Here is a 115343-nt window from a genome sequence, read left to right on the forward strand (position 1 = left end):
TGGGGCCGCAGTCAGTACAGCGGCTATATCCAGAGCCAGGCCTGATCCCAGACACGACCACAAGGAGTTCATCGTTCATGACGTCAAAGCGCAATGCTCGAATACGCCTCGCTCTGCTAGGTGGGTTGGGTTGGCTGGGAGGTACCGCTCAAGCCGCCACCCCACTGACCTTCATCACTAACTGGTATGCCCAGGCCGAACACGGTGGTTTCTACCAGGCCCAGGCTGAAGGCTTGTATGCCCAACAAGGTCTGCAAGTCACCGTGCAGATGGGTGGCCCACAGGTCAGCCCGGTGCAACTGCTCGCCGCCGGCCGGGCGCAGTGCATCATCAGCGACGATCTCGCGACCATGATGGCCCGCGAACGCGGCGTACCGCTGCAAATGGTCGCTGCCACGTTCCAGCACGACCCGGTCGTACTGATCGCCCACGACAACATCGAGCAAATACAGGACCTGGGTAACAGCACGATTTTGATCTCGAGCGCCGCGAACTCCAGTTGGTGGCCTTGGGCCAAGACTCACCTGGGTTTGCGCGATGAGCACGTGCGCCCGTATACCTTCAACATCCAGCCGTTCATGGCCGACCGCAACGTGGCCCAGCAGGGCTACCTGACATCCGAGCCTTTCTCCCTCGAGCAGGCCGGAGCGAACTTCAAGGTCTTCGCCCTGAGCGACGCGGGCTACCCTCCCTACGGCAACTCTATTGCCTGCGACAGCGCGTGGATGGCTGAGCACCCGGAACAGGTCAGCGCCTTCCTCAACGCGTCAATGCAAGGGATGAAGCACTACCTGGCCAACCCAAGTGCCGGCAACGCCCTGATCCGCGAGGCCAATCCGCAGATGAGTGAGGCCCAGCTCGACTATGCCGTCAAGAAGCTGCGCAGTACGGGACTGGCCACTGGCGGCGATGCGCAAACCGGCGGCATCGGCATCATTACGGCCACGCGTATGCAGCAGACGTGGCAAATGGCGGTGCAAAGCGCGCTGATCGATCCCGTCAAAGTGCCTCTCGATCAGATGTACACCACGCGATTTATTCAGCTCCAGCCGGTGCTGCCATGAGTACCGCCGCTCTGATTCACCCGTGGCGTACAGCAGAACAAGCGCAGGTGCCGGCAGCTATCGAGGCGCTGTCAGTCGAGAAAACCTACACCAATGGCACTCAGGCTCTGCGGCCTGTGGAATTGAGCATTGCCGAAGGCCAGTTCGTGACCCTGCTAGGTCCTTCAGGCTGTGGCAAGAGCACGTTGCTGAAGATGATTGCCGGCCTGAGCGAACCCACCGATGGCCGTCTGTTGCTGTGGCGCAAGCCGGTTGCCAGCCTGGCCGAGACAGGCAAACACCTGTCCTATGTGTTCCAGGAGGCAACGCTAATGCCTTGGCACAGCGTGCACAAGAATGTGCGCCTGCCATTGGAACTCGACGGCGTGCCCGTCGCGGAAGCAGACCGTCGGGTGGCCCTCGCATTGCAGCGTGTCGGTTTGCAGGACTTCGCCCAGGCGCTGCCCCGAGAGCTGTCCGGGGGCATGCAGATGCGGGTATCCATTGCCCGCGGGCTGGTGGTCGAACCTCACCTGCTGCTGATGGACGAACCCTTTGGCGCCCTGGACGAAATTACCCGCAATGCCTTGGACAGTGACCTGCTGGAGCTTTGGCAGCGCCATAACTGGACAGTGATGTTCGTGACCCACTCGATCCAGGAGGCCGTGTTCCTCTCACAACGGGTTGTTGTGATGGCCGCTCGACCGGGTCGGGTCGTGGCAGATGTGCGCATCGATGAACCGTACCCACGTACCAGCGAATTTCGCCTGTCGGCACGTTTCAGCGAATACGCCATGCACCTGCATGAGCTGTTGGTAGCGGCCAGTAAAGAGGAAATACGATGAAAGCCAAAAACGACAAACTGCCGTGGCTGGCCAGTGAAAGCGCTCAGAGAATCGTCGTGCCAACGGTGATCTCCCTGCTGCTGGTTACCTTGTGGCAGTTGGCGCTAACGGCGCTCAAGGTGCCCACCTACCTTATACCGACACCGTGGCTGACCCTGACCACCCTGGTGCAGGACTGGGACGTACTTGGACCGGCCTTGCTCTTCACCCTGAAGATCACGGTTCTGTCCTTCATGCTCTCGGTGTTGATCGGTGTAAGTATCGCTTTTGTGTTCGTACAAAGCCGGTTGATCGAACTGGTGCTGTTTCCTTACGCCGTGCTGCTGCAAGTAACGCCTATCGTTGCAATCGCACCGCTGATCATCATCTGGGTCAGCGACACCACGCTAGCCATGGTGATTTGCGCGACGCTGATGGCGGTCTTCCCGGTCATCTCCAACACGGCGCTCGGCCTGCGCAGTGTATCGCCGGGGCTGGTGGCTTATTTCAAGTTGCGTCGCAGCAGTCGCTTGCAAGTGCTGTTGCGCCTGCGGGTGCCCACTGCCATGCCGTACTTTTTTGCCGCGCTGCGCATTTCCAGTGGCCTGGCGCTGATCGGTGCGGTCGTCGCCGAGTTCGTGGCCGGTACCGGGGGTACCAACACCGGGCTGGCCTATCAGATCCTGCAAGCGGGCTTCCAGCTGAACATCCCGCGGATGTTTGCCGCGCTGCTGCTGATTTCCGTCACCGGTATCGCACTGTTTGCCAGCATGTCGCTGCTATCAAAAAAAGCGATCGGACGCTGGCACGACAGCGAAACCGATCGCGGACTTTGAACTCGCACATCCACTTCGCCAAAAGGTTTTTTAACCATGACTGACCTGAACACCCGAACCCTGGCCCTGCGTGAGCAACTGCCCGCCCTGGACTGGATCAGCAGCGCATTCCAGCTCAAGCGCTTGTCGAAAGATTTCCACTGGTTCAGCCCCATCCTCAAGGCCAGCCTGGAGGATCGCCAGGCCGACCTGGCCTTGCGCCCTCGTGATGAGGAGCAATTGCGCCAGGCGATAGCGGCCTGCTGCAGCGGCGGCATTCCCATCACCCTGCGTGGGGGCGGTACCGGAAACTATGGCCAGGCCGTGCCCTTGCAGGGCGGATTGGTCATCGACATGAGCGGGCTCGATCAAGTGTGCTGGTTGCGTGATGGCATCGTCCGTGCCCAGGCCGGCATTCGGCTCTCTGTCCTCGAGGACAGTGCGCGCGAACAGGGCTGGGAACTGCGCTGCATGCCGTCGACCTTCCGCATCGCCACACTCGGTGGCTTGTTCGCAGGCGGCTTCGGCGGCATTGGCTCGATCACCTACGGACCACTGGCAGCCAACGGAACGTTACTCGGCGCTCGGGTAATGACCGTGGAGCCCGAGCCCCGCATCATTGAACTGCGCGCACCCGAGCTGATGCTGCTCAACCATGCCTATGGCACCAACGGTATCGTACTGGATCTGGATATCGCCCTGGCACCCGCCCAGTCGTGGGATGAATACCTGCTGGGCTTCAGCAGCGCCGCGCAGGCGTTTGCCTGCGCGCAGGAACTGGCGCAGAGCCCTGGCATCGCCAAGCGCAACATCGCCTTGTTCGACGCCAAGGTGGTCGATTATTTCAGCGGCCTGACCCATTGCCGTGCGCCTGGAGAACACGCGGTGATCGCGGCAGTACCGTCCCAGGCCCGGGACCCACTGGAGCAGCTGGTCAACCGTCATGGCGGGCGTATTGCTTTGATGCAGAGTGCGGCGCAGGTGCGTGAAAGCGGCCACAGCCTGCTCGAATACTGCTGGAACCACACCACGTTGCACGCGCTCAAGGAGGATAAGACCCTTACTTACCTGCAAAGCGGTTACGAGTATGGCCAGACCTGGTCTCAACTCCAGACGATCAGGTCGCTGGTGGGGGATGACGAAGTGCTGACCCATCTGGAGTTCATCCGTGACCTGCAGGGACGCATCGTTTGCGCAGGCCTGCCACTGGTGCGCTACCGGGATCCGCAACAGCTTCAAGCGCTCATCGAACTCCATCGTACCCATGGCATCACGATCAACGACCCCCATGTGTTCACCCTTGAAGACGGCAAGCACAGTGGTGCCCTGGACCCGGCAGTTATTGAACTCAAACGGCAGCTTGACCCCGCCGGGCTGCTCAACCCCGGAAAGATCCGAACCTGGAATACGCCGGTATAGCCACCACCGGGATCGACCCGCCCGGTGATTAGGTCGGCCTTTAAAGCCGGCTGATTTTTCTCTCCCGACATTTCACGCCCGCTCCAGCAGCGCGGTTTCGCGTGGCCATATTTTGGCCAGGTGCGGTCGCGCTTGCCCCGGAAAAATCCCTGCTAATGGAAGAACAGCAATGAAACGAGACAAGAAGCGGTACGGCAACACTCCCTCCACTCGCCTCCTGTTCGCGCTGGCCGTCAGCCTGCCAGCAGTTGCCTGGGCCGACGAGCAGCGGCCCGGTGATGCCGATATGATCGCGGTCCAACAGCGCCCCGGCACTCTGACCGAACCGGTGCAGCAGCAGGACCAATCGGTACTCCACGATACCGCGACGCCACAGGTCGACGGCGAAGCCGATACATTGGCCGAAATGATCAGCGGCGGCCGCATCGACGGTAATTTGCGCACGCTTTACTACGCTGCCCACAATGCCTTTTTCACCCCGGGCAAGACCCAGGACACCTTGAGTTACGGCGGCAAGCTCGGCTTTTTCAGCGCCCGCTACGAGGGCTTTAGCCTGGGCCTGAGCGGCTACATTCAAAGGGGCATCGCACATTCCGACGACCCTTCCGAACGCGATGGTTACCTGGGCCCGAACGTCACGGCGATGGGCGAAGCCTATGTGAAGTGGGAACACGAAAATTTCAAGTTGGTCGCCGGCAATCAGGAAGTGGATGTACCGTTCGCCAGTACTTACGACTGGCGAATTGCACCACAACTGTTCCAGGGTGTTTATGCCCGTTACGGTGACAACGACAACCATGTCACCGCGCTGCGCATGTACCGTTTCAAGTCATACATCGACGACTCATTCACCAAGCAAACGACCTACAACCACAGCTTCGATGCCTATTCAGGCCTGGGTGACCAAGACACTGATGGTTTCTGGGGAGTGGGCGGTGCCCGCACCCTGAACTTCGAGCCGGTGGAGCTCAAAGCCAAGGCCTGGCACTTCGATTATCTGGACTATGCGCATTTGACCTACCTCGAGGGCGGGCTGAGCAGACGCGAAGGCAGCATCAAACCGTTCATAGGTGTGCAGGCATTCCATGAAGATAGCGAGGGGCGAGAACTGCTTGGCGAAATCCATAGCCGAGTCTATGGCGTGCAGTTGGGCATCAAGCACAATTCGTTGACCGCCAGCCTCGGTTACGACCGGATCGTGCCGGACCCGAACAGCTACCTCAACGGCGCCCTTGTCACCCCCTACTCCCACAACGTCAGTTCCGGTCCACTGTTCGCTCAACCGTTCCTGACCAGCACCCAGGATCTCGGTGCCGGAAATGCTTATGCAGTCGATATCAACGGTGCGCTGCGCGATCACCTGTTCGTCGGTGCCCGTTATTCATTCATGGACCTGAAACCAACGACTGGCGTAGCCAGTATCAATCAGTCCGAATACATGGGCTTCGCCATCTATAAATTCGCCGGCAGTTTGCAAGGTCTGAGCATTGCTGACTTTATCGGCCTGCAACGTCAGCCAGGACAGGAGAAAAATTTTTGGCAAAACCGCCTGGCGCTGGAGTATGCGTTCTGAGGGTGTGGCCTCAGGCCCGGTCCCTACTCGTTGCGAAATGTGCAGCGGCCGCGATCAGCATCATGTGACCGCGTTCGCTTGCAACGACAGGTCGGGGCCGCCAGTTGAAGTCAACCGGTGGTCAGGTGCAGCGACTGCCTATCAGACAATGTCCGGCAGTAGCTTTTTGGTCTTGATGTACGTGTCACTATCGCACCAAGTGAAAAGCACTTGTCCGTTTTCATTATGTTTAACGTAGTCGATTTTTGGGTCATCCGGGCCGTCGACCTGCACCATGGTGGCACCTGGAAATGATCGTGCAATTCCCAATGATTTTTGCAACTCGTCAGGCTCGAATTTCCGGTCAAACTCGCCTTCAGTGTTCCCGTGAAAACCGTAATATACCGTTATCGCCCCGGCGTCTTTGATGAGTTCCTTGACTTTCTCCAGCTTTGGCATGAATCCATCAACGTCAGTTTGGCCATCGTTGGTGAAAACGTTTTTCTTGTATCGAACAATTTCATCTGTCATGACAAACTCCTTGAATTGACGTTTCTATAAAACTAATTGACCAGCGGACTCTTGAGTTTTTTACAAGCTCGAGATAGTCCAGGTAATCGGCAAACTTTACACAGCTTGCCGCGCTTCACGTGCTTGAAAGTAAGGGAATCGCCCCACGTCCTGAGTCAACTTGCAGGGCGGTTCATTCACTCAAGCACCTCTACAACATCACCAATTCCTTACGTTTTGCCAACACGAGTGCGGCATTATTTTCCGTCTTCAACAACTTCTTCTGGTTGATCAGCTCGGCGGTCTCGGAAATTTTCGTGTTGATTTCTTTAATCAATTCTTCGAGGGCAATGAAGTCGGATTTGTAGTCTGCGATAGCAGCCTTCAGATCCCCCTTGTTCTTTGTCTTGTAGTCGGCAAGCTTCAAATCATGAACTTGCTGACTCAGATCTCCTACCGCCCCTTCAAGGTCATTCTGCTGGGAAATAAGGCCATTGATTCTGTCGAAGTTGGCAAGTGCACGCGCTCGATCGGCCGACATCCGAACATCGTAGATGTAGAAGTTTTGAACAATGATTTCACTATTGAAGAAATCTTTGCTACTGAACTTATTCTCCATCACGCAAACGAACATACTCATCCCGGGAATAATGTCCTTTTGCACAATCTGCTTGGACAAGTCGGTTTCCGTCCCGGTCTTGATGGCGGAAAGAATCCCTGTGATGGCCTGAAAGGCTGCGTTGGCGATGATTGCTTCGGTTCCGGCCATCATTGTCAGAAGCTTTTGCGTCGTCGGCGAAATGGTGCTTCCCTTGGCAGCGGCAGCTGTAGGGACCTTGTCGTCCTTTTCGCCTTTCGTCGGCGGCATGTCTATGGCTTTCCCTCCAAAGACAGCCGTGCGAACGTTTTCGATCATATCGACCACGTTGCTGAGCGACCACGTCGAAGCGGTAGTCAGGTGTTGGTACGACCCGCTTGCCAGAGGTTGGGCATCGTCCCATTTTCCGTCTGCGTAGAATTTCTTGATCTGCATATCCAAAACTTTTTGGGCTTCTGCCGCAGTTTTGTCCAGCTCTGTGTTTCTTTCATCGATGTATTTTTGAAATGCCGTGTTGTCCTGGCCTATTGCTTTGATGTCTGTTGAATGTCCCATTTGAACTTAACCTCTCTGCGGGTCGTTGATAAGTAAATGGTGAATCCTCTCATTGCGTCGCGAAACCGGGGCTCGCAACGCACTGTCAATCTATAAGACGATAGCGAGACTTCAAATACCTCCGATGTCGTAGGTCGCCTACTCGTAAAGTGCAACAAGCTGCCCGATGCTGCGAAGCTTTAGCTTGCGCAACAGATTCTCGCGGTGTTTGCGGACAGTGAGATCGGCGATTTCAAGCAGTCTCGAGATGTGCTTGCTTGTGTGTCCCTGGATTACCAGTTTCATCACCTGGAGTTCCCTGGCCGAAAGGACATCGTACAATGGGCGTTCAACCAACTTCGGCAAGTAGTTCTGCTGCCTGGCGTGTTCAATCAATTGCCTGGCATTCCGGAATCCCGCTTTGCGGAGCATGTTGCGACGGTGCGTCTTAACTGTAAACTCACTGATGGCAAGCTCGGATGCGATTTCCCGGCAAGATAAGCCCCTTGCCATCAAATGAAGGATTTCTATCTCGCGCCGTGTCAGGGGTGGCCGCTGGTCATTCATCGCCCGGATCCGCCAGTAGCCGAAATGCCGCTGCGTCACCATGCTGAATAGATTCAAATAGGCTTATTGCCGCGACGAAGCGCAGCGCCAGCACTGGCTGAGGCGTTACGCAAGCACGCCACTGCGCCTCGGCCAAGGCGAGAAGAGCTGATCCTCCCTTACGATTCAGAAGGGGTTCAAGAAAGGCTTTTCCATGCACTTGAAGAAGCTCCCTGCCTCCAGATCGCTTTTATCCCAAGCTATCGCATAGCGCTGGCTCGCACGGGTGATTTCGACTGGACGCGTCGTTTGAGCCTCACCAAAAAACGCACGGTAAGCTGCGTCCGCGAGAAAGTGGCCAGAGGGTTTGGCCTCTCGGGGACTGATCATTGGGGTAAGACGAAGGCCGCAATTGGGTCGATGCTGGCCTGAAAAAGGCTACGGGGCGTGTATGCAGGCGTATTGCGGTGCCTGCGCGGGGAACGACATTTTCTGAGTGCGTAGAGCTGTCTTACGCCCCAGAAACGTTGCCGCGTCCTACCAATACCAAGAGAGGTCAAGGAAATGGAATCCAACCGTCTGAAGCAAAGCCTGAAGCAACGTCATATCACCATGATTGCGCTTGGCGGGGTGATCGGCGCGGGACTTTTCATGGGGGCTGGCTCATTGATTGCCGCGGCCGGTCCCGCCGCCATCCTGTCGTACTTCATCTTTCTGCCGCGCGCGACAGGCAGAGAACGGGCCAATAGCAGCCACTCGCCTACACTCATCGACTCACAGGCCTGAGCAGTGATTACGCAGGTATGTACAACCTGACTGCTCTATGTAGAGCCTCTAGTGTCCACGGTTTGCAGAGGAAAAAGGAGTGTGCCGGCATCAACTCATCAGGCATGGATCTATTGCCTGATGTGAGAATGACTGGCAATAAAGGCCAGCGCGTCCAAATCACTTGAGCCAATTGCAGTCCATCCATTGTGCCTGGCATGCAGATGTCACTCATAACCAGGACAATTGAAGTTGAGCTCTCTAGCACGGCCAGAGCATCATCAGCAGATTTGCAATCAATGATGTTTGGCCCTAGCAGCGAAATCGCATCAACCGTCAGTGAACGCAATATTTCATCATCTTCTACGAGCAGGACTGTGGGAGACATGATCAGGACTCCTAAGCATTCTTCTTTAGTCCTATTACAGACAGTAAGCATTTCGGGCACCTGACAGGCGGTGCTCGAGTAGACTTCATGGCCGAATTTCGTCATTCCGCTAGTCTGATTCTGTCGAACAAATTTTTCTGGCTGATGCCTTCATGAGAATCGGGACGATCAAGAGGACTGTCATGCGACTTTCAGAATTCATCCTCAAGAATCTGGAGCCTATTCTTCAAGCCTGGGAGGAATTCGCCAGGACTGTGGACACCCCGATGCCTGCGATGGGGCCGCTAGGTCTTAGAGATCATGCCGAATACATTTTGAGGAGTGTGGCGCTCGACATGCGCACCTCTCAAACACCTCAAGAACAAATCGATAAGTCCCATGGTCTTGGGCCTGTAACGAAGGATGAGTCGGCGGCGCAAAGTCACGCAATTACCCGCCTTATCGCAGGTTTCACCCTAGACCAACTTGTTTCGGAATACCGAGCCTTAAGGTCAAGCGTGCTCCGACTCTGGCTAACCCAAGGGTATACAGGCGAAGACCATCAAATCCTGGACATGATCCGATTCAATGAGGCAATTGACCAAGCGCTTGTTGAGTCCATTGCTGCGTATGGCCGCGCGGTGGAGTCGACTCGAAAAACAGTCTTGGGCGTCCTAGGGCACGACCTTCGAACACCATTGGGTGCCGTGACATTGGGTGCCGACCTGCTGAGGCAAACCGAAGAGCTGGGCACTCGTGGAGAAAGGATCATCGCGCAGATCACTACGAGCGTTCAAAGCGCCAATCAAATGGTTAACGACCTGCTCGACCTGGCACGCTGCAACTTGGGCAATGGAATCCCGGTACGACCGGAAAAGACTGACCTGACGTCTGTTTGCAAAGCAGTGGTGAGCGAACTCTCTGCCGCGCACCCTAAGACGGAAATCATATTCACCGATTCGGGAACTGTAACCGGCCTGTACGACCCGTCACGTATGGCACAAGTTTTCTCAAATCTTATTGGCAACGCTGTGCGGCACGGCAATGCTCGGCGTCCGATAAATATCACATTAAATGGGGACGGCCCCACAGCCTGCTTTTGCGTGCAAAATTTTGGAGAGCTTATTCCCTCCAGCGCACTGCCCTCTCTGTTCAATCCTGAGCGACGTTACTCTAAATACTCAGAGGGAGAAAAAGGGACATCTTCTGGACTCGGGCTGGGATTATTCATAGCGTCTCAGATTGTAGAAGGTCATGGCGGGAAAATTGAGGTCGAGTCGACACTCGAGCAGGGCACGATTTTCCGCGTGATCTTGCCCAGCTGTGAATAAACATTTTTTCCCTACTTCGACCTAATCCAACTGGTCGTCATCACCGGTGCAGTGAATAGCAATCGGCCAATTTCAGCCTATTCTGAAAGGCAGCTTTGGATTGGTAGCTGCCCTTCGCGACAAGCAGTTATCTTTTCAATCCATATCGAGCGCAGCCTCCACACTGAATGTTCAAAGCACTACTAGTTCGTACCGCAGTGTTACTGAAACGACTGCCCGGCAAAAACAACACCAACCTGCTTTGCATATTTCAACCATGCTTCCTTCAGCCGTTGCACCGTCTCTGGTTGGGAGGCAGCCAGGTCCGTTGTTTCGCCGCGATCCTTCGCCAAATCAAACAATTGCCATTGCAATGGTTGCGCGTTTTCGCCAAAGCCTGCCTGGGGTTTAAGGCCCAACAACTTGAGATTGCCCTCTCGATAATAAGCGTTGCCGAACAGTTCTCCAGCCAGGCTGTTATCGCTGTGCGGGCGGCCATTGCCCGCAAGCATCGGCAGCATTGATTTACCGGTGATCGGGTGTTTACTCGTAGCCGTTGGCGCTTGGTTTGGCAGTGCGATACCCGCCAGCTCCAGGAAGGTCGGTGCCAGGTCATCAACCCGCGCAACGCCGCGCTCCACACCTTGACGACGCAGTGACTTGGGTAATTGGATTATCGCCGGCACGCTGATGCCTCCCTCTGCGGTGGTGCCTTTGAACAAATGGAATGGAGCGGCGCTGACCTCTGCCCAGCGCAGCCCATAGTCGATCTGAGAACCCTTCTGCCCGAGGTTGGCAAAGCTATTGTCGGTGCGCGCTGCCAGAGGATAGAACTGTGCGTGGTTCTCCCCCGCCGCGCCGTTGTCCGACATGAACACGATCAACGTATTGTCGTACTGTCCGCTCTGACGCAGGTAATCGATCAAGCGGCCGATGTTATGGTCGAGGTTATCGACCATGGCGGCGTAGATTTCCATCTTGCGCGCTTCGACACGCTGTTGCTCAGCACTCAACTGTTGCCAGCCCGGCAGCTTGGGATTCACCGGAAGCGGCTGCGCAGGCTGGGCATCGTTGGGCATGAGGCCGAGGTTTTTCATTCGCTCGATCCGGGCCAGGCGCACGCTGTCATAGCCTTGATCAAATCGCCCCTGGTACTTGTCGAGGTATTCCTTGGGTGCCTGCAGCGGCCAGTGCGGCGAAGTGTAAGCGGCGTAGGCAAAAAACGGCTTGCCCTCCTTTTTGCTGTTTTGCAGGTAGCTGATCAGCTTGTCGGTGTAGAAATCCGTGGAATAGAAGTCGTCGGGCAACGTCACGGCCTTACCGTTTTCGCGGTAGTGCACTTGCTCAAGCTTGCTGGGGTCCACACTGGTAGGTTTAAAGTGCGATGCCCCACCCTCCAGCAGAGTGAAGGACTGCTCGAAGCCGCGCTGATCCGGTCCTTGATCTGCCTCCAGCCCCAGGTGCCATTTACCGACCATCAGCGTGCTGTAGCCCCCCTTTTTCAGTAACTCGGCAATCGAGTACGAGCGCTGATTCAAATACCCCTCGTAACCCGGCTTGCCACGTTGAAAAGGCTGCAACGCTTCAGCCATGGTACCGAGCCCGGCGAGGTGATTGTCGGTGCCGGACATCAGCATCGAGCGCGTGATTGAGCAGGTCGGCGCCGCGTACATGTTGGTGAACCGCAATCCGTCTCTGGCCAGTTGATCCAGGGATGGCGTGCTGATTTCGCCGCCATAACTGCCCAGGTCGGAGTAGCCCAGGTCATCGGCCATGATCAGTAGAATATTGGGCTGCGCCGTATCGGCGCTGGTCGCCATGACCAGGCTGCTACCCAGCGCCAGCACGGTGGCCAGTAATGTTTGAGGCAGACGCAAAAGAGCCATGTTTTTTCTCTTATTGTGTGTGATCGAGGACTTTCTTCTGCTACTCCCGCAGGCGCCCTACTCTTCGAATATCGCCACCGCCCGAACAAACCCGGCCGATGCGTGCTTGATTTTGTAAGGGAAACACGACACCACGAAGCCACTGGACGGCAGGGATTCCAGGTTGGCGAGTTTTTCCATTTGCCCGTAACCGATATCGCGTCCGGCTTTGTGCCCTTCCCAAATAATCGAGGCATCGCCATCGGCAGCAAACCGCTCACGGGTGTATTTGAACGGCGCATCCCAACTCCAGGCGTCGGTACCAACGACCCGCACCCCGCGTTCCAGCAGGTACAACGTGGCTTCACGACCGATTCCCACACCGGCATCGAGATAACCCGGCTGACCGAACAACGCGCCGGCACGGGTGTTGATGAGCACGATGTCCAGCGGCTGCAAACTGTGGCCAATTCGAGCCAGTTCCGCTTCGATCTCGTCGGCGGTTACCACATGACCATCGGCCATGTGCCGAAAATCCAGCTTCACACCCGGTTGCAGGCACCAATCGAGCGGCAGTTCATCAATACCAAAAGCCGGTTGCCCGCCGTCAGTGGTCGAAGCGTAATGCCATGGAGCATCCATGTGCGTGCCGCTATGAGTGGTGATGTGCAGTCGCTCGGCGGCCCAGGATTCGTTGCCCGGCATCTGCTCGAGTTGCAAGCCGGGAAACATCGCGGCCATTTCCGGCCAGCCTTGCTGGTGATCCATGTAATCGATCTTCGGCAGCAACGGTGGCGGATCGGTGTAGGGGTTGTTGTCGAGGGTGACAGACAAGTCGACGAGGCGACGTTTTGGCTTAGTTGGCTGCGACATGAAAGGTGTCTCCGGTCAGCGGCATATGTCTGGAATTCGAGGGATTGAGGGCGTTGCGCACCAACGTGGCAGCGTTACGGTCATGGTTGAATCCGGCGGCGCGCGCCTGCGGTGTTTTCAATGGCGGCATACGTCCGAACAACGCTTCCAGTCGCGCGTCCGGCACAAAGCCGATCAATGCGCGGCGCTCCTGCCCATAACGCTCGGCCAATGCGTCGATCACCTGGGCAATCGACAAATGCAGAACCGGCAACTGCCACACCCGGTGTACCCCGAGCAAGGCGCCATGCAGCTCGGCGGCGTGGATCAGGTTGTTCACGCAACAACGGGCAGACATCCACCACGCCGTCGCTTCTGGAGAAACCGGGCATTGATAAGACTCACCGCTGGCAAAGGCACGCATCAGGTCGCTCATGAATGCCGAACGCAATCCATTGGGTTCGCGAGGTCGGGCGACAATGCCTGGCAGGCGCAACACACGACCGTCCACATCGCCGCGCCGGGAAAGATCGCTAATGGCGCTTTCCACCATGGCTTTGTGCGTGCCATAGGACAATTCGGGACGCAACTCGGCCGTCTCGTTCATCCGTGCGGGTAGAACACCGCCGTACACCGCAACACTGCTGGCATACACCAAAACTGGCGGATGGGTTTTGTTGCGCAGCTGATTAAGCAATTCCAGGCTGGCCAGCAGGTTGACCTGGTAGCCGAGGTCGTACTGCTCTTCTGCCGTGCCACCGGGAACACTCACCAGATGGAACACCACATCAATGCCGTCGGCCAATACCCGACGCATCAGGGCCAGATCCGTCACGCTGCCGAAATGACGACGAAGACGAGGGTCGTCCGGTAAGTCCTGCAAGTCTTTATCCAGCACTAGCAACGAGCCAATGGCCTGCCCTCGCAAGCTGCCGAGCGCCAGCAGACAACGCACCAACTCACGTCCGACAAAACCATTGGCACCGGTAATCAACACACGCATAAAGCGCTCCTCAGCCTTGGGCCTGAACGATGCATTGATCGATTGCACCGAACAGCGACTGCCCATCGCTGCCGGTGACATCCATGTGCACGCGGTCACCAAAGCGCATGAAGCCGGTTTGTGCGGCACCCAGTTCGATCATCTCGATGGCGCGCCGCTCGGCAATGCACGCCGATCCCGCGCTTCTTTCGGCATTGGAGACCGTACCGGAACCAATCAGCGTGCCCGCTCGCAGCCTGCGAGTGAGCGCGGCATGGGCAATCAACTGGCCAAAACTGAAGTTCATCTGTCCGCCGTGCGGATGACCAAACCATTGGCCATTCCAGTGCACCTGCAAAGGCAAATGCACACGCCCGTCGCGCCAGGCGTCGCCCAGTTCGTCCGGTGTGATGGCCAGCGGAGCGAAGCTGGAGGAAGGCTTGGCCTGCAAAAATCCAAACCCCGTGCTCATTTCCCTAGGGGCCAGGGCGCGCAAGCTGACGTCGTTGATTTGCAGGATCAGTTTGATGTGTTGTTGTGCCACCTCGGCGGCGCAGCCCATCGGCACATCATCCACCAGCACGACAAACTCGCCCTCGAAATCGATGCCCTGGCTCTCGCTCGGCAGCGCGATATCGTCGCGTGCGCCAATGAAGTCGTCGCCGGCGCCCTGATACATCAGCGGCGTGTGTTCGACCCCGTCGATGGGGTCAAGGTTGAACGCTTTCTGCATCAGCGCACCGTGACTGAGAAATGCCGAGCCATCGCACCATTGATAAGCGCGAGGCAATGGCGCCATCGCCTGGGCGGGATCGAAGGCGAAGGCATCCGCCGCCTCGCCCGCATTCAACTGAGCCGACAGCAACTGCAAGCGAGGCTCGATAGTGCTCCAGTTCTCGATTGCCTGTTGCAGGGTGAGCGCCACGGAACGGGCATCCACTGCCCGGGCGAGATCCCGCGAGACCACGACGAGCTGACCGTCGCGGCTGCCGTTTTTCAGTGTGGCGAGTTTCATGCCGATGCTCCCTTGCCGTTGCTCAACTCAGCGGCGAAACGCCCGTCAAGCAGAATGAAGACCATGCGCGCCATCGCTTCGGTTCGGTTGCTCCAAGCGTGGTTGGTGCCACGTTGAACCACCACGTCACCGCGTTTGAGGTGTACCTCTTCCTTATCCAGCACCAGCCACACCTCTCCTTCGGTGACGATGCCGTAGTCGAGGGTCTCGGTGCGGTGCATCAATTTATGCCTGGAGTCGTGTTGACCGGTGCCCGCTTGGGACTCGCCGATTTCAGCAAACACCGCCGCGGCATCTTCGGCGCTGACCTGGTTCTGCACGCTGTCCGGTGGAATATCCACCACGCGAATGACGCTGCCCTGTGGTCCGGGACTGAGTTGTAGGGGCTTGCTGCTTGGGTCACTGGCGTTGTCGAGCAAAGCCGGGCTGGTGCTGCTGTTCCACAGTTCGTAAAACACGGTGCCCGGCACGGCCGATAGCGCGAACACGTTCGGCGTGGGTCCGCTGCTGGCGACGATGGCCTGGCCCTGCTGATCGTGGCCGGTGACCACTCGTTTGAATTCAGGAAGCGCTTGCATGGAAAATCCTCGTTCAGTTTCCGTCGCCAATGGTCTTGCCACCGACTACAACATTCGCGTGCTGCAACAGACCGCCGAGCCTGGGTACGGCCAGGCAAAACACCGCCACCAGCAGTTGCGATCCGCCCACAATCCCTAACGCACGGGGCAGCGCCATGGCGTCACCATGGGTCAAGGCGAGAACCGCCAGGGGGCTGATAAATTCGCCGGCGAAGATGGCCGCGGTAAAGCACCCCGCCGCCCGCCCGCGTTGATGGAAATTGACTTGCGCCATGATCCAGGTGATCAGCGTCGGCAACATCAAGCCAATGCCCAAGCCGTTGATGGTCACTGCGACCACGACCTGCACATGGGTCAAGGCCTCAGCCATCAGCAACCCGCCGATACCTGCCAGCACATAGGCGATCAGCAGCATGTGGTGCCCACGCATCCCGCTGAACAAACGAAAACTCAGCGCACCGATCAGCACGCCCAGTTGGTTGGCGCCCATGGTCATACCGATTTGTTGCGGGGCATCTACTTGCAGAAGATTGAGAAGATAACCGGCCTGCACCGGCACGATAAACAGGCTCAAACCTGCCAACAGTGACAGCACATACATAGGCATCAGCGCACGCCACGGAAACTTCCCGGTTGACAACGATTGCAGGGGTTGCCCGGTTTGTGGGCGGGCTTGCGGCTCCCACAACTTCCAGGCCATCAGCGGCAGGAAAATCAAACCCACGGCGTACAACGCAAACGGGGTGCGCCAGTCGTTTTGACCCAGGAAGCCACCCAACGCGATGAATACAGCAGCCGACAACGACGTGGCGACCATCTGCAAGGCAAACAGACGCTCGCGCCTGGCACCGCTGTAGTAATCGCCCATCAGCGTGGTGCAGCAGGTCATGATGCCCGCCTCCGCCAAACCGATACCCGCCCGGCTGAGCACGATGGCCTGCAGTGAATCGAGCCAAAGCGGCAGCACACCGCAGAGGACATACAGCAGCATGCTCGCCAGCAACAAGGGCTTGCGCCCAAGGCGATCAGCGATCAGCCCGGCGAACGGCGCCAGCAAGGCAATCACCAACGCTGGCAGCGTCAGTACGATGGGAACCAGTACGGCGCTGCCGTCGACGCCAGCAAAGTGCGCCTGCATCCGCGGCAACACCGGGGCCAGCAACACTGCACCCAACACTGGCAGGCAGCTGCCGAGCAGCAACAACATCGACTGCGCCAAACCGGCCTGACGGATGGGTTTTACAAAGGTATCAGCGACCATGGCAGTGCTCCTTGAGGCGCAGGTGATGAACGTCCGCGACCACTGCTGGCTCGGCCCCCGCCATATGGGTCACCGGCATTGATACAACGGCGTCCTGTGCATTGCGGCTTGCGGGTAACAGGAAGTACGCCAGCGCGGGCAGCAACACCAATGCACCGACCATGTTCCAGACAAACATGAAGGCCAGCAGCACGCCCATGTCGGCCTGGAACTTGATCGGTGAAAACGTCCAGGTCGCCACGCCGATGGCCAGGGTGATTCCGGTCAGCATCACCACCTTGCCGGTGGATACCAGTGCGCGGTAATAGGCTTCGGACAGGCTCGCCCCTTGGCGCAGATGACCCAGGAGAATGCTCATCACGTACAGCGCATAGTCGACCCCGATGCCGACGCCCAAGGCGATGACCGGCAGCGTGGCGACTTTGACGCCGATGTTCAGCCAGACCATCAAGGCTTCGCAGAGGATGGAGGTGAGCATCAGCGGAATCACCGCGCACACCGTCGCGCGCCAGGAGCGGAAGGTGATCAGGCACAGCAAAATGACCGCGCCGTAGACCCAGACGAGCATTTCGCGATTGGCTTGCTTGACCACAATATTGGTCGCCGCTTCGATGCCGGCGTTACCCGCCGCCAGCAGGAACTGCACCTCGTCGGTGTTGTTCTCGGCGGCAAACTTTTCCACATGCTCAACCAGGCGGGTCAGCGTCTCGGCCTTGTGGTCGGTAAGGTAGGCGTACAGGGTCAACAGGCTGCAATCTTCGTTGTACAGGCCCCGAGGCGCGCTGGCGGTAATCATGTTGAGCATCGCCTGGTTGTTCTGCAGCTCGTACCACTTCGGGTTGCCTTCACTGAGCCCGACCAGCATGCGCCGGTTCAGCAACGCCAGCGAGTTGGTCGAATCCACGCCTGGCAAAGCACGCAGCTGCCAGTCAAGGGCATCGACCTTGGCCAGGATGTCGTAGCGTGCACAGCTGCTGGCCGGGGTTTTCACCATCACCGCAAACAGGTCGCTGCTGGCGCCGTAATGACGGGTCAGAAAGGCATCGTCCTGGTTGTAGCGCGAGTCCGCACGCAGTTCCGGCGCACCGGCGTCGAGATCGCCAATTTTCAGTTGCAGGCTGACCAGAAAGCCGAGTGCTGCCAAGGCTAGGCTGATGGCGATGCACAGGCTGGCCCAGCGCCGATGAGTGAACAGGTCCAGAAAACGCCAGAACGCATGGCGCGCCTGCCCGCTTTGCTCGGCCTGTTCGCTCTTGAGGCTCAGTTGTGCGGCACGCGGCGTCACGCCGACATAAGAGAGCAAAACCGGCAGCAAAATCAGGTTGGTGAAAATCAGCACGGCCACGCCAATGCTGGCGATCACGGCGAGGTCCTGAATGACCTGGATCTTGATCAGCATCAGTACCGCAAAACCTACGGCGTCACACAGCAGCGCTGTCAGCCCGGCGAGGAACAGGCGCCGGAAGGTGAATCGCGCAGCCACCACCCGGTGCATGCCACGCCCGATGTCCTGCATGATGCCGTTCATTTTTTGCGCGCCGTGGCTCATGCCGATGGCAAACACCAGAAACGGCACCAGTACCGAGTACGGGTCCAGCTGGTAATTCAGCAATGGCAGCAGACCGAGCTGCCAGACCACCGCCACCAGCGAGCACAACACCACCAGCACCGTACTGCGCAGGCAACGGGTGTACCAGAAAAGCACGGCAGTGGTGATCAAGATCGCGACGGCGAAGAACAGCAGGATCTGCTTAAGGCCGGCAATCAGGTCGCCGACTTTTTTTGCGAAACCGGTGATGTGAATCTCGATGTTGGCACTTTGATAGGTGCTGCGCAGGGTCTCCAGTTGTTCGGAAAGCACCGCGTAATCCAGCGCCTTGCCGTCGGTGGTGGTTGCCAACAATGGGACGTAGATGATGCTGGAGGTCTGGTCGAAGGCCACCAGTTGACCGAGTTCGTTGGAGCGTTGCACGTTGCGGCGCAGAGCATCGAGATTAGCAGCGGTGCCACTGTAGTCGTCCGGGATCACCGGACCGCCATCCAGGCCATCTTCGGTCACTGCGACCCAGCGCGTGGCCGGTGTCCATAGCGACTTCATGTACGCACGGTCGACACCCGGCAGCAGGTAGAGCTTGTCGCTCAGAGCCTGCAGGGTCTTCAGGTACTCGGCGTCGTAGATGTCGCCGCGCTTGTTCGCGACCACAATCCGCAGGGCATTACCCAAACCCGTGAGCTGTTTCTGATGCTCAAGGTAGTTCGCAATGTAAGGCTGCTGTGTGGGGATCATCTTTTCGAAGCTGGCATTGAGCTCGATACGGGTGGCTTGATAACCCAATACCAGGGTCGTCAGCACACACACCAGCAGGACCCACAGGCGGTGGTTGAACAGCGTGCGTTCCACCACTGAACCGGAGCGTGGATCGAAATTCGCCAGGCTGGCCGTGGCGTTGTCGAAAGACTTCATAACCTCACTCCGAAGCGTTGGCGTTTGACGGCGATAGGCGCGTCAAACCAGTGAAACCCGCCAGCGTCAGGCTGCCATCGGCGGCCTCGATAACACTGGACACGGGCTTGCCGAGCGGTTTGCCATAGGGCACTAGCGTTGCACCGGGCTGGCTGTTGGTGCGAAACAAGGCGCCGCTCTGATTGACCAGCAACAACTGGCCGTCGTCGGTACGGATGGCATCGCTGAAAGACACCGGCATCGACACCGGCGCAGGCTGGAAGCTCTGGCCCAGGTCGCGGGAGGCAAACGCATTGCCCTTCAACCCGGCCACCAGCAACACACCGTCGTCGCGCATTTGCAGGGTGAAAAAGCTCCCCATGTAAGGGCTTTCCAACTGCGTGAATGATTGGCCCGCATCGTCGGAGCGTGCGAGGTAGCCCTGCTCGCCGGCGAGGAACCAGTGTTGCCCCTGTTGAGTGATCGCGGACAAATGCGCGCCCGTGGGGTTATCGATTTGCCCCGCGATGGATTGCCAGGTAGTGCCGCCATCGTCGGTGCGGAAGGCCAGGCCGTACGCCCCTACAATCAGGCCGTGTCGGGCGTCGACGAACTGCACGGCCAGAAACGGTTTGTCAGCGCCGTCACCCACCAGTCTTTCAGCCGTTTGCACACGCGCGGCGGCGGCATCCTGGTCGTTGGCAGAGGGCAGTTGTTGGCGCGCGGCAGCCAACTCAAGCTGTGCGGCACGCAGGCCATCCAGTTGCACCACCCAGTGCTCACCTCCGTCATGCGATGCCAATACAACACCCGCATGCCCGACGGCCCAGCCCGTCTGGGCGTCGACGAACTGCACCGCCGTAAGGCTGACCGAGACCGGCACTGCCGCTTGACGCCAGCTGACGCCGTTGTCATCGGACAGCAACACAATGCCCCGCTCACCCACCGCCACTAGCCGCGTGCCCGCCCGTGCCAGGTCCAGCAACACCGCAGATTTCGCTTGCGGCGCCTGCATCGCCGGCGTTTCGAGTGCGTCGCCCACCGCAGCGGCGTGCGCCTGGCACAACGGCAACGCCATAAGGCACATCAGCCGACCCACCACCTGACAGAATCTGTTCATTACCGACCTCGACAAACCTTTTGAAACCGGATCACGATTCGCAAACCGTGATCCGGTCCGTCTCAACGAACCCCGGCACCCGCCATCGCCGCCGGCGAAAACTCGGAGGCCTTGTAGCGATCCACCATGCCGTACTGCTCGGGCTGACCGGTGTAGACGTTCTGGATAAACCAGGCGCCGGAGGTCAGGTCGTAAAAGCCCGAAGACAATTGCGCTTGCGCAGGCAGGTCCGGGAGTACTGCCGGCAACGACCACAGGGTCTTGGCCAGTTGACCATTGGCGTCCCATCGGTCGCCGAGCATGGCTTGCCAGGTGTCCTCATCGAGGTAATAACGGCCCTTCGGCAACTGGTGGCGCTTGCCCGGTGCCAGGTCCGCTTCCACAACCCACACCCGGTGCAATTCCCAGCGCACGTAATCCGGGTTCATGTGGTGAGCGAGAAACAGGTCTTCAGGTTTGGCAGCGGCCTGAACTTTGTTGGTGTTGTAGGGGATGTACATCTCCTGCTTGCCCACCAGCTTCCAGTTGAAGCGGTCCATGCGACCCTGGAATACGCTTAACTCGTCGAACGACATCACCCCGGCAGTCGCCGGCGTCGGCGTGTCGCAGCAGGCATTCGGCAGCTTGCGCACGCGACGTTGGCCGGTCAGGTAAACGTGCGCCTGGGACAGGTCGCCGTTGATGTTGGTACGGCCCATGATCTGTTCACCGGCGCGCAATGGCGGACCGACGTTGAGCAGTCGGAACATCCAGTAGTCACCGGCAAAGGACTCCGGTGTCCCTTCCTGGTAGTAATACGGCATCTCCTGAATGGCCTGACCGTCAGTGGTCATGACCTGCTTGCCGTCGGCGGTCATCAGATAGTGACGAAAATGCATCGACACCGAGGTACCGCGCCAATTCAACACGTGGTTCCACATGGCTTCGGCGCCGTTTTGCGGGATCGGAAACGGGATGCCGCCAAAGGCGCCTTCGGGTACCGGACCGGCGCTGCTATCCACCAGTTTGGCGCGGGTGGCGTTTTTCAGGGTGTTGTCATACACCCACTGCGGTGCTGCAGCGGTGCGGCGTGTCGGGTAAACGTCGATGCGATACGTGTCCGGGAAACGCTTGAACATTTCCTTGGTGCCGTCGCTGAGTTTGCCTGCGTATTGCGCAAGGTTTTTCGAGGTAATGCTGAACAGCGGTTTGTCTGCCGCGAACGGATCGGTGCGCTTGCCGCCTTCCTTGAACGAGGGATCGACTTTGGTGTAACCACCGTCCCAGGCGGGAATGGAGCCGTCGGCGTTACCGGCGCGCTCGGCCCCGAAGGGTGTCAGGCTTTTCGAGAGTTTGGCCGCGTCTTCAGCCGTCGCCGCCAGTGTTACTTGGCTGCAAATGGCCAGGCTGCCGAGCAGTGCCAGGCAAAGGGCTTTGAGCTTGAAGGCTCCGGATTTCTTGTTGTAGGTCATGCGCAAGTCCTCTTAAAACGTGGTCTTGACGGAGAAAGCCAGGTAGTCCCGGTCTTTCAGCGATTGCTTGTAATTGAACTGGCTGGCCGCGTTGAGGTTGGTGTCCTCGGCGCCGTAGTAATGCGTGTAGGTCAGGCCGGCGGTGACGCGATCCAGGTAAGTGGCGGTGATGCCGATGTTCATGTCGCCGCCGTTATCCGGGCCAAAGGAGCTGACAACGGCCGACTTGCCCAACGGGAAATAGCTGACGCCGATTGGAATGCTGATATCGATGCCGGAGAAAAACTGTCGGTAGGTCGGGGTGTAAACCATCTTGAATCCGAGGCCGTCATCAGTGGCGTTGGGGTCAAGCGCAGCGCGGTTTTTCGTGACGCTCAGCAGTCGGTTCCAGGCGATCTCACCGACCAGTCCCGATTCCCTGGCAATGAAGTTGGGGCCGAACGAAGCCAACACGTTGAGGTTGACGTGAGCGGTACGGCCAACGGCGTACAGGGCGTCGTCATCGTTATCGGCGACAACGCCCGGCAAGACGGTTTGACCGTTGGAAACCAGCGGCATGTTCCAGCGCATCGACGCTTCGCCGGCGAAGCTGTACTCATCGACGGTGGTCGAAAAACTGGTGCCGAAAGCGCGAATGTCTTCCGGGTAAACCCAGTAGTACTCGCCGATCTGGCCCGTGCCGAAGTTCGGTGCACCGGTGGAGGGTTTGAGGTAAAGCTTGGGGGTTTTATCGTGGTATTGAATCGCGTACAGGCCGTACTCGACCGTTTCCGCGCTGTATTTCAACTGGAGGCCACCCTGCCCCGAACTTCTCGCTTCCTTGTCATTGCCATGGAAAAACGCCGCCGGGCTGCCGGGATTGCCGCCAAGGAATGGGGGAAATGGCGCGCCCACGATCAAGCGTTCGTTGCCTTCACCAATGGTGTCGCTGGTGGAGAAGTAACTGCCCGCGCCCGGCAGGCGTGTTTCTTCCCATTCGAGCTGGTAGTAGGCACCGAGCGAAACGTCGTTGGTCAGCTGAAAGGTCCCCGAGAGTTGATTGACCGGACGGGTGATTTCCTTGAACTGGGTGTTGGGTACGGACTGCGCCTTCACCACGTCGACCGGGCCCATGCCACCGGCAATCCCGTTGGCCCCGAAGAACAGGCTCTCACCCCAGATCAAGCCGTGGCGGCCGGCGCGCACCGACGTGGCGTGATCGGCCAGTTCGCCGTTCCAGTACACGAATGCATCGAGCAATTCACCGTCACCGCCATGCAGGTGACGGGTGTCATCGGTAAATTCGTCGTAGGCCACGGAACGGGCGTTGGCACGCGCCGGATCGTCGTTATCATTATCCTGTTGATATTCAGTGTCGTACCAGGCGGCGCCACTGAGGCGAGCGCCGACGTTTTTGAACGACATGTCCAGCTCGGAAAGGATGTCCGTTCGGTTGGAGATCAAGCCCTTTTTGAACGCCCGATCGCCATCGTCCTGATTGAGCGACACCTGCCCTTCGGTCAATTTGCTGCTGGGATCCTGGGCGCGCCATGCGGCGCTGTACTTGACGGTGTTGTCCCAACGCAGGCTGAAATCCGGATTGCCGGTGTCCACCTGAAAGGCGTGTGCAGCCTGGCTGCACAGCACCAACACTGCGGCCAACGAGAAACCAAAGGGTGCAGAAGTGCAGACCGGGCGGCGCGCAAGCGTCGCAGTCATGGAGCTAACCATCGCGTTAACCTCTTGTTTTTATAGTGGTAACTGCTGTGGGTGACGGCCCTGTCGAATCAGATCGGCTCAGCCGTGCGCGCAAGCATTTGCTTGACCAGGCCGATGCGGTCGAATTCGCGGTCGTGTTGCATTTCCTTGTCGCCCGCCAGCACCGAGCTTTCGCTGATGAATTTGCAGCGTTCGAAACGGCGTTCCATGAAACGCTGGAGAATTTGCTCGACGCTACCCTCGCCAGTCAGTTCTTCACTGAGCACGATGGCATCTTCTATCGCCATGCCCGCCCCCTGACCCAAGTGTGGCGTCGTCGCATGGGCGGCGTCGCCGATCAACAAAACGCGGCCGCGGTACCAAGGCTCATTGACGAAAACCACTTCCATTGGCTTGTAAACCACTTGGCTGCTGTCGGTGATTTGTTCACGTAACTGGCCGATGAGGCCGGTAAAGCCTTGCAAGCGCTGCCGCATCTGCTCGGCCAGCGTCTGCGGGTCCATCCAGGGATTGGATGGTTCGTGGGAGGTGAGGAACAGGTACATCAAGTCACCGGCCAGCGGCACCAGGCCGGCGTTACCGTCAGCGCTCTGATAGTTGGCCAGGTGATCGATTTGCGGGTCGCGCGCAAAGTTGTAGCGCCATACCGATTGGCCGGTAAACCTGGGTGTGTACGTGTCACCAAACAGCAAATCGCGCACTTTGGAGAACAAACCATCGGCACCCACCACCAGGTCATAACTACCGTGGCTGCCGTCGGTGAACAACACGTCGACGCTGTCACCCAGATCGTTCAGGGATTCCACACTGAGTCCAAGGCGTACTTTGGCACCCAGTTCCAGCGTCGTTTCACTGAGGACTTTATGCAGTGCCAGGCGTGAGATACCGACGTTCGCCGGGTAGGCAGGCCCTGCCAGGCGCTGGCCCGGAATGCGTGCCAATTGCTGACCGGCCGGGCCATAGATGGCGACGTCTTCAAAGGCATACGCCGCATCGAGATAACCGTCGAGCACGCCCAGCTTGGCCATTTCGCGAACGACGTTGCTTTGCTGGATGATCCCGACACCGTAAACGGTCCATTCTGACTTGAGTTCGATCAGGTCGACTTCAATGCCCTTGCGCCGCAGTGCGATGGCTGCACACAAGCCGCCAATACCACCGCCCACGATCAGAACTTTGTTCACTGCACTCATGGTGTACTCACTTTTTATTCTTGTGATTCGATGCAGCGCCGGGCACTGCGTCGTTAGGCCCAGCTTCTCGTCAAAGCAGGGATTTGACTAATCGCGAGTAGGGATGCGATGTATCGCCAAACGCGATACCTCATCTGCCCCTCATATCGCCGTCGTTACAGGCATTTCCAATACCACCCAGCCCTCCTCCAGATGCCATGACAGCGCGTCCAGCCGCTGGCCCAGACACGGGCCGTAGACACATTCGCCGGTGTCCGGAAGAAACTGCGCACCGTGGGCGTAACAGACGATCAACTGACCATCAGCCGACAAAAACCGGTCCTTGCGGTACTCCAGGCGTACATCCAGATGCGGGCAACTGTTGCGATAAATCCGCACCTGCCCTTGGTGCACCAGTGCAAAAACTGTGTCCCTGCCGCGCTGCGATGGATCGAATCCACGCGCCTGCCCTTCTGCCAATTCGTCCATCCGGCACAGGAAAAAATCGCTGTGGTCCATGACAGAAACCTGTGTAGGAGCGAGCCTGCTCGCGAAAAACCTGAGAGGACCGCGGGGCGTCAGGCTCCCCGCGTCACGTTGACCTCCATCGCAAGCAATCTCGTTCCTACCGGGGCGGGCCGCCCGGCGCCCATTTTTCTTTCGAGGTGAACAGGAACAGCTGCGAGTTATCCGCCGACAGTGGTGCGCGGCGCGCCTCCCAGGCGTCATCGTGTTTGTCCATGTCAGCGTCGTATTCGATGTGGCAACCCAGCGGACTGTTGAAGTACCAGAACCAGTTGGAGCCAAAGAGATGACGGCCGGGGCCCCAGAAACTGGTCCAGCCTTTTTGTTCGAAGCGTGTACCGGCCAACAACACTTCAGTGCCACTGCCCATGTGAAAGGTGAAGTGTTCGCAGCCCTTCATGTGCGGCGGGGTCTGGATCATGAACAGGCAATGGTGGTCATCGGACCCCGCCGGACGCATGAATGGCCCTGCCCCGATGAAAGTGTCGGTGGTCCTGAACCCCAGGCGCTCGGCGTAGAAGGCCTCGGCCTTGGCGGCATCCGGGACGAAATACACCACGTGCGACAGCGTGCGCGGCGTGGCGCTCATCTCGAGGGTGATGCCCGGTTGGTTCAGCGGACGTTGTGGCGCGTGGCCGGCGGCGTTGGTCAAATCGTCCGGCGCGACGTAGGACTTGCGGACGGTGACCTGGAAAGCGATGGCAAACCCCATGTCGTCGACGCTGTGCAGCACGCCGTTTTCTCGGGTGACCTGACGGTCTCGCGCCAACTCGTCTTCGATGGCGTCGAGGTCAGCCTCGCTGGCAACGCCATAGACGGTTTCGCGAATCGACGGCCCCGGGCCGATGGCAATCGGTAGCGTCGGATCGTCCGCACGGCGAATGATTACGGCCGTACCGTCCAGTGCTTCAAAACGCCCGCCGCTGCTGTCGACGTCAACCGGCGCCAGGCCGTAATCACGCAGACAATCGGTACAGGCTTGGATGTCATCGACGCCAAAAATCAGGGCATCAAGGCCAATGATGTTCATCGCTACCACTCCATTGAAATTAGTATCCGGAAGCAGACACTGGCGGCTCGCAAGCACACTCAGCGATGCATGTAATCCGGTGGTGGTGTCGGCAACAAGTCCGACTGCGGCGAAGATTGCCGTGCGGTTTGGCAGTTGACTAATCGCGAGTGAGGATGCGACCTATCGGCAAACGCGATACTTGATTGCGCGGGATATCGGCAGACGGGCGGGGTTGACGGAACGATGAATTAACCGGAATGTATCGCGAAAATAAATACAAAGCGGATATGCCTGATGCGTTTTAACCACTTGGACCTGAACCTGCTGGTCGCGCTCGATGTACTGCTCGAAGAGCAGAACATTACCCGCGCCGCCGAACGCCTGCACATGACGCAGTCCGCCACCAGTGGGGTATTGGGACGCCTGCGAACCTATTTTGAAGACGAATTGCTGGTGCAGGTGGGGCGTAAAATGCAGCCAACGCCTTACGCGCAAGAGCTTGCCAAACCCATCCGTGAAGTGCTGCTGACGATCCAGTCGTCGATCACCGCCAAGCCAGTGTTCGACCCCACGACCAGCAAACGCCATTTCCGTCTGGTGACTTCGGACTACTTGATCAGCGTGCTGTTTGCCCAGGTGATTCAGAAGATCCATCAGGAAGCGCCCAACATCACCTTCGAAATGATTGGCCCCGGAGACAGTTCCGCTGATTTGCTGATTCGTGGTGAGGTCGATCTGATGATCGTGCCTGAGCGCTACATCATCGAAGGTCACCCTCACCAGCTGTTGTTCGAAGAAGAGCACGTCTGCGTCGTATGGCAGAGCAATACCCAGGTCGGCGACAGCCTGACCCTTGAGCAGTACATGGACATGGGGCATGTCTCTGTCGGTTTTGGTCGCAGCCGGCACTTGAGCATCGAAGAGTGGTTCATGAACCAGTACGGTTTCAACCGCCGCATCGAAGTCATCACCAACGACTTCAACACCCTGCCGCAACTGGTCGTCGGTACCCAGCGCATCGCCACCATGCACCAACGTCTGGCACGGTTGTATGCCGAGCATCTGCCATTGCGCATCCTCAATCCACCGGTAAAAATTCCGGTCATGTGCGAGTTCATGCTCTGGCACCGCAGCGTCGACGGTGACCCCATGCACCGCTGGCTGCGCGAACGCATCAGCGCATTCATCCCGCATCTTGAACATGATCATATCGCCGCTCGCGATACCTCCCATCCGGAGTCACGATTGGCCAATTAGCCGGGGCGTCCTTAACGTGCCTTGTGAACGACAAGGCAACCACAAGGACAACAACAATCATGTTCCGTTACTTCCCGACCAATTACGTGTGGAATCTCTCCGTCGACCTGGCCATCGAGATGGGCGCCCGTATGGGCGAAATTGAAGAGATGTGCGCACCGCTACAGGAAGCCGCCCAGCAACCCGATGCCGCTGGAACCAAGGCGTTTCGCGAAACCTGGGCAAAGATGGCCGACAAACTCTGTGGCCTTGCTGAAGAAGATGAAGGCAATGGCCGACTGCTGTCTGCTGGTGAAAAGTACAACCGCGCCGCCACCTACTACCTGACCTGCGAGCGCTTGCAGGCCCACGGCGCGCCGGGCCGGACAGAGCTGTATCAGCGTTTTTTGCAGACGTTCAAACGCGGTATCGAACTGTCTCGCGAGAACTGTGAGCGCGTAGAAATCCCCTACGAGGGCAAACATATTTCCGGATTACTGGTGCGTGCCGAAGGTGTATCCGGTCCGGCACCGATCCTGGTACAGGTCAATGGACTGGACTCAACCAAAGAAATGAAATATCGCGTCGGGCTGCCAGCGTGGCTGGCGAAGCGCGGTATTTCATCGTTGATCATCGATCAGCCCGGCACAGGAGAAGCGCTGCGATTGCACAATCTGGTCGCCCGTTTCGACAGCGAGCATTGGGCCAGTCGGGTCGTCGACTGGCTGGAAAGCCGTAGCGATGTGGATGCCAAACGTATTGGCCTGGAGGGCGTCTCGCTCGGCGGCTATTACTGCCCGCGTGCGGTCGCTTTCGAACCCCGGTTTGCGTGCGGTGTGGTGTGGGGCGCCAACCATGACTGGCGCGATGTACAAAAACGTCGTCTGGAAAAAGAAGGCAGCTTCCCCGTTCCGCACTATTGGGCGCACGTGTGCTGGGTATGGGGGGCGAAAGATATGGATGAGTTCATGGCCATCTCCGAAAACGTGCACCTGGATGGCGTACTGGACCGGATCAAGGTTCCATTCCTGGTGACCCACGGTGAAAAGGACTCACAGATTCCATTGAAGTGGGCACATCGCACGTACGAGCAACTGGTCAACAGCCCCAAACGCGAGCTTAAAATCTTCACCGAACGCGAAGGTGGCGTGCAGCATTCCAGCTTCGATAACAGCATCAACGCGGGCCAATACATCGCCGACTGGATTGCCGAAACATTAGGCGGCCACACCGCGTAAGCTGCGTCCTCTACAACCTCGCTTGCCAGCGATGGCGATGTCACATTCGCCATCGCCATCGCCATCGCCATCGCCATCGCCAGCAAGCCGGCTCCTACCGGTTTGTGTGGTACCAAACAATCCGAATTCACCCACGATCCTGTAGGAGCTGGCTTGCCGGCGATGGCGTTTTGTCGAGCGCCGAACGAGCTCAGTTGGGTGCTCGGGTACCATGGAAGGAGGTGATCTGCCACCCTTGCTCGCCAAACGCCCAGACCTGCGTAGCAAAGCCTTCACCACGAATCGACTGGTCACCACCGCGCTTGCGCAACGTGTTGCACTGCGGTCCCGTCATGACGGCAAGATGCTCGCCATAGAAGCGGATCAGCAGTTCGCCGCGCTCAATGTCCAGATAGTCTACGGCGCTTTTCGCGTAGTCCAGATACTCCGCCTTGCCTTGTACCAATCCTGTGGTGTGTACGTAGACCAAGTCATCGGCGAATAACTGCGCCACACGCCAATAGTCTTCCTCTACCAATGCCCGGCGGCGCTCTTGCTCAAGTGCCAGCAGTTCAGCTTTTACAGTTGCGGTGGTCATGGGGACTGCTCTCTGTGGATGAAGAGCGCGCACCATAGCCCCCGATCAGGCTCAAAAAAAATCGCCGATCACGATGCCAACCATCGTGACTCGCGATACCCGGCACTTGCTGTTATTCATCAACGCAATGCCCCGGCACCGCTGAGGTACAGCCGCTATTGACGCCATCAATACGCGAGCATTGATGCAAGTTGCTGGTGGCGTGCATGGCCCTGCCCTAGCCTCGCCTTGCATAACAACCCACACAGTGAAACGCCATGCCCGCCCTACACCTGAAATGCCAGACCCTGTTCGACGGTACCGGTCTGCAAACCCGTCAACAGCAAACCCTTATCGTGGAAAACGGCCTGCTGTCGTACGTCGGCCCGACCGCCCTCGCGCCGCAGACGCAACCGGGAGACACCCTGCTGGACGCTGGCGATAACTTTGTCATGCCGGGCCTGGTGGATGTGCACACCCATTTGGCCTTCGGCAACGCGCAGAGCGAAGAAGACATTGATATCTGGACCAGCGACGAGTTCCGTGCGCTGCGTGGCATGTTCTTCGCCCAACATGTGCTGGCCGCCGGTGTGACCAGCATGGTCTGCCCGGGCGATAGTGGCCAACTCAGCATCGCTGTGCGCAACGCGATCGCTGCCGGTTTGTTCGAGGGCCCACGTATTGCCGCCAGCAGCCGGGTCATCACCAATCGACAGAGCCTCAACGACTGGTTTCCGAGTCGGGTAGGTGCTCCGGAGTATTTCACTGCGCGGCTGGTCACCAGTCGCAGCGAAGCGTTGGCTGAAATCCGCAAACAGGCCAAGGATGGCGTCGACCTGATCAAAATCGCCATGGACGGCACCCACCGCCGCCCGAACGGCGAAATCATCGCCGCGTTCACCGCCGAAGAAACCTATGAGATGGTCGAAGAAGCTCACCGCCTGGGCTGCAAAGTGGCGACCCACGCCTATGGCCGAGAAGCTGTGATGTACGCCGCACGCGCCGGTGTCGATCTGGTGTTCCATGCCTTCTACATGGACGACGCCTGTATCGAGGCGTTGCTCGAAGCCGGCAGCATTCTCGCGCCGACCATGACCTTCCCGCAAAACACCGTGGACTTCTGCCAACCCCACGATCCAGCCATCAGCACCGGTTACGCCGGTTACTGTGCCCGCACGCTGGAAGTCGGTTCGGCCGTGCTCAAACGCGCCAAGGCCGCAGGCGTACCTTTCGCGTGTGGCAGCGACAGCGGTTTTGCGGTAACGCCCTATGGCGAGTGGCACGCGCGTGAGCTGGAACTGTTGGTCACCCGGCTGGGCTTCACACCCGCAGAAGCACTGTATGCCGCCACCAACGTTGGTGCGCGCTGCATGCCACGCGGTGAGACCATCGGCACCCTCGAAGTGGGTAAGCAAGCAGACTTCCTGTTGCTCGACGGTTCGCCGTTGCACGACATCCGCATCCTGCAAGACCGCTCTCGCCTTAAAGCCGTGTACAAGGCTGGCCAGTCCGTGCGCATGGAGCGCAGCCCCTACAACCCCAAACAGGTCTCTGATTTCAACTCGCTGAAATGGACTGATCTTTACACCCGAGACCGCGTGACCCAATTGGGCAAGTGGGCACAATGAGGACCAACACCCTGCAGCAACTCGACCTGATGACCGCCACCAACATCGCCAGCCAGGCCATCCGCATCGCTCGAGAAACGGGCATCAACCCTCTTGCCGTGGCCGTGCTGGATAGTGCGGGTCATCCGCTGGCAGTCTTGCGTGATGAACATGCCAGTTTCCTTCGACCACAGATCGCCACCGGCAAGGCGCGGGGTTGCCTGGGAATGGGCTTTGGCGGGCGCGAACTGGCCCGACGCGCACAAGCGATGCCGGCGTTCTTCGACGCCATCAACAGCCTGACCGGCGGCGAAGTGATTCCCGTCGCCGGAGGCGTGTTGATTCGCAATGCCGAGGGACTGATTCTGGGCGCCATTGGCGTCAGCGGCGACACTTCGGACAACGACGAGCGCTGCGCTTTACAGGCTATTGAACAGGCTGCGCTGGTGGCGGATACCGGTGATCAGGCAGTGCGCTGATCAAGCAATGCGGCCTGCTGCGATAACAGGCCGCGAAACCACACCATCGCCGGGTCATGATCTTGATAAGGGTGCCATTGCAATACCTGAACGGCATCAGGAAATGCCAGCGGTGCCGGATGAATACGCAACGGATAATGTTGAGCGAAGCGCTGCGCCTGGCGGCGAAACACAGTGGCGATCCGGGCAGTACCGACGATGAATTCGGGCATTAACACGAAGCTTTCCAGGGCCACTGCCACTCGGCGATGAACACCCGACTCATGCAAGTGCGCTGCATCCATCGCCAAATTTCGACCATCGGCAAACTCGCGTACCACGTGCTCCGCCTCGCAATAGTCGGCCAGGCTCAAGCCTTCGGCGAACCGGGGTTGCCGAGCGCAGACGATGCAACAGAGCTCGTCGTTCATCAGCGGGATATGGGGGTAAGCCGGGTTCAATCGCCGCTGAGGCACAATCACACAATCGCTGCGGCGATAGTCGAGCGCCTCGCTGACCACGTCACCGTCACGCGGCACAGGCATGTCCCGCAGACTCAAGCGCACACCTGGTGCGATTCGGGCCAACTCAAGACTGACGGCTGGCAGCAGGACACCAGCTACGTAGTCGGAAGCCACCAAAGTGAAGTGCCGAGTGCAACTGGCCGGTTCAAAATTGACCGGTGCATCGACAATCTCACGAGTCAGAGCCAACGCTTCACGCACTTTGGGAAGCAGTTCCAGACCCAACGCCGTGGGCTCCAGACGCCGTCCAATCTGGACCAGCAACGGATCATTGAAATGCTCACGCAAACGTCCGAGCGCCGAACTGGTTGCCGACTGCCCCAGGCACAATCGCTCGGCGGCCCTGCTGACACTACATTCACTCAACAAGGCGTCCAAGGCGACCAGCAGGTTCAAGTCAAGACGTCGATAACGCATGTCGTATCCAGTTTAAGTTTTCAGGTGTTTGAACTACGTCGCTGATCACACCCAGCGTGAGTGCTTCAGGTCTCGCGGTGAAACGCCCCTAGCGCTTCACCAAGGCTGACGCTCAGGCGCTGCAAGTCGCCATTAGCTGTTTCCAGCCGAGCACACTCCTCGGCATTTTGCTCGACTACCCTGTCCACCTGCCCAAGCGCTGCATCGACTCGACAGGCTATGTCATGTTGCGATGCTGCAGCGTGGGCAATTCTCTGTCCGCTGTATTCAACTCGCGAGATGGCCTCGGTAGTCGCACCCAGGACCTGACTTGCGCGCACTGTCAGCTCAACGCCTTCGGCAGTCCGTCGCTGACTGTCGAAAAGACTGGTTGCGGTGTCGCCTGTGACCTTCCAGAGGCGTTGAATCATGCTGTCGATCTCGCCAGTCGATGCTCGCGTTCGACTGGCGAGCACCCGAACCTCGTCGGCCACTACAGCAAAACCGCGACCCTGCTCACCGGCTCGCGCTGCTTCGATGGCGGCATTCAAGGCCAATAGATTGGTCTGTTCGGCGAGTGCGCTGATCACATCCAGCACACCGGTAATAGCCTGGCTTTCGCTCTGCAACAATTGCATGGAACCCACACTGCTGGTCATTTCCCGCGATAGCCGCTGAAGGCTTTGACTCGCCTGTCGTACCAGGTCGTCGCCATGATGAATCAGCTTGCAAGCATCGCCCAGGCTCGCCTGGCTTCCCGCGACTTGCTGGTTGACCTGCGCCGCCGCTTGGGTCATATGCTGCATGGCCGCAACCACCTCGGCGGTCTGCTCGCGCTGTGCGCGCACACCCTGCCCTGTGCGATCGACCATTGCACCCAGCGAGACGGCCGCAGCGTCCAGTTGTTGCACGTCGCTGCCGATTCGCCCCACAAGATGGCGCAGCGCCTGCAACATCAGGTCAATAGCACTACCGAGCTGGCCCAACTCATCTTGTCGATCAAGCAGCGCGGGACGATCCTTCAGATCTCCCGCAGCCACCCGTTGCGCCAGTCCCAGCATCATTTTCAGTGGCGAAACAATTGAACGCTGGATCAAAAGGCACGCGCCGACACTGAGCAACACGGCAAGCAGCACCATCACTGCAAGTTGCTGATCCAGACGTCTTTGGAGTAATTCATAAGATTGTGCAGCCCTCGCTCGCTCGGTTTCCAACACCATCGTCACTTGTTCAGCGGACACCGACATGCTCACTTGTTGCGCCATGGCCTGCTCACCGCTGCTGGCAAAACCCAGAAATGCCTCGCGATACTCGGCCAACGCTGCGCTGGCCTCATCCAGTGCACGACGACGATCGCCATCGAGCTGCGAATTCAGACTACCTAGCGCGCTGGCAAGCTCATTGACCCGGTTGACCCAGTCGTCCCGATATCGGTTTTGCGGATCGAGGGAAAAATACAGCTCGCTGTCACGCAGATTGGCCAAGCGTTCGCGCAATGCAACCGCCTCTTCCAACTGCTGCATTGACTGCGCTTGGGGCAGCTGGTGTTGCTCAAGATTGAGGTTGATATCGTCTAATTGGTCGAGGAATACTTCGCTGAATCGCTGCCCTGTCGTTTCCGCCAGCACTTGCATGCGCAGCCTCGCCCGAATCGCCTGGTAGCGCGCTTCGGCATAGGCCTGAAATGCCTTCAGGTAACGGTCGGTTGACTGGGCGAGCGTCTGTTTGAAACGCTCTCCCGAAAGAGCAAGCGACGGCCCGACTTGTAGTTGACGTAAAGAATCCTCGACCTGCGCAGCCGATTCTCGTGACGGCAGCAAACCAAAATCCCGCTCTGCAAGCCGCGCCTGGGCAAGACTGGCTTTCTGGCGATCCAGCTCCCGTAACTGTGTGGTGCTTGATTGCGTTACCCGCACCGAATACCAGGCGGTGAGCGCCATGCCCATCGTGCAGATCAGGACCAGACCGAAGCCGAGCGTTAACTTGCCGCCGACACTAAGGCGGTTCAGCGAAGCACCCAATCGATGGATTCTCACTTGCTCGGCCTGTGTGCGGCGATAGAGCGATCAGCCATCGAGTGAACCCCATTATTGTTTTAATCGGGGCAGGTTGACGTGACAGAGCGAAGCTGACCAATCGCTTGTGTGGATGCGACCCATCGGCAATCGCGATACCTGAAAGGCACTCGAGTTTCAGGTAGCCAGATTCAAGCGTCTTCGGGGTCGTACTCGTTCACATTGGCGACTTGGGAGTGCAGTCGGCCCAACAACTCGACGAGGGTGTCCACTTCCGAGGCAGAGAGCTCGCTGAGCAGCCGCCGCTCACGTTCCAGTGCAACCTTCAGGACTCGCTCATGCAGGGCTTTGCCGCTGTCCGTCAGGCTGACGGTATAGCGCCGCGCGTCCTTTGAATCGACCTGGCTGCAAATATGCCCGGCACCTTCCAGCGACTGCAATGAACGGCTGACCGCGCTCTTGTCGAGGCCGATCGTCTGGCAGATTCGGTTGGCGGTGATGTCATTTTCCACAGCAAGCATCGAAAGCATTCGCCATTCGACGACACCGATACCGAAATGCTTGCGATAGCACTGCGATGCGCCTGAGGAGAGCTTGTTGGACAAGAAATTCAGCAGTGCCGGGACATAACGCGTGAGGTTCAGTTGGGATTCTGCGGACATTGAGCGAACACCTTGGATCGGCGGGGCCTTGGAATATTAGTTGACACCGCAACTAAATAATCGGAGGATTTCTCTACCGAACGTCACGGGCGATTCGCTGCATGATATGCCGCCGCCCTGCCTCATAAAAATAATTATCAGGTTTTGGTCATGAACCCCTTCAATCTCATCGCCTTCGTCCTCCTCGCCCCAGCACCCGGCTGATCCGTCCCCGGCCAGTGCTCTAACCGACGCTTTTTTTTTCAGCAGCCACTTCAGTGTGGAGGGACAAGTCATGCTTCAAGTCAACGTCACCCGCAAAGCAAACGAAGCCGAAGGCATCTGCAGTTTCGAACTATGTGCCGCCGATGGCAGCACGCTGCCGGCGTTCGAGGCCGGCGCCCACATCGACATTCACATTGCCGATGGCCTCACCCGCCAATACTCCTTGTGCAACGACCCCAAGGAACGCCACCGCTACCTGATCAGCGTGCTCAAGGACCCGAGCTCTCGGGGCGGCTCCAGAGCCATGCACGAGCAGATTCAGTCTGGGCAAACACTCACCATCAGCGCTCCGCGCAATCTTTTCCCGCTTGATCGCTCAGCCAAGCGACACCTGCTGTTTGGTGGAGGTATCGGTATCACGCCCATGTTGGCCATGGCCTGGGAGCTGTCACATCAAGGGGCCGATTTCGAATTGCACTACTGCTTCCGTTCGAGCGAGCGCGCAGCGTTCGTCACGATGCTTGCTGATACCCCATTCGCCGATCGCATAAAACTTCATGACGACAGCGGCCCCCAGATACAGAAGCTGGATGCGCCAGCCTTGCTCACGCCCGCCCACGCAGACACCCATCTGTATGTGTGCGGGCCGGCCGGCTTCATGAACTACATCCTCGATTCAGCGCAGAACGCCGGGTGGCCGCAGGACCGGGTACACAAAGAATTCTTCGCTGCCGACCCTATCGATCAAAGCGCCAATGCATCGTTCGAAGTTGAACTGGCAAGCAGTGGCCAGGTTTTTCAGATTCCTGCCGAACGTACGGTGTTCGAAGTGCTCGACGAGGCCGGCATAGCGATCGAGTCATCTTGCGAGCAAGGCGTCTGCGGGACCTGCGTCACTCGCGTACTGCAGGGCATACCCGAACACCGGGACAAGTTCCTGACAGTGGCCGAACACGCCGCAAACGACCGCTTTACCCCCTGCTGCTCTCGCGCCAGGTCATCACGCCTGGTGCTCGACTTGTGAATTCAAACAACAACATCAACCGTGCCTCCTGGAGAACACCATGAACACTTCCACTCTCCAAACGCTTGCCGAAGAAATTCCGGCGCCTGCCTTGCCCAGCTTTCCCCTCAACCAATGGTACGTCGCTGCCCTGGGTTGGGAGTTGAAGGACAAGCCGGTAGGCCGGACATTACTCAACAAGCCTGTCGTACTGTTTCGCAAGGCCAACGGCGAGGTCGCGGCATTGGAAGACCGTTGCTGCCACAGAGCATTGCCACTGTCGAACGGAACGCTGGAAGCGACCGGCATTCGTTGCGGTTATCACGGCCTGCTGTTCGATGACCATGGAAAATGCGTCGAAATCCCGGGCCAGGACAAGATCCCGAGCAAAGCCAAAGTGCCTGCGTATCACGTGCGTGAGCAGGACCAGATCGTCTGGATATGGTTTGGCAGCGAGGCTCAACCCGAGCCGATGTGTGAACCGCCGACTTACTCCGTCCACAGCAGCGGCAAATACCTGTTCGACGGCAACGTGTACCACTACGACGCGCCTTATCAATTAATCCACGACAACCTCATGGACTTGAGTCATTTGGGGTATGTCCACCTGCGCACCATCGGTGGCAACGCCAGCATCCATATGAATGCGCAGATGAATGTGGAAAGTGAAGACAACGTCGTAAGGGTCGTGCGCCATATGCCGGACTCTGTTCCACCGCCCACCTACACCGCCGCCTACCCTTTCAAAGGCAACGTGGACCGCTGGCAGGAAATCGAATTTCACGTCAGTCACCTGCGAATCTGGACCGGTGCAGTGGATGCCGGTACCGATTCACTGGACAACCCCGACCGCGGAGGCTTCCACATGCGCGGGTTCCACGGCGTCACACCGGAAACCGACACCACCAGTCACTACTTCTGGACCATTGCCACCAACCCGGCGAGTGATCCAGAAACCATCAAGGCCAAGGTCGTTGAGCAAACCATCCTGACCTTCGATGAAGACAAGGAAGTGATCGAAGCCCAGTACCAGAACATGTGCCGGTTCGGCGCGCGTCCGATGATCGACATCCACGTCGATGTCGGCGCCAATCGCGCCCGCCGAATCATCGAGCAGCTTCGCCAATCCAGCGTTTGAGTCCTTCAGACCAAACTCAGGACTCCAGGACATTTGCTGCCCCGAAGGCAGCATTTTGTAGCGCTACATAACAACAACTTCCTCGAGGAAAAAAGCATGTCTGGCAATCGTGGTGTGGTGTATCTCGGCGCTGGCAAGGTCGAAGTACAGAAAATCGACTATCCAAAAATGCAGGACCCGCGCGGTCGCAAGATCGAGCACGGGGTCATTCTCAAGGTGATTTCCACCAACATCTGCGGCTCCGACCAGCACATGGTGCGCGGCCGGACCACGGCACAAACCGGCCTGGTGCTGGGTCACGAAATCACCGGCGAAGTAATCGAAAAAGGCAGTGACGTCGAGCACCTGAAAATCGGCGACCTGGTGTCCGTGCCATTCAACGTGGCATGCGGACGCTGCCGCTCTTGCAAGGAGCAACACACCGGTGTCTGCCTGACCGTCAACCCGGCCCGCGCCGGCGGTGCTTATGGTTATGTCGACATGGGCGACTGGACCGGCGGCCAGGCCGAATACGCGCTGGTGCCCTACGCCGATTTCAACCTGCTGAAACTGCCGGACCGCGACCGGGCCATGGAAAAAATCCGCGACCTGACCTGCCTCTCCGACATCCTGCCGACCGGTTATCACGGTGCGGTGACGGCTGGCGTTGGCCCGGGCAGCTCCGTGTACATCGCCGGTGCCGGACCGGTCGGGCTGGCGGCGGCTGCATCCGCTCGCTTGCTGGGTGCGGCGGTGGTGATTATCGGCGACGTCAACACCGTGCGCCTAGCCCACGCCAAGGCCCAGGGTTTTGAAATCGTCGACCTGTCGAAAGACGCGCCGCTGCACGAACAGATCGCCGCGCTGCTCGGCGAACCGGAGGTGGATTGTGCGGTGGACTGCGTCGGCTTCGAAGCCCGCGGCCACGGTCATGACGGCGTCAAACACGAAGCCCCGGCTACCGTGCTCAACTCGCTGATGGGCGTGGTGCGTGTGGCCGGCAAGATAGGCATCCCCGGCCTCTACGTCACCGAAGACCCAGGGGCCGTAGACGCCGCCGCGAAAATGGGCAGCCTGAGCATCCGCTTTGGCCTGGGCTGGGCCAAATCCCATAGTTTCCACACCGGCCAGACACCCGTCATGAAGTACAACAGGCAGTTGATGCAGGCAATCATGTGGGACCGCATCAACATCGCTGAAGTAGTCGGTGTGCAAGTCATCAGCCTGGATCAGGCGCCGGAAGGTTACGGCGAATTCGATGCCGGTGTGCCGAAGAAGTTTGTGATTGACCCGCACAAGTCCTTCAGTGCGGCCTGAGCCTGAGATCAAGGTCGCCCAGCGCTTCTCGCGCCTGAGCACCGTACCGCCCCGGAGTCGAGCCGCCGGCTCCCAGGCACCTTGCATGCTCCACTGACCAACAAAAACAACAAGGTATCGACATGTACACACTGCAACCTGCGCATAGTGAGGCGGCTTCGGCTGCCCGTCGTTCAAAGCATTCTTCCACCCACAGCTTCGGAGCCTGACGCCATGAGCCAGTCGATTGGGCAACAGCTGGACGAAAAACCCATGGTCCGCTTCCAGTGGGGCGTGGTTGCGCTCTGCTTTCTGATAAACATGCTGGATGGCTTCGATGTATTGGTGATGGCTTTCACCGCCGCGTCCATTTCCGCCGATTGGGGCCTGAGCGGCATTCACCTCGGCTACCTGCTCAGTGCAGGGCTTGTCGGAATGGCTATCGGTTCGCTGTTCATTGCCCCTTGGGCCGATCGCTTCGGGCGACGTCCGCTCATTCTGCTGTGTGTAGGCATCGCCGGGCTCGGCATGCTGGCGTCATCGAAGGCGACATCCCCCGAGATGCTCGCGGTGCTGCGCCTGATAACCGGACTCGGTATCGGTGGCATCCTGGCCAGCAGCTACGTCATTGCCGGGGAGTATGCCAACAAGAAGTGGCGCAGTCTGGCCATTAGCCTGCAATCCACGGCCTATGCACTGGGCGCGACCATCGGCGGCCTCATCGCGGCGCAAATCATTCCGTCCCTGGGTTGGCGTTCGGTGTTCTTTTACGGTGGCATAACGACGCTGCTGATCCTGCCGATCCTTGCATTCTGGTTGCCCGAGTCCCTGGCTTTCCTGCTGTCTCGCCAACCCCGGCGCGCGCTGGAGCGTATCAATGTTCTGCTGCAACGAGTCGCGATCACGCCCCTCGAGCGGTTGCCCGAGGCGTTGCGTGAATCCAGGAAACCGCTACGAGCCACCTTCGCCGAGCTCTTCTCGCCAGCGCTGCTGCGTTCAACCTTGCTGGTGTGGAGCGCCTTCTTTCTGGTGATGTTCGGTTTCTATTTCGTCATGAGCTGGACGCCAAGGCTGCTGGTGTCGGCCGGCCTGTCGAATACTCAAGGCATCACGGGCGGTGTGTTACTCAACGTCGGCGGCATTCTTGGCACTTCGCTGATCGGCTTGCTGGCGGCACGTTTTCGTCTGTCCCGAGTACTCATGGCTTACCTTCTGGTCAATGCGGTGCTGCTGGCCGTTTTCGTGCAATTCACTGCCAACCTGAACCTGGCCTTTGCCCTGGTGCTGATGATCGGAGTTTTCGTCAACGGCTGCGTCGCCGGGCTCTATGCGCTTACTCCGAGCATTTACAACGCCACCCAGCGCGTCACTGGCCTGGGTTGGGGCATTGGCATCGGTCGCGCCGGTGCGATTCTCTCGCCATTGGTGGCTGGCCGTTTGATTGATGCGCAGTGGCAGCCCGCCGACCTTTACCTGCTGTTTGCCCTGTCCTTCGTCCTTGCGGCTGGCGCCGTCTGGCTTTTGAAGCCGCAACGGCTGCTGCAACTGAACACCGTCAGCAACGCCTGATTCGACCGTCCATAACAATAAAAGCAGGACCGATCACATGCAAAAAAACACTGAATGCCCTTGGCGCTACAGCCTGGGCATGGCGATAGCCTGCGCCTCTTCCACTGCCTGCGCAGGGTTCGTGGATGAAAGCAGCGCGACCCTGACCACGCGCAATTACTACCTGGACCGGGACTACAAAGGCGACAGCCCCTATTCGGCCGCTCGCGAGTGGGCTCAGGGATTCATCCTCAAGGCCAACTCCGGTTTTACCGACGGGACCGTCGGGTTCGGCCTGGACCTCACGGGGATGCTGGGTCTCAAACTGGACTCGTCGCCCGATCGGACCGGCACACAACTCCTGCCTTTTGACCCGACGACCCGAGAGGCTGAGGACGAATACTCGGAACTGGGTGTGGCACTGAAGGCGAAAATCTCAAAGACCCGGCTATCCGTTGGAACGCAGTTCCCTGCCCTGCCCGTCATCACCGCGAGCCCTGCACGTTTGGTTCCGCAATCCTTTCGTGGTGCGTATGCGGTTTCCGATGACATCGACAAACTCACGCTGCACACCGGCCGTATGGATCGAGTGAACCTGCGGGACTCCACTGACTATCAGCCAATCTCACTGGCGTCGCCCAATGGCCGCTTCAGAAGGGGCGCCAGCTCGGAGCGTTTCGACTTCATGGGCGGTGACTATCGCTGGTCTGACACGTTGACCCTTCGCTATTTTCACGCCGAGCTGAAGGACATATACACCCAGGACTTTGCGGGAGGCATCCACCAGTTTCCCCTCGGCCCAGGCAAACTCAAAACGGACGTGCGGATCTACAACAGTCGGGAGAACGGTCGCGCAGAAGCCGGCAAGGTCGACAACCTGAACGCCGGTGCCATGTTCAGCTACCAGGTCGCGGCCCACACCTTGGGCATGGGCTACATGTACCAGACTGGCGACACAGCAATGGCCTACATTGCTGGCGGGGAGCCAACGGTGCTCAGCGACGGCACCATGAGTGCAGACTTCGTCAACCCGAAGGAGCGGACCTGGGTGGCGCGTTATGACTACAACTTCGCCGCTGTTGGGCTACCGGGCCTGACCGGTATGGCTCGCTATTTGAGAGGTAGCCACATTGACCTGCCCCAATTGGGGGGAACTGACCTGACAGAGTCGTCGAAAGACGTGGAGTTGGCCTACGTCATACAGTCCGGCCCGGTCAAGGGCCTCGCTCTGCGCCTTCGCCATGCCTTGTATCGCAATGAGCAAAGTGCAGCCTCGACATTCAGGAGCGACAACGAAACCCGGATTAACGTCGACTACACGATTAAGCTCTGGTAACTGATGGGAATAAATAACATTCTGAATCGCCCCCGGTTTTGTTGTAGGACGTGGGCGACTAACGAATTCGATTCACGATAGGAGAGGCAGTTTTTTTGAACTGTCTAATCCTTATAAATCGATGGACTCGATAATTCCTAGCAACAATTACCGTTTTTTTTGATCGTTTTCAAAGGCAATACTCGCCCGGTTGCAGGTTGTCCGAAACTGGTTCGGGTCAGCGTGTGACAGCTGGGCGTCTACCCATTCTCGTCGTAACCGAGCTCATTTAGAGCGGTTGAAAGCGTTGCACGGAGGGACAACCCATCCATATCCTTGAGGGTATAGTTTTTTCCGTAGTGTTTAGCGTTGCGAACTGCCGTATCTGTCAAAGGCATGAGTACATCTCCACGTCTTGATCGAATGAGGAGAGATGTACGGTTCCGGCAATGTGTTCTCTATCTGGAAACTGCTACGCGCAAACCCGGATTTCGATGTACTTATTGATGTAATTGAAATTCGTGGCTGGCGGCAGATTTCGGTAGAAATCGCCAGAACGAAAAAAGAGGCCGAAGCCTCTGTTTTCTAGCTTTACAGCGCTCAATGGAGTTCTGCAAAGCAATATTTGGAGCGGGAAACGAGACTCGAACTCGCGACCCCGACCTTGGCAAGGTCGTGCTCTACCAACTGAGCTATTCCCGCGTCTTGGTGTGGCGCATTCTATAGAATTCAGAAGCCCCGTCAACCCCTTGATTCAAAAAAGTTTTATTTCTTTTCAACGTCGGTCTTCAGATGCGGCCAGGCGGCCCGCAAGTATTGGACCATGGACCACAAGGTAAGGCCTGCGGACACCATCAACAGCGCATAGCCCAACAGAACCCAGAAGCTGAAGTTCGATGGATTGGCCAGCAGGATTACCAGCGCCAGCATTTGCGCAGCTGTCTTCCATTTGCCCAGGTTCGATACGGCGACGTGGGCACGGGCGCCGAGTTCGGCCATCCACTCTCGCAGTGCCGAAACAACAATTTCGCGACCGATGATGACGGCGGCCGGCAGCGTGAGCCACAGATTGCCGTGTTCCTGCACCAGCAATACCAGGGCAACGGCAACCATCAGCTTGTCGGCAACGGGATCGAGAAAGGCCCCGAACGGCGTGCTTTGCTCCAGACGGCGGGCCAGATACCCGTCCAGCCAGTCGGTAGCGGCAGCGAACGCAAACACCGAGGCGGATGCCATGTAGCTCCACTGATAAGGCAAGTAGAACAGTAAAATGAAGATCGGTATGAGCAGAACGCGTAGAACGGTAATCAGATTAGGGATATTCATCGGCACAACTGGCTACGAGGTGAGGGGGGCATTCTACTCGCTGTGCAGATTTGCATAAATCAACTCTGCGAGCTTTTTACTGATCCCGGGGGCTTTGGCAATTTCTTCGATGCTGGCACGAGACAGCTCCTGCAATCCACCAAAATGTTTGAGCAAATCGCGCCGGCGTGTGGGTCCTACTCCGGCAACACCTTCAAGCGTAGACGTTCGACGGGTTTTTCCGCGTCGGGCGCGGTGCCCGGTAATTGCAAAACGGTGGGCTTCGTCCCGGATCTGCTGAATCAGATGCAACGCCGGAGAGTCACCGCGCAACGTGAATTCGTGGGCGGCGTCATTGAGATAGAGTGTTTCGAAACCTGCCTTGCGCGTTGCACCCTTGGCGACGCCCAGCAGGATCAGATCGGGTACCGCCAACTCATTGAGCACATCGCGAGCCATGGACAGCTGACCTTTGCCACCGTCCACCAGGAGAATGTCCGGCAGTTTGCCCTCCCCGTCCTTCAACTTGCTGAAGCGTCGCGTCAATGCCTGGTGCATTGCCGCGTAATCATCGCCCGCCGTTACGCCTTCAATGTTGTAGCGACGGTAGTCGGACTTGATCGGGCCTTCGGGCCCGAAAACCACGCAGGAAGCCACGGTCGCTTCACCGCTGGAGTGACTGATGTCGTAACACTCGAGGCGTTGTGGCGGCTCATCCAGTTTCAGCACCTGAGCCAACGCTTCAAACCGCGCTGCGACGTGCTGACGATTGGCCAGACGAGCACTCAGCGCCTGTTCGGCATTGGTCACTGCCAATTGCTGCCAACGCGCCCGCGTCCCACGCACCCGGTGGCTGATGGCCAACTCGCGACCGCGCAATTTATCGATGGCGGCGATCAGGGTCGCAAAGTCGTCGTGAACCACGTTGACGATCAGTTCGCTTGGCAGGTCGCGCTCCGGGCTGGTGATGTAGTACTGGCCAAGAAAAGCGGCCATGACCTCGGATACGTCTTCCTCGATACCGACCTGCGGGAAGAAGTTCTTGCTACCGAGTACCCGCCCGCCCCGCACACTGATCAGGTGGACACAGGCGCCCCCCGGATTGACAAAGGCGGCGATCACATCGACGTCGCCCGTCCCGCCTTCCATGCTCTGCTGGTCCTGAACCCGTCGCAGCAAGGCGATCTGATCACGCAACTCGGCTGCCCGCTCGAACTCCAGATTGATCGCCGCTTCTTCCATCCCGGCGGACAACTCATCGGTCAGCGCATGGCTGCGCCCTTCCAGGAACATCACCGAGTGCCGAACGTCTTCTGCGTACACCTGGGGTTCTACAAAGCCAACACAGGGTGCCTTGCAGCGCTTTATCTGATATTGCAGACAAGGACGTGTCCGATTCTTGTAGTAACTGTCTTCACACTGGCGAACAAAAAACGTCTTTTGCAACAGACTCAGACTTTCGCGAATGGCCCCCGCGCTAGGGTAAGGACCAAAATACTTTCCTTTACCCTTTTTCGCACCGCGATGAATGCTCAGGCGTGGAAACTGGCCATCCGAGAGATACACGTAAGGGTAGGATTTGTCGTCGCGCAGCAGGATGTTGTAGGGGGGGCGCCATTCCTTGATCAACGTCTGTTCAAGCAGCAAGGCTTCGGTTTCGTTGGCCGTGATGGTTGTTTCGACTTGCGCGATACGCGCCACCAATGCGGCGGTCTTGGGGGCAAGACCCGATTTTCGAAAGTAGCTCGACAGGCGATTCTTGAGGTTTTTCGCTTTACCGACGTACAGCAGCCGCGCATCGCTATCGAACATGCGGTACACGCCGGGACGCCCACTGACCGTGGACAGAAAGGCGCTTGGATCAAAGGTTTCGGTCATTATCAGAGACTGGCGTCAACCATGCCATGCCGAACCGCCAACAGCGTCAACTCGACATCGCTGCTGATCGAAAGCTTTTCGAAGATGCGGTAGCGGTAGGTGTTTACGGTTTTGGGGGAGAGGCAAAGTTTGTCGGAAATGATCTGCACTTTCTGGCAACCGACAATCATCAACGCAATCTGGATCTCTCGCTCCGACAACGCATCGAAGGGGGAATCATTGGTTGGCTGAAACGATTTTATTGCCAGCTGCTGCGCGATCTGCGGGCTGATGTAACGTTGTCCGGCGAATACCAGGCGGATGGCCTGGACCATTTCCGGCAACCCGGCGCCCTTGGTCAGATACCCTGCGGCACCGGCTTGCAACAGCCGTGTAGGAAACGGGTCTTCTTCACAGACGGTTACCGCAACGACTTTGATATCCGGATGACTGCGCAGCAATTTGCGAGTGGCTTCAAGACCGCCGATACCGGGCATTTTGACGTCCATCAAGACCACATCGGGCTTGAGTTCACGCGCCTTGATCAAGGACTCTTCACCCGATTCAGCCTGGCCGACTACTTGCAGGCCATCGATGTCAGCCAGCATTCGTGTAATGCCTGTACGAACGAGATCGTGGTCATCGACTACTAGCACCCTAATCAAGCAGACACCTCACAACATGGTCTTATTTGGTTGCCAGACACCTTAGCAAAAAGCGACTGGCAGACCTAGCGGAAAGCTTCAGATAAAAAGTTTCAATAGTTCTTCAAATGGTTGTGGCAAACGTCAAGCGTGTCACAAACTTCCAGGTACTCAAGCGATAGACGTTGTCGCTGACAACCCATAGCAATTTCTGATTGAAACTGCGCACCGGCCTCTAGTAAGCTCGGCGCATCCATCGGAGACAAACCATGCTCAACACCCGTTCCCAGCTTCGTACCGCCAGCGCCCTGCGCATGGTTGCGGCTGCCCGGACGAATGACGTTTGTGCTCCGGTCAGCTTTTATTTTGGGTATTGGTTTAGCCACTGGCGCGCCTGATACCCACACGGCGCCCACTTCAAACGGGTCGCCACCAGAGAATTCTCAACCCCCGGTCGGCCTCCCGACCGGGGGTTTTGTTTTTTCAGTCCTGTCATTTTTAGCGACACACCAGACATTCAGAGGATCCACACAATGAACTACGCCACTTATTACCGTTACGACAGTTTTACCGCCTGGCGATTTACCACCCTCCGCTCGGGACAGCCTGCCGCCTCCGATCGGTCACCCACAGGTGGCAAGCACATACACGCAGCCGATCCGGCCAATTGTCGAACACCCCAGTAGGGCCGGTTGGCGGGAATGAACCCGCCTCCAGCCCAGGAAGCCTTTAAAATGAACTCGTCCGTCTCCGCACTACCGCTGTCTACGCTGACCTCTGCCAATGAAGCGCTGACCTCGCGCCTGCCCAGCTCATTGCAACTCAAACAGCAACTTCCACTGAGCAATGCGTTGATCCAGCAGGTCAATGCGCACCGCCAAGCGGTGCGCGCGATTCTCAACGGTGAGGACTCCCGTCTTCTGGTCATCGTCGGCCCTTGCTCGATCCACGATCCCGAGTCAGCCCTCGAATACGCCGGCAATCTTGCCCGCTTGAGCAGCGAAGTCAGCGACCAGATGTTGCTCGTGATGCGTGCCTACGTCGAAAAGCCTCGCACTACCGTCGGCTGGAAAGGCCTGGCGTACGATCCGCAGCTGGACGGCAGCGATGACATGGCCGGCGGGCTGACGCTGTCCCGCGAATTAATGCGTGAAATGCTCCGCCTGGGCCTGCCGATTGCTACCGAACTGTTGCAACCGATGGCGGCGGGCTACTTTGACGACTTGCTCAGTTGGGTTGCTATTGGGGCGCGTACGACCGAATCACAGATTCACAGGGAAATGGCCAGCGGCCTGAGCATGCCGGTCGGTTTCAAGAACGGAACGGATGGTGGCGTCGGCGTGGCCAGCGACGCCATGCGATCTGCCGCCCATCCGCATCGCCATTTTGGCGTCGATAGCCAAGGCCATCCGGCGATCATTCAAACCCCCGGCAATGCGGATACCCACCTGGTATTGCGTGGTGGCCACCAGGGTCCGAACTACGATCGTGAGAGCATCGCCCAGGTGAACAGCGATCTGACCCGACTGAAGATTCCGACCCGGATCATGGTCGATTGCAGCCATGCCAATAGCGGCAAGGATCCACTGCGTCAACCCGCGGTGTTCAATGAGGTCCTGGAACAACGTCTGCAAGGCGATCACTCGCTGATCGGCATGATGATCGAAAGTCATTTGTTCGAGGGATGCCAACCACTGAGTTCGGCGTTGCAATACGGTATATCGGTCACAGATGGCTGCCTTGGCTGGACCGCAACCCAGCAACTTTTACGGCAGGCCGCGGCGCAATTGCGAACTTAAATCACGCAGCATTACGGCTTCGTCATCCAGTCTCGAATCGAAAACTGGATGACGGCCGTGTATTGAAAGAAAGGTTATTGAATCATCTGCCACTTGGTTGTGATTGCGGGAGCAGCGCTGCGCTGTACGGAAAGTCGACGTTTGCAGAGTAGGCCCTTGCGCTGGAGTGAGCCGAGTCGAGTGATATAGACGTCCAGGTATTCCGACCAAGACCGCATATACATACGTCTATTCGTACTAGATCCATACCGCTTTCATCCATTTTCAGCGGACTTTTCATACATCACGCCAGCGTTGAGTGTTTTAGAGTGGAGCGCAATGCACCTCCCACGAACAGCTGCGAAAAAGGTATGAACATGCAACGGAATGCAAGCACCTGCCACCCAATACTGCTGGTCCATGGCCTGTTCGGTTTCGAGCGGATTGGCAAATTCGAACTCTTTCACGACATCAGGCAAACCTTGCGAAACGCTGGGGCGAGGGTGTTCGTTCCACACCTTTCTACCGTTTCCAGCAACGAAACTCGTGGTGAGCAATTAGTGGCGCAACTCAAACGGGTACTGGAAGGAACAGGCGCCAGCAAAGTCAATCTGATCGGACACAGTCAAGGCGCACTCGCTGCACGTTATGCTGCAGCGAGTGCACCGCACCAAGTCGCTTCGGTAACCTCTGTCAGCGGGCCAAATCACGGGTCCGAGCTGGCTGATTTTCTGCGCAAGGCATTAACGCCCGGACGCTTGCCGGAATTGGTTGCCGAGGCGGTCGTGACCCTGTTTGCCGATTTCCTGGGAGCCCTGAGCAACGACCGTTATCTCGCGCGCAACGCTGTCGCGGCCCTGAATGGCCTGACCACCGAAGGCGTGGGCGCATTCAACGACAAGTACCCGCAGGGGTTACCCAAAACCTGGGGTGGACAGGGTCCGGAGCAGGTCAATGGCGTTCGCTATTATTCCTGGAGCGGTGTCCTGCCGCCCGTGCTCGACCAAGGTACCCACGCGCTCGACCCGTTCCACTCGTTGTGTCGTGCCTTTTCACGCTACTTCGTCACCGAAGCCGACCAGAACGACGGGATGGTTGGACGTTTCAGCTCCCACTTGGGCACCGTGATCCGTTCCGACTACGCCCTGGATCACCTTGACACCATCAGCCAGCCAGCCTGTCAATTGCGAACTGGCATCGATCCGGTCGAACTGTATGTACAGCATGCCGAACGCTTGCGAGAGGCCGGTTTGTAAGACAAGCCCTCCCCCGAATCCCGCGCAGAATGGAACTTTGAGAAGAAATAGAGCACTGAATCCGGTAGGCTCAGCACTTTGCAAAACATTGAATGGAGAATTTTCCCATGCCTAAAGCCACTGCCCGTCACATCCTTGTTGCCAGCGAAGCCAAATGCAACGAACTCAAGGCTCAAATCGAAGGCGGCGCCGATTTCGCCGAAGTTGCCAAAGCGAACTCCACCTGCCCATCCAGTCGCCAGGGCGGTGACCTCGGTTCGTTCGGTCCGGGCCAGATGGTCAAGGAATTCGACACCGTTGTATTCAGCGCGCCAATCAACGTCGTGCAAGGCCCGGTGAAGACTCAGTTCGGTTACCACCTGCTGGAAGTGACCAGCCGCCAGGACTGATCAACGCTTGAGCTATTGTCACAACGGCCCGCCATTTGGTGGGCCGTCGTGTTTCAGGTACGTTAATACGGCTGGCGAGGGACGCGCCGCTAGCGTACAAATTGTCGTTCATGACCCCCGGCTTTAAGGCTGACGATGCGACTGGCTTTCCCTACTTTGTTATTCACTGCCGCGGCCCTGCTATTGGGTGCCGTTGGTGTGAACGCGGCGCCGCAGTACGCAATGACCGTCTACGGCGAACCGGCCAAATACCCCGCCGGTTTCAGTCATTTTGCCTACACCAACCCGTTGGCCCCCAAGGGCGGCACGATGCGGCGATCGGCGATCGAAATCGGTCAATTCGACCATGTCCTGCCCTACATAGACAAAGGCATTGGCGTCTCGCAGATCGACGGCATGCTCTATTCGCCGCTGGCCCAGCGCTCACTGGACGAACCCTATACCGTATACGGCCTGGTGGCGCAGACGATGGAACGCTCCGATGACGGCCTGTCCCTGCGCTTTGAGCTCAATCCCAAGGCGCGCTTTGCCGACGGCAAGCCCATCACCGCCCAGGATGTGCGCTATACCTTCGACCTGCTGATGACCCAGGGCAGCCTGCGCTATCGCACTCAGTTCGCCGACGTCAAAGGCGTCGAAGTTGAATCACCGCTGACCGTTCGCTTCGACTTCAAGAACAACGAAAACCGCACCCTGCCCCTGGACATCGCGACCCTGCCGGTGTTTCCCGAACATTGGTGGAAGACCCGGGACTTTGCCGGCGGTGGCGGCTACGAGCCACCACTGGGCAGCGGCCCCTATAAAGTAGGCAAAGTCGACTCAGGGCGCAGCATCACATTCGAACGCAACCCCGATTGGTGGGGCAAGGATTTGCCGGTCAGTCGCGGCCTGTACAACTTCGATCATTTCAGCATCGAGTACTTCGGTGATACCGACGTCGCGCGCCAGGTACTGCGCGGCGGTGCCTACGACTACAACCGCGAGTTTTCCGCTACCGGCTATTCCATCGGCTACGACAGCCCGGCCCTGAGTGATGGTCGCCTGCAAAAGGCTCACCTCGCCACCGAAGCACCGCAACCATCCCAGGGTTTTGTATTCAATCTGCAAAAGCCGATGTTCCAGGACCGTCGCGTGCGTCAGGCACTGGTAATGCTGTGGGACTTCGAATGGAGCAATCGGCAGATGATGCGCAACCTGTACATCCGTCAGCAGAGCTTCTTCTCCAACACCGACCTCGCCGCACGGCAACTGCCGGATGCCGGTGAGCTGGCGATTCTCGAGCCGTTACGTGGGCAAATTCCCGACGACGTCTTCGGCAAAGTGTTCGAGGCACCGAAAACCGATGGCAGCGGTGTGATTCGCGACAAGCAGCTGCAAGCACTGGATTTGCTCGAACAGGCTGGCTGGAAACCCGATGGCGATCAACTGGTGAACGCCGAGGGTGAGCCCTTGAGTTTCACGTTCCTGGTCAGCCAGAACGGCATGGACCGTTTGCTGTTGCCCTACAAGCGCACACTGAAGCAGATCGGCATCGAACTGAATATCCGCCGCATCGATTCATCCCAGTACGTCAATCGTCTGATGAGCCGCGACTACGACATGATCGTCACCGGCTATCCGGTGACCACGTCTCCGGGGGGCGAGTTGCTCAACTATTTCGGCTCGACCGCCGCCACTGACCCCGGCTCCAACAATTACATGGTGCTGAAGAATCCGGCGGTGGACACCTTGATCGCCGGGCTGGTACGCGCCAATACCCAGGCCGACATGCTGCACTATGCCCATGCGCTCGACCGCGTGCTGCAATGGAATTACTACTGGATTCCCAATTATTACCCACCGGGCACCTCGACCGTCTGGTGGAATCGCTTCGGCATCCCGAACGTGCAGGCGAGCAATGACGAAGCCATCGAGAGCTGGTGGGAAATGAGCACCACGCCTTTGACCAATCAGCAAATGACTGCCGAGCGTATCCGCCGTGGCAAACCCGGAGGGCCGCACTGATGTGGGCTTATATACTGCGGCGCCTGCTGCTGATCATTCCGACGCTGGTGATCATTCTTCTGGTCAATTTCGTGATCGTCCAGGCAGCGCCCGGCGGCCCGGTGGAACAAGCCATCGCGCACCTGCAGGGCATCGGCGGGGCCGCGGCCGGCGGCGGTTCGAGTGACTCGGTGAGCAGTACCTCCCGAGCCAGTCGCGGCCTCGACCCACAATTGATCAAGGACATCGAAAAACAATACGGCTTCGACAAACCGGCGCACGAGCGTCTGTGGCTGATGCTCACCAGTTACGCCCGGCTGGATTTCGGCAAGAGCTTCTTCCGTGGCGCCACGGTCACCGACCTGATCCTGGAAAAAATGCCGGTCACCATTTCCCTCGGGCTCTGGGCAACGCTGATCACTTATCTGGTGTCGATCCCGCTGGGCATTCGCAAGGCCGTGCATCACGGCAGTCATTTCGATATCTGGAGCAGCACGGCGATCATTATCGGCTACGCCATGCCGGCGTTTCTGTTCGCCATGTTCCTGATCGTGATCTTCGCTGGAGGCACCTCGCTGAACTGGTTTCCGGTTCGCGGACTGGTTTCGGACAACTTCGACTCACTGTCGACCCTCGGTAAAGTCGCCGATTACTTCTGGCATCTGGTCCTGCCGGTTTCGGCGCTGGTGATCGGCGGGTTCGCTACGCTGACCATCCTGACCAAAAACTCGTTCCTCAACGAGATCACCCGGCAATACGTGGTGACTGCCCGCGCCAAGGGCTTGAGCGAGCGCCGCGTTCTGTACGGCCACGTGTTCCGCAACGCCATGTTGCTGGTGGTGTCGGGAATCCCCCAGGCGTTTATCAGCGTATTTTTTGCTGGCTCGCTGCTGATCGAGGTGATCTTTTCCCTCGATGGCCTCGGTCGCATGAGTTACGAAGCGGCGGTGTCGCGGGACTATCCGGTGGTGTTCGGCTCGCTGTTCATATTCACCTTGTTCGGTCTCTTGATAAAACTGGTCGGTGACCTTTGCTACACCCTGGTCGACCCGCGCATCGATTTCGCCGCGAGGAACGCCTGATGTTGACGCTCTCCCCATTGGCGCGTCGCCGCTTCGAGCGCTTCAAGAAAAACCGCCGTGGCTGGTGGTCTCTGTGGCTGTTTATCGGCCTGTTCGGCTTGACCCTCGGCGGCGAACTGATCGCCAACGACAAACCGCTGATCGTCAGTTACCAAGGTCAGTGGTACTTCCCGGCTCTCAAGCGCTACACCGAGCAGGAGTTTGGCGGACAACTGCCATTCCAGGCCGATTACCGCAGCGATTACGTGCAACAACTGATCAAGAAGGACGGTGGCTGGCTGCTGTTTCCGCCGATTCCATTCAGCGACGACACACCCAATTACGACCTGAACAAACCCGCACCGAGCCCGCCGACCCGCGTGAACTGGCTCGGTACCGACGACCAGGCACGGGACGTGCTGGCCCGGGTGATCTTCGGTGCGCGGGTGTCGATTCTGTTTGCCCTGATGCTGACGTTTGTCAGCGCCCTGATCGGCATCGCCGCCGGTGCCCTGCAAGGTTACTACGGCGGTTGGGTCGATCTGCTGGGTCAACGGTTGCTCGAAGTCTGGTCCGGGCTACCCGTGCTGTACCTGCTGATCATCCTGTCCGGGTTCGTCGAGCCGAATTTCTGGTGGCTCTTGGGGATCATGGCGCTGTTTTCCTGGCTGGCCCTGGTGGACGTGGTGCGCGCCGAGTTCCTGCGCGGACGCAACCTGGAATACGTCAAAGCCGCGAGAGCACTGGGCTTGAGCGACCGCAAGGTCATCGTGCGGCACATCCTGCCCAACGCCATGAATGCGACCTTGAGCTACCTGCCGTTTATTCTGACTGGGGCTATTTCGACCCTGACGGCGCTGGATTTCCTCGGTTTTGGCATGCCTGCGGGCAGCGCTTCGCTGGGCGAACTGATCGGCCAGGGCAAGCAGAACCTGCAAGCGCCGTGGCTGGGGCTGACGGCGTTTTTCACCCTGGCGCTGATTCTTTCTTTACTGGTGTTCATTGGCGAAGCGCTGCGCGACGCCTTTGACCCTCGCTCTTGAAGCGGAACATTGATATGACCAACCTGATCGAAATCCGTGATCTCAGCGTCGCCTTCAGCGGCCAGACCGTCGTGCGCAACCTGTGCCTGGACATCCGCCCCGGCGAATGCCTGGCGCTGGTGGGCGAGTCCGGCTCGGGCAAGTCCGTCACGGCGCATTCGATCCTGCAATTGCTGCCCGAATGCGGCACCGAGACGACCGGCAGCATTCGTTATCGCGGCCAGGAACTGGTGGGGGCCGACGCCGGTAAATTGCGCAAACTGCGCGGTGACCGCATCGCGATGATCTTCCAGGAGCCGATGACTTCGCTCAACCCGCTGCACAGCATCGAAAAGCAAATCGGCGAAACGCTGCTGGTGCACAAGGGTATGGCCGGGAAAGCGGCGCAGGCGCGGATTCTTGAGTTGCTGCATCTGGTGGGCATCCAGAAACCCCAGGAGCGACTGAAAGCCTACCCCCACCAGCTGTCTGGTGGACAGCGCCAACGGGTGATGATTGCCATGGCCCTGGCCTGCGAGCCGGAATTGTTGATTGCCGACGAACCCACCACAGCGCTTGATGTGACGGTGCAGCGCAAAATCCTGCTGCTGCTCAAATCCTTGCAGCAACGGCTGGGCATGTCTCTACTGCTGATCAGCCACGACCTCAACCTGGTGCGCAGCATCGCCCAGCGCGTGTGCGTGATGAAGGCCGGTGAGATCGTCGAACAGGCCCCTTGCGAAACCCTGTTTACCGAACCCAGGCATCCTTACAGCTGCGTGTTGCTTAATGCTGAACCCGAGGGTGAAGCCCTGCCCCGGGACGAACGCGAAAACGTGCTGGAGGTTGATGATTTGCGGGTGCGGTTTCCTGTCAGTGGCGGACTGTTCCAGCGCAAGACCTACCTGCACGCCGTGGATGGCATCAGCCTGAACATACAGCGCGGCAAAACACTGGGCATCGTCGGCGAATCCGGTTCCGGAAAGTCCACACTGGGCCAGGCCATCCTGCGCCTGCTCGACTCCGAAGGCAGTATTCGCTTTCAGGGCGAAGCGCTGGAGGGCCTGACGCAAAAACAGCTACGCCCATGGCGAAAGAAGATGCAGGTGGTGTTCCAGGATCCGTTTGGCAGCCTCAGCCCGCGCATGTCGGTGGCGCAAATCATCAGTGAAGGCCTTGAGGTGCACAGCCAGTTGACGGCGGAGCAATGCAACGCCGAAGTGATTCGGGCGTTGCAGGAAGTCGGTCTCGACCCGCAAAGCCGCCATCGCTACCCCCACGAATTTTCCGGCGGCCAACGCCAGCGTATCGCCATCGCCCGCGCGTTGGTGCTCAAACCCGCGTTGATTTTGCTCGACGAGCCCACCTCCGCGCTGGACCGCACGGTGCAAAAACAGGTCGTCGCCCTGCTTCGCCAGCTTCAGGAAAAACACGGTTTGACCTATTTGTTCATCAGCCATGACCTGGCGGTGGTACGCGCCCTCGCCCATGACATGATCGTGATCAAGGACGGCAAGGTGGTGGAAAGCGGCGCCAGCCATGATGTGTTCGATTCGCCGCAGCATCCGTACACCAAAGAGCTGATGGCGGCGGCGCTGATGGGGCATGCATAATCCGCGCAAAAGACATTGATCTTCAACAAGGGAATCCCCCCATGAACACCACCGAAAGCCTCAAGGACTACCAGCGCGTGCGCCTGCTGGCGATCCGTTCGTTGTTCGAGATCATCGAGCAGTCGAGCGAGGGTACGGTGATTGTCGACCGCGATGCCAACATCGTCTGGATGAACGAGCGCTATGCCCGACGCTTCGGCCTGCAATCGGCAGAAAGTGCAATCGGCAAGCCCTGCGAAAGCGTCATTCCCGGCAGCCTGCTGCGGGAAGTGGTGCGCACCGGCCGACCGATTCTGCTCGACATGCAGGACACCTCCAAAGAACCGCTGGTGGTCATGCGCCTGCCGATTCATGACGATGCCGGCGTGGTGATCGGCGCCATCGGCTTTGCCCTGTTCGACGAATTGCGCAGCCTGTCGCCCATGCTCAAGCGCTACATGAGCATGCAGGAAGAACTGGCCTCCACCCGTTCGCTGCTGCGGGCGCGGCAGACCAAATACAACTTCGCTCATTTCATCGGCACCAGCGCCGCCAGCCTGGAAGTCAAACGCCGGGCGCGCCGCAGTGCCAGCACAGAGTCCCCGGTATTGCTGCTCGGCGAAACCGGTACCGGCAAGGAACTGCTGGCCCAGGCGATCCACAATGCTTCGCCGCGTGCGCACAAGGCATTCGTCAGCATCAACAGCGCGGCCATCCCGGAGTCATTGCTTGAAGCCGAATTTTTCGGCACCGCGCCGGGTGCCTTCACCGGCGCCGATCGCAAGGGCCGCGCCGGCAAGCTGCAAATTGCCCAGGGCGGCACCTTGTTTCTCGATGAGATCGGCGACATGCCGCTGCCCCTGCAAAGCAAACTGTTGCGGGTGCTGCAGGAAAAGGAATTCGAACCGGTGGGCTCCAACGAGGTGATCCAGAGCAATGTGCGGGTCATTGCCGCGACCTCCACCGACCTCGAAGCGGCGATCAAACGCGGCGAATTTCGTGCCGATCTGTATTACCGCCTGAACGTCTTGCCGATCCAGGTTCCGCCCCTGCGCGATCGCCTCGACGACCTGCCGGCCCTGAGCGAAGCGATTCTGGAGGAACTGCGCAGTCAGCATGAATTGCACCACGAAGCGCTGGCGCTGCTGAGCCAACATGCCTGGCCGGGAAACATCCGCGAATTGCGCAACGTGCTGGAACGCGCCGCCCTGCTCAGCGATGACTTGCGCCTGACAGCAACCGATCTGCGCGCAGCCATTGGCACCTTCACGCCCGTTGAGCGCGTGTCACCGTTGCCCCTCGAACCGATTGTTGATGAGACGTTCAGTGCGGCGCGGGAACGGTTTGACCGGCATTTGATCGAGGCCACCCTGGCGCAATGCGGGGGGAAAGTGATTGAAGCGGCGGCACGCCTGGGGCTTGGACGGTCTACGTTGTACAAGAAGATGGTGGCGTTGGGGATTGTTTAGTCTCCTTAAAGAGACACTAATCTCTATTTGTAGATGGATTTTAGAGATCAAAAGATCGCAGCCTTCGGCAGCTCTTACGGGGTGGTTATGCATTCCAGCGTAGGAGCTGCAGAAGGCTGCGATCTTTAAACACCATAAAAACGTCTCAATAAAGAGACAAGCCTTTCGCAATAGTATCGACGAATAACAATAAATCATTATATTTCAACAACTTAGCTATCTGGCACAAAACTCGCTATACGCCTCTCCTGCAAAAGATCCACCCTACAAAAATAACAACCCAGGAGACACACCATGAGTGTGATCATTGCCTTGGCAGCCCTCGCGCTGCTGATGCTGGCTGCTTACCGTGGCTACAGCGTTATCCTTTTTGCCCCGATTGCCGCTCTTGGCGCCGTCCTGCTCACCGACCCTTCAGCCGTCGCGCCCGCCTTCACCGGCGTGTTCATGGAGAAAATGGTCGGCTTCATCAAACTGTATTTCCCGGTGTTCCTGCTCGGTGCGGTGTTCGGCAAGTTGATCGAGCTGTCCGGATTTTCGCGCTCCATCGTTGCCGCCGCGATTCGCCTGCTCGGCACTCGTCAGGCCATGCTGGTGATCGTGCTGGTCTGCGCCCTGCTGACCTACGGCGGCGTCTCGCTGTTCGTGGTGGTCTTCGCGGTCTATCCGTTTGCCGCCGAGATGTTCCGTCAAAGCAACATTCCCAAGCGCCTGATTCCTGCGACCATCGCCCTGGGCGCGTTCTCGTTCACCATGGACGCCCTGCCCGGCACGCCGCAGATCCAGAACATCATTCCCAGCACCTTTTTCAACACCACCGCGTGGGCGGCGCCGTGGTTGGGTGTGATCGGCACCATCTTCGTGTTCAGCGCCGGCATGCTGTTTCTCCAGCGCCAGCGCAACAAGGCCCAGCGCAGCGGTGAAGGCTATGGTTCGGACCTGCGCAATGAACCGGAAACTGCCGCCGACATCAAGCTGCCCAACCCGTGGCTCGCCCTGTCGCCGTTGCTCGCGGTGGGCATCATGAACCTGCTGTTCACCCAGTGGATTCCGCAGTGGTACGGCAAGACCCACAGCCTGGCACTGCCGGGTATGGCCACCCCGGTGACCACCGAAATCGCCAAGCTCACCGCCATTTGGGCGGTTCAGGCGGCGTTGCTGGTGGGCATCCTCATGGTGCTCGCGTTTGGTTTCCAGGCGATCCGCAGCAAGCTCGCTGAAGGCAGTAAAAGTGCGGTCAGCGGTGCTTTGCTGGCGGCGATGAACACCGCCTCGGAATACGGCTTCGGTGCGGTGATCGCCTCGCTGCCAGGCTTTCTGGTGCTGGCCGACTGGCTCAAGGGCATTCCTAATCCGCTGGTCAATGAAGCGATTACCGTGACCCTGTTGGCCGGTATCACCGGCTCCGCATCGGGTGGCATGAGTATCGCGCTGGCGGCGATGTCCGAACAATTCATCAGTGCCGCCCACGCCGCAAACATTCCCCTGGAAGTCCTGCACCGGGTTGCCGCGATGGCCAGCGGCGGCATGGACACCCTGCCGCACAATGGCGCGGTGATTACCTTGCTGGCGGTCACCGGCCTGACCCACCGCGAGGCTTATAAAGACATTTTCTGTATTACGCTGATCAAGACCCTGGCGGTTTTCGTGGTGATCGGCACCTTCTACGCCACTGGCATTGTGTGAGGTATTCATGACGACTCTTTCGGGCAAGACCGCACTGGTCACCGGTTCTACCAGCGGCATCGGCCTGGGGATTGCCCTCAGCCTGGCCAAGGCTGGGGCCAACCTGATCCTCAACGGGTTCGGCGATGCATCCAAAGTGATTGCCGACGTGGCACAGTTCGGCGGCAAGGTCGGCCATCACCCGGCCGATGTCAGCGACCCGGCGCAAATCGCCGACATGATCGCCTACGCCGAGCGTGAGTTTGGCGGCATCGACATTCTGGTCAACAACGCCGGCATTCAGCATGTTGCCCCCGTCGATGAATTCCCCGTGGAGCGCTGGGATTCGATCATCGCGATCAACCTGTCGTCGGTGTTCCATGGCACTCGACTGAGCCTGCCGGGCATGCGTGCCAAGGGTTGGGGTCGGGTGATCAACATTGCCTCGGTGCACGGGATGGTCGGATCGGTAGGCAAAGCCGCTTATGTCGCGGCCAAGCATGGGGTGATCGGGCTGACCAAGGTGGTCGCCCTGGAAACCGCGACAACCCAAATTACCTGCAACGCCATCTGCCCCGGATGGGTACTGACGCCGCTGGTGCAAAAGCAGATCGATGATCGCGCCGCCACCGGGATCGATCCGCAGCAGGCGCAGCACGATTTGCTGGCCGAGAAGCAGCCGTCGCTGGAGTTCGTGACACCACCGCAATTGGGTGAACTGGTGCTGTTCCTGTGCAGTGATGCGGGGAGTCAGGTACGCGGTGCGGCGTGGAATATCGATGGTGGGTGGTTGGCGCAGTGATCAACTGCCAGACCCTGTGGCGAGGGGGCTTGCCCCCGTTCGGCTGCGAGCAGTCGTAAATTTTTATCATGAGTTGAAACGGGCGCAGGTTTAGGGCGGCTGCGCCACCCAACGGGGGCAAGCCCCCTCGCCACAAAAGTCCGATTTAATGCGAACATAAGAAGAGGCAAGCCATGTCCGACATCCTCTGGCAACCCAGTACCGCACGCATCGGCAAGACCCGCATTGAAGCGTTCCGGCGCTTGATCAATCAGCGCCATCACCTGCACATCGACGACTACCCCGCCCTCCACCAATGGTCCATCGATCAGCGACAGGACTTCTGGCAAGCCATCGTCGATTTTTTCGATATCCGCTTCCACCAGCAACCCGACGCGGTGCTGCAGGAAGGTTCGCAAATGCCCAACGCCGAGTGGTTCCCCGGCGCCACCCTGAATTTCGCCGAACATCTGCTGCGTCGTCGCGACGATGCCGTGGCGGTGGTGGCGATCGCTGAGAACGGCCAGCGCGAACACTTGACGTGGGCCGATTTGGCGGAGCATGTCGCCGGCTTTCAGAACGGCTTGATCGCTGCCGGTGTCAGCGTCGGCGATCGGGTCGCCGCGTGCATGCCTAACACTTGGCAGACCCTGGTGGCTATGCTCGCGACCACCAGCCTTGGTGCGGTCTGGTCTTGCTCGTCACCGGACTTCGGGACCCAGGGCGTGGTCGACCGCTTCGGCCAGATCGAACCGAAAGTGCTGCTGACCTGCGCCGGCTACCGCTATGCCGGCAAGGACATCGACCAGACCGCCAAGGTCAACGAAATCCTCGAACGCCTGCCGTCGTTGCAGCAACTGGTCGTTGTGCCTTACGCACGGCCAGAAGCGCACATACAAGACTTCCACACAATGGCCAACGTCACGCTGTGGGACGACTTCTATGTTGCCGGCGGCGAGCCGGATTTTGTCGCTGTGCCATTCGCCCATCCGCTGTACATCCTCTATTCCAGCGGTACCACCGGCGTACCCAAATGCATTATCCACGGCACCGGTGGCGTGCTGCTGCAACACGTCAAGGAACACGGTTTGCATTCCGATCTTGGCCCCGGCGAACGCTTGTTCTACTACACCACCTGCGGCTGGATGATGTGGAACTGGCTGGTCTCGGCGCTGGCGGTAGGCAGCGCTGTGGTGTTGTATGACGGTTCCCCCTTCCACCCTGACCCCCAACGCCTGGTCGACCTGATCGATGACGAGCGCATCAGCGTCTTCGGCACCAGCCCGAAGTTTCTCGCGACCCTGGAAAGCAGCGGCGTGAAACCTAGAGCAAGCCATGACCTGAGCGGTCTGAAAACACTGCTCTGCACCGGCTCCGCGCTCTCGCCGCAAAGCTACGATTACGTCTACCGCGACTTCAAGTCCGACCTGTGCCTGGCCTCGATGTCGGGTGGCACCGACATCGTTTCATGCTTCGTCAACGGTAATCCGCTGCAACCGGTACGCCGTGGCGAAATACAAGGCAAGAGCCTGGGCATGGCCGTCGAAGTGTGGAACGACGACGGTCATGCCGTGATCGGCGAGAAAGGCGAACTGGTGTGCACCCGACACTTCCCGGCGATGCCGATCGGACTGTGGAATGATCCGGATGGAGAAAAGCTGCGGGCGTCCTATTTCAGCCAGTTCCCCGGCGTCTGGGCGCAAGGCGATTACGCCGAGCAGTTACCCCATGGCGCGATGATGATCCACGGGCGCTCCGACGCGGTGCTCAACCCCGGCGGCGTGCGTATCGGTACGGCGGAGATCTATCGGCAGGTAGAAAAAGTTCCGCAGGTGCTCGACAGCGTTGCTATCGGTCAGCAATGGCAGGATGACGTGCGGGTGGTGCTGTTCGTGCGCCTGCGCGACGGCGTTGAGCTCGACGAACAACTGCAACAGCAGATCCGCCAGATCATTCGTGCCAATACCACGCCGCGCCACGTGCCGGCGAAAATTGTCGCGGTGACGGACATCCCGCGCACCATCAGCGGCAAGGTCGTGGAGTTGGCGGTGCGTAATGTGGTGCATGGGCAGAAGGTAAAAAACACTGATGCCCTGGCCAATCCCCAGGCACTGGAGCAATTCCGTGACCGACCTGAACTGATGGATTGAAATGGGATTACCTGTAGGAGCAAGCTTACTCGCGATAGCGGAGTGTCAGTTGACATCAATGTAATTTGACCCGACGCCATCGCGAGCAAGCTCACGCCTACATTGACCGCTCAAGCCTCTGAATCAACCGGCGCCTGTCACCTGTGCAAGAATAGCCCCAGCCAAAGCGACTCACGCGCAGGACCTTTTGATGAACGCAACACCGACCGGCAGCGACGCCCAAGCCTTGATCGCCCGAATGGACTGGACCAGCAGTCCACTGGGCGCTGCCAGTACCTGGCCTCAGAGCTTGCGAACCGCCGTGGATATCGTGATTCACTCACCGATGCCGATGCTGTTGCTGTGGGGACCGCAACTCACGCAGATCTACAACGATGGCTTCGCCCTGTTGGCCGGTGGCAAACATCCGCAGGCTTTCGGCCAGCCGACGCACCAGATCTGGCCCGAACTGAAGGACTTCACCGACCCGATCTACAGCGCTGTTTTGCAAGGCCAGGTGCGAACCTACAGTGAACAGCGATTCACCTTGCAGCGTGGCGGCCAGGATTCCGACTTCTGGCTGGATCTGACCTACAGCCCAATTCGCGATGAAAGCGCCCAGGTCGCGGGCATCCTGGTCACGGCGATCGAAACCAACGACCGGCGTCGCATCGCCCTCGAACTCGAACAGCGCTCGGCGGCGAGCCTCAAGGCCCAGCGTGAAACCGAGGAACGCCTGCAACTGGCTCTCGCCGCCACCGACGCGGTCGGCACCTGGGATTGGGACATTGGCGAGGACCGCTTTATCGCCGACGCCCATTTTGCCCAGTTGCACGGCATCGAGCCGTCCATGGCCGGCCGGTTGCCGATCAGTGAGTACCTGCACGGCGTGCACCCCGAAGACCGCACCCTGATCGCCCGCAGCATCAAACACTGCATCACCCACGGCACCGAATACGCCGAGGAATACCGCCTGCTGCAACCCGACGGTCAGCTGCGCTGGGTGTTTGCCCGCGGACGCTGCTACAAGGATCACCATGGCCGGCCGATCCGCTTTCTCGGTGCCGCCCTGGACCTGACCGAGCGCAAACACACCGAGCAGGCGTTGCGCCAGAGTCAGACCGAGCTGCAACTGATCATCAACGCCATGCCGATCCTGATCAGCTACGTCGACCGCGAAGAGCGCTTTCGCCTGAACAACGCCGCCTACCTCGACTGGTACGGCCTGACTCCCCAAGAACTCTACGGCCGCACCATCGTTGAAGTGCTCGGAGAAGAAGCCTACGCCCTGCGCGCCCCCTACATCGCCGAAGCCCTGTCCGGCAAACCCGGTTGCTTCAGCATCAGCACCCCACACCGCGACGGCAGCGTTCGTCAGGCCTTGATGAATTACCTGCCGCGTCACGGTGCCGACGGCGCGGTGAACGGTTTCTACATCTTCGTGATCGACGAAACCGAACGCAAAAAAACCGAAGAAGCCTTGCGTATTCTTAACGAAACCCTTGAAGAACGGGTCGTCGCCCGCACCCGGCAACTGGCTGAAGCGAACGAGCGTCTGCAGAACGAAATGTTCGAACGCGAACGCGCCGAAGACGCCTTGCGCCATGCCCAAAAAATGGAAGCGGTCGGCCAGCTCACCGGCGGCATCGCCCACGACTTCAACAACATGCTCACCGGCATTCTTGGCAGCCTCGACCTGATGCAGCGCTACATTGCCGAGGGGCGAACCGAAGAGATCGGACGTTTTGCCGAGGCAGCAATGTCCTCGGCCAACCGTGCCGCCGCCCTCACCCATCGGTTGCTGGCGTTCTCAAGGCGTCAGTCGCTCAACCGCAAGCCGCTAAATGCCAACGAGTTGATCCATTCACTGGAGGACCTGCTCAGCAGAACCAAGGGCGATCACATCGAGCTTCAATTGCAACTGACCGAGAATCTCTGGAGGGTCAACACCGATGTCAGTCAACTGGAAAACGCGTTGCTCAATCTGGTGATCAACGCCCGGGACGCCATGCCCGATGGCGGTGAACTGCGCATTGAAACAGCCAACGTGAATCTCGACGACAGTGAAATCACGACCCTGGAACCGGTCAATGCCGGTGACTACGTGATGATCGCAGTCAGTGACAATGGCACCGGCATGACGCCTTCGGTGTTGGCCAAGGCCTTCGACCCGTTCTTCACCACCAAGCCCATCGGCCAGGGCACCGGCCTGGGCCTGTCGATGATTTACGGCTTTGCCCAGCAATCGGGCGGCCATGTCAGCCTGTCCAGCCTGCCGGGCCGGGGCACCAGCGTGCGGTTGTACCTGCCGCGCCTGCACTCGACCGAGGCAGAAGAAGTACCCTTATCGGTCGTTAGCGAAGCACCCGCGGCGATTGCCGGTGAAACCGTGATGCTGGTCGAAGACGATCCGGCGGTGCGCATGCTGGTCCTCGATCTGCTGAATGAACTCGGTTACCGCGCCCACACCGCCGAAGACGCCAGGGGTGCACTGCCCGTGCTTGAGTCCGGCTTGCGCCTGGACCTGCTGGTCACCGACGTCGGGCTGCCGGGCATGAATGGCCGGCAACTGGCGGAGATCGCCCGCCAGCATCGTCCGGGCCTGAAAGTGTTGTTCATGACCGGTTACGCGGAAATCGCCGCCGAGCGCCAGAGCTTCCTGGAAGACGGCATGGACATGGTGACCAAACCGTTTTCGATCGACCTGCTGGCCAACAAGATTCGTACGATGATCAGTCAACCAGGCTGACTTGAGGCATAATCGCGCGCCCCCGCTAGCACCCACATAGCCACCACCGTTGCAAGGTACCGTCGATGAAAGCTCAAGCCCGCCACATTCTGGTGAAAACCTCGGAAGAAGCCGAGCAACTCAAACAACGCATCGCCAAGGGTGAAGCGTTCGATGTGCTGGCCAAGAAGTATTCAACCTGCCCGTCCGGCAAACGCGGTGGTGATCTGGGTGAAGTACGACCGGGGCAGATGGTCGGTGCGATCGATGCGGTGATTTTCAAGAAACCGCTGCGCACCGTGCATGGACCGATCAAGAGCAAGTTTGGTTATCACCTGGTGCAGGTGTTTTACCGGGATTGATGTATCCCCCCTCCTACAGGGATTTGTGAATTGCACCGCTTACCGTGGAATCAATGTCCCCGGCACCTGAAGCACCCGGCTCGCCAGCCGATGCCCGGCGTCGGCGGCTTCAACTGGACTCCCGTCCTTGAGCCGCGAGGCCAGATACGCCGCACTGAACGAATCCCCCGCCGCCGTGGTGTCCACCACCCGTTCGACCTTCTGCGCCGGCTCCTCGAATGACTCGCCGGCACACCGAATCAGACAGGCATCGGCGCCACGCTTGAGCACCACTTCCGGCGTGCCGATCTGCTCATACGCGGCGAACACTGCATCGTCATCGGCAAACTGAAACAACGCCTGCTCGTCATCCACCGTCAGCAACGCCAGATCGATGTACGGCAACACACCACGATACGCCGCCCGCGCTTCTTCGACCGAAGCCCACAGTCGTGGCCGGTAGTTATTGTCGAACACAATGCGCGCCCCCCTCTGTCGCGCTTCGATCAGGGTTTCCAACAACTTCTGGCGCCCCTGCCCTCCCAGCACTGCCAGGGTGATACCGCTGAAATACAGCACGTCGCAAGCCGGTCTGGAAACCGTACTACCAGAGCTACCTGGCCAGAGGCCTAAAAGGTACTCAAGCCTTGGTTATCCTGGCACGCAAGCTCGCCAGAGTGATGTTCGCGCTGATGAAAAACCAAAGTGAATACACGCCAAATTCTATGCTTGGGGGTTCCCCCCCAAACATAGAATCTCCCACATTGGAGTGCATTCCACCGTAGGAGCCGGCTTGCTGGCGATGGCCGCACCGCAGTTTCTGTCTTAGAAACAGGTTTCCATGGTCTCGATGACATTCAACTGCTCATCCACCAGGCAGCCAACACGCCACTTGTCGAACGTCAGGCAAGGATGCGAAGTACCGAACGAAATGATGTCACCCACGCGCAAATCAATACCCGGCGCCACAATCATGAACGCATGTTGATCCATCACCGCCGTCACCTTGCAGGCGCCGACATCGTCGCCCGTGGCCGGCACCACACCCGCCTTGTAACGCAGCAACGGCACCGGCAGCCCGGCGTCGTAGGCAACGTCGCGCTTGCCCAGGGCAATCACCGCAAAACCCGGTTCCGGCAACGACTGAACGTGCGCCCAGACTTCCAGCGCCGGGCGCAGACCTTCGTGCAAGTCGCTGCGACGGTCGAGCACGCAGCATTGCGCTTCCTTGTAGATGCCATGGTCGTGCGCCACGTAACTGCCGGGGCGCAGCACGCTGAGGAATCGCCCGGCAGCGTTCTGCGCTTCGAAGGACTCGGCAATCAAGTCATACCAGGCCGAGCCCGACGCGGTGATGATCGGCTTGGGAATCGCAAAAGCACCGCTGTCCTGCAACTGCACCGCAAGACGTACCAGCGACGCGGCGAAATCACGAATGCCGGTCACCGCGTGATCGCCATGGATCACGCCTTCGTAGCCTTCAATACCAGTCAACGCCAGCGCCGGTTGCGCCGCAATCGCCTTGGCCAGATCAAGCACTTGCTGTTCGCTGCGGCAACCGCAACGCCCACCGACCACGCCGTATTCGATCATCACGTTCAGACGCACGCCGCGCGAGGCGAAATACGCGCCGAGGTCGGCGACGTTGTCCGGGTGATCGACCATGCAATAGAAGTCGAAGCCCGGGTCGGCCAGCAAATCGGCAATCAGTGCCATATTCGGTGTGCCGACCAGTTGGTTGGCCATCAGCACCCGGCGCACGCCATGGGCGTAGGCCGCACGGGTTTGCGTGGCGCTCGCCAATGTGATGCCCCAGGCTCCGGCGTCCAGTTGCCGATGAAACAGCGCCGGAGTCATGCTGGTTTTACCGTGGGGCGCCAGTTGCGCACCGCTGTTGCTCACGAAGTCCTGCATCCAGCGGATGTTGTGTTCCAGCGCCTCGCGGTGCAGCACCAGGGCCGGCAGGCTGACGTCACGGACCAGATGGGCGCCGGTCTGGGCAAAGCCTTTTTCCACACCAGCAGTGTTTGGGGCAGTAGACATGCTCGAACTCCTCACAATCGCGGCAGCAGGCAGCCGCTGTTATTCGTTGATCCGACGGGCCAGGCCGTTTGCGCTGTCGATCAGCACCCGGCGATAGTCGTTGTAGTTTTTCTTCGCATCGGCCCGTGGGGCGACGATGCACAGGGTCGCGACAGCGACGCCGCCGGGGTCTTTGACCGGGGCGGCGAAGCAATGGGTAAAGGTGTCGGCAACGCTATCAAAGGAGAAAAAGCCGTCGATAGCGGCCTGACGGATTTCCTTGAGAAACTGCTCCAGCGGCAAGCGCTCGCCGCCTGGCAGGATGAAGTCGTCGTGATCGATCAGGTCGGTGATTTCCTGATCACTCATGTGCGCCAGCAGCAAACGCCCGGATGCCGTCCAGGGAATGGGGGCGTTCTCACCGATGTCCGAGGAAATGCGGAAATGCCGCTCACCTTCTTTCATCAACGCCACGGTGTATTTGCGCCCGTTGAGCAGGCACATCTGCGCGGTTTCATGGGTCTGTCGCACGATCTCTAGCAGGGCGTGGTCGGCTTCACGGGTCAAGTCGAAATGACGCAGGTGTGCCTGGCCGAGGAAGTACAACTGGCGGCCAAGATAGACATGGCCGTCCTTGCCCACCGGTTCGAGAATCCGTCGCTCCAGCAATGAAGCCACCAGCTCATAGACTGTGGATTTGGGGCTGCCGATGCCATTGGCGATGTCGTTCGGGCGCAGGGGCTGGCCGATTTCCTTGAGAAAATCGAGGATATCGAACGCCCGGTCCAGACCGCGTGCCCGGCGCTTGATGGTGTCTTCGGTCATTGCAGTGGTTCCCATAAAAGTGCCGGGCGAGGTCGCCATCGCCCGCAGGTCAGCTCCCATTCCCCCTGTGGGAGCTAGCCTGCTAGCGATGAAGCCACCTCGGTTCAAGCCTTTTTCTTGTACGCAACGCAGTCAATCTCGACCTTGCAGTCGACCATCATGTTCGCCTGCACACACGCGCGAGCCGGCGCGTGCTCTGGCTTGAAGTACTCGGAAAACACCTTGTTGAAACTCCAGAAATCCCGTGGATCTTCCAGCCAAACGCCGGTGCGCACCACGTCTTCCAGGCCATAACCGGCTTCTTCCAGGATCGCGATCAGGTTCTTCATGGTCTGGTGCGTCTGCTCGACGATGCCACCGACAATAATCTCGCCATCCAGCGCCGGCACTTGTCCAGACACGTGCAACCAGCCATCGGCTTCAACGGCACGGGCGAAGGGACGCGGCTGGCCGCCGCCGGCGGTGCTGCCAGTGCCGTAACGAGTGATGCTCATGAGTGCTTCTCCTGCTCGATGGTGGAGGTTCAAGCGCTTGCTTTCGGAAACACAAGGGAGGCGTGCGCCAGGACATATACGGTTCCGCTATAGCGGAACGTTTGTCGCTATAGCGGAGACTGCCGCAAAGTGTGCCACAAGATGCGCAAGGAATGTGAAGAGATCCTGCCAGGTCTGTTCATGCTCCAACCTCAATGCTTGAAGGATGCCATCACCCGTTCGGCGTTTTCTTCGCAGGCCATGCCTTCGGGGCGGGACTGGATGGTATCGATCCAGCCCAGCAGTTGAGCCTTGCTATGGGCGAGGTGGCGTTGCATTTCCTCGATCTGCCCGATCTTGCGGTTAAGTCCTGCCAGGAGTTCGTCATGCTTGAACGCCCCCGTCAGCGTGTCCGGCAACAGTTGCTTGAGTTCTTCGAGACTGAAACCGGCCTGCTGCGCGCACTGAATGATTTGCAGGGTTTGCAGCGCCTGTTCCGAGTAACGCCGATAGCCGTTTGAAGCGCGCTCGACTTGACGGATCAACCCCTGAGCCTCGTAAAAGCGGATGCGTGAAGCGCTCAGGCCGCTCAACTGTGCCAACTCGCCAATCTTCATAACGACCTCATTTACCTGCTTGACATTAAAGTTAACTTTAAGCTTAGGCTCTGCTCATCACTTCGAGGAGTCAAGCATGTCGCCCTTTCAGACATTGAAATTGCCTAACGGCCAGACCATCGGCAATCGCATCGCCAAAGCCGCGATGGAGGAAAATCTCGCCGACATCGACCAGGCGCCTGATCGCGCATTGTTTAGCCTGTATCAAGCCTGGGCAGGGGGCGAAGCGGGGTTACTGTTGACCGGCAACGTGATGATCGACCGCCGCGCCATGACCGGCCCCGGTGGCGTGGTGCTGGAAGATGAACGTCACCTGCAACGTTTCCGTCAGTGGGCCGACATTGGCCGGGCTGGTGGTGCGCAGTTCTGGATGCAGCTCAATCATCCCGGCCGCCAGACCATGGCCAACCTTGGCCAGCAAGCCTTGGCCCCCTCGGCGGTGGCGCTGGATCTGGGTTCTTTTTCGAAGATGTTTGCCGAACCCAAGCCCATGAGCGTGGGCGATATCGAAGACGTGATCCGACGTTTCGCCAGCAGCGCTGCGCTGGCAGAAAAAGCCGGATTCACCGGCGTGCAGATTCACGCTGCCCACGGCTACCTGATCAGCCAGTTTCTCTCCCCATTGACTAATCGCCGCACGGATCGTTGGGGCGGCACGCTGGAGAATCGTGCGCGCCTGCTGTTGGACGTGGTCCGCGCCGTGCGCAAGACCGTGTCGGCGCAATTCTGTGTCGCGGTTAAGCTCAACTCGGCGGATTTCCAGCGCGGCGGGTTCGACGCCGACGACGCCCGGCAAGTGATCGAATGGCTCAACGATCAACACATCGACCTGCTGGAACTGTCCGGTGGCAGCTACGAAGCACCAGCCATGCAGGGCGAAGCACGGGATGGCCGGACCTTGGCGCGTGAAGCGTACTTTCTGGAAATGGCCGGCGATCTGGCGAGTGCGGCAAACATGCCGGTGATGGTGACGGGCGGGATTCGACGTTTGCCGATTGTCGAACAGGTGCTCGACAGCGGCATCGCCATGGCCGGGATCGGCACGGCACTGGCCGTTGAACCGCTGCTGGTCAAACGCTGGCGCGAAGGACAGGACTGCCACCCGCAATTGCCGCCGATCCGCTGGAAACGCAAACCGCTGGCAGCGCTGGCGAGCATGGCCGTGGTGAAGTTCCAACTGCAGCGCTTGAGCCGAGGCCGCACGACCCAACCGCAGGTTTCAGCGATTTGGGCGTTGATTCTGGATCGTTTGTATATCGCCAGGCGCACGAAGCAGTATCGGCAGGCGATGGGCAAATGATTCAACATTGATAGTGACTGACATGCCGCCATCGCTGGCAAGCCAGCTCCTACAGGGGACTCCACCGTTCCTGTAGGAGCGAGCTTGCTCGCGATGAGGCCAGTGCAGGCAACCTCCAACTCAGCCCTGAAGCAACTCGTCGATATGCCGGTATTCAGCCTGCAACTGCGCTGCCAACACCTTGCTGCGTCCCAGCCGAATCGGCCCACGCTCGATATCAATCAACAATCCCGGACACGCCAGCTCCGACAGAATCGGCCAGTCCTTCAATCGCCCATCCGTCACCAACAACAATCGTTGCTGTTCCGACGGAAAGCGCTTTTGCCGCGCCGCCAGCCAGTGCCTCGCCTCACCCAACGCGGCCAATAACGGCGTCCCGCCACCCGCGCCCAACCCATCAAGCCAACCGCGCAAACCCTTCGACGCCTTCAAACCCTGCACCTGCCATTTCGGTGCGACACCGCTGGCGGTCAGCAGTGCCAAACGCGCACGCTGGCGATAGGCGTCATCGAACAATTGCGCGAGCACGCCTTTGGCGTCACTCAATGCCTGATGGCGACGGGTCGAGGCCGACGCGTCGACAATCACCAGCCACAGCTCATGGGGTGAACGGGTGCGCAGGTGAAACAACAGATCGTCGCGCTGACGGGGCCGACCGTTAAGCAAAGTGCCAGGCCAATTGACCGGACCACTTCGGGCGGCGTGACGCTTGCCTTGTTTACCGTGATCCAGCCGTCCGGCGCGGGGTCTGGCATTCGCCCCCACATCAGAACGAGGGCGAATGCCTAGGGCTTTTTTGGCCAGCTGGGCACTTCTCGTCGGGCGCCGACCGGCAATGCCTGCGCGGGCATTTCACCCCACTGGCCCTGGCCGTCGTTCGCGTTGGTGTGCTGGGCGGCGGACGGCTGCGGGGCATGGGAGTTTTGCGGCGTCGGCGATGAATGCTCGCGACGACGATGACGCAAGGCGAATTCGGCGACCGCGTCGATATCTTCGTCAGCGATCGCATCGGCGGCGCGCCACGCGGCATGGGCACGCGCAGCGCGCAACCAGACCAGATCGGCGCGCAAGCCATCGACACCCGCGGCAAAACAGCGCTCGGTGATCTGTGCCAGCGCTGCATCGTCGAGGGGAATGCTCGCTAAAGCGCAACGCGCCTTGTGGCAACGCTCACGCAAAGTCGCTTGCTGGTTTTCCCACCTGGCACAGAAGCCTTCAGGATCGCTGTCGAAATCCAGGCGTCGACGGATGATCTGCCCGCGTTCAGTCGGCGCGGTGTGACCGGCAAGTGCAACGTTCAATCCAAAACGGTCAAGCAATTGCGGCCGCAGTTCGCCCTCTTCCGGGTTCATGGTGCCGATCAGCACAAACTTCGCCGAGTGCCGATGGGAGATACCGTCGCGTTCGACCAGGTTGGTGCCGCTGGCGGCCACATCGAGTAGCAGATCCACGAGATGATCGGGCAACAGATTGACCTCGTCGACGTAGAGCACGCCGCCGTCTGCCCTGGCCAGAACGCCGGGTGAAAACTGCGCGCGCCCTTCGCTCAGTGCGGCGTCGAGGTCAAGGGTGCCCACCAGCCGTTCTTCAGTAGCGCCCAGGGGCAAGGTGACAAACTGACCACTGGCCAGCAGGTCCGCCAAGCCACGGGCCAGGGTCGACTTGGCCATCCCGCGGGGGCCTTCGATCAGCACGCCGCCGATTTTCGGGTCGATGGCGGTCAAGCACAACGCGAGCTTCAAATCGTCGGCGCCGACCACGGCACAGAGGGGGAAATGCGGGGTCTCGGTCATCGTAAATACTCAGTCATGGTCGGGGTGTCATAGACGCCTTGAACCCTGTAGGAGCGAGCTTGCTCGCGATAGCGGTTTGTCAGGCAACATTTTTGTCAACTGAACGAATGTCATCGCGGGCAAGCCCGCTCCCACAGGGTCTACGGCGTATCAACCATCTTCTTCTATGTCCAGCAACAGGTTTTCCAGTGCCTCACGGTACTCGCCGGGCTCCTTCCACATCCCGCGTTGCTGCGCTTCGAGCATCCGCTCGGTCATGTCGCGCAAGGCATGAGGGTTGTGTTCGCGAACAAAATCACGGGTTGCCGGATCAAGCAGATACGCATCGGCCAGCAACGCGTACTGGTGATCGTCGATCAACTGCGTGGTCGCGTCGAAAGCGAACAGGTTATCGACCGTCGCCGCCATCTCAAACGCACCTTTGTAGCCGTGACGCTTGACGCCATCGAGCCACTTCGGATTCGCCGCCCGGGAACGGATCACCCGGTTCAGCTCTTCCTTCAAGGTGCGGATTTTCGGCAGGTCCGGTTGACTGTTATCGCCATGATAGCTGGCCGCTGCTGCGCCGCTGAGGCTTTCGACCGCCGCGAGCATGCCGCCCTGGAACTGGTAGTAATCGTTGGAGTCGAGCAAATCGTGTTCGCGGTTATCCTGGTTCTGCAGCACCGCTTGAACCTGCCCGAGCCGTTGGGCGAACTGATCGCGGGCGGCGGTGCCATCGTCGGAACCGCCGTAAGCGTAGCCGCCCCAGTTCAAATAAACCTCGGCCAGATCCTCGCGGCTTTGCCACAGACGTCCGTCAATCGCACCCTGCACGCCTGCGCCGTAGGCCCCCGGCTTGGCACCGAAAATACGCCAGCCGGCCTGACGCCGCGCCGCGTCTTCGTCCAGCCCCGCGTGCAACAGCGATGCTCGTTCGGCGCGCACTTTGGCTGCCAACGGGTTGAGATCGTCCGGCTCGTCCAGTTCCGCGACCGCTTGAACGGCCGCGTCGAACAGGCGGATCAGGTTGGCAAACGCATCGCGAAAGAAACCTGAAACCCGCAGCGTCACGTCCACCCGAGGACGGTCCAGCAGGCTCAGCGGCAGAATCTCGAAGTCGTCGACCCGTTGACTGCCGGTAGCCCATACCGGGCGCACGCCCATCAGCGCCATGGCCTGGGCGATGTCGTCGCCACCGGTACGCATGGTCGCCGTGCCCCAGACCGACAAACCAAGCTGACGCAAATGATCGCCGTGATCTTGCAGGTGACGTTCAAGAATCAGGTTGGCCGACTGGAAACCGATGCGCCACGCCGTGGTGGTCGGCAGGTTGCGCACGTCCACCGAATAGAAATTGCGCCCGGTGGGCAGCACGTCCAGGCGTCCGCGACTCGGTGCACCGCTGGGGCCGGCCGGAACGAAGCGCCCACTCAGGGCGTCGAGCAGGCCACGCATCTCTGCGGGACCGCAGGCATCCAGACGTGGGGCGATGACGCCACGCAAACCGTCGAGAATGGCTCGCACCTCGCTCCACTCCGTTTCCTGTAGGAGCGAGCTTGCTCGCGATGGAGTATCAGACGCATGGGTGTCGACTGACACACCATCACGAGCAGGCTCGCTCTCACAGGGATTATTCAACGCGTCCGAAATCAACTGCGTGGCGAACAACTCAAGCCGTTCGCGGGTATCGCCCGCCGTGCGCCAGGTTTCTTCACAAACCGTTTGCAATTCAATCGGACGCGGCCCGGTCCACGGCTCGGCCAAGGCGCAATCGAGCGGATCGAAACCCAATGCGAAAGCCTTCGCCAGCGCTCGCAGCAGACTCGACTGCGCGCCACGACCATCGCCCCGCGGGATGCGCAGCAGCGCCAGCAGTGTGTCGATGCGCAATCGGCCCGTCGGGGACTCGCCAAACACGTGCAGGCCATCGCGAATCTGCGACTCCTTCAAGTCACATAGATACGTGTCCAGGCGCGGCAGCCAGATGGCCGCATCGGCATCGCTGTCGAGTTTTTCGTCCAACTGCAATTCGCGGTCGATGTGGGTGTCACGCACCAGTTGCAAAATGTCCCGTTGCAACTCTCGGGCACGGCGAGGATCGAGCAATTGCGCTTCGTAATACTCGTCGGCCAGCAACTCAAGGTTGCGCAGCGGGCCGTAGGTTTCGGCGCGGGTCAGCGGCGGCATCAGGTGATCAATGATCACCGCCTGGGTGCGACGCTTGGCCTGGGCACCCTCGCCCGGATCGTTGACAATAAATGGATAGATGTTCGGCAACGGCCCAAGCAACGCATCCGGCCAGCAGTTTTCCGACAACCCTACGCCTTTGCCCGGCAGCCATTCCAGGTTGCCGTGCTTGCCGACATGGATCACGCCGTGGGCACCGTAGGTGTTGCGCAACCAGAAGTAGAACGCCAGGTAAGCGTGGGGCGGCACCAGATCCGGGTCGTGGTACACGGCGCTCGGATCCACTTGATAGCCCCGCGCCGGTTGAATGCCGACGAAGGTCAGGCCGAAACGCAGACCGGCGATCATCATCCGGCCATTACGGCACATCGGGTCGGTCTCGGGCGCGCCCCAACGCTCCAGCACGGCCTGACGATTGACCTGCGGCAGCGCGTTGAACATCCTCCAGTAATCATCCATGGCCAGGCTTTGCTGGCAAGGGCGCTGGTCAAGGGTGTCCAGATCGTTGCTGACGCCGCCGAGCAATTGCTGGATCAGCGCAGTGCCGCTGTCCGGCAATTCAGCCGGCAACGGATAACCTTGCGCATGCAGCGCCCGCAGGATATTCAGCGCGGCGGCCGGGGTATCGAGACCGACGCCATTACCGATGCGACCGTCGCGGGTCGGATAATTGGCCAGAATCAGCGCGACGCGTTTTTCACTGTTCGGCACCCGCGCCAGATCGATCCAGCGCCGCGCCAACTGCGCCACGAAATCCATGCGCTCGGGTGCGGGCCGATAGCAGACCACATCCGACTGGCTGCGCTCGCTGCGCCACGCCAGGTCCTTGAAGCTGATCGGGCGGCTGATGATCCGCCCGTCCAGTTCCGGCAAGGCGATGTGCATCGCCAGATCACGCGGACCGAGGCCTTGTTCGCTGGCACGCCAGCCTGGCTCGTTGTCCTGGGCGCAAATCGCCTGGATCACCGGGATATTGCGACGAAACGGACGCAAGTGCGGCGCTTCCGGGCTGGACTGGGCGAATCCGGTGGTGTTCAAAATCACCCCGGCCTCGACCTCATCCAGCCAGTCCTCGACCACCGAGAGGCAGCCGGGTTCTTTCAGACTGGCCAGCGCAATCGGCAACGGGTTCAACCCCGCCGCTTGCAGGCGCTGACAGAAAACATCAATGAAACCGGTATTCGCCGCCTGCAAATGCGAGCGATAGAACAGCACTCCCGCCACCGGTTGATCAGCCTGCCAGTCGGCTTGCCAATCGCTCAATGTGGCCGGGCTTTTTTTCGGGTGATAAATCGCTGTACGCGGCAGGATTTGCGGTTCGGACCATGCGTAGTCGCGCCCCAGCCACCGTCCGGCCAGACAACGGAACAGATCCAGCGCATTGGCCATGCCGCCCTGGCGCAGGAAATGCCAGAGGCGGTCGCGGTCTTCAGGGGACACGGTGCTCAGATCACTGAGTTCCGGATCCGGACGATCATCTCCCGGCACCAGAATCAATTGCACGCCGCGCTGCGACAGTTCGACCAACCGCTCAACGCCGTAACGCCAATAGGCGATACCGCCGTGCAATGAAATCAGGATCACTTTGGCGTGACGCAGCACTTCGTCGACGTACAGATCCACCGAGGCGTGATTCTGCACCTGCATCGGGTTGGCGAGACGCACGCTGGGATAATCGTCGGGCAACTGCTGCGCCGCTTCGGCGAGCAGTGCCAGGCTGGAGTCGCCGCTGCACAGGATCACCAGTTCGGCGGGGGTTTGTCCGAGGTCGGCAATGTTGTCTTGCGACACAAAACCGCCGGGCTGGGTCCTGAGCAGGTGCATGGCTACACGCTGAGCGCGGCGCGCAATTGCGCTTCGAGCGTGGCGGCATCCAGTGCCTGGCCGATCAGCACCAGGCGCGTGCTGCGCGCCTCGTCGGTCCCCCACTGGCGATCGAAGTGTTTATCGAAACGCGTGCCCACGCCCTGGATCAGCAGGCGCATCGGTTTGTTCGGGATCGCGGCGAAACCTTTGACCCGCAGGATGCCATGCTGGACCACCAACTGGGTCAGTGCATCCATCAGCAGGCTTTCGTCTGCTTGCGGCAGTTCGATGGAGATCGAATCGAAGGCGTCGTGATCGTGGTCGTCATGATCATCGCCGTCATGATGGTGATCGTGGTGGCTGTGACGGCTGTCGATGTGCTCTTCGGAGCCGGCGCCGAGGCCGATCAACACGTCCAGTGGCAAGCGACCGCTGCTGGCTTCGATGATCTTCACCGCAGGCGGCAGCTCTTCGGCGACTTCTGCGCGTACCCGGGCCAGATCTTGCGGGTTGATCAGGTCGGCTTTGTTGAGGATCACCAGATCGGCGCTGGCCAATTGGTCGGCAAACAGTTCGTGCAGCGGCGATTCGTGGTCCAGGTTCGGGTCGAGTTTGCGCTGCGCGTCGACCTGATCCGGAAAAGCGGCGAAAGTACCGGCCGCGACGGCCGGGCTATCGACCACGGTGATCACCGCGTCGACGGTGCAGGCGCTGCGGATTTCCGGCCACTGGAACGCTTGCACCAACGGTTTTGGCAGCGCCAGTCCCGACGTTTCAATGAGGATGTGGTCGAGATCACCACGACGGGCGACCAGTTCGCGCATCACCGGGAAGAACTCTTCCTGGACGGTGCAGCACAAGCAGCCGTTGGCCAGTTCGTAGACACGGCCGTTGGCTTCTTCTTCGGTGCAACCGATGGAGCACTGCTTGAGGATTTCGCCGTCGATGCCCAGCTCACCGAACTCGTTGACGATCACCGCAATGCGGCGACCCTGGGCGTTGTCGAGCATGTGCCGCAGCAAGGTGGTCTTGCCCGAGCCGAGGAAGCCGGTGACGATCGTGACGGGGAGTTTGGCCAGTGTTTTCATCGGATACCCTTTGGCTTTGGAGGCGGGCATACGGGACGAGAGCCGGCCACGTGCACACGCGCCGGAAGCGTTCGCCACCGGATCACCCCGCCCGGTTGTAGTGAGAATCTGTATCGAGGCAGGTCTCCTGGCTGACGGCGTGCCGGCCTTGGGCCTGGCATTCACTGCGCCTTCCCGCGGGCTCAAGGGTTGAGCGTGCAGTGGCGTGGCAGCGAACATCACCGTTCACAGTTGCGGGGGCAGCCGCGGCATCGACCGCGTTCCCTTCTTAGCTTCGACAAACGCCGAAGAACCTCGAATGCGCAAGGCTACGCATCGTATTGGGGCGGGTCAATCACTGAGAGCGCCTCCTTCCTACAAAGTGCAAATCAACAGAAGACGCCAAGTGAGAACCACTGCCAATTGACGCGAACGCCTCGCCCATGCTCTCCTACACGCTTTGTTACGGGTGCCCTTCACAGGGTGAAACGGGAAACCGGTGAATCATGTGCTTTACTCCAAAGCCATGTCAGTCCGGTGCTGCCCCCGCAACGGTAAGCGAGTGAAGCGTCAAAACCACTGTGCCACTGCGGCATGGGAAGGTGATGCTTTCAGGTTCAGGCAAATGCCTGGCGCCCCTCGTGAGCCCGGAGACCGGCCCGCAACACAAAGTGACCTGTACGTTCACTGAACAACAAACCCGCGGTGGGCGGGCGCTGTTTGCACCCCCTTGCGCGCCCGTTCGTGCCGGGTTTTGCATGCGCCCTTATTCCCCGCTGACAGACCAGAGGGAAACGCCATGTCGATCACCAGCAGCGCCGAACACACCAGCGCCAGCACCACTTCTACCTTGACCCAACGTATGACCGCCGCCATTTTCGCGTCGATCCTGGGTGCCTGCCTTGTGTATTTCGCCGGTTTCTCGCACATCGAAGCGGTACACAATGCCGCGCACGATACCCGTCACAGCGCCGCGTTCCCGTGCCATTGAGACCTGATGACATGATCAAGCGTATCGCGCAAACCGCTGGTTTCACTGGACTGTTGGCCGCCCTGTTGCTCACCCTGCTGCAAAGCTTCTGGGTTTCGCCGCTGATTCTGCAGGCCGAAACCTACGAAAGATCCGGACCGGCTGCCGTTGAGGTCCACGAACACGCTCACACCGAAGGTGCAGTCGCCGCCCACACTCATGACGCCGAAGCCTGGGAGCCAGAAGACGGCTGGCAGCGTGTACTGTCGACCACCGGCGGTAATCTGGTGGTCGCTGTCGGTTTTGCCCTGATGCTGGCGGGCCTGTACACCCTGCGCGCACCGACCAAAACTTCCCAGGGCCTGCTCTGGGGTTTGGCCGGTTACGCAACCTTCGTGCTTGCGCCAACACTTGGCCTGCCACCAGAACTGCCGGGCACCGCTGCGGCCGATCTGGCACAACGGCAAATGTGGTGGATCGGCACCGCCTCTTCTACCGCCGTCGGCATCGCCTTGATCGCCTTCAGCCGCCACTGGTTGATGAAAGTCCTGGGGATGGCGATCCTCGCTGTTCCGCATGTGATTGGCGCACCACAACCGGAGGTGCATTCGATGCTCGCTCCCGAAGCACTGGAGGCCCAATTCAAAATCGCTTCGCAGTTGACCAACGTGGCGTTCTGGCTGGCCCTTGGCCTGATCAGCGCCTGGTTGTTCCGCCGCAAAAGCGACGGCCAATACCACGCATGACTGAAAACAGCGCAGCGCCGACGCTGGTCGTCGGTCTGGGCTGCCAGCGCGGCTGCCCCGTCAGTACGTTGTTGGCGCTGCTCGATCAGGCGTTGGCAGCGCACCAGATCGCACGGCATGAAATCAAAGCGCTGGCCAGCATCGATTTGAAGCGCGATGAACCCGCTCTGATCGAGTTGGCAAATCAACTGGCACTGCCGTTGCAGTACTTCAGTTGCGAAGAACTTGCAGCTTATGAGCACCAGCTAAGTCATCAATCGCAAATCGCCTTCGAGCGCACCGGTTGTTATGGCGTAGCGGAAAGCGCTGCGCTGGCTCTGGCTGAACAACTGGCTCAAGGCCCGGCAAAATTGCTGATTCCACGTCAAAAATATGCCCAGGCAACCCTGGCATTGGCCGGCGCGGCCTGAAACCCCGATAATCCCCGCTCTCGATCATGAACATTCTTCATCTGAAGCCCTGTTCAGCCCCTTTATCCCACAGGAACCGACGATGACCGTCTACTTTATTGGCGCAGGTCCCGGCGACCCGGAACTGATCACCGTCAAAGGCCAGCGACTGATTCGCAGCTGCCCGGTGATCATCTACGCCGGCTCACTGGTTCCCGCTGCGGTTCTGGAAGGTCATTGTGCCGAACAGGTGGTCAACAGCGCCGAACTGCACCTTGAACAGATCATCGACCTGATCAAGGCCGCCCACGCCAAAGGTCAGGATGTGGCGCGAGTGCATTCCGGCGATCCGAGCCTGTATGGCGCCATTGGCGAGCAGATTCGTTATTTGCGTGAGCTGGGCATCCCGTTCGAAATCGTCCCTGGCGTCACCGCCACCGCCGCGTGTGCAGCGCTGCTGGGTGCCGAGCTCACGCTGCCGGACATTTCGCAAAGCGTGATCCTGACCCGCTACGCCGACAAGACCGCCATGCCACCGGGCGAGGAATTCTCAAGTCTGGCGCAGCACGGCGCGACCATGGCGATCCATCTGGGGGTTAATCATCTGGTGAAGATTGTTGCCCAGTTGGTGCCGCATTACGGCGTCGATTGCCCGATTGCAGTGGTGCACCGCGCGAGTTGGCCGGATCAGGATTGGGTGGTGGGAACGCTGGCAGATATTGTCGGCAAGGTTGAAGCGAAGGGGTTTCGTCGTACGGCGTTGATTCTGGTAGGACGGGTGTTGGGCAGTGATCACTTCAGCGAGTCATCGCTGTATCGTGCCGGGCATGCGCATCTTTATCGCCCTTGAGTCAAAAAATCGCAGCCTTCGGCAGCTCCTACAGGAGAACGCATTCTCTCGTAGGAGCTGCCGAAGGCTGCGATCTTTTATGCATCACCCATAAAAAAACGGCGCTCACGGGGCGCCGTTTTTTATGCCGCAGCGAACACCTTAGTAGTAGGCGTTTTCTTTCTGCGTGTGGTCGGTCACGTCCCGAACACCCTTGAGCTCCGGAATGCGCTCAAGCAATGTACGCTCGATGCCTTCCTTGAGCGTCACGTCGGCTTGACCGCAACCCTGGCAACCACCGCCAAACTGCAGAACAGCGATGCCGTCCTCGACCACGTCGATCAGGCTCACCTGTCCGCCGTGGCTGGCCAGCCCCGGGTTGATTTCGGTTTGCAGGTAATAGTTGATGCGCTCATTGACCGGGCTGTCAGCGTTGACCATCGGGACTTTGGCGTTTGGCGCCTTGATGGTCAGCTGGCCGCCCATGCGGTCGGTGGCGTAGTCGACGACCGCGTCATCCAGGAATGCTTCGCTGAACGAATCGATGTACGCAGTGAAGCTTTTGAGCCCCAGTGCGGTGTCCTCGGGTTTTTCTTCGCCCGGCTTGCAGTAGGCAATGCAGGTTTCGGCGTACTGGGTGCCAGGCTGGGTGATGAAGACGCGGATACCGATACCCGGGGTGTTCTGCTTGGAGAGCAGATCAGCCAGGTAATCGTGGGCGGCGTCGGTAATGGTAATAGCGGTCATGGAAACTCCTCGCAGGCTTGGTCGCAGTTTACGCCAATCAACGCGCCGGACAAAGTCCTAGTATTTTTGTCAGGAAAAGATCTTTTCATACCCTGTAGGAGCTGGCTTGCCGGCGAAGGCGTCAGGTCAGTTGACATTTATATTGAATGTCTTGCCCTCATCGCTGGCAAGCCAGCTCCTACGGGGATTGTGGTGGATCAAAGGTTCTCGTAACGATTCATGTCCAGCACGCCCTCTTCCACCGGATCTGTCTCGTGGATATAGCGGCTCAGGTCATGAAAATACTGCCAGAACTGCGGATGACTGCGGCGAATACCCCAACGTTCGACGATTTTCTCGAAACTGTCGGCGTCCCTGGCGCTTTCCATCGCGCCCACAAACTCAGGCACTTGTCCGGCCGGGATGTTGAACATGAAGTTCGGATAACTGCTTAACACACCCGGGAAAATGGTCAGGGTATCGAGCCCCGGCTGAAAGCGCATCGATTCGCCGAGCATGAACGCCACATTGCTGTGCGCGCGGTTGCGCAGCAGGCTGTAGGCCACACGCTTGCCGCTCGCGGCTTCCACTCGCAGCATGGTGGCTTCGGGCAACTGATCAATGACCTTCAATCCGGCCGCCGGGCGCGAGGCCAGGTGGCTGAGAGCCTGTTCGGCGCTCTGCAGGTCAGGATCGATGTTCGGCCGGGAGCAATAGGCCCCCTCGCAGCGGTTGATGGGATCGGGCTGCGCATTGAGGTCGCCATAACGGGCCAGCAATTGTTTGGCAAAATCGCGCTTGGGGTCTGCCTCGTCGAGTTTCAGTGCAGTCGGCTTATCGTTGTCGATGGACTCGTAATCCAGCCACATTTTGAATTTGCCACTGTTTTGATACCAGTCATCAAGGTAACCATCGCGAGAATCGGCGGGCATCAAACGCAAGAAGTTCTGCTCGGCACCGTTACGGATCAGGTCGAAGTACAGGCGGGTCTGGGCCTGATGGGAAACGTTGCCGAACACATCGAAGTTGACCGCCAACTGGTAATAAGTGCGCTCCAGCAACGGATAGTCGAACAGCCATATCGTTTGCGGCACGTCGCCGATCAGGCCCTTGGTCACCGAGGCGCTGTCGAAGTGACGGAAGATGCTCAGCAACGAATTGTCGTTACCGGCCCAGAGTGTCGACCAGCTCGGCGCCGGTTCATCGGCGTAACTGTCGCGGCGCAAGGCCTCGTATTCGTTGCGTTTGTCACGGTAGTCGTGCCATAGACTCAAGACGCTGCCGACGTCATCGTTCTGCCCCGGCATCGCCAGCAACGGCGTGGCCTGGCCGCGGTAATTCGGGTCGGTGACATAAAGATCGTGGTCCGGCGCCTGGAACAACGCCCAGAAGTTGTCGCGAATTACATCTGTGGCGATCTGGCCGCGGCACACCGGCCCGCGAATAAAGGTGCGAACGAAGTATTCGGCGTTATCGAGCATGAACTGATAACGCGCCTGGGCCGGGATCGCCTCAAAGGTGGCGAAGGGGTTGGCCCGGCTCTGCGGCCCATAACCCGGCAGCGCGTCGACCTGCCAGCTGCCGTTGTAGAACAGGCTTTTGACCCGGGCCATTTTCGCCGGGCTCAGCGGATAGGCAATGTGGGTCTTGTGCACGATCACGCCCTGCACCGGCCACAAACGGTAATAAAAGACGGTACCCGGGTCATCGTTCGGGCGACGGCTGTTGATCAGGTCGATCGGCTGGCCGGTCGGTGTACGCGAACGCACCCACTGAAAGAAATGCCCGGCCTCGCCATCCTTGAAGTAGAGATGCGCAAGGAACCAGTGCTCATATAGCCAACGCCCCACCAGGCTCTGCCTGGCGCCGGGCGAATTGAGCAGGTTTTCCCACTGCACCACCTGCAGGGCCTCTTTGGCGTCAGGGACCAGGCCCTGCTCATCGATGGGTGCGCCGGAGGTCAGCCAGCGTTGCAACGTCTGGTATTGCTGATTGGTCAGGCCGGTCACTGCCAGCGGCATGCCTTCTTTGGGATGGGTTGAGGCATAAGCGTCAAACTCCGCCGGCATGGCGCACATGTTTTCGCGGTTCAGGCCCAGGACAATGTCTTGCGGCAGTTTGGCGTTAGGTTGCAAAGGTGTGTTGTGGCCCAGTTCAAGCATGCGTGCCATCAGTGCGGCCTGACTCGCCTGTGCATCAAGCACCGAATAGAAGCCCTTTTGCTGCCAGGCGGTTTTCCCGGAGGCATCCATAAACAGGCGCGTCGGTGCAACTGCTTTGCTGCGATCGCCATCGTAGACCGGAATTTTCGTCGCGCCTCGCGCCGCGCCTTCACCACTGCCGAGGTTGAGCTGACAGGCTGCATCGTTGCAGGCGTGGCAGGCCACGCACTTTTCAGTGAAGATCGGCTGGATGTCACGGCTGTAGGAAATCGCTGGCAAAATCGCTGGATCTTGCGCCGCAGCGCCCCAGCTTAAAAACAACAGCACAGCGCTGATGATGAAGCGATACGACATGTCCCTGGTCCCGATCCTTTAAAAAACGCCGCGATTCTACAGCTCAGACGCACCAGCCAACATGAGCGATATTCATGCTAAACCCGGTCATGCTCTAAAAGCGCACAAGTTTGTTATGATCCCGGCCCTTCGTCATGGTCTTTCCGAGTAGTCCCAATGTCCGATCGCAGTGTTCGCCTTCAAGCCCTCAAGCACGCCCTCAAAGAGCGCATCCTGATTCTCGATGGCGGCATGGGCACGATGATCCAGAGCTACAAGCTCGAAGAACAGGATTACCGTGGCAAACGCTTCGCCGACTGGCCAAGCGATGTCAAAGGCAACAACGACCTGTTGGTGCTGACGCGCCCGGACGTGATTGGCGGGATCGAGAAAGCCTACCTCGATGCCGGCGCGGACATTCTGGAAACCAACACCTTCAACGCCACCCAGATTTCCCTGGCCGACTACGGCATGCAGGGCCTGGCGTATGAGTTAAACGTTGAAGGCGCTCGCCTGGCCCGCAAGGTGGCCGACGCCAAGACCCTCGAAACCCCGGACAAGCCGCGCTTCGTCGCCGGCGTACTCGGCCCGACCAGCCGTACCTGCTCGCTGTCCCCGGACGTGAACAACCCCGGCTACCGCAACGTGACCTTCGATGAACTGGTGGAAAACTACACCGAGTCCACCAAGGGCCTGATCGAAGGCGGCGCCGACCTGATCCTGATCGAAACCATTTTCGACACCCTGAATGCCAAGGCGGCGATCTTCGCCGTGCAAGGTGTGTTCGAAGAATTGGGCATTGAATTGCCGATCATGATTTCCGGCACCATCACCGACGCCTCCGGTCGCACCCTGTCCGGGCAGACCACCGAAGCGTTCTGGAACTCCGTGGCCCACGCCAGGCCGATCTCGGTCGGCCTGAACTGCGCCCTCGGCGCCAGCGAATTGCGCCCGTACCTGGAGGAGTTGTCGAACAAGGCCAACACCCACGTTTCCGCGCACCCCAACGCCGGTCTGCCGAACGAATTCGGTGAGTACGACGAGCTGCCGTCGCAAACCGCCAAGGTCATCGAAGAATTCGCCCAAAGCGGTTTCCTGAACATCGTTGGCGGCTGCTGCGGCACGACGCCGGGCCACATCGAAGCCATCGCCAAAGCCGTGGCCGGTTACGCGCCGCGCCAGATCCCGGACATCCCGAAGGCTTGCCGCCTCTCGGGCCTGGAGCCGTTCACCATCGATCGCAACTCGCTGTTCGTCAACGTCGGCGAGCGCACCAACATCACCGGTTCCGCCAAGTTCGCCCGCCTGATCCGTGAAGACAATTACACCGAAGCCCTGGAAGTCGCCCTGCAGCAGGTCGAAGCCGGCGCTCAGGTGATCGACATCAACATGGACGAGGGGATGCTCGATTCGAAGAAGGCCATGGTGACCTTCCTCAATCTGATCGCCGGCGAACCGGACATCTCCCGCGTACCGATCATGATCGACTCCTCCAAGTGGGAAGTGATCGAAGCCGGCCTCAAATGCATCCAGGGCAAGGGCATCGTCAACTCGATCAGCATGAAAGAAGGCGTCGAGCAGTTCATTCATCACGCCAAACTGTGCAAGCGCTACGGCGCCGCCGTGGTGGTGATGGCCTTCGACGAAGCCGGCCAGGCCGATACCGAAGCGCGCAAGAAGGAAATCTGCAAACGCTCCTACGACATTCTGGTCAACGAAGTGGACTTCCCGCCGGAAGACATCATCTTCGACCCGAACATCTTCGCCGTGGCCACCGGTATCGAAGAACACAACAACTACGCCGTCGACTTCATCAATGCCTGCGCCTACATTCGTGATGAACTGCCGTACGCGCTGACCTCCGGCGGCGTGTCCAACGTGTCGTTCTCGTTCCGTGGCAACAACCCGGTGCGTGAAGCGATCCACTCGGTGTTCCTCCTGTACGCGATCCGTTCCGGCCTGACCATGGGCATCGTCAACGCCGGTCAACTGGAGATCTACGACCAGATCCCGGCGGAACTGCGCGACGCCGTGGAAGACGTGGTCCTCAACCGCACCCCGGATGGCACCGACGCCCTCCTCGCCATCGCCGACAAGTACAAGGGCGATGGCAGCGTCAAGGAAGCCGAGACCGAAGAATGGCGCGGCTGGGACGTCAACAAGCGTCTGGAACACGCACTGGTCAAGGGCATCACTACCCATATTGTCGAAGACACCGAAGAATCCCGTCAGTCCTTCGCCCGTCCGATCGAAGTGATCGAAGGCCCGCTGATGTCCGGCATGAACATTGTTGGCGACCTCTTCGGCGCTGGCAAAATGTTCCTGCCCCAGGTAGTGAAATCCGCCCGCGTAATGAAACAGGCCGTCGCGCACCTGATCCCGTTCATCGAGCTGGAAAAAGGCGACAAGCCGGAAGCCAAGGGCAAGATCCTCATGGCCACGGTAAAAGGCGACGTGCACGACATCGGCAAGAACATTGTCGGTGTGGTGCTCGGTTGCAACGGCTACGACATCGTCGACCTCGGCGTGATGGTCCCGGCAGAAAAAATCCTGCAAGTGGCCAAGGAGCAGAAGTGCGACATCATCGGCCTGTCTGGCCTGATCACTCCGTCGCTGGATGAGATGGTCCACGTCGCCCGCGAGATGCAGCGCCAGGATTTCCACCTGCCGCTGATGATCGGTGGCGCCACCACCTCCAAGGCGCACACAGCGGTGAAGATCGAACCCAAGTACAGCAACGATGCCGTGATCTACGTCACCGACGCCTCTCGCGCCGTGGGCGTGGCGACCCAATTGCTGTCCAAGGAACTCAAGGCCGGTTTCGTCGAGAAAACCCGCCAGGACTATATCGAAGTCCGTGAGCGCACCGCCAACCGCAGCGCCCGCACCGAACGCCTGAGCTACGGCGCGGCCATCGCCAAGAAGCCACAGTTCGACTGGGCGAACTACACACCGGTCAAGCCGACCTTCACCGGATCGCGGGTGCTCGACAACATCGACCTCAACGTTCTGGCCGAGTACATCGACTGGACACCCTTCTTCATCTCTTGGGACCTGGCCGGTAAATTCCCGCGCATCCTCGAGGACGAAGTGGTCGGCGAAGCCGCTACCTCGCTCTACAAAGACGCCCGGGAAATGCTCACCAAACTGATCGACGAGAAGCTGATCAGCGCCCGTGCGGTGTTCGGCTTCTGGCCAGCCAATCAGGTACACGACGACGACATCGAACTGTACGGCGACGACGGCAAGCCAATGGCCAAGCTGCATCACTTGCGCCAGCAGATCATCAAGACCGACGGCAAGCCAAACTTCTCCCTGGCCGACTTCGTTGCGCCGAAGGACAGCGAAGTGACCGACTACGTCGGTGGTTTCATCACCACCGCCGGTATTGGTGCCGAAGAAGTGGCCAAGGCTTATCAGGATGCTGGCGACGACTACAACTCGATCATGGTCAAGGCCCTGGCCGACCGCCTGGCCGAGGCATGCGCCGAGTGGCTGCACCAGCAAGTGCGTAAAGAGCATTGGGGTTACGCGAAAGACGAGACCCTGGATAACGAGGCGTTGATCAAGGAACAGTACACCGGTATCCGCCCTGCTCCAGGCTACCCGGCGTGCCCGGATCATACCGAGAAAGCCCAACTGTTCGCCCTGCTCGATCCGCAAGCCCAGGAAATGCGCGCCGGTCGCAGCGGTGTGTTCCTGACCGAACACTACGCCATGTTCCCGGCAGCAGCGGTCAGCGGCTGGTACTTCGCTCACCCGCAAGCGCAATACTTCGCTGTGGGTAAAATCGACAAGGACCAGGTGCAGAGCTACACCTCGCGTAAAGGTCAGGAACTGAGCGTGACCGAGCGCTGGCTGGCACCGAATCTGGGTTACGACAACTAAGCACTTTGCTGGCCACAGTCATGTGGCCAACCAAGCCCCCCAGTGGGAGCGAGTCTGCACGCGATAGCGGACTGACAGTCATCATTGATTTCGACTGTAATGGCCTCATCGAGCAGGTTCGCTCCCACATTTACTTTGTCGATTCGGCGAATTGTCTATGCTTGCCTCACACACATCTGTGGTGAGGGATTTATGGACGATCCAGCCGACAACAAACCGCCGACCTTCTGGCAGATGCTGCACAGCGTCATGGCGGCGGCTTTCGGGGTGCAAAGCGGCAAGAACCGCGCCCGTGACTTCACTCACGGCAAACCCAGTCATTTTGTGGTGTTGGGGATAGTGTTCACGGCGGTGTTCGCGTTGACGCTGTTCGGCATCGTGAAGCTGGTGCTGCACCTGGCCGGCGTCTGACCCGGCTTAGTGCATCAAGGTCTGCAGGGTGAAGGGGTAGCGCCAGGACGTCGGTCGCCCCTTGGCGGACAGCTTATGAAAACTTACACCGAAGTCCTGCTTGGCGCCCAGTCCCAGCAACCGTCTGGCCTGAGTCTTATCAATGACCTCGAGCAAGGGTATCTGCCGGTCGCGGCCACCGAACTGGCTGGTGTCGATTCCTTCGTCGTAATCGTGCAATTGCACCATCGCCCAGCCACCCAGGCTGAAATGACCGCCCAGCAGCACGCTCAGGCGATTGTCCAGCAGAGCCTGCAACGCGGCCGGTGAATTGTTGATGGTGCCAAACAACGCGCCCTGGCCAGGCACGCCTCCCGTTTCGGCGTACGCCTGCATGACGCCAAATGCCATCTCGTCATTGGCAGTCCAGACGAGTGAGGCTCGGGGGTAACGCTTGAACAACAACCTGGCCTGCTCATAAGCACGCTGCCGTGTCCAGCCGCCATACACCAGCTGACGCAGCCGAACTTCAGGATGCTCGGCCAATGCCCGACGCAGACCCTTTTCACGCAACTGCGCCGACGGGGTGACCTTCAACCCGGAAAACGCCAGCAGCTCGATCGTATCCCCAGATGTAACAGGAGGATGTCGACGAATCAGCTCTTTGAGCATCAGATAGCCACCTTCCTCGTCATTGGGCACCAGGCTACCGACCCAACCGGGATACCTGTCCGGCCGCGCACCGAGTAGCTTCACCTGATCCGCTGACAGCGCGTTATTGACCAAAAACAGCTTTACACCGCTGCCTTGCGCCAGACGCAGGATTTCGGGCGCCACGGATTGCTCGTTGACGAACACCAGATAGTCGGGACGATTGTGTCCCTGCAGGGCTTCACGGGCCTGTTTGATGATGTTTTCAGGGACCCGGTCGGCATACTGGATGCGCAGGTCCATCCCCAGATTCGTGGCTGCGGCCTGCATGAACTGCGAATAACTGACCCAGAAAGCTTCTTTGGTGGTTCCCGGATTCAGGAACAACACCGACGCCGCTTGGGCACAATTTCCCGCGGCCAAGCCCAGCGTCAGCAGTACGCCCCTCAGAAACTTCAACATGTGTCGACCGAGCCCCGGAAATTCGCCGCGCATTATAGCCAGCGAATCTCCGCTACAACGGCGACTTTTCCGGTTTTTGCCTGACAATCGTCAGAACATAGGCCCGATGTAGTCGCTTACTGGTGACTGACCCAGAAAACCGCCGTCCCCACGACCAGAATGATCAAAAACAAAATCGCCCAGGCATCGACCGAGCTATCGCTTTTTTGTGCTTTGGTTGGGTTGCTCATTGCATCGCCTCTTGTCGGTTTTATCGGTGATTGCATAAAGACTCGATCACAGTAAAGACGACGATTGCCCGCACCACAAACAGGGTCTTTGCGACAACGATTCTCATTAGGCGATTTGGTTCTTTACATATGCTCAAACATCACTTTTACGCATAACTGCAAACTGGTATCTTGCCCCGGCTCCGTAGGGAGAGCGCGGCCGTGCGCGCAGAATTGCAGAGGTTTTATCGGACTCCGGCAAGCACAAAAACGCAGCTGTATCCGAGCGACCCAAGCCTGAGAACAGGACTTATATGTACGTATACGACGAATACGATCAGCGGATCATCGAGGACCGCGTCAAGCAGTTCCGTGATCAGACCCGACGCTATCTGGCAGGGGAGCTGAGCGAAGAAGAGTTCCGCCCGCTGCGCCTGCAAAATGGCCTTTATATCCAGCGTTTCGCCCCGATGTTGCGGGTCGCCGTGCCTTATGGCCAACTGACTTCGCGCCAGATGCGAATGATGGCCAAAATCGCCCGCGACTACGACAAGGGCTACGCCCACATCAGTACCCGGCAGAACGTGCAGTTCAACTGGCCGGCCGTGGAAGACATTCCGGACATCCTCGCTGAGCTGGCCACCGTGCAGATGCACGCGATCCAGACCAGCGGCAACTGCCTGCGCAACGTCACTACCGACCAGTTTGCCGGCGTTGCCGCCGATGAACTGATCGATCCGCGCCCATGGTGCGAGATCGTCCGCCAGTGGACAACGTTCCACCCGGAATTCGCCTACCTGCCGCGTAAGTTCAAGATTGCCGTCAACGGGTCGACTTCCGACCGTGCCGCCATCGAAGTCCACGACATCGGCCTTGAGCCGGTGCACAACGCCGCTGGCGAACTGGGCTTCCGTGTATTGGTGGGTGGCGGCCTGGGCCGTACGCCGGTGGTGGGCGCATTCATCAATGAATTCCTGCCGTGGCAAGACCTGTTGAGCTACCTCGACGCCATCCTGCGGGTCTACAACCGCTACGGCCGTCGTGACAACAAGTACAAGGCGCGGATCAAGATCCTGGTGAAAGCGCTGACGCCTGAAGTCTTCGCGCAGAAAGTCGATGCGGAAATGGAACACCTTCGCGGTGGCCAGACCACACTGACCGAAGCCGAAGTTCATCGTGTCGCCAAGCACTTCGTCGACCCTGAGTACAAGTCCCTGGACAACCAGGCCGGTGCATTGGCCGATCTGGACAAAGAACACCCGGGCTTCGCTCGCTGGCGTGTTCGCAATACCCTGGCCCACAAGAAGCCGGGTTATGTCGCCGTGACCCTGTCCCTGAAGCCGACCGGCGTTGCGCCGGGCGACATCACTGACAAGCAACTAGACGCCGTTGCCGATCTGGCCGACCGCTACAGCTATGGCCAATTGCGCACGTCCCACGAGCAGAACATCATTCTGGCCGACGTCGAGCAGGACAAGCTGTTCACCCTGTGGGGCGAGTTGCGCGAGCAAGGTTTCGCTACGCCGAACATCGGCCTGCTGACCGACATCATCTGCTGCCCCGGTGGTGACTTCTGCTCCCTGGCTAACGCCAAGTCGATCCCGATCGCCGAATCCATCCAGCGTCGTTTCGATGACCTGGACTACCTGTTCGACATCGGCGAACTGGACCTGAACATCTCCGGTTGCATGAACGCCTGCGGTCACCACCACGTCGGCCACATCGGCATCCTCGGGGTGGACAAAAAAGGCGAAGAGTTCTACCAGGTGTCTCTCGGCGGCAGCGCCAGCCGTGACGCCAGCCTGGGCAAGATCCTCGGGCCGTCCTTTGCCCAGGAAGCCATGCCTGACGTGATCGAAAAGCTGATCGACGTGTACATCGAACAACGTACCGAAGACGAGCGTTTCATCGACACCTACCAGCGTATTGGCATCGACCTCTTCAAGGAACGCGTCTATGCAGCGAATCATTAAGAACAACGAAGTCGTCGACGAAACCTGGCACTTGCTGCCGAAGGACTTCAACATCGACGAGATCACCAACTGCGACGACTACATTGTCCCGTTGCAGCTGTGGCGCGAACACAGCCGCATGCTCCTGGCCCGCGACGGCGGCCTGGGCATCTGGCTGGATGCCGATGAGGAAGCCGAGGAAATCAGTGAAGACGTGGCGCAGTTCCAAGTCATCGCCCTGAACTTCCCGGCCTTCACCGATGGCCGCAACTACTCCAACGCACGCCTGCTGCGCGACCGTTACGGTTTCAAAGGCGAACTGCGGGCCATTGGCGATGTGCTGCGTGATCAACTGTTCTACCTGCATCGCTGCGGTTTCGATGCCTTTGCAATTCGCCCCGATAAAGACCCGTATGAAGCCCTTGAGGGACTCAAGGACTTCTCGGTAACCTATCAGGCCGCCACTGACGAACCGCTGCCGCTGTTTCGTCGCCGGTGATCATGAAGCCTCGAGCCCCTTGCGGGGCTCGAGGCTTTTTTACGTCTACAAGGCACCCTCTCCAGTCGGAAACGGCCGCCCCAATGCCACCCAGTCGTTATAGAGCCTCGCCCCATCCTCCAGCGCTGTGAACACGGCAAACGGGTTGTCAAACGCTCCCGATGGCAATCGAATATTGCGGGGCAATCGCGCCCACAGTTCCTGCGAAGCCTCTGCTTCAGTCAACAGCTGCCAGACCCGTGCCTGAAGATCCAGATAATCAACCTGGAAGTCCGCGGTCAGGGTCAATGCATTGATGGTCCCCAAAAATCGCGCCCCTCCCGGTCTGAGCGCCAGCCGTTGCCAGATCTGTAGCCCCGCCTCGCGCGGCGCCCCTTCAATTTCGCGCAACCAGGCGGCAGGGCCCGAATAGTCATGACCCGGCACGCTCAGCCACAAATTGACGCCCGTTCGTTGTCGATGGCTGACCAGCCGTCGTAACGTGTCTTCATCATCCAGAGGGTTGTTCCACAGCAGCACCCGATCCCTGGCGATGGCCTGGTTCAAGATGGCCTGCGGCACACGGCGAATCTGGTTGTCACGCAAGTCCAGAGTCGTCAGGTAGGGCTGGTCCATGATCCCGGCCGGGCACGTCGTGATGCCGGTATTGCTCAGATTGAGCGAACGCAACTGCGCCATCCCCATCACTATCGGCGGGACGCCCAATGGGTTATCGCTCAGATCCAGCGATTGCAGCTGGGTCAGCGAACTCAACTGTCCCGCTGTGGCCTCTTCGAAGGTCAGTTGGGTGGCACGCAGATTCAACACAGTCAGGTGCTGTAACTGCGCAATGGTGGGTGGCAAGGCGCTTTCAAGCTCACCGTCGATGTTGGGCAATCGCAGGTCGGTGTCTTGCAGATCGAGAGTGCGCAAATTGGGGAACCGCTCAAGGAAGCCGTTCAGCGTCTCCCTTTCGGTCAAGTGGAAGTTTCGCAGGTTCAGCTCCACGACATCGTTGAAACGCACATTCAGCGCTGGCAGCCGGTGGTAGTCTTCATGGCTCAGGTTCATGACGAAACCGTCCACGTGATTGCCTGAATAGTGACTTTGTTGTTGCGGTGAGCGTTTCTTCCAGATATCGATCAATTCATCGGCCAGATCGTTTCGGGTCGCGGCTTCCTGGCGCATGGCGTCTTGTAACGTTCGGGCATTTTGTGCAGCGAGTTGCGTGTGATCAAGGCCTTCGGTACCGGGATCGCCCATTTGCAGGAACGCTACCTCCATATCGTCGATGTCCACCCCCACTTGATCGATCCAGGTGTCTATATCGCTATAGAGTTGATGCATCTGCCGCTTCAGCTCCTCGAGATGACGCTGAGCGTTACCTCCCAGGCGCTGCAACACTTCATCGGCCTCGGCGTCGGAAAACTCGGGATAGATATCCTTGACTTGCAACCTCGATACCTGCCAGGTCAGGGCTGCCGCTTGAGGCGTGCCCGGATAACCGCCGCCTCTGAGTCCGTAAGCCTCGAAGGGCAAACCTGAATCCATCCTGCCCAGACCGAGTATCAGCTCTGAACGAGATAGGAGTCGTTCGCCAACTTGCAGTTTCAATTGCCCACCGAGATCCCGTGATCGCAGCCCCAGCGCTGAACGCTCATCCTTGGACAACACCCCAGCAACAGCTTCATAAAAATCTGTCACCGAACTACCGGACAGATAGCCCGTCCCCGACTTGATCACGATTCGACAATCCACTGCGTCGAGCGGACCGCTGCGATCGAGCAACCGACCTGCAATCGAGCCATCACGCACGTCGATGCGCAGGCCCTTGGACCAGCCGGGCAGGTTTTTCAGTGAGTGCAAAGCCAGGGTGTCCGCCTCGGGATTGGCGACCGAGTGCAGGTAAAGTCCTTCAAACGCCCGATTGAGGCGCACATGCTGCTGAAATTGGCGAGCCTTGCTGTTCAATTGTCTGAACAGTCGTCGCGCCTCGGCGGCGTCCGGCTCAGCCTTGAAGTCAACGCCGTAGCGGTCGAGCAGCTGCTCGAGGGCGAGTTTGGGCACGTCGGGATATTGCCGTTGAAACAATTGCACCCACTGGTGCTCCGACCGTTGCAGCGCCTGGTAAAGGCGGTTGAATCTTTCGCCGGGCGTGCCGAAAGTGTCCGGCAGCGCCCGAACCTCCTGATCGATCCTGAAACGGTCAATAGTGTCCGCCAGCAAAGGGGTCGGAGCTCTGCCCGACTGCATCAGACGCAGCATGTCGTCACTGACAGCACTGACCCTGCCAATCTGTGCCAGCACCTCATCATTGAATGTACCCGCCGGAGCACCGACGCCACGCAGCAAGTCGGTACGTGACAGCATTGGCGAGGTCGATTGCCCGGGCACGGCGATGACCGCTGGTTCGGGACCAGGGACTAACGAGGGTTCGCCCTGTGCATCCTCAAGTTTGATCTGCGCGCCTGCCTCCGTGCCTTTGCTGACTGAGGAAGCGGCATCCGCAACCAGCGGCAGCGCATTGAGCAAGCCGAAAACGGTGCGGGTCACGCCCTCGGAACGTTGCTCGGCCGTCTCGCCATTGAGGGCCTGATCCAGGCCGTAGGCGGCGTCGATCGCCCCGGCCAGGGCCAGCAACCCTTCACCGCCTGGTACAAACAGCGCCAGAGGACCAAACTGGCTCACCCAGTGGACAATCGGTTCAACGACCGCACTCAAGTTGTCGCGGTTGACTTGAGCATCATCACGGATAGTGTCGACACTGGCCTGGGCGGCCTGTTTCATGCTCAACACCAGTTGCGCAAAAGGGTCGGTTTTTGCGGGGGCAGGATCGAAACCGATGTAATCCTCAGGATTCCAATAGCCATCGTTGTTGAAAAATCCGGCTTCCTTGGTCAACCGATGTTGTTGCGGATATTTCACCATGCCATCCAGCGCGGTGAGCACGCCAGCGTGAAACGTACCGTCGCGGCGATCGTCTTCGGCGAAGTGTGAAGCCAACGCCTGCCTGGTTTCGGTCAACCTGCCCTGGTCGACGATCCAGCGGCGCAGCAAGTGTCCATCGGCAAATTCATGCAGGGGCGAGGAATTGCCCGGAATGTACATCAGCACCTTGCCGCTGGTGCGGTCGCGATAGCACCAGATATCCGTCGCGCTGTATCGATAGAGCAGCAGACGGCTTACCTCGACACCTGAGGCGATCCGGGTCGGCGCTTGCAACTGTTGAATCGTCAGGGTTTCCCAAGCCTGATCGATGGGCAATCCCGCCGACCGCATGGCCAGATGCAGGCCCTCTTCGCTCAAACAACCCTCCTTGCGCTGCAGCCAGGCCGCCATGACAAACGCGGCTTTGGTGGACATTCTCAAGGCGAAGGGTTTGACCGCCTCGATGGCCTCATCCGCGGGCCAGGCACTCTCGACATACGCTTGGTACAAGTCCTTGAAAGACAGGAGCCAGACCCATTTTTTGAAGTCGGCAGGCCTGAGACTGATCTGTGTCTGCGGCCCATAGGTTTGCGGTAGCGTACTGCGATAGATGCCCTCATAAGTTTTGTGATTACCGCTGCCGTCGTAGGCAAATTCGTCGACATTTTCAACGATTCGAACCGACGGGCCGACGTCTGGTGGCGTGAATAAACCGAAGGCGTTTTCCCCAAAGCGTCCGTCGGCGACGGTCTGGTAATTGGATAACAACGCTTGCACCAGTGTTTGCGAACGCGTCACTTGCCCCTGGTAAAGGCCGTTCTGGGCAGGATGCCCCGCGTAATCGTAATCGAGCGTAACCAGCAAGGCTGATTGCGGGTCGACGTCCCACCTTTTCTTGATCTCGCATTCAGCGAACTGGGCAGGTGTTTGTGGAAGCACCCTGGCCACGACAGCTTTCAGTTCGTCGAGCAGGGGCAGAGGTTGCGCGGAATTCGCTTCAGACAACTCGTTCATTTTGCATTCCGTTGCAGTTAGAGGAACTTCACCCTAACCAATCTCGGTGGTCTGCAACGTGGGAGTGATCGACAGCTTCTTTCGGAAAATTCGCGGTTTCCAGGCGGAAACCATAACGCTGTCAACTGCAGGGGTGAGCTTGCTTGCGATAGCCGTCTGGATACGTGCGCTCCCCAGACGGGGCGCGTTATCGCTGACGTCCATCGCGAGCAAGCTCGCGCCTACAGTATCGGGCTTACCAAAAACGTTGCTGGGTCAACCGGCTCCACCAACTCAGCAATACGCGATCGACCGAGCCGCTGGCAGCCATGCCGATGCGTTCCGGCAGACTTTTGCGCTCGGCATAGTGCAGGTGATAGAGCTCGGACTGTTTTGCGCGCTCGGCCAGGTACTCGTCGCTGGTCTTGAGCTCGTCCACCAGTTGTTTGTCCAGTGCCGCCACACCCAGCCATATCTCGCCGGTAGCGACATCATCGATGGCCAGTTGGGGGCGATAGCGGGACACGAAGTTCTTGAACAGTTGATGGGTGATATCCAGGTCTTCCTGAAACTTTTCCCGCCCCTTTTCGGTGTTTTCGCCAAACACCGTCAGAGTGCGTTTGTATTCACCGGCGGTGAGGACTTCGAAGTCGATGTCGTGCTTCTTCAGCAGGCGATTGACGTTGGGCAACTGCGCCACCACACCGATCGAGCCGAGAATCGCGAACGGTGCGCTGATGATCTTCTGCCCGATGCACGCCATCATGTAGCCGCCACTGGCGGCGACTTTGTCGATGCACACGGTCAGCGGCACACCCGCGTCACGGATGCGTGCCAGTTGCGAAGACGCCAGGCCATAACTGTGAACCATCCCGCCGCCGCTTTCGAGTCGCAGCACCACTTCGTCCTTGGGTGTGGCGAGGGTCAGAAGTGCGGTGATTTCATGGCGCAGGCTCTCGGTGGCCGAGGCCTTGATATCGCCATTGAAATCCAGCACGAACACCCGAGGTTTGGTCTCGGGTTTCTTCTTTTGCTTTTTATCGGTTTTAGCCTGGGATTTACGCAGCGCCTTGAGTTGATCCTTGTCGAGCAAGGTTTGCTCCAGGCGTTCGCGCAGCCCTTTGTAGAAATCATTGAGCTTGCTGACCTGCAACTGACCGGCCGTCTTGCGTCGGCCCTTGCTGCGCAGGGCCGCAAAACTGGCCAGGACCACCAGAATGGCGATCACCAGGGTCACGGTTTTGGCAAGAAAGATGCCGTACTCGGTGAAAAACTCCACAGGGACTCCTTGAACGATGCGCGACTTGGTACGCGCGCGGGATACCTCAAGCATACCCATGCGCCAGCTCATCGGCCAGCCGTGAAACCTCTGGCAACAGGCGTGTAACGAGCATTTCAAACAAGCGTATGTTTTTTCATTGACAGCTCACCGCCATCCCCATAACCTCGCCAAACCTTCAACGTACCGGGATGACGCGGACGTGGGCAGTATCTATTTGATTCGACATGGCCAGGCCTCCTTTGGTGCAGACGACTATGACGTCCTGTCGCCGACCGGTATTCGCCAGGCAGAAATCCTCGGCCAGCACCTGGCCGAACTCGGGATCAGCTTCGATCGCTGCCTCGCGGGCGATTTGCGCCGTCAGCAGCATACCGCCAACAGCGCGCTGGAACAGTTCGCTGCCGTGGGCCTGCCGGTCCCGATCCTGGAGACTGATTCAGCGTTCAACGAATTCGATGCTGACGCAGTCATCCGCGCACTGTTGCCGGCGATGTTGGCAGACGAGCCAGACGCCTTGAACATCCTGCGCAACGCGACGCAAAACCGCGGTGAGTTCCAGCGCATTTTTGCCCTGATCATCGAACGCTGGCTCGCCGGCACCCATGACACCCCCGGGCTGGAAAGCTGGTTGGGCTTCGTCGAGCGGGTTCAGGCTGGCCTGCACCGAATCCTTGAACAAGCCGACAATACCCAGAAAATCGCCGTGTTTACTTCCGGTGGCACCATCACTGCCCTGCTCCACCTTATTACGCAAATGCCTGCAAAACAGGCCTTTGAATTGAACTGGCAAATCGTCAACACCTCGCTCAACCACTTGAAATTCCGTGGTCGCGAGGTGTCGCTGGCTTCCTTCAACAGTCAAACGCACCTGCAACTGTTGAAGGCCCCGGAACTCATCACATTTCGCTGAGTCCGGACTATTGTGACCCTGGCTGTATTCACCCAGCTCTTTTTACCCAAGAAAGGATCGAACCATGACCTCCGTAGCTGATGCCGTACAAGCAATGAAAGCCAAGTTCAACCCAGCCGCTGCCGCCGGTCTGGACCTGGTCTTCGGTTTTCGCATCGACGACACCAAGAACTTCTCGCTGATCGTCAAGGACAGCACCTGTGAGTTGCAGGAAGGCGAAAACCCGGACGCCCAGGTGACCCTGGTGATGGACGAGGAAACCTTGAAAGGCATCGTCAGCGGCGAAACCGACGGCATGCAAGCGTTCATGGGCGGCAAGCTGCGCGCTGAAGGCGACATGATGCTGGCCATGAAACTGTCCGAGCTGTTCCCAAGCTAAGCACGCTGCTCCCGATCTTCGGGAGTCGTCTGGCTGCAAGCGAATCCCGCCCCTCGTGGCGGGATTTGTTGTTTGAGTCTTTCACAATCCTGTATCTGTGCCCGGCAGGCACTCCTACAATACGAGCACCTTCAACACCGGCCTGCCCATGGATATCGACCTCGCCCGCACCTTCCTCGAAATCGTCCGCCACGGCAGCCTGGCTGCGGCGGCGGAAAAACTGCATGTGACACAAACCGCAATCACCGCCCGCGTGCAGAAACTTGAAGGCCAACTGGGCAGCACTCTGTTTATACGAAATCGCGCAGGAGCACGCTTGACGCCCAACGGTGAAGCCTTTGTGGTCTACGCCAATCAACTGGTGGAAACCTGGGAAGCCGCACGACGGGACCTGCCGTTGCCAGAGGGTTATCACAATGTGTTGCACATTGGTGGCGAGGTCAGTCTGTGCAACCCGCTGATGCTCGGCTGGGCCCGCCAAATTCGAGTGAAGATCCCCAGCCATGCCTTGCGCATGGAAATCCGTGACGGCGAAAACCTGCTGCGTCAGCTGGAACTGGGGGTTTTGGATGCGGCGCTGGTGTATCAACCCCAATACTGGCCACGCCTTCAGGTCGAGCAGGTTCTCGAAGAAAAACTCATCCTGGTGCGCCTGGCCAATCGACCCGATCCTTATGTTTACATCGACTGGGGCCCTGATTTCCGGCGCCAACACGATACTGCCCTGCCGGAAAACTCCAAGGCTGCCTTGAGCTTCAACCTGGGGCCGCTGGGTTTGCAGTACATCCTTGAAAACGGTGGCAGCGGCTATTTCCGGACCCGCGTCGTACAGAGCTATCTGGAAAGCGGAGCAATGGAACGGGTGCCAAAGGCCCCGGAATTCAATTACCCGACCTATCTGGTTTACTCCCGCGACCGCGACTCGCCAACCCTGCAACAGGCCTTTGATCTGCTGCGCGAAGTCATCGACTCCAACGAAGACTGGTCGCAACGCTGGGATCCGCTGACCTGAATGCATTTTTCACCGGAGCATGGCGGTTGTGTCCTTCAGGTTCACCTGTCTGAACGCCGAAATCGACTAATCTGCTGGGGATAACAAAAACGACAGGTGATTGCAGTGAGGCAGACCACCGATGCATTCCGCAGCCGCTACCGTGCCGCCGTTCATCCACGCTACAACCCATGGCTACACGGCACATTTGTCTTGCTGTTCGGGTCGGTGGCCATCAGCGCTTTCTGGAGCAATGTGCATCAGGTTCGGCCAGCAGAATGGCTGGCGGTGCCCGTGACCCTGCTGCTCTTGAACCTCGGGGTATATGGCGCCCACCGTCACCTTGGGCATCACAAAAAAAGCTTCTCCCGAATGTTTTATGCCCGACATGCCGGCGACCACCACAGCTTTTTCGCTCCCGGCCACATGACCTACGAAGATGCGCGGGACTGGCGGGTGATTCTGTTTCCAGCGTGGCTGATTGTGTTGCACACGTTGGTCATCACCCTGCCGCTGTGGTGGTTGCTCAAACAATGGAATACCAATGTCGCCGGACTGGTCGCGGGTTGCCTGGTCGTCGGCTACCTGGCCTATGAAGTGTTCCATGCCTGCGAACACTTGCCCCCGCACATCCCGATTTCGCGTCTGCCGTGGATTCGCCAGATGCGCCGCCTGCATGAGCTGCATCATCGCCGCGAACTGATGCAGGAGCGCAATTTCAACATCGTTTTTCCGCTGATGGACTACCTGTTTGGCACCCTCTACTGGGAGCCGGAACCTGAACTGTTCAACCTGACGAGAATCCCCATGACCCGCATGCAGCATCAGACCGTCATTGCCGGACATCCAATCCAGGTACTTGCCTACGCCAGCACTGTGTCTCTGTGGCCGCAATGGCATCCGTCGTCGCTGCGGATCGACGGCCCAAAAGGTCCGTTGCATGCCGGTGCGCGCTTCGAGGAAGACATTCGCGCCGGTGGACGCGATGGTCACCTGAGCTGGGAAGTGCAGGAATATTTGCCCGGGCGACGTTGGAGTGCGCAGGCTCAGGGTGACAATGGTTTGTCCTTGATCGTGACCTACGAGTGCAGCCGCGAAGGTGAAGACACCCGCTTCACCCGTACGCTGGAGTACCGCTTCAGTAGCCTGGCGATGCGAATTGCCAACCAGTTGCTGCTCAAGCGTCGTATCGATCACGAGTCGGCGGCATCACTGCGGGCGTTGCGCGAGAAGGCTCAACACCACCTGGCGGCGGGAGTTGACGCGTGAAGGTGCGCCATTTCGTGCTGGCCCTGATCATCGCGATTGGTGCCTTCTTGCTGTTGATGCCGACCAAGGTCAAACCGGTGGCCTGGACACCTCAACCAGCGCCCTCTCTCACCGATGGCCCCTTTGCCGAGAATCAGCGCCTCAAAGGCGTGGAGCGCGTAGGCGCATCGGACATCGACGGGCCAGAAGCCTTGCTGCTGGAGAACGACAGCCTCATCACCGGACTGCACGATGGCCGTCTGATCCGCACCAGCCTTGACGGCAAGACCACCAAAGTTTTGGCCGATACGGGTGGCCGCCCCTTGGGGCTGGCTCGCCATCCCAATGGTTTGCTGGTGATCGCCGATGCGATCAAAGGACTATTGTCACTGGACGCCCAGGGACGGCTGGTCGCGCTGACCACCGAGGCTGGCGGCACGCCGTTTGGTTTTACCGACGATGTGATCATCGACAAGCCTGGTCATTACGCTTATTTCAGCGACGCATCCAGCCGCTTCGGTTACGGCCATGATGGAGAGGCAGTGCTTGAGCATGGCGGTGACGGTCGTTTGCTGCGCTATGACTTCCAGACGGGCAAGACAACCGTACTGCTCGACAAACTGGAATTCGCCAACGGCGTCGCCATGGGGCCGGACGATGCGTTTGTGCTGGTCAACGAAACCGGCGCCTACCGCATCAGCCGTTACTGGCTCAGCGGGCCGAAAGCGGGCACCCACGACCTGTTCATCGACAACTTGCCCGGTTTACCGGACAACCTGTCGTTCAACGGTCACGACCGCTTCTGGGTAGCGCTGTATGCGCCGCGCAATGCACTGCTCGACGCCACCGCCCCACACCCGTTCGTGCGCAAGATCATTGTTCGGGCCCTGACCGTGCTGCCCAAACCGGTAGAGAAACACGGGTTCGCCCTCGGCCTTGACCTTGAGGGCAAGGTCATTGCCAACCTGCAGGATGCTGGCGCAGGCAATTACTCGCCGATTACCACGGTGCGCGAATATGGGGACTGGTTGTATTTTGGTTCGCTAAAGGCGCAGCACATGGTGCGGTTGCCGTTGAGCAAGGCATTCTGACAAACAACTGAAGGAGCGAGACTGCTCGCGATGGGCCAGTCAACCAACATCAATGTTGAATGGACTGGCATCATCGCGGGCGAGCCTGCTCCTACAAGGGCGGGTTCAGTCTGGCTCTTCTTCCGGGTCAGGACGAAGACTGCAGTTGCTCGACGATCTTGTCCTTGACCTCCAAACGCTTCGCCTTGAGCTTTGTCACCGTGTCATCGCTGGATTTTGCTTCCTCTGCCTTCAACACTTCGGCATCTGCCTGTGAGTACTTGTTGAGCAACGAATCCAGTAATGGATCCTTGGAGCGTTTCTGCTGGATTTCTTCCTTTGAACGTTTCAGATCCTGATAAAGGTCATGGGACACCGGCATGGAACACCTCCGTTTGATGATCGGTAGTGAAACGCGATCGATTGCGTTCACCAACTATCAGAATGGCCTTGGTTGGGCGGTTCTGTCGACCACCTGTCAGACCAGCGGTGTCCGTTCGTCGTCCTGTCGCAAATGCGATAAAACCTTTGTGTCTGAATCGGCCTCCACACGTTAACGATCACCGGATCACCCATGAAAACCCGTGTGGAGAAAGACCAATGGACGGATTGAACTTGCGCCACCTCGCCCTGGCCGTAGCCCTGAGTACCAGCATGGGCACGGCTTTCGCTGCCACTTCCAATGATTTTGTCGATAAAGCAGCCGCCGGCGGCATTGCGGAAATCGAAACCAGCCGCCTGGCGCTGGAAAAAAGTGCCTCTGCCGACGTGAAGTCGTTCGCCAACATGATGATCACCGATCATTCCAAGGCCAACGATGAACTGGCAGCCATTGCAAAAAAAAATGACATCGAGGTGCCAGACACCACCACGCTGGTGAAGCAGGCCAAGGAAAAGATCCTCGACATGCGCGATGAATCCTTCGACGAGGCCTACGCCAACAACCAGGTCAAGGCCCACGAAGACACCATTGAGTTGTTCAAGAAAGAAGCCAATACCGTGACGGACGATAAAACCAAAGGCGCCACCGAGCTCAAGGGCTTTGCGCAGAAAATGCTGCCGGCGCTGGAAAAACACCTGGAGATGGCGAAAAAACTTCAGGCTGCTCATCCGAGCAAATAATTGCCTCGCACAATCACCAAAAGCCGCGTCCCCTGGCGCGGCTTTTTTATTGGACGACGTTCGGCAAACGCAAAAAAAAAGATCGCAGGCTTCGCCAGCTCCTACAGTTCTGGGTGCACACAAGAAAAATTCCTGCCCGGGACGAACAACTATTTCGTACGGCAAATGTCACTGACTTGCGCCGATCATTTTTTGGAGAATCGGCACACACTTTCAAGGAGTCAAAGCACATGGCGGCACTGCAGACCAGCACACTCGATGCAATGATCAAAAACCAGGCTCAATTGCTGACCGAATGGAAAAACGGCCTGGAAGCCAGCGGTGCCACACGCAACCTTAAAGAGCAGGATTTGCAGCAGCAGACGTCCGACTTTCTGCAATTGATCGTCGCCGGCCTGCAAAACGGCAACGGCCAGAACATCACCGCCGCCGGCTGGAACGATATCCGTCAATTCCTCGAAAAACTCTCCCATAGTCGCGCCCTCCTCGGGCAGGACTCGCACCAGACCGCCAGTTTCATTTTTTCGTTGAAAGGTCCGCTCTTTGCACTGCTGCAAAATCAGTATCAGGACAGCCCGGCGCTGCTGGCCGAACAGCTCTGGGAGATTTCCGAACTGCTCGATGCCCTCGGCATGCACACCATTCGCACGTTCCAGAAGTCCCGCGAGGCGGTAATCAAGCGCCAGCAGGAAGAATTGCTTGAACTGTCGACACCCGTGGTCAAACTGTGGGACGGCGTGCTGGCACTGCCAATGATCGGCACCCTCGACTCACAACGCACCCAAGTAGTGATGGAATCGTTGCTGCAACGCATCGTCGACACGGGTTCGGAGATTGCAATCATCGACATCACTGGCGTGCCGACAGTTGACACTCTGGTGGCGCAACACTTGCTCAAAACGGTCACGGCGATTCGCCTGATGGGTGCCGATTGCATCATCAGCGGCGTGCGCCCGCAGATCGCCCAGACGATCGTGCACCTGGGCCTGGACCTGCAAGGTGTGGTGACCAAAGCCAACCTGGCCGATGCCCTGAAACTCGCGCTGACCCGACTCGGGCTGACTGTCAGCAAGGTGGATTGAGCCCATGGAGCGCATTCCTATTTTGCAGATGGGCGACTTTCTGCTGGTGACCATTCAGGTCGACATGCATGACCAGTTGGCCCTGACCCTTCAAGACGATCTGTCCGAGCGCATCAGCCGAACATCCGCCCGGGGTGTACTGATCGATATCTCGGCCCTGGACATGGTCGACTCGTTCATCGGCCGGATGATTGGCACCATTTCCGGGCTCTCGAGCATCATGGATGCCCAGACCGTGCTGGTGGGCATGCAACCCGCGGTCGCCATCACCCTGGTTGAACTGGGCCTGACGTTACCCGGCGTGAAAACCGCGCTGAATGTCGAACGCGGGATGAAACTGTTGCAGGACCGAGTACGTGAGCAATGAACGTGCGCAGCAGCGGCACTCAGTCGATCAACATCGAGCAGGACGTGGTGCTGGCCCGCCAGACCGCGCGCAAACTCGCGCAGGAATGCGGCATGCGCCTGATCGACCTGACCAAACTGGTCACCGCCGTCAGCGAGCTGGCGCGCAATACTATGGTCTACGGCGGTGGCGGTGACATGGACTGGCAAATCCTCGATGACGATGCCCGTTGTGGCTTGCGCCTGACCTTCCGCGATGAAGGGCCGGGCATCCCGGACATCAAACTGGCGATGACCGACGGTTGGACCTCCGGTTCCGGTCTGGGTCTGGGCCTGACCGGCGCCAAGCGCCTGGTGGACGAGTTTGAGCTCGACACCGCGCCAGGCCAAGGCACTCGCGTTACGATCACCCGATGGACATGAACATCGGCGGGTCGATGACCCAAGTCCTGGCGATCGAGGACAGCAGCCAGATCGGCCATGCCCGGCGCACCGCGCAAAACCTGGCGCAAATACACGGTTTCGATGCGACCGATGCCGGGCGGGTTGCGTTGGTGGCCACGGAACTGGCGAGCAATATCCTCAAGCATGCAGCCCGGGGCGAAATGCACTTGCGCGTCTTGCCGCGCAAGGGTGGCTTCGGTATCGAAATGCTCGCCGTCGACCGCGCCCAGGGCTTTGATTTGCAGGCGTGCCTCACCGATGGTTTTTCCACGGGGGGCACACAGGGCATCGGATTGGGCGCGGTGTCACGCCAGGCACAGGTATTTGATGTGTACGCCGACCACCGTGGCGCTGTGTTGTTGACCCGACTTTACCCACGCGAAGACAAGGCCCCGGACCGGCGAATCGGCGTCAGCCAGCATTCTTTGCACAACGACCCGGCCTGCGGCGATGTCTGGCATCTGGCCTTTGACGGTCCACACATCAGCGCCCTGGTGATCGACGGACTCGGGCATGGCGAAGACGCGGAAGTGGCCGCTCGCGCCGGCGAAAAAGCCTTCGCGTTGTCGCCATTTGTCTCACCGGTACTGATGATGGAGGACCTTCACCAAGCCATGACCGCCACCCGTGGCGGTGCCGTGGCCGTTGCGCAGGTCGATACGGCCCGCAATTCATTGACCTTCACCGGCATCGGCAACATCGGCGCCTGCCTGATTGCACCGGAAAAATCCCGCGGCCTCGCCTCGCACCCCGGCATCGTCGGCGTGCAATATCGAAAGGCACAACCCTTTGACTATGCTCAAGTGAACGGACAATTGTTGATCATGTACAGCGACGGCCTGCAATCACGCTGGAACCTGCAGGACTATCCCGGTCTGGTGCACCGGCACCCCGCCGTGATCGCCGCCGTCCTGCACCGCGATTTCTGTCGCGGTCGGGACGATGTCACGGTGTTGGTCATTGCTCTGGAGGCCACCCATGGCTGAATCACCCTTGAGCCCGCTTGATGAGCAAGCCGCGCAAATCGCCCGACTGCAAAGCGAAGCCACGGCATTGCGCGAAGAGCTCGATGAAACCAATCAGGGCGTACTGGCGCTGTACGCCGAACTCGATACCCAGGCCGAGCAGTTGCGCCAGGCGTCTGATCTCAAAAGTCGCTTCCTGTCGTACATGAGCCACGAATTCCGCACCCCGCTCGGCTCGATCCTGAGTATTGCCAGCCTGCTGAGCGATGAGCTCGACGGACCTTTGAGCCCTGAGCAGCACAAGCAGGTCGCCTTCGTCAGCACGTCGGCCCGCGAGTTGAGCGACATGGTCGACGACTTGCTGGACCTGGCGAAGATCGAAGCCGGGCGCATCACCATTTCCCCGGCCTGGTTCGACATGTTCGACCTGTTCGCGGCTCTGCGCGGCATGTTCCGGCCCATTGTCGATACCAGTGCCGTCGACCTGATTTTCGAGGAACCCGTTGGCCTCCCGCGCCTGTACACCGACGACAAGAAGCTCGCGCAGATCTTGCGTAACTTCATTTCCAACTCGCTGAAGTTCACCACCCATGGCGAAGTGCGGGTCTCGGCACGACTGGAAGACGCGACGCACGTGCGATTTGCCGTCACCGACACCGGAATCGGTATCGCCCAGCAGCTACATGGCGCATTGTTCGAGGACTTCTCCCAGGTCGACTCGCCGCTGCAAAAACGCCTGCGTGGAACCGGGCTCGGCCTATCCCTGTGCAAACGCTTCGCGGGCCTGCTCGGCGGCGAAGTCGGGGTACAGAGCGCGCCGGGCGTGGGCTCGACCTTTTTCGTGATCATCCCGCTGGCCATCGCCATGGAGCCTGCCGATGAAACGTGACCTGCGCTTGCTCATCGTCGACGACAACGTCGCCACGCGCTATGCCTTGCGCCGTCGCCTGGAACGCCACGGTTATGAAGTGCTCGAGGCCGGTACTGGCACCGAGGGCCTGGAACTGGTCGCGAGTGTTGCCATCGATGCGCTGATCCTCGACGTCAACCTGCCCGACATGAGTGGTTTCGACATCGTGCGCAAATTGCGCTCCGAAGGCGCTACCGCCCTGCTCCCGGTTATTCACGTGTCAGCCGCGTCGATCCAGACCGGCGACATCATCACCGGACTCGACGCCGGTGCCGATGCCTACCTGATTCACCCGGTGGACCCGGATGTGCTGCTGGCCACCCTGCGCACGTTGATGCGGGTGCGCGACACCGAAAATGCCCTGCGTGAAAGCGAAGCGCGGTTTCGCGAGATCTTCGTCAATGTATCCGCGCCCATTGCCGTACTGGATGCGCAGTTGAAGGTACATGAATGCAACCACGCATTCGCGCAACTGGTGCAGGACAACCTGGACCCGGACACGCTGCGTGAGTGCTTCGCCGACGACCAGATTGCTATCATCGACGAGTTGCGTCTGCGCCTGGCCTATGGCGAGCGCTGGAAAGGCACGCTGAACATGCAGGTGCAGGGCGAAACACGAGAGACCCTGTGGCAGATTTCACCTTACCGCACACCCGAACTGAGCCTGGTGTTTGTCGAGGACGTCACCGAGCACCGCCATCGCGAACGCTCGCACCTGGCCCGACTGGATGACGCCACCACGCAACTGGCCAAGGAAGTCGCCGAACGGGCGCGCACCGAAGCTCAACTGCTGCAAGTGCAAAAAATGGATGCGCTGGGCAAATTGACCGGAGGCATCGCCCATGACTTCAATAACCTGCTCACCGGCATCATCACCAGCCTGGAACTGATCCAGAAACGCGTCGCCGAATCGCGCACCGAAAAGGTCGAGTTCTATGCCGAAGCCGCATTGAGCTCAGCCATGAGCGCCGCCTCACTGACCCACCGTTTGCTGGCGTTCGCCCGTCAACAGCCCCTCGACACGCGGCCAGTGGACATCAACGAACACATTCGCTCCCTCGAAGAATTGCTGGTGCGTACCATCGGCGAACGCATTGCGCTGAAACTGGAATTGACTTCAAAACCGGCTATCGCGCTGGTCGACCCGATTCAACTTGAAAGCGCCATGCTCAACCTGGTGATCAACGCCCGCGATGCCTTGCCCCAGGGCGGCAACATCTGGGTCAACACCTATGCCGCGTACTCCCATGGCGATCCGAACCTGGCCGATGGCGCGTACGTTGCACTGTCGGTCCGTGATGACGGGACCGGTATCGACCACAGCGTGATCGGCAAGGTGTTCGATCCGTTCTTCACCACCAAGCCGCTGGGCCAGGGTACAGGGCTCGGGCTGTCGAGCATTTACGGTTTCGCCCGGCAATCGGGTGGCGATGCGCACATCCGCAGCGTGGCACGACGCGGCACTGAAGTGACCATCATGCTGCCTGCCAGCACCGATCCCACGGCCAGCCTGGTCGAACCGGCCAATGTCGATCCGCAGGGAGCCGGTGAGCATGTGTTGATCGTCGAGGACACACCCTCGGTACGGCTGTTCGTCGCTGAGGTACTCGCCGATGCCGGTTATCGTTGTACTCAAGTCAGCGACATCGAAAGCGCGCTGGAGCGCCTGCAAAACGACCCGTCCATCGACCTGCTGCTGACGGATGTCGGCCTGCCACGTATGAGTGGCCGGGAACTGGCCGATATTGCCAGGGGCTGGCGCGAAGCGTTGCCGATCCTGTTCATGACCGGTTACGCCGAAACCGCGATCAATCGCCAGGTGTTCCTGGGCAGCGGCATGGAAATGCTGATCAAGCCATTTCAGATCAATGAACTGCTGGATAAGGTGCGCCGGACCCTGGACGGTGTCTGAAATTTAGTCCAATCCCCTGTAGGAGCGAGCAGTCTCGCGCCTACAGGGGTTTCGTCGCACACGGACGTTATGCTCACCGCAGATCCACTGTAGGAGCGAGCATGCTCGCGATGGCGGTGTGTCATTCAGCGCATTTGCCGGCTGATACACCATCGCGACCAGGGGGCGGTCAGCCGTTGAGGACGGTGCGCACCATTTGCGTCAGCGCCTGCGGGCCATAGGGTTTGCTCAACAGATGGGTGTCGGGGCTGAGTTGGTGGTTGCGCGAGATGATGTCGCGGGTATGCCCTGATGTGAACAGCACAGCCACTGGCGGAACCTGGACTTTTGCCCAGGCGGCCAGATCCGAACTCTTGATCAGGCCGGGCATGACCACGTCAGTGAAAATCAGGTCCACCGCCGCCCCCTCCAGCAACATTTGCATGGCCATGTCCGCGTTGGTGGCCGTCAGGATTTCATACCCCTCGTCCCGCAGCAGCTCTACCACCGAAGCGCGTACCGCATCATTGTCCTCGACCACCAGAATGCGTTCATGCCCGCCAGGTTGATGCACATCAGGATTCGGCGTTTGCGCCGGTGCCAAGCGGTGGGTGCGAGGAAAATACAACTGCACCCGTGTCCCCTGCCCGACCTCGCTGGTGATCTCGATATGGCCGCCGCTTTGCTTGACGAAGCCAAATACCATGCTCAGTCCCAACCCGGTGCCCTGCCCGTCAGCCTTGGTGGTGAAGAATGGCTCGAACGCCTGTGTCAGCACCTGCGGCGGCATGCCAACGCCGGTATCCGCGACCGACACACGCACGAAATCGCCGGCGACGATGCCCTTGCCGACACAAAAATTGCGGTCGAGGCGGATGTTCTCGGCGCTCAGATCAATGTTGCCTTCGCCTTGCATGGCATCCCGGGCGTTGATCGCCAGATTGAGAATGGCATTTTCCAGTTGGTTGCGATCGACAAAGACACTCCAGGCATTTTCGGACGCGGTCATGTGCACCTGGAGCGTTTCACCCAGCGCGCGCTGCAACAGCTCTGCCAGATCGTCGAAGATCTGCCGCAACGTGAAGACCGCTGGCGACAACGGTTGCCGACGAGCGAACGCGAGCAATTGCGAGGACAGTTTTGCGCCACGCTCGACAGCGGCAATCGAGGCGGCAACCCGGCGCTGCACATTGGCATTGTCACGCTCGTGGCGCGCCAGCAAGTGCAGGTTGCCGGCGATCACTTGCAGCAGGTTGTTGAAGTCATGCGCCACACCACCGGTGAGGCCGCCGATGGCTTCAAGTTTCTGTGACTGGCGCAGTTGCTCTTCTGCCGCCAGCCGCGCCTCAACTTCGTCGGCCACCCGCTGCTCCAGATTGCGGGTGAACCTGAGCAGGGATTCTTCGGCGGTCTTGCGCTCGTGGATGTCGATCAATACGCCGGGGAAACGAAACGCTTCGCCTTGCTCATTGAACTCGCAACAGCCGCTGGCGAGTACCCAGAGATAGCTGCCGTCGGGACGCAGGACGCGGTATTCGACGTTGAACGGTTCGCCGGTTTGAACCGAATGCCTGACTTGCTCCTGAACCCAATCGAAGTCATCGACATGAATGCGCGCCTCCGCGATTTCCTGTGGCAGGTTTTCCAGAGTCTGCCCGGGCGGATAGGAAAACGTGCGGGCGAAACGCTCGTCACCGGACAGCACATTGGCCTTGATGTCCCACACGAACGAACCGAGCAAGGCCCCGGCATTCAGTGCCAGGCGCACCCGTTCGTTGTCGGCGCGATAAGCGTCCTCGGCAGATTGCCGACGACGTTCGGATATCACCCGCTCCGTGGTTTCGACCACCATGGCCAGAACCCCGGCCGGGCCTCCGTGATCATCAGCGACCGGACTGTAATAAAGATCCATCCAGACTTCTTCCGGAACCCCGTCACGTAATAGCACCAACTCTTTGTTGCGATAGGACAAGGTTCCACCTGCCAGGCAGGTATCGACCACATGCCGATTGAATTCGGCGACTTCCGGCCAGCCCAGTTCCACCGGAGAACCCAGCAGATAAGGGTGCCGCCCACCGGCAAATAACGAGTAGGCATCGTTATAAATCATGTATCCGGACTGGCCCCAGAGCATCACCATCGGCAACGGTGACGCGAGCATCATTTGCACGGTGCTGCTCAAGCTCCTGGACCAGGTGTCGAGCGGGCCCAGTTCGGTCTGGCTCCAGTCGAACGCACGAATGCGCCCGGCCATCTCGCCGCTCCAGCCCGAACATCCGTGACTATCCTCTAGAAACTGCATCGCTTGGCTCTATCCCGCTCATCTGCGCCCGTTTGATTCGAGCATCAGGCACGCCATTCGTTTCATAGAGGTATAGCTGATTCTCTCAGCCCTCAGCAGATCCCCTTGCAGGAGCGAGCCTGTTCGCGAAAAACGCCAACGATAATGCGGGGTGCCTGACGAATTGCGGCGTCCTGTCGTCCATCGCGAGCAGGCTCGCGCCTACAGGAATTACGGGTTCAGTGAAAATCCCGGCTACGCACATGGATACCGTCCAGCAACTCACTAAAGTCACTCAAGCGCCCGGCTATCAGGTGCCGGACCTCGCCCTCTTTCTCCCAGCGTCCATCGACCTTGAGCAACTGCGAACCGACCAGAACCTGACGCTGGCGCTCAGCGAGGTCGCGCCAGACCACCACATTGACGTTGCCGAACTCGTCTTCCAGGGTGACGAAGGTCACTCCGCTGGCGGTACTCGGACGTTGCCTGCCTGTCACCAGTCCGGCAACGCTGACCGGTCGCCCGTGTTCGACTTCAAGCAGCTCTTTTGAACTGCGGCAGCGCCGGGCTTTCAGTTCACTGCGCAACAACGCCAACGGATGCGGCCCGAGGGTGGTACCCAGACTGTTGTAATCGGCGAGCAGGTCTTCGCCGACCGTGGGTTTGGGCAGCGCCACCGCGCCCTCCTCCTGACTCGGCAACCCGGCGAACAGGCCGAGCTGTTTCTGCACACCCGCCACTTCCCAGCGCGCCCGATGCCGATCACCGGCCAATCCACGCAACGCACCGGCATCGGCCAGTAGCTCCCGGGCACGGGCATCGAGCCCCGCCCGCTCGCCGAGGTCGGCGATGTCGGCAAACGCTCCGTTCCCACGCGCCGCCTCGATGCGCCGGGCATCGTCCTCGCGAAAACCCTTGATCATGCGCAGGCCCATGCGAATCGCCGGTTGCGCACCGGCAAGCGGTTCCAGACTGCAATCCCAGTCGCTGGCGCGCACGTCCACCGGGCGAACCTGCAAATGATGACGGCGCGCATCCTGCAGAATCTGGTCCGGGCTGTAGAAGCCCATCGGCCAGCTGTTGATCAGCGCACAGGCGAAGGCCGCCGGTTCGTGGCACTTCAACCAGCAACTGGCGTAGGTCAGCAAGGCAAAACTGGCGGCGTGGGACTCAGGAAAACCATAACTGCCGAAGCCCTTGATCTGCTCGAAAATCTGCGCGGCGAATTCGGCGGTATAGCCCTTTTTCTTCATGCCCGCGGCCAGGCGCTCCTGGTGCGGTTCCAGCCCACCGTGACGCTTCCAGGCCGCCATGGACCGACGCAACTGATCGGCCTCGCCGGGGCTGTAGTCGGCAGCGACAATGGCGATCTGCATCACCTGTTCCTGAAACAGCGGCACACCGAGGGTGCGCTTCAACACTTCCCGCAACTCTTCGGAGGGGTAGCTTTCGAGTTCTTCCTTGTTTCGACGACGCAGGTACGGGTGCACCATGCCCCCCTGAATCGGCCCCGGACGGACAATCGCGACCTCGATCACCAAGTCATAGAATTTGCGAGGCTTGAGCCTGGGCAGCATCGACATTTGTGCCCTGGATTCGATCTGGAACACGCCGACGGTGTCGGCCCGGCCAATCATGTCGTAGGTTTGCGAGTCTTCAGAAGGCACCGTTGCCAGGCTCAAATCGCGGTTGCGATGGCGACGCAGCAAATCGAAACAACGACGAATCGCGCTGAGCATGCCCAAGGCCAAAATGTCGACCTTGAGCAGGCCGACCGCGTCGAGGTCGTCCTTGTCCCACTGAATGATGGTGCGATCGGCCATGGCCGCATTTTCCACCGGTACGAGGTGGTCCAGCGGCTGCTCGGAAATGACGAAGCCGCCGGGGTGCTGGGACAGGTGTCGGGGGAAACCGATCAACTGCTGCGTCAGGCTCAGCACCCGGCGCAGCACCGGGCTTTCGGGGTCGAAGCCACCTTCACACAAACGTCCTACGGGCGGTGTTTGATCACTCCAGTGGCCACAACAATCGGCCAGGGCATTGATCTGGTCCGGTGGCAAACCCAACGCCTTGGCTACATCACGCACCGCGCCGGCGGCATGGTAAGTGCTGACCACCGCGGTCAGCGCCGCGCGCCCCCGCCCATAGCGATTGAACACGTACTGCAGGACTTCCTCGCGGCGTTCGTGCTCGAAGTCCACATCGATATCCGGCGGCTCGTTGCGCTCCTTGGAAATGAAGCGCTCAAACAGCATGTTCATCCGGTCAGGGTCGATCTCGGTGATGCCCAAGGCGAAACATACCGCCGAGTTGGCCGCCGAGCCCCGACCCTGGCACAGGATTTTCTCGCGTCGGGCGAAGGCGACGATGTCCTGAACGGTCAGGAAATAACTTTCATAACCCAGCTCGGCGATCAGCCCGAGCTCCTTGTCGATCAGCCCGCGCACCTTTTCGCTGGCGCCTTTGGGCCAACGCTCGCGGATGCCGCGCTCGGTCAACTCGCTCAGCCAGGAGGTGGCGGTATGCCCCTCAGGCACCAGTTCGCGGGGATATTGATAGCTCAATTGACCCAGATCGAAGGTGCAACGCCGGGCGATCACCTGCGTTTCTTCCAGCAGGGCTGGCGGATAAAGCGCCTGCAGAACATCGACACTGCGCAGATGCCGCTCGCCGTTGGGGTGCAGACGCAAGCCGGCGTCGGCCACCGGCAAGTGATGACGGATCGCGGTCATGGTGTCCTGCAAGGCCCGCCGACCACGTGCGTGCATGTGCACATCGCCGCTGGCCACCGCGGGAATTCGCAACTCCCTGGCCAGGGTCAACAGCTCGCTCAGGCGCCGGGCATCGTCCTGGCCGCGATGCAATTGCACCGCCAGCCACAGGCGTTCGGCAAAGACTTGTTTGAGCCAATGCCCTTGCTCAAAAGCGTTGACTGCATCCGGCACCCACAACGCCAGCAGCCCCGGCAGCGGTTCGCTGAAGTCTTCACGAAGCACCTGATACTGGCCTTTGTGCGTGCGGCGTCGGGCACGTGTAATCAAGCGACACAACGATTGATAGCCCTCAAGACTCTCCACCAGCAGCACCAGTTTCGGGCCGTTTTCGATACGCACTTCACTGCCGATGATCAGCGGCAGCTCCACGGATTTCGCTGCCTGCCAAGCACGAACAATCCCCGACAAGGTGCACTCATCAGTGATCGCCAGTGCCTGATAGCCCAGCTTTTTGGCTCGCTGAAACAGCTCGAGCGCACTGGAGGCGCCGCGCTGGAAGCTGAAGTTCGACAGGCAGTGCAGCTCGGCATATTCGATGTTCATGCGAACCAGCCCTGCAACCACAACGGGCCGTCCTCACCCACCGCCCGGTAGGCCCAGCCCTGCTGGCCGGCGCGGGTTTCGATCAGGTAATAATCCCGGCGGACATCGCCGCCGTCCCACCAACCGGACTCGATACGCTCCGGCCCCATGAGGATGCGTGCCGAGCCCTGGTGCACGGCCAACGGTTCAGTCAGCAGCCAGCCCGGCCGCTTCACGACGGCAAGCCCCGTGCAGGAGTGATGGTCGGCCCTGGCCTGCCAGGCGCACTCGGGTCGATGATCGGCCTGAAAGCGCAGGCCATGCACCGCGTCATCCCCCAGCCGTGCGCGCAAGCGTTCGCGCAGTTGTTCCCAGGGCAAGGATTGCTGCGGACGATCATCGAACAGTTCCTGATGCTGGGGTACGAAGCTCGGCAAGTCTTCGGCGCGCAGACGGAAGCCGCGCACCGGCGCCTCGACCTGGACTTGCTCCAGTCGCCCCCGGGCCAGTTCAAAGAGCATTGCCGGATCGCGCTCGGCGCTGAGCAGACCGACCTTGATCAACGTGTCCGGCAACCCGGCGTGTTCCAGGTGCAGGTCAAAACGCTGTACGCCACTGTCACGACCGCAGAGGAATGCCGCCAGATCACCAGTCAACCGGCGCAATGGAAACAGCAAGGCCTGATGGGACTGCACATCGAAATTGAGCTCGATGCGCACATCGAAACGGTCCGGCGGCAGGTAGAACGCCAGCGCGAGCCGGCGTACCCCGAGCAGCGCGTCCAGATGCTTGAGCACCTGGGCCTCGAAACGCCGAGCGAGGCTATGCCGGGGCAACGCCTGCACCTGGTTCAAGGTGCGCAGCCCCATGCGCGACAACGCCGTGGCAACCGATGCCTCCAGCCCGATCCGGTCGACGGGCAATTGTCCCAGGTGATGCTGCAAGGCCTGATCGTCTGGCACCACGAGGCCGTCATATGCGTTGGCCAGGACCCGTGCCGCCACCGGATTGGGCGCGGCGACGATGCGATGACGAAAACCCAGTTCGCCAAGTTCGCGACGCAAGCGTGCCTCGAATTGCGGCCAGTCACCGAACAGCCCGAGGCTGGACTCGATTTCAAACACCACGGCTCGCGGGTAATGCACGCTGACCTGGGAACTGAAGCCATAGGCCCAGGCGGCGAGAAACTGCTGCCAGTGCTCGATGTCGGCGGCGTCATATTCAGCCGTGACAAAACCTTTGCTCAAGGCCTGGGCGGCGCTCATGGACTGACCGGGGCGCAAGCCCAACGCCCGCGCCGGACCATTGACAGCCTGCAACACCCGGCGCTGGGCCGGGCCGGTCAGCAAAACCAGAGGCTCATCGGGATCGGCACGCTGACGCAGTAACGCGTCCAGCGCCAATTGCGGGAAGAGAATGCAAACCCAGCGCATGGCAACCTCAATGCCCCACGGCGAAGGCAATCGGCGCCGAACGGGCCAGACCGCCCCGGCACTTGAGCACCCGCAATTGCGCCGGTTGCGCGTCGATGGCGATACGCAGGGCCGCAGGCGAAGGGTTGATGGCTTCACTGAGCGGGCGATAGGCAAACGCCAGGGTCTGGCCGGTCTCCGCCGCCACCTGCAAGCGACGTAATGCACGATCATCGGCCTTGTGCGGCCAGCACAGCACCGCGCCGCAACTGCCGGAACGCAGGCATTGTTCCGTCGCCCACAGCGCATCGCGCTCGCTGGCCTGGATGATCGACAACTGACGCAGGTCGACCCCGGCGCTCTGCCACGCCTGGGGATACGGTACGTAGGGCGGCGCCACCAGCACGATGCGTTCGCCCGCCGCCGCCAGCCGCGCCAGCGCAGGCCACACCAGTTGCAACTCGCCGACGCCCTGCCCGGCCAGGAGGATTTCCGTCAATGCCGCCTCCGGCCAGCCACCGGTGGGCAACACGGCATCCAGCGTGGCATGCCCGGTGGGTTGCGGGCTGACGGCCGGCGGTGCAGGCCGGCCCTTCCAGACCTGGCCGCCATTGAACAGGGTATCCAACGCAACGACGGCACCCATCAACCTTTCCTCACCAGACCACAGAACACCCCTTCGATGGCCAGATCCTGATCGGCTTCGACGATGATCGGCTGGTAGGCCGGGTTACGCGGCAACAGGCGCACAACGTCACCCACCCGTTCGAAACGCTTGATGGTGACCTCGCCGTCGAGCCGCGCAACGACGATCTGGCCGTTGAGCGCCTCGGGATTGCGGTGCACACCCACCAGGTCACCGTCGAGAATGCCGTCTTCGATCATCGAATCACCCCGGACCCGCAGCATATAGTCCGGTACCCGGGAGAAAAACGATGGATCGAGCAGCAAACGGCTGTGTACCTCGGCATCGGCGCCGATGGGCGCACCGGCCGCGACCCGACCGAGGACTGGAATGTCCAGCAGTTCGGGGCGTGGGGGTTGCCCAAGCAAGCGAATGCCCCGGGCCTGATGAGGATTGACCTCGATAAAACCGGCCTCGGTCAGGGCCAGCACATGCTTGCGTGCCACGCTTCGGGAGGCAAAGCCGAACGCCTCGCTGATTTCAGCGAGGCTCGGGGACTGACCCTGTTCGGCGATGCGATCGCGGATAAAGGTCAGGATGGCGGTACGGCGGGGCGTTAAAGTCGTCATGGAGTACATTTGTACTCTTTCAGGTTTTTCCTGGCAAGGGCCGGCAGTCAGCTGAGACACAAAAAACTGTACATGCATACAGATAAAGATTGCTCAGACACGCATCAGCCGCCATTCTGTGCACCTCTCGTACTTGATCGACGATGGTGGTTATGCAGCTGTACCTCTGTGAAAAACCTTCCCAGGCCAAAGACATCGCGGCTGTACTCGGCGCCAGGCGCCGGGGCGATGGCTGCTGGCTGGGAACGGACGTCACGGTGACCTGGTGCATCGGCCACCTGCTGGAAACCGCACCGCCGGATGCCTACGACGCCCGTTACAAACGCTGGGTGCTGGCTGACCTGCCGATCATTCCGGAAAAATGGAAGATGACTGTCAAGCCGCGCACGGCCAGCCAGTACAAAGCAGTCAAGCGCCTGCTTGGCGAAGCTTCAGAGCTGATCATCGCCACCGACGCCGACCGCGAAGGCGAAATGATCGCCCGGGAGCTGGTCGAACATTGCCGTTACCGCGGGCCGATCCGCCGCCTCTGGTTGTCGGCGCTGGACGATGCCTCGATCCGCAAGGCCCTTGCCGCGCTCAAACCGGGAGCCGACACGTTCAACCTCTATCATTCGGCCCTGGGCCGATCTCGGGCTGACTGGCTGATCGGCATGAACATGAGCCGGCTTTTTACTTTGCTCGGGCGCCAATCCGGTTATCAAGGGGTGTTGCCGGTCGGGCGCGTACAAACGCCGACCTTGCGCCTGGTGGTGGATCGCGATCGCAGCATTGCCGACTTCGTACCGGTCGCCTACTGGGCCATCGACGTGCAACTGCTGCACAACGGCACCACGTTCACCGCGCAATGG

The 115343-nt window shown here is 59.4% G+C and carries 96 protein-coding genes, 1 tRNA gene, 4 pseudogenes and 2 riboswitches (2 of these 103 running past the window's edge); of the genes and pseudogenes, 54 read left to right on the forward strand and 47 right to left on the reverse strand.

Annotated features, from left to right (window positions below; all coding sequences use genetic code 11):
- From AD668_RS17660 to AD668_RS17685, 6 genes are all read left to right on the forward strand, one after another.
- Nucleotides 1–45 carry the 3' end of a creatininase family protein gene (locus tag AD668_RS17660; RefSeq protein ID WP_053160834.1) on the forward strand. It extends 804 nt beyond the left edge of the window, so 45 of the gene's 849 nt are visible here — the last part of the coding sequence; the start codon falls outside the window, past its left edge; it ends in the stop codon at nucleotides 43–45.
- A gap of 32 nt (nucleotides 46–77) precedes the next feature.
- A complete protein-coding gene (locus AD668_RS17665) occupies nucleotides 78–1064 on the forward strand; it encodes an ABC transporter substrate-binding protein (protein WP_053160835.1) in 987 nt (328 codons plus the stop codon).
- Nucleotides 1061–1888 carry an ABC transporter ATP-binding protein gene (locus tag AD668_RS17670; protein ID WP_053160836.1) on the forward strand — a complete coding sequence of 276 codons (828 nt, stop codon included), beginning with the start codon at nucleotides 1061–1063 and terminating at the stop codon, nucleotides 1886–1888. Before AD668_RS17665 ends, AD668_RS17670 begins: the two co-directional genes overlap by 4 nt.
- Complete coding sequence (locus AD668_RS17675; RefSeq protein WP_053160837.1) at nucleotides 1885–2703, forward strand: ABC transporter permease; 819 nt, start codon at nucleotides 1885–1887, stop codon at nucleotides 2701–2703. The genes AD668_RS17670 and AD668_RS17675 overlap by 4 nt, the downstream gene beginning before the upstream one ends.
- A gap of 36 nt (nucleotides 2704–2739) precedes the next feature.
- Nucleotides 2740–4101 (forward strand): FAD-binding oxidoreductase, encoded by a 1362-nt coding sequence (locus AD668_RS17680; RefSeq protein WP_053160838.1) that lies wholly within the window; start codon nucleotides 2740–2742, stop codon nucleotides 4099–4101.
- Nucleotides 4102–4270: 169 nt separating this feature from the next.
- Entirely contained in the window at nucleotides 4271–5674 is a 1404-nt protein-coding gene (locus AD668_RS17685) for an OprD family outer membrane porin (RefSeq protein ID WP_156322365.1), read from the forward strand.
- Nucleotides 5675–5815: 141 nt separating this feature from the next.
- Here AD668_RS17685 and AD668_RS17690 read toward each other — a convergent pair whose 3' ends face one another.
- From AD668_RS17690 to AD668_RS29770, 3 genes are all read right to left on the reverse strand, one after another.
- Nucleotides 5816–6184, reverse strand: coding sequence for a hypothetical protein (locus tag AD668_RS17690; protein WP_053160839.1), 369 nt, complete (start codon nucleotides 6182–6184; stop codon nucleotides 5816–5818).
- 190 nt (nucleotides 6185–6374) lie between these two features.
- Entirely contained in the window at nucleotides 6375–7316 is a 942-nt protein-coding gene (locus tag AD668_RS17695) for a hypothetical protein (protein WP_053160840.1), read from the reverse strand.
- Between the two features lie 138 nt (nucleotides 7317–7454).
- Nucleotides 7455–7919: a response regulator transcription factor gene (locus AD668_RS29770; RefSeq protein ID WP_218187259.1), complete on the reverse strand. Its 465-nt coding sequence runs from the start codon at nucleotides 7917–7919 to the stop codon at nucleotides 7455–7457.
- Between the two features lie 486 nt (nucleotides 7920–8405).
- Here AD668_RS29770 and AD668_RS17710 point away from each other — a divergent pair.
- Nucleotides 8406–8552 (forward strand): annotated as a pseudogene (locus AD668_RS17710) (GABA permease); the annotation flags it as partial.
- 82 nt (nucleotides 8553–8634) lie between these two features.
- On the opposite strand, the gene AD668_RS17715 reads toward AD668_RS17710, so the two are convergent.
- Nucleotides 8635–8994 carry a response regulator gene (locus tag AD668_RS17715; protein ID WP_053160843.1) on the reverse strand — a complete coding sequence of 120 codons (360 nt, stop codon included), beginning with the start codon at nucleotides 8992–8994 and terminating at the stop codon, nucleotides 8635–8637.
- Nucleotides 8995–9176: 182 nt separating this feature from the next.
- Here AD668_RS17715 and AD668_RS17720 point away from each other — a divergent pair, with 182 nt between their 5' ends.
- Nucleotides 9177–10304, forward strand: a complete 1128-nt coding sequence (locus AD668_RS17720) for a sensor histidine kinase KdpD (RefSeq protein ID WP_053160844.1) — start codon at nucleotides 9177–9179, stop codon at nucleotides 10302–10304.
- A gap of 200 nt (nucleotides 10305–10504) precedes the next feature.
- Here AD668_RS17720 and AD668_RS17725 read toward each other — a convergent pair whose 3' ends face one another.
- The 13 genes from AD668_RS17725 to AD668_RS17785 form a co-directional block, all read right to left on the reverse strand.
- Nucleotides 10505–12169, reverse strand: a complete 1665-nt coding sequence (locus AD668_RS17725; protein WP_053160845.1) for an arylsulfatase — start codon at nucleotides 12167–12169, stop codon at nucleotides 10505–10507.
- Nucleotides 12170–12226: 57 nt separating this feature from the next.
- Entirely contained in the window at nucleotides 12227–13021 is a 795-nt protein-coding gene (locus AD668_RS17730; RefSeq protein ID WP_053160846.1) for a cyclase family protein, read from the reverse strand.
- Nucleotides 13005–14003, reverse strand: a complete 999-nt coding sequence (locus AD668_RS17735) for an NAD-dependent epimerase/dehydratase family protein (RefSeq protein WP_053160847.1) — start codon at nucleotides 14001–14003, stop codon at nucleotides 13005–13007. Before AD668_RS17735 ends, AD668_RS17730 begins: the two co-directional genes overlap by 17 nt.
- Nucleotides 14004–14013: 10 nt before the next feature.
- Complete coding sequence (locus AD668_RS17740; RefSeq protein WP_053160848.1) at nucleotides 14014–14997, reverse strand: fumarylacetoacetate hydrolase family protein; 984 nt, start codon at nucleotides 14995–14997, stop codon at nucleotides 14014–14016.
- Nucleotides 14994–15575, reverse strand: a complete 582-nt coding sequence (locus AD668_RS17745) for a cupin domain-containing protein (protein WP_053160849.1) — start codon at nucleotides 15573–15575, stop codon at nucleotides 14994–14996. Before AD668_RS17745 ends, AD668_RS17740 begins: the two co-directional genes overlap by 4 nt.
- Before the next feature lie 13 nt (nucleotides 15576–15588).
- A complete protein-coding gene (locus AD668_RS17750; protein ID WP_053160850.1) occupies nucleotides 15589–16836 on the reverse strand; it encodes an MFS transporter in 1248 nt (415 codons plus the stop codon).
- The gene (locus AD668_RS17755; protein WP_053160851.1) at nucleotides 16826–19300 is read right to left on the reverse strand and encodes an RND family transporter; all 2475 of its coding nucleotides are present in this window, start codon (nucleotides 19298–19300) and stop codon (nucleotides 16826–16828) included. The genes AD668_RS17750 and AD668_RS17755 overlap by 11 nt, the downstream gene beginning before the upstream one ends.
- Nucleotides 19301–19304: 4 nt before the next feature.
- Nucleotides 19305–20399, reverse strand: a complete 1095-nt coding sequence (locus tag AD668_RS17760) for a YCF48-related protein (protein ID WP_053160852.1) — start codon at nucleotides 20397–20399, stop codon at nucleotides 19305–19307.
- Between the two features lie 62 nt (nucleotides 20400–20461).
- Nucleotides 20462–21850, reverse strand: coding sequence for a DUF1329 domain-containing protein (locus AD668_RS17765; RefSeq protein ID WP_053160853.1), 1389 nt, complete (start codon nucleotides 21848–21850; stop codon nucleotides 20462–20464).
- Nucleotides 21851–21862: 12 nt separating this feature from the next.
- Nucleotides 21863–23560 carry a DUF1302 domain-containing protein gene (locus AD668_RS17770; RefSeq protein WP_082344509.1) on the reverse strand — a complete coding sequence of 566 codons (1698 nt, stop codon included), beginning with the start codon at nucleotides 23558–23560 and terminating at the stop codon, nucleotides 21863–21865.
- 56 nt (nucleotides 23561–23616) lie between these two features.
- The gene (locus tag AD668_RS17775; RefSeq protein ID WP_053160855.1) at nucleotides 23617–24741 is read right to left on the reverse strand and encodes an FAD-dependent oxidoreductase; all 1125 of its coding nucleotides are present in this window, start codon (nucleotides 24739–24741) and stop codon (nucleotides 23617–23619) included.
- A gap of 141 nt (nucleotides 24742–24882) precedes the next feature.
- Nucleotides 24883–25239 (reverse strand): Rieske 2Fe-2S domain-containing protein, encoded by a 357-nt coding sequence (locus tag AD668_RS17780; protein WP_053160856.1) that lies wholly within the window; start codon nucleotides 25237–25239, stop codon nucleotides 24883–24885.
- A gap of 106 nt (nucleotides 25240–25345) precedes the next feature.
- Nucleotides 25346–26275 carry a VOC family protein gene (locus AD668_RS17785; protein WP_053160857.1) on the reverse strand — a complete coding sequence of 310 codons (930 nt, stop codon included), beginning with the start codon at nucleotides 26273–26275 and terminating at the stop codon, nucleotides 25346–25348.
- Nucleotides 26276–26551: 276 nt separating this feature from the next.
- Between AD668_RS17785 and AD668_RS17790 the strand changes: the two genes are divergently transcribed.
- Nucleotides 26552–27514: a LysR family transcriptional regulator gene (locus AD668_RS17790; protein WP_053160858.1), complete on the forward strand. Its 963-nt coding sequence runs from the start codon at nucleotides 26552–26554 to the stop codon at nucleotides 27512–27514.
- A gap of 59 nt (nucleotides 27515–27573) precedes the next feature.
- Nucleotides 27574–28731 carry a S9 family peptidase gene (locus AD668_RS17795; protein ID WP_053160859.1) on the forward strand — a complete coding sequence of 386 codons (1158 nt, stop codon included), beginning with the start codon at nucleotides 27574–27576 and terminating at the stop codon, nucleotides 28729–28731.
- 190 nt (nucleotides 28732–28921) lie between these two features.
- On the opposite strand, the gene AD668_RS17800 is transcribed toward AD668_RS17795, so the two are convergent.
- The gene (locus AD668_RS17800; protein WP_053160860.1) at nucleotides 28922–29308 is read right to left on the reverse strand and encodes a nuclear transport factor 2 family protein; all 387 of its coding nucleotides are present in this window, start codon (nucleotides 29306–29308) and stop codon (nucleotides 28922–28924) included.
- Nucleotides 29309–29565: 257 nt separating this feature from the next.
- On the opposite strand from AD668_RS17800, the gene AD668_RS17805 reads away from it, so the two are divergent.
- The gene (locus AD668_RS17805; protein WP_053160861.1) at nucleotides 29566–30915 is read left to right on the forward strand and encodes an amidohydrolase family protein; all 1350 of its coding nucleotides are present in this window, start codon (nucleotides 29566–29568) and stop codon (nucleotides 30913–30915) included.
- Nucleotides 30916–30944: 29 nt separating this feature from the next.
- The gene (locus tag AD668_RS17810; RefSeq protein WP_371259818.1) at nucleotides 30945–31373 is read left to right on the forward strand and encodes a heme-binding protein; all 429 of its coding nucleotides are present in this window, start codon (nucleotides 30945–30947) and stop codon (nucleotides 31371–31373) included.
- Here AD668_RS17810 and AD668_RS17815 read toward each other — a convergent pair.
- The 3 genes from AD668_RS17815 to AD668_RS17825 form a co-directional block, all read right to left on the reverse strand.
- Entirely contained in the window at nucleotides 31358–32293 is a 936-nt protein-coding gene (locus tag AD668_RS17815; protein WP_053160862.1) for a LysR family transcriptional regulator, read from the reverse strand. The two genes, AD668_RS17810 and AD668_RS17815, sit on opposite strands and share 16 nt — an antisense overlap.
- Before the next feature lie 65 nt (nucleotides 32294–32358).
- Nucleotides 32359–34308, reverse strand: a complete 1950-nt coding sequence (locus AD668_RS17820; RefSeq protein WP_256220703.1) for a methyl-accepting chemotaxis protein — start codon at nucleotides 34306–34308, stop codon at nucleotides 32359–32361.
- 170 nt (nucleotides 34309–34478) lie between these two features.
- Nucleotides 34479–34949: a MarR family winged helix-turn-helix transcriptional regulator gene (locus tag AD668_RS17825; RefSeq protein WP_053160863.1), complete on the reverse strand. Its 471-nt coding sequence runs from the start codon at nucleotides 34947–34949 to the stop codon at nucleotides 34479–34481.
- A gap of 274 nt (nucleotides 34950–35223) precedes the next feature.
- Here AD668_RS17825 and AD668_RS17835 point away from each other — a divergent pair, with 274 nt between their 5' ends.
- From AD668_RS17835 to AD668_RS17855, 5 genes are all read left to right on the forward strand, one after another.
- Complete coding sequence (locus AD668_RS17835) at nucleotides 35224–36177, forward strand: PDR/VanB family oxidoreductase (protein WP_053160865.1); 954 nt, start codon at nucleotides 35224–35226, stop codon at nucleotides 36175–36177.
- 40 nt (nucleotides 36178–36217) lie between these two features.
- Nucleotides 36218–37294 (forward strand): aromatic ring-hydroxylating dioxygenase subunit alpha, encoded by a 1077-nt coding sequence (locus AD668_RS17840; RefSeq protein WP_053160866.1) that lies wholly within the window; start codon nucleotides 36218–36220, stop codon nucleotides 37292–37294.
- Between the two features lie 96 nt (nucleotides 37295–37390).
- Nucleotides 37391–38590 (forward strand): formaldehyde dehydrogenase, glutathione-independent, encoded by a 1200-nt coding sequence (fdhA, locus tag AD668_RS17845; RefSeq protein WP_053160867.1) that lies wholly within the window; start codon nucleotides 37391–37393, stop codon nucleotides 38588–38590.
- Between the two features lie 213 nt (nucleotides 38591–38803).
- Nucleotides 38804–40138 (forward strand): MFS transporter, encoded by a 1335-nt coding sequence (locus AD668_RS17850; RefSeq protein WP_053160868.1) that lies wholly within the window; start codon nucleotides 38804–38806, stop codon nucleotides 40136–40138.
- A gap of 37 nt (nucleotides 40139–40175) precedes the next feature.
- Nucleotides 40176–41453 (forward strand): OprD family porin, encoded by a 1278-nt coding sequence (locus tag AD668_RS17855; protein ID WP_082344511.1) that lies wholly within the window; start codon nucleotides 40176–40178, stop codon nucleotides 41451–41453.
- 293 nt (nucleotides 41454–41746) lie between these two features.
- Here the strand turns inward: AD668_RS17855 and AD668_RS29775 are convergent.
- Nucleotides 41747–41830: pseudogene (locus AD668_RS29775) on the reverse strand (DUF4102 domain-containing protein); the annotation flags it as partial.
- 35 nt (nucleotides 41831–41865) lie between these two features.
- Here AD668_RS29775 and AD668_RS29540 point away from each other — a divergent pair.
- The gene (locus tag AD668_RS29540; RefSeq protein WP_156322366.1) at nucleotides 41866–42021 is read left to right on the forward strand and encodes a hypothetical protein; all 156 of its coding nucleotides are present in this window, start codon (nucleotides 41866–41868) and stop codon (nucleotides 42019–42021) included.
- A 37-nt stretch (nucleotides 42022–42058) separates the two neighbouring features.
- Here the strand turns inward: AD668_RS29540 and AD668_RS17860 are convergent.
- From AD668_RS17860 to AD668_RS29545, 5 genes are all read right to left on the reverse strand, one after another.
- A tRNA-Gly gene (locus AD668_RS17860) sits at nucleotides 42059–42134 on the reverse strand.
- 63 nt (nucleotides 42135–42197) lie between these two features.
- The gene (gene pgsA, locus AD668_RS17865) at nucleotides 42198–42758 is read right to left on the reverse strand and encodes a CDP-diacylglycerol--glycerol-3-phosphate 3-phosphatidyltransferase (RefSeq protein WP_053160869.1); all 561 of its coding nucleotides are present in this window, start codon (nucleotides 42756–42758) and stop codon (nucleotides 42198–42200) included.
- 33 nt (nucleotides 42759–42791) lie between these two features.
- Nucleotides 42792–44615 carry an excinuclease ABC subunit UvrC gene (gene uvrC, locus AD668_RS17870; protein ID WP_053160870.1) on the reverse strand — a complete coding sequence of 608 codons (1824 nt, stop codon included), beginning with the start codon at nucleotides 44613–44615 and terminating at the stop codon, nucleotides 42792–42794.
- A gap of 2 nt (nucleotides 44616–44617) precedes the next feature.
- Nucleotides 44618–45259: a UvrY/SirA/GacA family response regulator transcription factor gene (gene uvrY / locus AD668_RS17875; RefSeq protein WP_032829778.1), complete on the reverse strand. Its 642-nt coding sequence runs from the start codon at nucleotides 45257–45259 to the stop codon at nucleotides 44618–44620.
- 92 nt (nucleotides 45260–45351) lie between these two features.
- Complete coding sequence (locus tag AD668_RS29545; RefSeq protein WP_156322367.1) at nucleotides 45352–45624, reverse strand: hypothetical protein; 273 nt, start codon at nucleotides 45622–45624, stop codon at nucleotides 45352–45354.
- A gap of 348 nt (nucleotides 45625–45972) precedes the next feature.
- Here AD668_RS29545 and AD668_RS17880 point away from each other — a divergent pair, with 348 nt between their 5' ends.
- The 13 genes from AD668_RS17880 to AD668_RS17940 all read left to right on the forward strand — a co-directional run bounded on the left by AD668_RS17880 (nucleotide 45973) and on the right by AD668_RS17940 (nucleotide 63453).
- Nucleotides 45973–47037 (forward strand): 3-deoxy-7-phosphoheptulonate synthase, encoded by a 1065-nt coding sequence (locus tag AD668_RS17880; protein WP_053160871.1) that lies wholly within the window; start codon nucleotides 45973–45975, stop codon nucleotides 47035–47037.
- 356 nt (nucleotides 47038–47393) lie between these two features.
- Complete coding sequence (locus AD668_RS17885; RefSeq protein ID WP_053160872.1) at nucleotides 47394–48272, forward strand: triacylglycerol lipase; 879 nt, start codon at nucleotides 47394–47396, stop codon at nucleotides 48270–48272.
- Nucleotides 48273–48379: 107 nt separating this feature from the next.
- Nucleotides 48380–48661, forward strand: a complete 282-nt coding sequence (locus AD668_RS17890) for a peptidylprolyl isomerase (protein WP_033061676.1) — start codon at nucleotides 48380–48382, stop codon at nucleotides 48659–48661.
- 135 nt (nucleotides 48662–48796) lie between these two features.
- Nucleotides 48797–50665: an extracellular solute-binding protein gene (locus tag AD668_RS17895; protein WP_053160873.1), complete on the forward strand. Its 1869-nt coding sequence runs from the start codon at nucleotides 48797–48799 to the stop codon at nucleotides 50663–50665.
- Nucleotides 50665–51726 (forward strand): microcin C ABC transporter permease YejB, encoded by a 1062-nt coding sequence (locus AD668_RS17900; protein ID WP_053160874.1) that lies wholly within the window; start codon nucleotides 50665–50667, stop codon nucleotides 51724–51726. The genes AD668_RS17895 and AD668_RS17900 overlap by 1 nt, the downstream gene beginning before the upstream one ends.
- On the forward strand, nucleotides 51726–52748 hold the full coding sequence (locus AD668_RS17905; protein WP_053160875.1) for an ABC transporter permease: 1023 nt from the start codon (nucleotides 51726–51728) through the stop codon (nucleotides 52746–52748). Before AD668_RS17900 ends, AD668_RS17905 begins: the two co-directional genes overlap by 1 nt.
- A 14-nt stretch (nucleotides 52749–52762) precedes the next feature.
- On the forward strand, nucleotides 52763–54340 hold the full coding sequence (locus AD668_RS17910; RefSeq protein ID WP_053160876.1) for an ABC transporter ATP-binding protein: 1578 nt from the start codon (nucleotides 52763–52765) through the stop codon (nucleotides 54338–54340).
- 41 nt (nucleotides 54341–54381) lie between these two features.
- Nucleotides 54382–55788 carry a sigma-54-dependent Fis family transcriptional regulator gene (locus AD668_RS17915; protein WP_053160877.1) on the forward strand — a complete coding sequence of 469 codons (1407 nt, stop codon included), beginning with the start codon at nucleotides 54382–54384 and terminating at the stop codon, nucleotides 55786–55788.
- A 294-nt stretch (nucleotides 55789–56082) separates the two neighbouring features.
- The gene (locus AD668_RS17920; RefSeq protein ID WP_053160878.1) at nucleotides 56083–57474 is read left to right on the forward strand and encodes a GntP family permease; all 1392 of its coding nucleotides are present in this window, start codon (nucleotides 56083–56085) and stop codon (nucleotides 57472–57474) included.
- A gap of 7 nt (nucleotides 57475–57481) precedes the next feature.
- Nucleotides 57482–58255 (forward strand): 3-hydroxybutyrate dehydrogenase, encoded by a 774-nt coding sequence (locus AD668_RS17925; RefSeq protein ID WP_053160879.1) that lies wholly within the window; start codon nucleotides 57482–57484, stop codon nucleotides 58253–58255.
- 173 nt (nucleotides 58256–58428) lie between these two features.
- Complete coding sequence (locus AD668_RS17930) at nucleotides 58429–60384, forward strand: acetoacetate--CoA ligase (RefSeq protein ID WP_053160880.1); 1956 nt, start codon at nucleotides 58429–58431, stop codon at nucleotides 60382–60384.
- Nucleotides 60385–60574: 190 nt separating this feature from the next.
- A complete protein-coding gene (locus AD668_RS17935) occupies nucleotides 60575–63112 on the forward strand; it encodes a PAS domain-containing sensor histidine kinase (RefSeq protein WP_053160881.1) in 2538 nt (845 codons plus the stop codon).
- 65 nt (nucleotides 63113–63177) lie between these two features.
- Nucleotides 63178–63453 carry a peptidylprolyl isomerase gene (locus AD668_RS17940; RefSeq protein WP_053160882.1) on the forward strand — a complete coding sequence of 92 codons (276 nt, stop codon included), beginning with the start codon at nucleotides 63178–63180 and terminating at the stop codon, nucleotides 63451–63453.
- A 39-nt stretch (nucleotides 63454–63492) separates the two neighbouring features.
- On the opposite strand, the pseudogene AD668_RS17945 reads toward AD668_RS17940, so the two are convergent.
- Nucleotides 63493–64023 (reverse strand): annotated as a pseudogene (locus AD668_RS17945) (PfkB family carbohydrate kinase); the annotation flags it as partial.
- On the opposite strand from AD668_RS17945, the pseudogene AD668_RS30040 reads away from it, so the two are divergent.
- A pseudogene (locus tag AD668_RS30040) lies at nucleotides 64008–64217 on the forward strand (hypothetical protein); the annotation flags it as partial. The pseudogenes AD668_RS17945 and AD668_RS30040 sit on opposite strands and share 16 nt — an antisense overlap.
- Nucleotides 64218–64257: 40 nt before the next feature.
- On the opposite strand, the gene AD668_RS17950 reads toward AD668_RS30040, so the two are convergent.
- The 4 genes from AD668_RS17950 to AD668_RS17965 all read right to left on the reverse strand — a co-directional run bounded on the left by AD668_RS17950 (nucleotide 64258) and on the right by AD668_RS17965 (nucleotide 67369).
- Nucleotides 64258–65475 (reverse strand): amino acid deaminase, encoded by a 1218-nt coding sequence (locus AD668_RS17950; RefSeq protein WP_053160883.1) that lies wholly within the window; start codon nucleotides 65473–65475, stop codon nucleotides 64258–64260.
- A 39-nt stretch (nucleotides 65476–65514) separates the two neighbouring features.
- On the reverse strand, nucleotides 65515–66279 hold the full coding sequence (locus tag AD668_RS17955; protein ID WP_053160884.1) for an IclR family transcriptional regulator: 765 nt from the start codon (nucleotides 66277–66279) through the stop codon (nucleotides 65515–65517).
- Between the two features lie 104 nt (nucleotides 66280–66383).
- Nucleotides 66384–66773, reverse strand: a complete 390-nt coding sequence (locus tag AD668_RS17960; protein WP_053160885.1) for a RidA family protein — start codon at nucleotides 66771–66773, stop codon at nucleotides 66384–66386.
- A 191-nt stretch (nucleotides 66774–66964) separates the two neighbouring features.
- Nucleotides 66965–67369 (reverse strand): MerR family transcriptional regulator, encoded by a 405-nt coding sequence (locus AD668_RS17965; RefSeq protein WP_053160886.1) that lies wholly within the window; start codon nucleotides 67367–67369, stop codon nucleotides 66965–66967.
- A gap of 76 nt (nucleotides 67370–67445) precedes the next feature.
- On the opposite strand from AD668_RS17965, the gene AD668_RS17970 reads away from it, so the two are divergent.
- A complete protein-coding gene (locus AD668_RS17970) occupies nucleotides 67446–68669 on the forward strand; it encodes an NADH:flavin oxidoreductase/NADH oxidase family protein (protein WP_053160887.1) in 1224 nt (407 codons plus the stop codon).
- 120 nt (nucleotides 68670–68789) lie between these two features.
- Here AD668_RS17970 and AD668_RS17975 read toward each other — a convergent pair whose 3' ends face one another.
- The 4 genes from AD668_RS17975 to cobW all read right to left on the reverse strand — a co-directional run bounded on the left by AD668_RS17975 (nucleotide 68790) and on the right by cobW (nucleotide 75525).
- On the reverse strand, nucleotides 68790–69335 hold the full coding sequence (locus AD668_RS17975) for a VWA domain-containing protein (protein WP_053160888.1): 546 nt from the start codon (nucleotides 69333–69335) through the stop codon (nucleotides 68790–68792).
- Between the two features lie 119 nt (nucleotides 69336–69454).
- Nucleotides 69455–70462: an ATP-binding protein gene (locus tag AD668_RS17980; RefSeq protein WP_053160889.1), complete on the reverse strand. Its 1008-nt coding sequence runs from the start codon at nucleotides 70460–70462 to the stop codon at nucleotides 69455–69457.
- 150 nt (nucleotides 70463–70612) lie between these two features.
- Nucleotides 70613–74455 (reverse strand): cobaltochelatase subunit CobN, encoded by a 3843-nt coding sequence (cobN, locus tag AD668_RS17985; RefSeq protein ID WP_053160890.1) that lies wholly within the window; start codon nucleotides 74453–74455, stop codon nucleotides 70613–70615.
- A 2-nt stretch (nucleotides 74456–74457) separates the two neighbouring features.
- Complete coding sequence (gene cobW / locus AD668_RS17990; protein WP_053160891.1) at nucleotides 74458–75525, reverse strand: cobalamin biosynthesis protein CobW; 1068 nt, start codon at nucleotides 75523–75525, stop codon at nucleotides 74458–74460.
- Nucleotides 75526–75624: 99 nt separating this feature from the next.
- A riboswitch (cobalamin riboswitch) is annotated at nucleotides 75625–75837 on the reverse strand.
- Nucleotides 75838–75954: 117 nt separating this feature from the next.
- Nucleotides 75955–76182: riboswitch (cobalamin riboswitch) on the forward strand.
- Nucleotides 76183–76303: 121 nt separating this feature from the next.
- Here cobW and AD668_RS17995 point away from each other — a divergent pair.
- The 4 genes from AD668_RS17995 to cobM all read left to right on the forward strand — a co-directional run bounded on the left by AD668_RS17995 (nucleotide 76304) and on the right by cobM (nucleotide 78459).
- Nucleotides 76304–76495 carry a CbtB-domain containing protein gene (locus AD668_RS17995; RefSeq protein WP_053160892.1) on the forward strand — a complete coding sequence of 64 codons (192 nt, stop codon included), beginning with the start codon at nucleotides 76304–76306 and terminating at the stop codon, nucleotides 76493–76495.
- Between the two features lie 11 nt (nucleotides 76496–76506).
- Nucleotides 76507–77220: a CbtA family protein gene (locus tag AD668_RS18000; RefSeq protein WP_053160893.1), complete on the forward strand. Its 714-nt coding sequence runs from the start codon at nucleotides 76507–76509 to the stop codon at nucleotides 77218–77220.
- Nucleotides 77217–77630, forward strand: coding sequence for a cobalamin biosynthesis protein (locus AD668_RS18005; RefSeq protein ID WP_053160894.1), 414 nt, complete (start codon nucleotides 77217–77219; stop codon nucleotides 77628–77630). Before AD668_RS18000 ends, AD668_RS18005 begins: the two co-directional genes overlap by 4 nt.
- Before the next feature lie 82 nt (nucleotides 77631–77712).
- Nucleotides 77713–78459: a precorrin-4 C(11)-methyltransferase gene (gene cobM / locus AD668_RS18010; protein WP_053160895.1), complete on the forward strand. Its 747-nt coding sequence runs from the start codon at nucleotides 77713–77715 to the stop codon at nucleotides 78457–78459.
- A gap of 141 nt (nucleotides 78460–78600) precedes the next feature.
- Here the strand turns inward: cobM and nfuA are convergent, their stop codons facing one another.
- A complete protein-coding gene (gene nfuA, locus AD668_RS18015) occupies nucleotides 78601–79185 on the reverse strand; it encodes a Fe-S biogenesis protein NfuA (RefSeq protein ID WP_003225494.1) in 585 nt (194 codons plus the stop codon).
- Nucleotides 79186–79382: 197 nt separating this feature from the next.
- Complete coding sequence (locus AD668_RS18020) at nucleotides 79383–81680, reverse strand: fatty acid cis/trans isomerase (RefSeq protein WP_053160896.1); 2298 nt, start codon at nucleotides 81678–81680, stop codon at nucleotides 79383–79385.
- A 156-nt stretch (nucleotides 81681–81836) separates the two neighbouring features.
- Here AD668_RS18020 and metH point away from each other — a divergent pair, with 156 nt between their 5' ends.
- A complete protein-coding gene (gene metH, locus AD668_RS18025; RefSeq protein WP_053160897.1) occupies nucleotides 81837–85547 on the forward strand; it encodes a methionine synthase in 3711 nt (1236 codons plus the stop codon).
- Nucleotides 85548–85739: 192 nt separating this feature from the next.
- Nucleotides 85740–85958 (forward strand): DUF2970 domain-containing protein, encoded by a 219-nt coding sequence (locus AD668_RS18030; protein WP_053160898.1) that lies wholly within the window; start codon nucleotides 85740–85742, stop codon nucleotides 85956–85958.
- Between the two features lie 6 nt (nucleotides 85959–85964).
- On the opposite strand, the gene AD668_RS18035 is transcribed toward AD668_RS18030, so the two are convergent.
- Nucleotides 85965–87050, reverse strand: coding sequence for an ABC transporter substrate-binding protein (locus AD668_RS18035; protein ID WP_053161354.1), 1086 nt, complete (start codon nucleotides 87048–87050; stop codon nucleotides 85965–85967).
- Between the two features lie 523 nt (nucleotides 87051–87573).
- Between AD668_RS18035 and AD668_RS18040 the strand changes: the two genes are divergently transcribed.
- Both AD668_RS18040 and AD668_RS18045 read left to right on the forward strand, forming a co-directional pair.
- Nucleotides 87574–89232: a nitrite/sulfite reductase gene (locus AD668_RS18040; protein WP_053160899.1), complete on the forward strand. Its 1659-nt coding sequence runs from the start codon at nucleotides 87574–87576 to the stop codon at nucleotides 89230–89232.
- On the forward strand, nucleotides 89216–89710 hold the full coding sequence (locus tag AD668_RS18045) for a DUF934 domain-containing protein (protein WP_053160900.1): 495 nt from the start codon (nucleotides 89216–89218) through the stop codon (nucleotides 89708–89710). Before AD668_RS18040 ends, AD668_RS18045 begins: the two co-directional genes overlap by 17 nt.
- Nucleotides 89711–89755: 45 nt before the next feature.
- Here AD668_RS18045 and AD668_RS18050 read toward each other — a convergent pair whose 3' ends face one another.
- Nucleotides 89756–93631: a dermonecrotic toxin domain-containing protein gene (locus AD668_RS18050; protein WP_053160901.1), complete on the reverse strand. Its 3876-nt coding sequence runs from the start codon at nucleotides 93629–93631 to the stop codon at nucleotides 89756–89758.
- A 235-nt stretch (nucleotides 93632–93866) separates the two neighbouring features.
- A complete protein-coding gene (gene sohB, locus AD668_RS18055) occupies nucleotides 93867–94889 on the reverse strand; it encodes a protease SohB (protein ID WP_053160902.1) in 1023 nt (340 codons plus the stop codon).
- Nucleotides 94890–95091: 202 nt separating this feature from the next.
- Between sohB and AD668_RS18060 the strand changes: the two genes are divergently transcribed.
- From AD668_RS18060 to AD668_RS18080, 5 genes are all read left to right on the forward strand, one after another.
- Nucleotides 95092–95802 (forward strand): histidine phosphatase family protein, encoded by a 711-nt coding sequence (locus AD668_RS18060; RefSeq protein ID WP_053160903.1) that lies wholly within the window; start codon nucleotides 95092–95094, stop codon nucleotides 95800–95802.
- A 64-nt stretch (nucleotides 95803–95866) separates the two neighbouring features.
- Complete coding sequence (locus AD668_RS18065) at nucleotides 95867–96181, forward strand: SCP2 sterol-binding domain-containing protein (protein WP_053160904.1); 315 nt, start codon at nucleotides 95867–95869, stop codon at nucleotides 96179–96181.
- Nucleotides 96182–96329: 148 nt separating this feature from the next.
- Nucleotides 96330–97193, forward strand: a complete 864-nt coding sequence (locus AD668_RS18070; RefSeq protein ID WP_053160905.1) for a LysR family transcriptional regulator — start codon at nucleotides 96330–96332, stop codon at nucleotides 97191–97193.
- Nucleotides 97194–97298: 105 nt separating this feature from the next.
- Nucleotides 97299–98441: an SRPBCC family protein gene (locus AD668_RS18075; protein WP_053160906.1), complete on the forward strand. Its 1143-nt coding sequence runs from the start codon at nucleotides 97299–97301 to the stop codon at nucleotides 98439–98441.
- Nucleotides 98442–98497: 56 nt separating this feature from the next.
- Nucleotides 98498–99511 (forward strand): SMP-30/gluconolactonase/LRE family protein, encoded by a 1014-nt coding sequence (locus AD668_RS18080; RefSeq protein WP_256220724.1) that lies wholly within the window; start codon nucleotides 98498–98500, stop codon nucleotides 99509–99511.
- Between the two features lie 127 nt (nucleotides 99512–99638).
- On the opposite strand, the gene AD668_RS18085 is transcribed toward AD668_RS18080, so the two are convergent.
- A complete protein-coding gene (locus AD668_RS18085) occupies nucleotides 99639–99872 on the reverse strand; it encodes a DUF465 domain-containing protein (RefSeq protein WP_053160908.1) in 234 nt (77 codons plus the stop codon).
- 218 nt (nucleotides 99873–100090) lie between these two features.
- Here AD668_RS18085 and AD668_RS18090 point away from each other — a divergent pair, with 218 nt between their 5' ends.
- The 7 genes from AD668_RS18090 (at nucleotide 100091) to AD668_RS18120 (ending at nucleotide 106270) form a co-directional block, all read left to right on the forward strand.
- Nucleotides 100091–100612 carry a DUF4142 domain-containing protein gene (locus tag AD668_RS18090; protein ID WP_053160909.1) on the forward strand — a complete coding sequence of 174 codons (522 nt, stop codon included), beginning with the start codon at nucleotides 100091–100093 and terminating at the stop codon, nucleotides 100610–100612.
- A 230-nt stretch (nucleotides 100613–100842) separates the two neighbouring features.
- Complete coding sequence (locus AD668_RS18095; RefSeq protein ID WP_053160912.1) at nucleotides 100843–101694, forward strand: STAS domain-containing protein; 852 nt, start codon at nucleotides 100843–100845, stop codon at nucleotides 101692–101694.
- 4 nt (nucleotides 101695–101698) lie between these two features.
- Entirely contained in the window at nucleotides 101699–102061 is a 363-nt protein-coding gene (locus AD668_RS18100; RefSeq protein ID WP_053160913.1) for an STAS domain-containing protein, read from the forward strand.
- On the forward strand, nucleotides 102058–102462 hold the full coding sequence (locus tag AD668_RS18105; RefSeq protein WP_053160915.1) for an anti-sigma regulatory factor: 405 nt from the start codon (nucleotides 102058–102060) through the stop codon (nucleotides 102460–102462). The genes AD668_RS18100 and AD668_RS18105 overlap by 4 nt, the downstream gene beginning before the upstream one ends.
- On the forward strand, nucleotides 102459–103469 hold the full coding sequence (locus tag AD668_RS18110) for an ATP-binding protein (RefSeq protein WP_053161356.1): 1011 nt from the start codon (nucleotides 102459–102461) through the stop codon (nucleotides 103467–103469). Before AD668_RS18105 ends, AD668_RS18110 begins: the two co-directional genes overlap by 4 nt.
- The gene (locus AD668_RS18115; RefSeq protein ID WP_053160918.1) at nucleotides 103462–104337 is read left to right on the forward strand and encodes a sensor histidine kinase KdpD; all 876 of its coding nucleotides are present in this window, start codon (nucleotides 103462–103464) and stop codon (nucleotides 104335–104337) included. The genes AD668_RS18110 and AD668_RS18115 overlap by 8 nt, the downstream gene beginning before the upstream one ends.
- A complete protein-coding gene (locus tag AD668_RS18120) occupies nucleotides 104327–106270 on the forward strand; it encodes a response regulator (protein ID WP_053160919.1) in 1944 nt (647 codons plus the stop codon). Before AD668_RS18115 ends, AD668_RS18120 begins: the two co-directional genes overlap by 11 nt.
- 169 nt (nucleotides 106271–106439) lie before the next feature.
- On the opposite strand, the gene AD668_RS18125 is transcribed toward AD668_RS18120, so the two are convergent.
- The 5 genes from AD668_RS18125 to lexA all read right to left on the reverse strand — a co-directional run bounded on the left by AD668_RS18125 (nucleotide 106440) and on the right by lexA (nucleotide 114501).
- Nucleotides 106440–108551, reverse strand: coding sequence for a PAS domain-containing sensor histidine kinase (locus AD668_RS18125; RefSeq protein ID WP_053160920.1), 2112 nt, complete (start codon nucleotides 108549–108551; stop codon nucleotides 106440–106442).
- Nucleotides 108552–108769: 218 nt separating this feature from the next.
- Nucleotides 108770–111868: an error-prone DNA polymerase gene (locus AD668_RS18130; protein WP_218187260.1), complete on the reverse strand. Its 3099-nt coding sequence runs from the start codon at nucleotides 111866–111868 to the stop codon at nucleotides 108770–108772.
- Entirely contained in the window at nucleotides 111844–113259 is a 1416-nt protein-coding gene (locus tag AD668_RS18135) for a DNA polymerase Y family protein (RefSeq protein WP_053160922.1), read from the reverse strand. The genes AD668_RS18130 and AD668_RS18135 overlap by 25 nt, the downstream gene beginning before the upstream one ends.
- A 7-nt stretch (nucleotides 113260–113266) precedes the next feature.
- Complete coding sequence (imuA, locus tag AD668_RS18140; protein ID WP_053160924.1) at nucleotides 113267–113884, reverse strand: translesion DNA synthesis-associated protein ImuA; 618 nt, start codon at nucleotides 113882–113884, stop codon at nucleotides 113267–113269.
- A complete protein-coding gene (lexA, locus tag AD668_RS18145; protein ID WP_053160926.1) occupies nucleotides 113884–114501 on the reverse strand; it encodes a transcriptional repressor LexA in 618 nt (205 codons plus the stop codon). The genes imuA and lexA overlap by 1 nt, the downstream gene beginning before the upstream one ends.
- A gap of 143 nt (nucleotides 114502–114644) precedes the next feature.
- Here lexA and AD668_RS18150 point away from each other — a divergent pair, with 143 nt between their 5' ends.
- A protein-coding gene (locus tag AD668_RS18150) for a DNA topoisomerase III (protein WP_053161358.1) crosses the window boundary here: on the forward strand, nucleotides 114645–115343 show its 5' portion. The gene runs 1266 nt beyond the window's last position; only the first 699 of its 1965 coding nucleotides appear in the window; it begins with the start codon at nucleotides 114645–114647; its stop codon lies beyond the right edge, outside the window.

It is taken from the genome of Pseudomonas sp. P1.8 (assembly GCF_001269805.1).
Lineage (GTDB): Bacteria > Pseudomonadota > Gammaproteobacteria > Pseudomonadales > Pseudomonadaceae > Aquipseudomonas.

What these genes read in the sequence shown, in the direction of transcription:
- AD668_RS17665 (WP_053160835.1), top strand. Translation starts at nt 78, where the DNA reads ATGACGTCAAAGCGCAATGCTCGAATACGCCTCGCTCTGCTAGGTGGG.
- AD668_RS17670 (WP_053160836.1), top strand. Translation starts at nt 1,061, where the DNA reads ATGAGTACCGCCGCTCTGATTCACCCGTGGCGTACAGCAGAACAAGCG.
- AD668_RS17675 (WP_053160837.1), top strand. Translation starts at nt 1,885, where the DNA reads ATGAAAGCCAAAAACGACAAACTGCCGTGGCTGGCCAGTGAAAGCGCT.
- AD668_RS17680 (WP_053160838.1), top strand. Translation starts at nt 2,740, where the DNA reads ATGACTGACCTGAACACCCGAACCCTGGCCCTGCGTGAGCAACTGCCC.
- AD668_RS17685 (WP_156322365.1), top strand. Translation starts at nt 4,271, where the DNA reads ATGAAACGAGACAAGAAGCGGTACGGCAACACTCCCTCCACTCGCCTC.
- AD668_RS17690 (WP_053160839.1), bottom strand. Translation starts at nt 6,184, where the DNA reads ATGACAGATGAAATTGTTCGATACAAGAAAAACGTTTTCACCAACGAT.
- AD668_RS17695 (WP_053160840.1), bottom strand. Translation starts at nt 7,316, where the DNA reads ATGGGACATTCAACAGACATCAAAGCAATAGGCCAGGACAACACGGCA.
- AD668_RS17715 (WP_053160843.1), bottom strand. Translation starts at nt 8,994, where the DNA reads ATGTCTCCCACAGTCCTGCTCGTAGAAGATGATGAAATATTGCGTTCA.
- AD668_RS17720 (WP_053160844.1), top strand. Translation starts at nt 9,177, where the DNA reads ATGCGACTTTCAGAATTCATCCTCAAGAATCTGGAGCCTATTCTTCAA.
- AD668_RS17725 (WP_053160845.1), bottom strand. Translation starts at nt 12,169, where the DNA reads ATGGCTCTTTTGCGTCTGCCTCAAACATTACTGGCCACCGTGCTGGCG.
- AD668_RS17730 (WP_053160846.1), bottom strand. Translation starts at nt 13,021, where the DNA reads ATGTCGCAGCCAACTAAGCCAAAACGTCGCCTCGTCGACTTGTCTGTC.
- AD668_RS17735 (WP_053160847.1), bottom strand. Translation starts at nt 14,003, where the DNA reads ATGCGTGTGTTGATTACCGGTGCCAATGGTTTTGTCGGACGTGAGTTG.
- AD668_RS17740 (WP_053160848.1), bottom strand. Translation starts at nt 14,997, where the DNA reads ATGAAACTCGCCACACTGAAAAACGGCAGCCGCGACGGTCAGCTCGTC.
- AD668_RS17745 (WP_053160849.1), bottom strand. Translation starts at nt 15,575, where the DNA reads ATGCAAGCGCTTCCTGAATTCAAACGAGTGGTCACCGGCCACGATCAG.
- AD668_RS17750 (WP_053160850.1), bottom strand. Translation starts at nt 16,836, where the DNA reads ATGGTCGCTGATACCTTTGTAAAACCCATCCGTCAGGCCGGTTTGGCG.
- AD668_RS17755 (WP_053160851.1), bottom strand. Translation starts at nt 19,300, where the DNA reads ATGAAGTCTTTCGACAACGCCACGGCCAGCCTGGCGAATTTCGATCCA.
- AD668_RS17760 (WP_053160852.1), bottom strand. Translation starts at nt 20,399, where the DNA reads ATGAACAGATTCTGTCAGGTGGTGGGTCGGCTGATGTGCCTTATGGCG.
- AD668_RS17765 (WP_053160853.1), bottom strand. Translation starts at nt 21,850, where the DNA reads ATGACCTACAACAAGAAATCCGGAGCCTTCAAGCTCAAAGCCCTTTGC.
- AD668_RS17770 (WP_082344509.1), bottom strand. Translation starts at nt 23,560, where the DNA reads ATGGTTAGCTCCATGACTGCGACGCTTGCGCGCCGCCCGGTCTGCACT.
- AD668_RS17775 (WP_053160855.1), bottom strand. Translation starts at nt 24,741, where the DNA reads ATGAGTGCAGTGAACAAAGTTCTGATCGTGGGCGGTGGTATTGGCGGC.
- AD668_RS17780 (WP_053160856.1), bottom strand. Translation starts at nt 25,239, where the DNA reads ATGGACCACAGCGATTTTTTCCTGTGCCGGATGGACGAATTGGCAGAA.
- AD668_RS17785 (WP_053160857.1), bottom strand. Translation starts at nt 26,275, where the DNA reads ATGAACATCATTGGCCTTGATGCCCTGATTTTTGGCGTCGATGACATC.
- AD668_RS17790 (WP_053160858.1), top strand. Translation starts at nt 26,552, where the DNA reads ATGCGTTTTAACCACTTGGACCTGAACCTGCTGGTCGCGCTCGATGTA.
- AD668_RS17795 (WP_053160859.1), top strand. Translation starts at nt 27,574, where the DNA reads ATGTTCCGTTACTTCCCGACCAATTACGTGTGGAATCTCTCCGTCGAC.
- AD668_RS17800 (WP_053160860.1), bottom strand. Translation starts at nt 29,308, where the DNA reads ATGACCACCGCAACTGTAAAAGCTGAACTGCTGGCACTTGAGCAAGAG.
- AD668_RS17805 (WP_053160861.1), top strand. Translation starts at nt 29,566, where the DNA reads ATGCCCGCCCTACACCTGAAATGCCAGACCCTGTTCGACGGTACCGGT.
- AD668_RS17810 (WP_371259818.1), top strand. Translation starts at nt 30,945, where the DNA reads ATGACCGCCACCAACATCGCCAGCCAGGCCATCCGCATCGCTCGAGAA.
- AD668_RS17815 (WP_053160862.1), bottom strand. Translation starts at nt 32,293, where the DNA reads ATGCGTTATCGACGTCTTGACTTGAACCTGCTGGTCGCCTTGGACGCC.
- AD668_RS17825 (WP_053160863.1), bottom strand. Translation starts at nt 34,949, where the DNA reads ATGTCCGCAGAATCCCAACTGAACCTCACGCGTTATGTCCCGGCACTG.
- AD668_RS17835 (WP_053160865.1), top strand. Translation starts at nt 35,224, where the DNA reads ATGCTTCAAGTCAACGTCACCCGCAAAGCAAACGAAGCCGAAGGCATC.
- AD668_RS17840 (WP_053160866.1), top strand. Translation starts at nt 36,218, where the DNA reads ATGAACACTTCCACTCTCCAAACGCTTGCCGAAGAAATTCCGGCGCCT.
- fdhA (WP_053160867.1), top strand. Translation starts at nt 37,391, where the DNA reads ATGTCTGGCAATCGTGGTGTGGTGTATCTCGGCGCTGGCAAGGTCGAA.
- AD668_RS17850 (WP_053160868.1), top strand. Translation starts at nt 38,804, where the DNA reads ATGAGCCAGTCGATTGGGCAACAGCTGGACGAAAAACCCATGGTCCGC.
- AD668_RS17855 (WP_082344511.1), top strand. Translation starts at nt 40,176, where the DNA reads ATGCAAAAAAACACTGAATGCCCTTGGCGCTACAGCCTGGGCATGGCG.
- AD668_RS29540 (WP_156322366.1), top strand. Translation starts at nt 41,866, where the DNA reads ATGTACGGTTCCGGCAATGTGTTCTCTATCTGGAAACTGCTACGCGCA.
- pgsA (WP_053160869.1), bottom strand. Translation starts at nt 42,758, where the DNA reads ATGAATATCCCTAATCTGATTACCGTTCTACGCGTTCTGCTCATACCG.
- uvrC (WP_053160870.1), bottom strand. Translation starts at nt 44,615, where the DNA reads ATGACCGAAACCTTTGATCCAAGCGCCTTTCTGTCCACGGTCAGTGGG.
- AD668_RS17880 (WP_053160871.1), top strand. Translation starts at nt 45,973, where the DNA reads ATGAACTCGTCCGTCTCCGCACTACCGCTGTCTACGCTGACCTCTGCC.
- AD668_RS17885 (WP_053160872.1), top strand. Translation starts at nt 47,394, where the DNA reads ATGCAACGGAATGCAAGCACCTGCCACCCAATACTGCTGGTCCATGGC.
- AD668_RS17890 (WP_033061676.1), top strand. Translation starts at nt 48,380, where the DNA reads ATGCCTAAAGCCACTGCCCGTCACATCCTTGTTGCCAGCGAAGCCAAA.
- AD668_RS17895 (WP_053160873.1), top strand. Translation starts at nt 48,797, where the DNA reads ATGCGACTGGCTTTCCCTACTTTGTTATTCACTGCCGCGGCCCTGCTA.
- AD668_RS17900 (WP_053160874.1), top strand. Translation starts at nt 50,665, where the DNA reads ATGTGGGCTTATATACTGCGGCGCCTGCTGCTGATCATTCCGACGCTG.
- AD668_RS17905 (WP_053160875.1), top strand. Translation starts at nt 51,726, where the DNA reads ATGTTGACGCTCTCCCCATTGGCGCGTCGCCGCTTCGAGCGCTTCAAG.
- AD668_RS17910 (WP_053160876.1), top strand. Translation starts at nt 52,763, where the DNA reads ATGACCAACCTGATCGAAATCCGTGATCTCAGCGTCGCCTTCAGCGGC.
- AD668_RS17915 (WP_053160877.1), top strand. Translation starts at nt 54,382, where the DNA reads ATGAACACCACCGAAAGCCTCAAGGACTACCAGCGCGTGCGCCTGCTG.
- AD668_RS17920 (WP_053160878.1), top strand. Translation starts at nt 56,083, where the DNA reads ATGAGTGTGATCATTGCCTTGGCAGCCCTCGCGCTGCTGATGCTGGCT.
- AD668_RS17925 (WP_053160879.1), top strand. Translation starts at nt 57,482, where the DNA reads ATGACGACTCTTTCGGGCAAGACCGCACTGGTCACCGGTTCTACCAGC.
- AD668_RS17930 (WP_053160880.1), top strand. Translation starts at nt 58,429, where the DNA reads ATGTCCGACATCCTCTGGCAACCCAGTACCGCACGCATCGGCAAGACC.
- AD668_RS17935 (WP_053160881.1), top strand. Translation starts at nt 60,575, where the DNA reads ATGAACGCAACACCGACCGGCAGCGACGCCCAAGCCTTGATCGCCCGA.
- AD668_RS17940 (WP_053160882.1), top strand. Translation starts at nt 63,178, where the DNA reads ATGAAAGCTCAAGCCCGCCACATTCTGGTGAAAACCTCGGAAGAAGCC.
- AD668_RS17950 (WP_053160883.1), bottom strand. Translation starts at nt 65,475, where the DNA reads ATGTCTACTGCCCCAAACACTGCTGGTGTGGAAAAAGGCTTTGCCCAG.
- AD668_RS17955 (WP_053160884.1), bottom strand. Translation starts at nt 66,279, where the DNA reads ATGACCGAAGACACCATCAAGCGCCGGGCACGCGGTCTGGACCGGGCG.
- AD668_RS17960 (WP_053160885.1), bottom strand. Translation starts at nt 66,773, where the DNA reads ATGAGCATCACTCGTTACGGCACTGGCAGCACCGCCGGCGGCGGCCAG.
- AD668_RS17965 (WP_053160886.1), bottom strand. Translation starts at nt 67,369, where the DNA reads ATGAAGATTGGCGAGTTGGCACAGTTGAGCGGCCTGAGCGCTTCACGC.
- AD668_RS17970 (WP_053160887.1), top strand. Translation starts at nt 67,446, where the DNA reads ATGTCGCCCTTTCAGACATTGAAATTGCCTAACGGCCAGACCATCGGC.
- AD668_RS17980 (WP_053160889.1), bottom strand. Translation starts at nt 70,462, where the DNA reads ATGACCGAGACCCCGCATTTCCCCCTCTGTGCCGTGGTCGGCGCCGAC.
- cobN (WP_053160890.1), bottom strand. Translation starts at nt 74,455, where the DNA reads ATGCACCTGCTCAGGACCCAGCCCGGCGGTTTTGTGTCGCAAGACAAC.
- cobW (WP_053160891.1), bottom strand. Translation starts at nt 75,525, where the DNA reads ATGAAAACACTGGCCAAACTCCCCGTCACGATCGTCACCGGCTTCCTC.
- AD668_RS17995 (WP_053160892.1), top strand. Translation starts at nt 76,304, where the DNA reads ATGTCGATCACCAGCAGCGCCGAACACACCAGCGCCAGCACCACTTCT.
- AD668_RS18000 (WP_053160893.1), top strand. Translation starts at nt 76,507, where the DNA reads ATGATCAAGCGTATCGCGCAAACCGCTGGTTTCACTGGACTGTTGGCC.
- AD668_RS18005 (WP_053160894.1), top strand. Translation starts at nt 77,217, where the DNA reads ATGACTGAAAACAGCGCAGCGCCGACGCTGGTCGTCGGTCTGGGCTGC.
- cobM (WP_053160895.1), top strand. Translation starts at nt 77,713, where the DNA reads ATGACCGTCTACTTTATTGGCGCAGGTCCCGGCGACCCGGAACTGATC.
- nfuA (WP_003225494.1), bottom strand. Translation starts at nt 79,185, where the DNA reads ATGACCGCTATTACCATTACCGACGCCGCCCACGATTACCTGGCTGAT.
- AD668_RS18020 (WP_053160896.1), bottom strand. Translation starts at nt 81,680, where the DNA reads ATGTCGTATCGCTTCATCATCAGCGCTGTGCTGTTGTTTTTAAGCTGG.
- metH (WP_053160897.1), top strand. Translation starts at nt 81,837, where the DNA reads ATGTCCGATCGCAGTGTTCGCCTTCAAGCCCTCAAGCACGCCCTCAAA.
- AD668_RS18030 (WP_053160898.1), top strand. Translation starts at nt 85,740, where the DNA reads ATGGACGATCCAGCCGACAACAAACCGCCGACCTTCTGGCAGATGCTG.
- AD668_RS18035 (WP_053161354.1), bottom strand. Translation starts at nt 87,050, where the DNA reads ATGTTGAAGTTTCTGAGGGGCGTACTGCTGACGCTGGGCTTGGCCGCG.
- AD668_RS18040 (WP_053160899.1), top strand. Translation starts at nt 87,574, where the DNA reads ATGTACGTATACGACGAATACGATCAGCGGATCATCGAGGACCGCGTC.
- AD668_RS18045 (WP_053160900.1), top strand. Translation starts at nt 89,216, where the DNA reads ATGCAGCGAATCATTAAGAACAACGAAGTCGTCGACGAAACCTGGCAC.
- AD668_RS18050 (WP_053160901.1), bottom strand. Translation starts at nt 93,631, where the DNA reads ATGAACGAGTTGTCTGAAGCGAATTCCGCGCAACCTCTGCCCCTGCTC.
- AD668_RS18065 (WP_053160904.1), top strand. Translation starts at nt 95,867, where the DNA reads ATGACCTCCGTAGCTGATGCCGTACAAGCAATGAAAGCCAAGTTCAAC.
- AD668_RS18070 (WP_053160905.1), top strand. Translation starts at nt 96,330, where the DNA reads ATGGATATCGACCTCGCCCGCACCTTCCTCGAAATCGTCCGCCACGGC.
- AD668_RS18080 (WP_256220724.1), top strand. Translation starts at nt 98,498, where the DNA reads ATGCCGACCAAGGTCAAACCGGTGGCCTGGACACCTCAACCAGCGCCC.
- AD668_RS18085 (WP_053160908.1), bottom strand. Translation starts at nt 99,872, where the DNA reads ATGCCGGTGTCCCATGACCTTTATCAGGATCTGAAACGTTCAAAGGAA.
- AD668_RS18090 (WP_053160909.1), top strand. Translation starts at nt 100,091, where the DNA reads ATGGACGGATTGAACTTGCGCCACCTCGCCCTGGCCGTAGCCCTGAGT.
- AD668_RS18095 (WP_053160912.1), top strand. Translation starts at nt 100,843, where the DNA reads ATGGCGGCACTGCAGACCAGCACACTCGATGCAATGATCAAAAACCAG.
- AD668_RS18100 (WP_053160913.1), top strand. Translation starts at nt 101,699, where the DNA reads ATGGAGCGCATTCCTATTTTGCAGATGGGCGACTTTCTGCTGGTGACC.
- AD668_RS18105 (WP_053160915.1), top strand. Translation starts at nt 102,058, where the DNA reads ATGAACGTGCGCAGCAGCGGCACTCAGTCGATCAACATCGAGCAGGAC.
- AD668_RS18110 (WP_053161356.1), top strand. Translation starts at nt 102,459, where the DNA reads ATGAACATCGGCGGGTCGATGACCCAAGTCCTGGCGATCGAGGACAGC.
- AD668_RS18115 (WP_053160918.1), top strand. Translation starts at nt 103,462, where the DNA reads ATGGCTGAATCACCCTTGAGCCCGCTTGATGAGCAAGCCGCGCAAATC.
- AD668_RS18120 (WP_053160919.1), top strand. Translation starts at nt 104,327, where the DNA reads ATGAAACGTGACCTGCGCTTGCTCATCGTCGACGACAACGTCGCCACG.
- AD668_RS18125 (WP_053160920.1), bottom strand. Translation starts at nt 108,551, where the DNA reads ATGCAGTTTCTAGAGGATAGTCACGGATGTTCGGGCTGGAGCGGCGAG.
- AD668_RS18135 (WP_053160922.1), bottom strand. Translation starts at nt 113,259, where the DNA reads ATGCGCTGGGTTTGCATTCTCTTCCCGCAATTGGCGCTGGACGCGTTA.
- imuA (WP_053160924.1), bottom strand. Translation starts at nt 113,884, where the DNA reads ATGGGTGCCGTCGTTGCGTTGGATACCCTGTTCAATGGCGGCCAGGTC.
- lexA (WP_053160926.1), bottom strand. Translation starts at nt 114,501, where the DNA reads ATGTACTCCATGACGACTTTAACGCCCCGCCGTACCGCCATCCTGACC.